Origin of the sequence: Paraburkholderia sp. GV068 (assembly GCF_003058125.1) — a bacterium.
Classification (GTDB): domain Bacteria; phylum Pseudomonadota; class Gammaproteobacteria; order Burkholderiales; family Burkholderiaceae; genus Paraburkholderia; species Paraburkholderia graminis.
Map to the genome: position 1 here is coordinate 1 of NZ_QBUB01000002.1, position 112,664 is coordinate 112,664.

106 protein-coding genes and 2 pseudogenes (1 of these 108 running past the window's edge) are annotated in these 112,664 nt (G+C 63.0%); 52 read left to right on the forward strand and 56 right to left on the reverse strand.

Annotated features, from left to right (window positions below; genetic code table 11):
- Positions 1–96: 96 nt before the first annotated feature.
- From C8K18_RS04855 to C8K18_RS04870, 4 genes and pseudogenes are all read left to right on the forward strand, one after another.
- Positions 97–669 (forward strand): annotated as a pseudogene (locus C8K18_RS04855) (type VI secretion system contractile sheath domain-containing protein); the annotation flags it as partial.
- Positions 670–676: 7 nt separating this feature from the next.
- Positions 677–1,354, forward strand: coding sequence for a DotU family type IV/VI secretion system protein (locus tag C8K18_RS04860; protein WP_107706833.1), 678 nt, complete (start codon positions 677–679; stop codon positions 1,352–1,354).
- A gap of 7 nt (positions 1,355–1,361) precedes the next feature.
- On the forward strand, positions 1,362–1,793 hold the full coding sequence (gene tssE / locus C8K18_RS04865) for a type VI secretion system baseplate subunit TssE (protein WP_053860061.1): 432 nt from the start codon (positions 1,362–1,364) through the stop codon (positions 1,791–1,793).
- Between the two features lie 37 nt (positions 1,794–1,830).
- Complete coding sequence (locus tag C8K18_RS04870) at positions 1,831–2,109, forward strand: PAAR domain-containing protein (protein ID WP_107706834.1); 279 nt, start codon at positions 1,831–1,833, stop codon at positions 2,107–2,109.
- A gap of 183 nt (positions 2,110–2,292) precedes the next feature.
- On the opposite strand, the gene C8K18_RS04875 is transcribed toward C8K18_RS04870, so the two are convergent.
- Both C8K18_RS04875 and C8K18_RS04880 read right to left on the reverse strand, forming a co-directional pair.
- Positions 2,293–2,616 carry a DUF4148 domain-containing protein gene (locus C8K18_RS04875; RefSeq protein WP_107706835.1) on the reverse strand — a complete coding sequence of 108 codons (324 nt, stop codon included), beginning with the start codon at positions 2,614–2,616 and terminating at the stop codon, positions 2,293–2,295.
- Between the two features lie 111 nt (positions 2,617–2,727).
- On the reverse strand, positions 2,728–3,756 hold the full coding sequence (locus C8K18_RS04880; RefSeq protein ID WP_107707127.1) for a GlxA family transcriptional regulator: 1,029 nt from the start codon (positions 3,754–3,756) through the stop codon (positions 2,728–2,730).
- A gap of 431 nt (positions 3,757–4,187) precedes the next feature.
- On the opposite strand from C8K18_RS04880, the gene C8K18_RS04885 reads away from it, so the two are divergent.
- From C8K18_RS04885 to C8K18_RS04905, 5 genes are all read left to right on the forward strand, one after another.
- The gene (locus C8K18_RS04885) at positions 4,188–5,162 is read left to right on the forward strand and encodes a choline ABC transporter substrate-binding protein (protein WP_107706836.1); all 975 of its coding nucleotides are present in this window, start codon (positions 4,188–4,190) and stop codon (positions 5,160–5,162) included.
- Positions 5,163–5,206: 44 nt separating this feature from the next.
- On the forward strand, positions 5,207–6,136 hold the full coding sequence (locus C8K18_RS04890; RefSeq protein WP_107707128.1) for a 3-keto-5-aminohexanoate cleavage protein: 930 nt from the start codon (positions 5,207–5,209) through the stop codon (positions 6,134–6,136).
- Positions 6,137–6,180: 44 nt separating this feature from the next.
- A complete protein-coding gene (locus tag C8K18_RS04895; protein WP_107706837.1) occupies positions 6,181–7,146 on the forward strand; it encodes an L-carnitine dehydrogenase in 966 nt (321 codons plus the stop codon).
- A 148-nt stretch (positions 7,147–7,294) separates the two neighbouring features.
- Complete coding sequence (locus C8K18_RS04900; protein WP_107706838.1) at positions 7,295–7,810, forward strand: thioesterase family protein; 516 nt, start codon at positions 7,295–7,297, stop codon at positions 7,808–7,810.
- Positions 7,803–8,810, forward strand: a complete 1,008-nt coding sequence (locus tag C8K18_RS04905) for an alpha/beta hydrolase (RefSeq protein WP_107706839.1) — start codon at positions 7,803–7,805, stop codon at positions 8,808–8,810. Before C8K18_RS04900 ends, C8K18_RS04905 begins: the two co-directional genes overlap by 8 nt.
- A 169-nt stretch (positions 8,811–8,979) precedes the next feature.
- Here the strand turns inward: C8K18_RS04905 and C8K18_RS04910 are convergent, their stop codons facing one another.
- From C8K18_RS04910 to C8K18_RS04940, 7 genes are all read right to left on the reverse strand, one after another.
- Positions 8,980–9,951: a response regulator gene (locus tag C8K18_RS04910; RefSeq protein WP_006049455.1), complete on the reverse strand. Its 972-nt coding sequence runs from the start codon at positions 9,949–9,951 to the stop codon at positions 8,980–8,982.
- Positions 9,952–10,262: 311 nt separating this feature from the next.
- The gene (locus C8K18_RS04915) at positions 10,263–10,937 is read right to left on the reverse strand and encodes an HAD family hydrolase (protein WP_029970088.1); all 675 of its coding nucleotides are present in this window, start codon (positions 10,935–10,937) and stop codon (positions 10,263–10,265) included.
- A 56-nt stretch (positions 10,938–10,993) separates the two neighbouring features.
- On the reverse strand, positions 10,994–11,641 hold the full coding sequence (locus C8K18_RS04920; RefSeq protein WP_107706840.1) for a DUF2894 domain-containing protein: 648 nt from the start codon (positions 11,639–11,641) through the stop codon (positions 10,994–10,996).
- A 16-nt stretch (positions 11,642–11,657) separates the two neighbouring features.
- The gene (locus C8K18_RS04925; protein WP_029970086.1) at positions 11,658–12,305 is read right to left on the reverse strand and encodes an OmpA family protein; all 648 of its coding nucleotides are present in this window, start codon (positions 12,303–12,305) and stop codon (positions 11,658–11,660) included.
- 5 nt (positions 12,306–12,310) lie between these two features.
- Positions 12,311–14,842, reverse strand: coding sequence for a DUF802 domain-containing protein (locus tag C8K18_RS04930; protein WP_107706841.1), 2,532 nt, complete (start codon positions 14,840–14,842; stop codon positions 12,311–12,313).
- Between the two features lie 10 nt (positions 14,843–14,852).
- A complete protein-coding gene (locus tag C8K18_RS04935) occupies positions 14,853–15,581 on the reverse strand; it encodes a DUF3348 domain-containing protein (RefSeq protein WP_107706842.1) in 729 nt (242 codons plus the stop codon).
- Positions 15,582–15,690: 109 nt separating this feature from the next.
- Positions 15,691–16,344 carry a helix-turn-helix domain-containing protein gene (locus C8K18_RS04940; RefSeq protein WP_029970081.1) on the reverse strand — a complete coding sequence of 218 codons (654 nt, stop codon included), beginning with the start codon at positions 16,342–16,344 and terminating at the stop codon, positions 15,691–15,693.
- A 125-nt stretch (positions 16,345–16,469) separates the two neighbouring features.
- On the opposite strand from C8K18_RS04940, the gene C8K18_RS04945 reads away from it, so the two are divergent.
- Genes C8K18_RS04945 through C8K18_RS04955 form a run of 3 tightly spaced genes read left to right on the forward strand, consistent with a single transcriptional unit; the run spans position 16,470 to position 20,565 of the window.
- Positions 16,470–17,756: an MFS transporter gene (locus C8K18_RS04945; protein WP_006049462.1), complete on the forward strand. Its 1,287-nt coding sequence runs from the start codon at positions 16,470–16,472 to the stop codon at positions 17,754–17,756.
- 38 nt (positions 17,757–17,794) lie between these two features.
- Positions 17,795–19,321 carry an amidase gene (locus C8K18_RS04950; RefSeq protein WP_107706843.1) on the forward strand — a complete coding sequence of 509 codons (1,527 nt, stop codon included), beginning with the start codon at positions 17,795–17,797 and terminating at the stop codon, positions 19,319–19,321.
- 11 nt (positions 19,322–19,332) lie between these two features.
- Positions 19,333–20,565, forward strand: coding sequence for an FAD-binding oxidoreductase (locus C8K18_RS04955; RefSeq protein ID WP_107706844.1), 1,233 nt, complete (start codon positions 19,333–19,335; stop codon positions 20,563–20,565).
- A gap of 58 nt (positions 20,566–20,623) precedes the next feature.
- Here the strand turns inward: C8K18_RS04955 and C8K18_RS04960 are convergent, their stop codons facing one another.
- Positions 20,624–20,950, reverse strand: a complete 327-nt coding sequence (locus C8K18_RS04960; protein ID WP_258196063.1) for a hypothetical protein — start codon at positions 20,948–20,950, stop codon at positions 20,624–20,626.
- Between the two features lie 66 nt (positions 20,951–21,016).
- The gene (locus tag C8K18_RS04965) at positions 21,017–22,441 is read right to left on the reverse strand and encodes a bifunctional diguanylate cyclase/phosphodiesterase (protein ID WP_107706845.1); all 1,425 of its coding nucleotides are present in this window, start codon (positions 22,439–22,441) and stop codon (positions 21,017–21,019) included.
- Positions 22,442–22,693: 252 nt separating this feature from the next.
- On the opposite strand from C8K18_RS04965, the gene C8K18_RS04970 reads away from it, so the two are divergent.
- A complete protein-coding gene (locus tag C8K18_RS04970; RefSeq protein ID WP_006049467.1) occupies positions 22,694–23,644 on the forward strand; it encodes a LysR substrate-binding domain-containing protein in 951 nt (316 codons plus the stop codon).
- A gap of 81 nt (positions 23,645–23,725) precedes the next feature.
- Here C8K18_RS04970 and mctP read toward each other — a convergent pair whose 3' ends face one another.
- Together mctP and C8K18_RS04980 are read right to left on the reverse strand one after the other, a co-directional pair.
- Complete coding sequence (gene mctP, locus C8K18_RS04975) at positions 23,726–25,207, reverse strand: monocarboxylate uptake permease MctP (protein ID WP_006049468.1); 1,482 nt, start codon at positions 25,205–25,207, stop codon at positions 23,726–23,728.
- Positions 25,204–25,401, reverse strand: a complete 198-nt coding sequence (locus C8K18_RS04980) for a DUF3311 domain-containing protein (protein ID WP_006049469.1) — start codon at positions 25,399–25,401, stop codon at positions 25,204–25,206. Before C8K18_RS04980 ends, mctP begins: the two co-directional genes overlap by 4 nt.
- 276 nt (positions 25,402–25,677) lie before the next feature.
- Between C8K18_RS04980 and C8K18_RS04985 the strand changes: the two genes are divergently transcribed.
- The 3 genes from C8K18_RS04985 to C8K18_RS04995 are packed head-to-tail and all read left to right on the forward strand — an operon-like array spanning position 25,678 to position 28,355.
- A complete protein-coding gene (locus C8K18_RS04985; protein ID WP_107706846.1) occupies positions 25,678–27,099 on the forward strand; it encodes a cache domain-containing protein in 1,422 nt (473 codons plus the stop codon).
- A complete protein-coding gene (locus C8K18_RS04990; RefSeq protein ID WP_107706847.1) occupies positions 27,096–27,743 on the forward strand; it encodes a response regulator transcription factor in 648 nt (215 codons plus the stop codon). Before C8K18_RS04985 ends, C8K18_RS04990 begins: the two co-directional genes overlap by 4 nt.
- A 42-nt stretch (positions 27,744–27,785) precedes the next feature.
- The gene (locus C8K18_RS04995; protein ID WP_107706848.1) at positions 27,786–28,355 is read left to right on the forward strand and encodes a hypothetical protein; all 570 of its coding nucleotides are present in this window, start codon (positions 27,786–27,788) and stop codon (positions 28,353–28,355) included.
- A 40-nt stretch (positions 28,356–28,395) separates the two neighbouring features.
- Here C8K18_RS04995 and C8K18_RS05000 read toward each other — a convergent pair whose 3' ends face one another.
- The 3 genes from C8K18_RS05000 to C8K18_RS05010 all read right to left on the reverse strand — a co-directional run bounded on the left by C8K18_RS05000 (position 28,396) and on the right by C8K18_RS05010 (position 30,302).
- Positions 28,396–28,881: a hypothetical protein gene (locus tag C8K18_RS05000; protein ID WP_053860047.1), complete on the reverse strand. Its 486-nt coding sequence runs from the start codon at positions 28,879–28,881 to the stop codon at positions 28,396–28,398.
- A 27-nt stretch (positions 28,882–28,908) separates the two neighbouring features.
- Positions 28,909–29,706 carry an H-NS family nucleoid-associated regulatory protein gene (locus tag C8K18_RS05005; RefSeq protein ID WP_107706849.1) on the reverse strand — a complete coding sequence of 266 codons (798 nt, stop codon included), beginning with the start codon at positions 29,704–29,706 and terminating at the stop codon, positions 28,909–28,911.
- 257 nt (positions 29,707–29,963) lie between these two features.
- Entirely contained in the window at positions 29,964–30,302 is a 339-nt protein-coding gene (locus C8K18_RS05010) for a hypothetical protein (RefSeq protein ID WP_029966658.1), read from the reverse strand.
- A 247-nt stretch (positions 30,303–30,549) separates the two neighbouring features.
- Between C8K18_RS05010 and C8K18_RS05015 the strand changes: the two genes are divergently transcribed.
- Positions 30,550–30,855 carry a hypothetical protein gene (locus C8K18_RS05015; protein WP_107706850.1) on the forward strand — a complete coding sequence of 102 codons (306 nt, stop codon included), beginning with the start codon at positions 30,550–30,552 and terminating at the stop codon, positions 30,853–30,855.
- A gap of 115 nt (positions 30,856–30,970) precedes the next feature.
- On the opposite strand, the gene C8K18_RS05020 is transcribed toward C8K18_RS05015, so the two are convergent.
- The 3 genes from C8K18_RS05020 to C8K18_RS05030 form a co-directional block, all read right to left on the reverse strand.
- Positions 30,971–32,044 carry a DUF6765 family protein gene (locus C8K18_RS05020; RefSeq protein WP_029966662.1) on the reverse strand — a complete coding sequence of 358 codons (1,074 nt, stop codon included), beginning with the start codon at positions 32,042–32,044 and terminating at the stop codon, positions 30,971–30,973.
- 219 nt (positions 32,045–32,263) lie between these two features.
- The gene (locus C8K18_RS05025; protein WP_029966664.1) at positions 32,264–32,662 is read right to left on the reverse strand and encodes an FKBP-type peptidyl-prolyl cis-trans isomerase; all 399 of its coding nucleotides are present in this window, start codon (positions 32,660–32,662) and stop codon (positions 32,264–32,266) included.
- Positions 32,663–32,719: 57 nt separating this feature from the next.
- On the reverse strand, positions 32,720–33,577 hold the full coding sequence (locus C8K18_RS05030; RefSeq protein ID WP_107706851.1) for a carbon-nitrogen hydrolase family protein: 858 nt from the start codon (positions 33,575–33,577) through the stop codon (positions 32,720–32,722).
- 225 nt (positions 33,578–33,802) lie between these two features.
- Between C8K18_RS05030 and C8K18_RS05035 the strand changes: the two genes are divergently transcribed.
- The 4 genes from C8K18_RS05035 (at position 33,803) to C8K18_RS05050 (ending at position 39,669) form a co-directional block, all read left to right on the forward strand.
- On the forward strand, positions 33,803–36,460 hold the full coding sequence (locus C8K18_RS05035) for a ligase-associated DNA damage response DEXH box helicase (RefSeq protein WP_029966666.1): 2,658 nt from the start codon (positions 33,803–33,805) through the stop codon (positions 36,458–36,460).
- On the forward strand, positions 36,457–37,119 hold the full coding sequence (gene pdeM / locus C8K18_RS05040; RefSeq protein ID WP_053860040.1) for a ligase-associated DNA damage response endonuclease PdeM: 663 nt from the start codon (positions 36,457–36,459) through the stop codon (positions 37,117–37,119). Before C8K18_RS05035 ends, pdeM begins: the two co-directional genes overlap by 4 nt.
- Before the next feature lie 340 nt (positions 37,120–37,459).
- Positions 37,460–38,848 carry an FAD-binding oxidoreductase gene (locus tag C8K18_RS05045; RefSeq protein ID WP_006049482.1) on the forward strand — a complete coding sequence of 463 codons (1,389 nt, stop codon included), beginning with the start codon at positions 37,460–37,462 and terminating at the stop codon, positions 38,846–38,848.
- Between the two features lie 230 nt (positions 38,849–39,078).
- A complete protein-coding gene (locus tag C8K18_RS05050; protein ID WP_006049483.1) occupies positions 39,079–39,669 on the forward strand; it encodes a YSC84-related protein in 591 nt (196 codons plus the stop codon).
- A 91-nt stretch (positions 39,670–39,760) separates the two neighbouring features.
- Here C8K18_RS05050 and C8K18_RS05055 read toward each other — a convergent pair whose 3' ends face one another.
- Complete coding sequence (locus C8K18_RS05055) at positions 39,761–40,300, reverse strand: YbaK/EbsC family protein (RefSeq protein WP_053860038.1); 540 nt, start codon at positions 40,298–40,300, stop codon at positions 39,761–39,763.
- Positions 40,301–40,523: 223 nt separating this feature from the next.
- Here C8K18_RS05055 and C8K18_RS05060 point away from each other — a divergent pair, with 223 nt between their 5' ends.
- Positions 40,524–41,822, forward strand: coding sequence for a YihY/virulence factor BrkB family protein (locus tag C8K18_RS05060; protein WP_107706852.1), 1,299 nt, complete (start codon positions 40,524–40,526; stop codon positions 41,820–41,822).
- 397 nt (positions 41,823–42,219) lie between these two features.
- A complete protein-coding gene (locus C8K18_RS05065) occupies positions 42,220–43,419 on the forward strand; it encodes a porin (RefSeq protein ID WP_006049486.1) in 1,200 nt (399 codons plus the stop codon).
- A 112-nt stretch (positions 43,420–43,531) separates the two neighbouring features.
- Here the strand turns inward: C8K18_RS05065 and C8K18_RS05070 are convergent, their stop codons facing one another.
- The 7 genes from C8K18_RS05070 to C8K18_RS05100 form a co-directional block, all read right to left on the reverse strand.
- The gene (locus tag C8K18_RS05070; RefSeq protein WP_107706853.1) at positions 43,532–44,401 is read right to left on the reverse strand and encodes a proteasome-type protease; all 870 of its coding nucleotides are present in this window, start codon (positions 44,399–44,401) and stop codon (positions 43,532–43,534) included.
- 149 nt (positions 44,402–44,550) lie between these two features.
- Entirely contained in the window at positions 44,551–45,345 is a 795-nt protein-coding gene (locus tag C8K18_RS05075) for a transglutaminase family protein (RefSeq protein ID WP_006049488.1), read from the reverse strand.
- Positions 45,346–45,355: 10 nt separating this feature from the next.
- Entirely contained in the window at positions 45,356–46,306 is a 951-nt protein-coding gene (locus tag C8K18_RS05080; RefSeq protein WP_006049489.1) for an alpha-E domain-containing protein, read from the reverse strand.
- A 149-nt stretch (positions 46,307–46,455) separates the two neighbouring features.
- Positions 46,456–47,865, reverse strand: coding sequence for a circularly permuted type 2 ATP-grasp protein (locus tag C8K18_RS05085; protein ID WP_029966679.1), 1,410 nt, complete (start codon positions 47,863–47,865; stop codon positions 46,456–46,458).
- Between the two features lie 350 nt (positions 47,866–48,215).
- Positions 48,216–48,668 carry an HU family DNA-binding protein gene (locus tag C8K18_RS05090; RefSeq protein ID WP_006049491.1) on the reverse strand — a complete coding sequence of 151 codons (453 nt, stop codon included), beginning with the start codon at positions 48,666–48,668 and terminating at the stop codon, positions 48,216–48,218.
- Positions 48,669–49,051: 383 nt separating this feature from the next.
- Positions 49,052–50,524 carry a PLP-dependent aminotransferase family protein gene (locus C8K18_RS05095; protein ID WP_029966681.1) on the reverse strand — a complete coding sequence of 491 codons (1,473 nt, stop codon included), beginning with the start codon at positions 50,522–50,524 and terminating at the stop codon, positions 49,052–49,054.
- 94 nt (positions 50,525–50,618) lie between these two features.
- Positions 50,619–52,160, reverse strand: coding sequence for a peptide MFS transporter (locus C8K18_RS05100; protein WP_107706854.1), 1,542 nt, complete (start codon positions 52,158–52,160; stop codon positions 50,619–50,621).
- A 390-nt stretch (positions 52,161–52,550) separates the two neighbouring features.
- Here C8K18_RS05100 and C8K18_RS05105 point away from each other — a divergent pair, with 390 nt between their 5' ends.
- The 7 genes from C8K18_RS05105 to C8K18_RS05135 all read left to right on the forward strand — a co-directional run bounded on the left by C8K18_RS05105 (position 52,551) and on the right by C8K18_RS05135 (position 60,553).
- Positions 52,551–53,123 (forward strand): helix-turn-helix domain-containing protein, encoded by a 573-nt coding sequence (locus C8K18_RS05105; RefSeq protein ID WP_006049494.1) that lies wholly within the window; start codon positions 52,551–52,553, stop codon positions 53,121–53,123.
- A gap of 172 nt (positions 53,124–53,295) precedes the next feature.
- Positions 53,296–54,924, forward strand: a complete 1,629-nt coding sequence (locus C8K18_RS05110) for a peptide ABC transporter substrate-binding protein (protein WP_006049495.1) — start codon at positions 53,296–53,298, stop codon at positions 54,922–54,924.
- Positions 54,925–54,939: 15 nt separating this feature from the next.
- A complete protein-coding gene (locus tag C8K18_RS05115; RefSeq protein ID WP_107706855.1) occupies positions 54,940–55,878 on the forward strand; it encodes an ABC transporter permease subunit in 939 nt (312 codons plus the stop codon).
- 2 nt (positions 55,879–55,880) lie between these two features.
- Positions 55,881–56,795 carry an ABC transporter permease gene (locus tag C8K18_RS05120; protein ID WP_107706856.1) on the forward strand — a complete coding sequence of 305 codons (915 nt, stop codon included), beginning with the start codon at positions 55,881–55,883 and terminating at the stop codon, positions 56,793–56,795.
- Position 56,796: 1 nt separating this feature from the next.
- Positions 56,797–57,819, forward strand: a complete 1,023-nt coding sequence (locus tag C8K18_RS05125; protein WP_107706857.1) for an ABC transporter ATP-binding protein — start codon at positions 56,797–56,799, stop codon at positions 57,817–57,819.
- The gene (locus C8K18_RS05130) at positions 57,816–58,835 is read left to right on the forward strand and encodes an ABC transporter ATP-binding protein (RefSeq protein WP_107706858.1); all 1,020 of its coding nucleotides are present in this window, start codon (positions 57,816–57,818) and stop codon (positions 58,833–58,835) included. Before C8K18_RS05125 ends, C8K18_RS05130 begins: the two co-directional genes overlap by 4 nt.
- Positions 58,836–58,990: 155 nt before the next feature.
- Positions 58,991–60,553 (forward strand): OprD family outer membrane porin, encoded by a 1,563-nt coding sequence (locus C8K18_RS05135; RefSeq protein ID WP_053860032.1) that lies wholly within the window; start codon positions 58,991–58,993, stop codon positions 60,551–60,553.
- 89 nt (positions 60,554–60,642) lie between these two features.
- On the opposite strand, the gene C8K18_RS05140 is transcribed toward C8K18_RS05135, so the two are convergent.
- Positions 60,643–61,533: an IclR family transcriptional regulator gene (locus C8K18_RS05140; RefSeq protein WP_006049501.1), complete on the reverse strand. Its 891-nt coding sequence runs from the start codon at positions 61,531–61,533 to the stop codon at positions 60,643–60,645.
- A 279-nt stretch (positions 61,534–61,812) separates the two neighbouring features.
- Between C8K18_RS05140 and C8K18_RS05145 the strand changes: the two genes are divergently transcribed.
- From C8K18_RS05145 to C8K18_RS05175, 7 genes are read left to right on the forward strand one after another with little or no spacing between them, the layout of a single operon-like run.
- Complete coding sequence (locus C8K18_RS05145; protein WP_107706859.1) at positions 61,813–62,904, forward strand: ABC transporter ATP-binding protein; 1,092 nt, start codon at positions 61,813–61,815, stop codon at positions 62,902–62,904.
- The gene (locus tag C8K18_RS05150; protein WP_107707129.1) at positions 62,897–63,811 is read left to right on the forward strand and encodes an ABC transporter permease; all 915 of its coding nucleotides are present in this window, start codon (positions 62,897–62,899) and stop codon (positions 63,809–63,811) included. The genes C8K18_RS05145 and C8K18_RS05150 overlap by 8 nt, the downstream gene beginning before the upstream one ends.
- Positions 63,812–63,841: 30 nt before the next feature.
- Complete coding sequence (locus tag C8K18_RS05155; RefSeq protein WP_029966695.1) at positions 63,842–64,636, forward strand: ABC transporter permease; 795 nt, start codon at positions 63,842–63,844, stop codon at positions 64,634–64,636.
- Positions 64,637–64,659: 23 nt separating this feature from the next.
- Positions 64,660–65,019 carry a (2Fe-2S)-binding protein gene (locus tag C8K18_RS05160; protein ID WP_044021109.1) on the forward strand — a complete coding sequence of 120 codons (360 nt, stop codon included), beginning with the start codon at positions 64,660–64,662 and terminating at the stop codon, positions 65,017–65,019.
- Positions 65,016–66,449, forward strand: a complete 1,434-nt coding sequence (locus C8K18_RS05165) for an FAD/NAD(P)-binding oxidoreductase (RefSeq protein ID WP_107706860.1) — start codon at positions 65,016–65,018, stop codon at positions 66,447–66,449. Before C8K18_RS05160 ends, C8K18_RS05165 begins: the two co-directional genes overlap by 4 nt.
- Positions 66,442–67,569 carry an FAD-binding oxidoreductase gene (locus tag C8K18_RS05170; RefSeq protein ID WP_107706861.1) on the forward strand — a complete coding sequence of 376 codons (1,128 nt, stop codon included), beginning with the start codon at positions 66,442–66,444 and terminating at the stop codon, positions 67,567–67,569. Before C8K18_RS05165 ends, C8K18_RS05170 begins: the two co-directional genes overlap by 8 nt.
- Before the next feature lie 43 nt (positions 67,570–67,612).
- Positions 67,613–68,659: an ABC transporter substrate-binding protein gene (locus C8K18_RS05175; protein ID WP_006049508.1), complete on the forward strand. Its 1,047-nt coding sequence runs from the start codon at positions 67,613–67,615 to the stop codon at positions 68,657–68,659.
- An 86-nt stretch (positions 68,660–68,745) separates the two neighbouring features.
- Here C8K18_RS05175 and C8K18_RS05180 read toward each other — a convergent pair whose 3' ends face one another.
- From C8K18_RS05180 to C8K18_RS05235, 11 genes are all read right to left on the reverse strand, one after another.
- Entirely contained in the window at positions 68,746–69,045 is a 300-nt protein-coding gene (locus C8K18_RS05180; RefSeq protein WP_006049509.1) for a hypothetical protein, read from the reverse strand.
- Between the two features lie 64 nt (positions 69,046–69,109).
- Positions 69,110–70,045: a 2-dehydropantoate 2-reductase gene (gene panE / locus C8K18_RS05185; RefSeq protein WP_053860028.1), complete on the reverse strand. Its 936-nt coding sequence runs from the start codon at positions 70,043–70,045 to the stop codon at positions 69,110–69,112.
- Positions 70,046–70,124: 79 nt separating this feature from the next.
- Entirely contained in the window at positions 70,125–71,090 is a 966-nt protein-coding gene (locus tag C8K18_RS05190; protein ID WP_107706862.1) for a nucleoside hydrolase, read from the reverse strand.
- Positions 71,087–71,476, reverse strand: coding sequence for a cytidine deaminase (locus C8K18_RS05195; RefSeq protein WP_006049513.1), 390 nt, complete (start codon positions 71,474–71,476; stop codon positions 71,087–71,089). The genes C8K18_RS05190 and C8K18_RS05195 overlap by 4 nt, the downstream gene beginning before the upstream one ends.
- 16 nt (positions 71,477–71,492) lie before the next feature.
- The gene (locus C8K18_RS05200; protein ID WP_107706863.1) at positions 71,493–72,770 is read right to left on the reverse strand and encodes a NupC/NupG family nucleoside CNT transporter; all 1,278 of its coding nucleotides are present in this window, start codon (positions 72,768–72,770) and stop codon (positions 71,493–71,495) included.
- Positions 72,771–72,846: 76 nt separating this feature from the next.
- Positions 72,847–73,056, reverse strand: coding sequence for a hypothetical protein (locus C8K18_RS05205; RefSeq protein WP_006049515.1), 210 nt, complete (start codon positions 73,054–73,056; stop codon positions 72,847–72,849).
- A gap of 414 nt (positions 73,057–73,470) precedes the next feature.
- Complete coding sequence (locus tag C8K18_RS05215; RefSeq protein WP_029966706.1) at positions 73,471–74,103, reverse strand: response regulator transcription factor; 633 nt, start codon at positions 74,101–74,103, stop codon at positions 73,471–73,473.
- Positions 74,100–75,731, reverse strand: a complete 1,632-nt coding sequence (locus tag C8K18_RS05220) for a response regulator (RefSeq protein ID WP_006049518.1) — start codon at positions 75,729–75,731, stop codon at positions 74,100–74,102. Before C8K18_RS05220 ends, C8K18_RS05215 begins: the two co-directional genes overlap by 4 nt.
- On the reverse strand, positions 75,728–77,890 hold the full coding sequence (locus C8K18_RS05225) for an ATP-binding protein (RefSeq protein ID WP_107706864.1): 2,163 nt from the start codon (positions 77,888–77,890) through the stop codon (positions 75,728–75,730). The genes C8K18_RS05220 and C8K18_RS05225 overlap by 4 nt, the downstream gene beginning before the upstream one ends.
- Before the next feature lie 151 nt (positions 77,891–78,041).
- Positions 78,042–78,362, reverse strand: coding sequence for a hypothetical protein (locus C8K18_RS05230; protein WP_006049520.1), 321 nt, complete (start codon positions 78,360–78,362; stop codon positions 78,042–78,044).
- Positions 78,363–78,508: 146 nt separating this feature from the next.
- Positions 78,509–79,402, reverse strand: coding sequence for a hypothetical protein (locus C8K18_RS05235; RefSeq protein WP_107706865.1), 894 nt, complete (start codon positions 79,400–79,402; stop codon positions 78,509–78,511).
- 231 nt (positions 79,403–79,633) lie between these two features.
- On the opposite strand from C8K18_RS05235, the gene C8K18_RS05240 reads away from it, so the two are divergent.
- The gene (locus C8K18_RS05240) at positions 79,634–80,980 is read left to right on the forward strand and encodes a class I SAM-dependent methyltransferase (RefSeq protein WP_107706866.1); all 1,347 of its coding nucleotides are present in this window, start codon (positions 79,634–79,636) and stop codon (positions 80,978–80,980) included.
- Between the two features lie 4 nt (positions 80,981–80,984).
- Here C8K18_RS05240 and C8K18_RS05245 read toward each other — a convergent pair whose 3' ends face one another.
- Complete coding sequence (locus C8K18_RS05245; RefSeq protein ID WP_107706867.1) at positions 80,985–81,503, reverse strand: universal stress protein; 519 nt, start codon at positions 81,501–81,503, stop codon at positions 80,985–80,987.
- A 202-nt stretch (positions 81,504–81,705) separates the two neighbouring features.
- Between C8K18_RS05245 and C8K18_RS05250 the strand changes: the two genes are divergently transcribed.
- Positions 81,706–81,891 (forward strand): hypothetical protein, encoded by a 186-nt coding sequence (locus C8K18_RS05250; RefSeq protein ID WP_006049524.1) that lies wholly within the window; start codon positions 81,706–81,708, stop codon positions 81,889–81,891.
- Positions 81,892–81,940: 49 nt separating this feature from the next.
- Here C8K18_RS05250 and C8K18_RS05255 read toward each other — a convergent pair whose 3' ends face one another.
- The gene (locus C8K18_RS05255) at positions 81,941–82,258 is read right to left on the reverse strand and encodes a DUF1840 domain-containing protein (protein ID WP_006049525.1); all 318 of its coding nucleotides are present in this window, start codon (positions 82,256–82,258) and stop codon (positions 81,941–81,943) included.
- A 300-nt stretch (positions 82,259–82,558) separates the two neighbouring features.
- Here C8K18_RS05255 and C8K18_RS05260 point away from each other — a divergent pair, with 300 nt between their 5' ends.
- The 3 genes from C8K18_RS05260 to C8K18_RS05270 all read left to right on the forward strand — a co-directional run bounded on the left by C8K18_RS05260 (position 82,559) and on the right by C8K18_RS05270 (position 86,037).
- Positions 82,559–83,725: an HPP family protein gene (locus C8K18_RS05260; protein WP_181324821.1), complete on the forward strand. Its 1,167-nt coding sequence runs from the start codon at positions 82,559–82,561 to the stop codon at positions 83,723–83,725.
- Between the two features lie 93 nt (positions 83,726–83,818).
- Positions 83,819–84,235 carry a MarR family winged helix-turn-helix transcriptional regulator gene (locus tag C8K18_RS05265; RefSeq protein WP_006049527.1) on the forward strand — a complete coding sequence of 139 codons (417 nt, stop codon included), beginning with the start codon at positions 83,819–83,821 and terminating at the stop codon, positions 84,233–84,235.
- A gap of 2 nt (positions 84,236–84,237) precedes the next feature.
- Entirely contained in the window at positions 84,238–86,037 is a 1,800-nt protein-coding gene (locus C8K18_RS05270) for a chloride channel protein (protein WP_006049528.1), read from the forward strand.
- Positions 86,038–86,067: 30 nt separating this feature from the next.
- Here the strand turns inward: C8K18_RS05270 and C8K18_RS05275 are convergent, their stop codons facing one another.
- Positions 86,068–86,613 carry a DUF488 family protein gene (locus C8K18_RS05275; RefSeq protein ID WP_006049529.1) on the reverse strand — a complete coding sequence of 182 codons (546 nt, stop codon included), beginning with the start codon at positions 86,611–86,613 and terminating at the stop codon, positions 86,068–86,070.
- Between the two features lie 195 nt (positions 86,614–86,808).
- Between C8K18_RS05275 and C8K18_RS05280 the strand changes: the two genes are divergently transcribed.
- Together C8K18_RS05280 and C8K18_RS05285 are read left to right on the forward strand one after the other, a co-directional pair.
- On the forward strand, positions 86,809–87,900 hold the full coding sequence (locus tag C8K18_RS05280) for a putative zinc-binding metallopeptidase (RefSeq protein WP_006049530.1): 1,092 nt from the start codon (positions 86,809–86,811) through the stop codon (positions 87,898–87,900).
- Positions 87,901–88,137: 237 nt separating this feature from the next.
- Positions 88,138–89,985 carry a hypothetical protein gene (locus tag C8K18_RS05285; protein WP_006049531.1) on the forward strand — a complete coding sequence of 616 codons (1,848 nt, stop codon included), beginning with the start codon at positions 88,138–88,140 and terminating at the stop codon, positions 89,983–89,985.
- 78 nt (positions 89,986–90,063) lie between these two features.
- Here the strand turns inward: C8K18_RS05285 and C8K18_RS05290 are convergent.
- A pseudogene (locus tag C8K18_RS05290) lies at positions 90,064–90,405 on the reverse strand (DUF3443 family protein); the annotation flags it as partial.
- A gap of 160 nt (positions 90,406–90,565) precedes the next feature.
- Positions 90,566–90,997, reverse strand: a complete 432-nt coding sequence (gene phaP, locus C8K18_RS05295; protein WP_107706869.1) for a phasin family protein — start codon at positions 90,995–90,997, stop codon at positions 90,566–90,568.
- A gap of 380 nt (positions 90,998–91,377) precedes the next feature.
- Between phaP and C8K18_RS05300 the strand changes: the two genes are divergently transcribed.
- Positions 91,378–91,833, forward strand: a complete 456-nt coding sequence (locus C8K18_RS05300) for a hypothetical protein (protein ID WP_006049534.1) — start codon at positions 91,378–91,380, stop codon at positions 91,831–91,833.
- A 255-nt stretch (positions 91,834–92,088) separates the two neighbouring features.
- Here C8K18_RS05300 and C8K18_RS05305 read toward each other — a convergent pair whose 3' ends face one another.
- Together C8K18_RS05305 and C8K18_RS05310 are read right to left on the reverse strand one after the other, a co-directional pair.
- Entirely contained in the window at positions 92,089–92,481 is a 393-nt protein-coding gene (locus C8K18_RS05305; RefSeq protein ID WP_006049535.1) for a response regulator, read from the reverse strand.
- Positions 92,482–92,613: 132 nt separating this feature from the next.
- Positions 92,614–93,606: a LacI family DNA-binding transcriptional regulator gene (locus C8K18_RS05310; RefSeq protein WP_107706870.1), complete on the reverse strand. Its 993-nt coding sequence runs from the start codon at positions 93,604–93,606 to the stop codon at positions 92,614–92,616.
- A 227-nt stretch (positions 93,607–93,833) separates the two neighbouring features.
- Between C8K18_RS05310 and ptsP the strand changes: the two genes are divergently transcribed.
- From ptsP to C8K18_RS05330, 4 genes are all read left to right on the forward strand, one after another.
- Positions 93,834–96,341 carry a phosphoenolpyruvate--protein phosphotransferase gene (gene ptsP / locus C8K18_RS05315; protein ID WP_107706871.1) on the forward strand — a complete coding sequence of 836 codons (2,508 nt, stop codon included), beginning with the start codon at positions 93,834–93,836 and terminating at the stop codon, positions 96,339–96,341.
- Positions 96,338–97,393, forward strand: a complete 1,056-nt coding sequence (locus C8K18_RS05320) for a 1-phosphofructokinase family hexose kinase (RefSeq protein WP_107706872.1) — start codon at positions 96,338–96,340, stop codon at positions 97,391–97,393. The genes ptsP and C8K18_RS05320 overlap by 4 nt, the downstream gene beginning before the upstream one ends.
- Before the next feature lie 13 nt (positions 97,394–97,406).
- Positions 97,407–99,224, forward strand: coding sequence for a PTS fructose-like transporter subunit IIB (locus C8K18_RS05325; RefSeq protein ID WP_107706873.1), 1,818 nt, complete (start codon positions 97,407–97,409; stop codon positions 99,222–99,224).
- Between the two features lie 77 nt (positions 99,225–99,301).
- The gene (locus C8K18_RS05330) at positions 99,302–99,592 is read left to right on the forward strand and encodes a DNA-binding protein (RefSeq protein ID WP_107706874.1); all 291 of its coding nucleotides are present in this window, start codon (positions 99,302–99,304) and stop codon (positions 99,590–99,592) included.
- 36 nt (positions 99,593–99,628) lie between these two features.
- Here the strand turns inward: C8K18_RS05330 and C8K18_RS05335 are convergent, their stop codons facing one another.
- Positions 99,629–101,530: a cytochrome c biogenesis protein DipZ gene (locus tag C8K18_RS05335; protein WP_107706875.1), complete on the reverse strand. Its 1,902-nt coding sequence runs from the start codon at positions 101,528–101,530 to the stop codon at positions 99,629–99,631.
- 359 nt (positions 101,531–101,889) lie between these two features.
- Between C8K18_RS05335 and C8K18_RS05340 the strand changes: the two genes are divergently transcribed.
- Both C8K18_RS05340 and C8K18_RS05345 read left to right on the forward strand, forming a co-directional pair.
- Positions 101,890–102,441: a thioredoxin family protein gene (locus C8K18_RS05340; protein ID WP_029966735.1), complete on the forward strand. Its 552-nt coding sequence runs from the start codon at positions 101,890–101,892 to the stop codon at positions 102,439–102,441.
- 85 nt (positions 102,442–102,526) lie between these two features.
- Complete coding sequence (locus C8K18_RS05345; protein WP_029966736.1) at positions 102,527–103,441, forward strand: LysR substrate-binding domain-containing protein; 915 nt, start codon at positions 102,527–102,529, stop codon at positions 103,439–103,441.
- Between the two features lie 22 nt (positions 103,442–103,463).
- Here the strand turns inward: C8K18_RS05345 and C8K18_RS05350 are convergent, their stop codons facing one another.
- Entirely contained in the window at positions 103,464–103,718 is a 255-nt protein-coding gene (locus tag C8K18_RS05350) for a 4-oxalocrotonate tautomerase family protein (RefSeq protein ID WP_107706876.1), read from the reverse strand.
- A 70-nt stretch (positions 103,719–103,788) separates the two neighbouring features.
- On the reverse strand, positions 103,789–104,499 hold the full coding sequence (locus C8K18_RS05355) for an SDR family NAD(P)-dependent oxidoreductase (RefSeq protein WP_006049545.1): 711 nt from the start codon (positions 104,497–104,499) through the stop codon (positions 103,789–103,791).
- A gap of 345 nt (positions 104,500–104,844) precedes the next feature.
- Between C8K18_RS05355 and C8K18_RS05360 the strand changes: the two genes are divergently transcribed.
- Positions 104,845–105,783: a YihY/virulence factor BrkB family protein gene (locus tag C8K18_RS05360; RefSeq protein ID WP_053860810.1), complete on the forward strand. Its 939-nt coding sequence runs from the start codon at positions 104,845–104,847 to the stop codon at positions 105,781–105,783.
- Between the two features lie 49 nt (positions 105,784–105,832).
- Here C8K18_RS05360 and C8K18_RS05365 read toward each other — a convergent pair whose 3' ends face one another.
- The 7 genes from C8K18_RS05365 to C8K18_RS05395 all read right to left on the reverse strand — a co-directional run.
- Positions 105,833–106,711: an ABC transporter permease gene (locus C8K18_RS05365; protein WP_006049547.1), complete on the reverse strand. Its 879-nt coding sequence runs from the start codon at positions 106,709–106,711 to the stop codon at positions 105,833–105,835.
- Entirely contained in the window at positions 106,708–107,547 is an 840-nt protein-coding gene (locus C8K18_RS05370; RefSeq protein WP_006049548.1) for an ABC transporter ATP-binding protein, read from the reverse strand. Before C8K18_RS05370 ends, C8K18_RS05365 begins: the two co-directional genes overlap by 4 nt.
- 84 nt (positions 107,548–107,631) lie before the next feature.
- Positions 107,632–108,693, reverse strand: a complete 1,062-nt coding sequence (locus C8K18_RS05375) for an ABC transporter substrate-binding protein (protein WP_107706877.1) — start codon at positions 108,691–108,693, stop codon at positions 107,632–107,634.
- Between the two features lie 77 nt (positions 108,694–108,770).
- On the reverse strand, positions 108,771–109,697 hold the full coding sequence (locus tag C8K18_RS05380) for a TauD/TfdA family dioxygenase (RefSeq protein ID WP_107706878.1): 927 nt from the start codon (positions 109,695–109,697) through the stop codon (positions 108,771–108,773).
- 155 nt (positions 109,698–109,852) lie between these two features.
- Positions 109,853–110,413, reverse strand: coding sequence for a c-type cytochrome (locus tag C8K18_RS05385; protein ID WP_107706879.1), 561 nt, complete (start codon positions 110,411–110,413; stop codon positions 109,853–109,855).
- Positions 110,406–111,701: a sulfite dehydrogenase gene (soxC, locus tag C8K18_RS05390; RefSeq protein WP_053860008.1), complete on the reverse strand. Its 1,296-nt coding sequence runs from the start codon at positions 111,699–111,701 to the stop codon at positions 110,406–110,408. Before soxC ends, C8K18_RS05385 begins: the two co-directional genes overlap by 8 nt.
- 125 nt (positions 111,702–111,826) lie before the next feature.
- Positions 111,827–112,664, reverse strand: partial view of an ATP-binding protein gene (locus tag C8K18_RS05395; protein WP_107706880.1) — the 3' portion only. It continues 506 nt past the right edge of the window; only the last 838 of its 1,344 coding nucleotides appear in the window; its start codon lies off the right edge, out of view; the stop codon is at positions 111,827–111,829.

Consider the following 112,664-nt stretch of genomic DNA (forward strand, 5'->3'; position numbering starts at 1 on the left):
GAGATCATCGCCGCTCAAAGCGGCCATTATCCCTTCGTCGAGGTGTATCAATTCCTCAGTGCCGACGGTGTATCAATTTACAGGTGCCGATGACATCCTCAGGCCGGTGGCCTGATACCTGATCTGCCGGTCCATCTTTACGATCTCGATACGGGCCATCTGGGCAAGATCGCCTCTGACGCGCTGATTCCCGAAACCCGCGAATTCGAGTTCGCCGACCAGGGTCTCATAGCGCTTTCGTACACCAGCAATCACGACTACGCGTGCTTCTATTCCGCGCATTCGACGCAGAAGCCTGCTGTCTTCGACACGCGCGACGCTGCGGCCAACAGCCGTATCAATGCGCGCCTGCCGTACGTCTTCCTGCTCTCGCGTATCGCGCACCATCTCAAGTTGATCCAGCGCGAGAATATTGGCACCACGAAGGACCGCCGTCTGCTGGAACTTGAACTGAACACCTGGATCCGCTCGCTCGTCACGGTCATGACAACACCGGGGGACGACCTGCAAAGCTCGCATCCGCTGCGTGAAGCCCGCGTCGTGGTGGAGGACATTGAAGACAATCCAGGTTTTTTTCGCGTTGCACTCTTCATTGTTCCGCACTTCCAGATCGAGGGCATGGACGTGAGTCTGTCGCTCACGTCGCAAATGCCGAAGGCAAAGCGCTGAACCACTCATGAAATTCGCCACAGCACAACCGACCCATGATCTGCTGCCTGTCGCCCTGCGCGACGCGGCACGCACTGTCGTTGCACTTCGCAGCGCAAACCCACCCTCGCAGGAAGTCCTGCGCGAAGATTCCGACGCCCAGGTTGCCAGCCTGCGTGAGGAACTGCAGAGGCGTGGCCATCCGCAGGATGTGATCGATGACGCGCTCTATGCGCATTGCGCGCTGATCGACGAAGCGGCCCTGAACGGGCTCCACGGAACCGCGCGCGATGCATGGGAACGCGAACCACTGCAGTTGCGGGCGTTCGGCCGCAATGATGCGGGCGAAGAACTACTCCGGCGGATGGGTCAGCGCCTGCGCGACGCGAAGCCCGTGCTGCCTCTTCTGGCGATCTTCGCCGTCGTGCTCGGACTCGGGTTCAAGGGTCGTTATGCGCTGAACGAGGCCGAGGCGCGCATGAAGCTCATCGGTTCAATCGACGAACGTCTTGCGCGCGCCACGAGTGGCGGCGCAGACAGAAATGCGCCCGATCGGTCAGGCCCGCTGGTGGTGAACCCCTCGCGCTCGCGCCAGCGCCCGCTGTCACCGCTGGCGTGGGTTTTCGTCGCCTGTATCGCTGCGGGACTTGTCTGGCTTGCCATCGACCGGTGGCTGCTGTCGTCGATCGCCGGCATGGCGAATTGAGGCGCGCATGCGTACAGGACCAGGACTTTTCGAGCGGATCACGGGGCATTTTGCCGACGGCTCGACGGTGACCGATTTTTCACCGGAGGAACAGACGTTCTTTTCGGTGCGGGACAACATCGAACGCATCCTTAACAGCCGGCGTCGGTCGCTCGCGCACCTGCCGGACTTCGGACTCGATGACCTGTCGGAAATCTACCGGCATCTGCCCTCGTCGACACACAGGCTCCGCAATGCCATCGAGTCGACGTTGCTCAAGTACGAGCCACGCCTGAAGGCAGTCGAGATCGAAGTGCACGCTTCGGAGCCCGGCGTAATGGTCAGCTTCACGATGGCTTGTCGCCTGCATCAGGAAGGGCTCGTACGGTTCGACACGGTATTCACGCCTGACGGAAAGACCCGTCTGAAGATGTTGCAGGCAGCGCGCGAGCGGTACTGATCCGGTAGAACAACTTCAACTCTAGACGGAGATTGGCATGGCAATGATGCTGGCAGTTAAGGGCAACAAGACGACGACCGGCGGCGTGGTACTCGAAGGTGACGAGAACTTCTCCGACGAAAATGGCGCGCTCGCGAAAGATGGAGGACTTGCGTCGTGCGCACGCTGCGGACACAACGGTCCCATGCTCGGCACAGCGACAGGCTGGGGGTTGACGGGTGCAACAGCCGCCGTGAAAGACAACGATATCGTCGCATGCCAGTGCCCGCGCGGGACAAACCGCGTGATCGCCCGGTCCGAGTACTACGACGAATAGACCATTCGTAGCGACGTCATTTGGGCAAAACCGCCTCACCACGGATTTGTTGGACCATCTGGTAAACGACAAAGCCTGGCACATGGCCAGGCTTTGAAGTGGCTTGTCAGCAGTCGAAAACGGCACGCCGAGGCGTGCCTTTTTTTACCCATCGCGCGACGAACCTCGCCGCGCCGCCGTCAATCAGTGGCCGACATAAACCGGCGCCGAATACGAGCTCGAAGTGACCTCAGCCCGGCTGCCTGCTTGCGACGATCCATTGGTCGCCGAGCCATAGCCGCTCGTCTGAGCGGTGCCGTTCTGCGCGGCGACGCGCGCTTCGGCGGCCTGGATGTTCGCCGGGTAATCGTAGTCGTTCGACGTGGCCGGGTTGTAACCGGCCTTCTCCAGTTGAACCAGTTCGGCGCGAACCTGAGCGCGCGTGACCGGCTGGTTCGACTGGGCAAAAGCAGCAAGCGGTGCGGAAATAAGAGCGGCGATAACAGCAGCTTCGATCAGCGATTTCATGATGACCTACCTCCAGAGATTGTTTTGTCAGGCGCTGAAGGCGTTGTGTCTTCAGCCGATGAACACAGTCTAGGAGGCCGGCGACCTAGGGTAAACCCCGAATCGGTGAATTCACTGTTGCTGCGCTTGTGATAATCCTTCAACACGTGCATTAATTAGCGCTTTGGGTGGCACCAAACCGCCGCTCGCCTGCCGGTCGCTCCTCGGGCTTGCACCGAATCGCGCACGATAAGTCCGCGAGAAGTGCGACGGCGACTCGAATCCGCAGGCGACGCAAATCGACGTGATCGACATGTCGGTCTGTTGCAAAAGCTCGCGCGCGCGGCCGAGCCGCAGTTGCAGATAGAAGTGCGTCGGCGTGTCCTTCAGCGACGCGCAAAAGAGCCGCTCCAACTGGCGGCGCGTCACGCCGATTTCCTGCGCGAGCCGGTCGGGCGTCAGCGGCTCTTCCATGTGCTGCTCCATCACGCCGATCACCTGGATCAGCTTGCGGTTGTGCACGCCGTAGCGCGCGGCAATCTCCATGCGCTGATGGTCGGAGCGCTGACGGATGCGGCTCACCACGAACTGCTCCGACACCGCCGACGCGAGCGCCGCGCCGTGCTTGCGTCCGATCAGGTCGAGCATCATGTCGATCGATGCAGTGCCGCCCGCGCACGTGATGCGCCGCGCGCCGATCTCGAACAGTTCCTGACTGGCATCCAGCGACGGATAACGCTCGCGAAATGCCGAAAGCGCCTCCCAATGCACGGTCACGTTGTCCGCGCCGCCCAGCAGCCCGGCTTCGGCGAGCACGAAGCTGCCCGTGTCGATGCCGCCGAGCGTCGCGCCCGCGCGCTCGAGCCGCTTCAACGATTCGGCGAGTTCGCGCGTGTAGCAGGCGAGCGGCTCGAAGCCCGCCACGACGAAGAGCGTCGCCGTGCTGTCCGTGCCACCCAGATCACGCACGTCGCCGATGGCCGCGTCCGCGTTGATCGAAATCCCGTTGCTCGCTGCAACCGGCGCGCCGTCCAGACTGAGAATGCGCCATCGGTACAACTCGCCGCGAAAGCGGTTCGCCACGCGCAAGGGCTCGACGGCGGACATGAAGCCGATCGCCGAATAGCCCGGCAGCAGCAAAAACGATATTTCTTCAGGCATGTCGCGGGAATCCGGTGAAAGGCGGCGTGAAAGTGACAAGCCGTCGAAAGCAGCGAAAAGCGCAAGTGAACGTGCGGTTTCCGGCGAGCGTAGCAAGCAGACTGCGAGCGGACAAGGCGCGCCAAAATTGGTCCATAGCCGATGCCGTGCCGCAATGCCGCCGGAAGCTCGCTGCAATGCCGACGCCCGCTCGCGCATGCTGGTTTTCCCTCGTTGTCGCGTGGAAGCAAGAACGGGTCGCTGATGGTCGCTTTGGCGGCAATATGGGGCATTAACGTTAGTGCCATTCCAACCGCATCGTCGATGGACTCACATAGCACCTCACGCATCACTTAGCACTTGCCGGTGGGCCGCGCTTCGCATTCGCGCATCAAAGCGGCCCTTTCGAAAACGCGCTGTCAGACGTGCATAAGCGTCAATAGGGGAAGGTCATGAAGTCACGCATCACCACGCTGCTTGCACAGCTTACCCGGCTTGCCTGCCTCGCGGCCGCGGGCAGCGCCGCCGTCGCCGCGCTGCCCGCGTTCGCGCAGGACCCGCCCGCGTGCCGCGCGGTGCGTTTCGCCGACATCGGCTGGACGGACATCACGTCGACCACCGCGCTCGCCTCCACGGTCTTCGAAGGGCTCGGTTATCAGCCGGTCACCACCGTTGCTTCGGTGCCGATTTCGTTTGCGGGTCTGAAGACGAAACAGCTCGACGTGTCGCTCGGCTACTGGTGGCCGGTGCAGGAGAAAGCGATTGCGCCGTTCGTCGACTCGAAGGCAATCGACGTGCTGCAGCCGCCCAACCTGACCGGCGCAAAAGCAACCTTCGCCGTGCCCGGCTATGCGTACGACGCGGGCCTCAAGACATTCGCCGACATCGCGAAACATCGCGATCAGCTCGACGGCAAGATCTACGGCATCGAGCCTGGCAGCAGCGCCAACGCGGCCATTCAGAAGATGATCGCCACCAACAAGTTCGGGCTCGGCGGCTTCAAGCTGATCGAATCGAGCGAAGCCGGCATGCTCGTTTCAGTGGAGCGCGCGATCCGCGACAAGAAATGGGTGGTGTTTCTCGGCTGGGAACCGCATCCGATGAACATTCAGATCGACATGAAGTACCTGTCCGGCAGCGACGGCGTGTTCGGCCCAAACGACGGCGAAGCGCGCGTTTATACGTTGACGTCGCCCGACTACCTGACGCGTTGCCCCAACGCGGGCAAGCTCGTAAGCAACCTGCGCTTTTCGACGCAGCTCGAAAACGTGGTGATGCAATCGGTGATGAACAAGCAAAAGCCCGCCGATGCCGCGAAAGCCTATCTGAAGAAAAACCCGCAAATACTCGACGCGTGGCTCGCCGGCGTGAAGACCTACGACGGCAAGGACGGTTTGCCTGCGGTGAAAGCCTATCTCGGGCTTTGATTCCCGAAGCGTCGCGCATTGAACATCTACAGGAACTTGCACGCATGAACCATGAAGTCATCGTGACCTGCGCGGTCACCGGCGCCGGCGACACCGTCGGCAAGCATCCCGCGATTCCGGTTACGCCGAAGCAGATCGCCGAGGCCGCCATCGAAGCCGCGAAAGCGGGCGCGACCGTCGCGCACTGCCACGTCCGCGATCCGAGGACCGGACGCGGCAGCCGCGATCCGCAGTTGTATCGCGAAGTGGTCGACCGAATCCGCTCGTCGGGCACGGACGTCATCATCAATCTGACGGCGGGCATGGGCGGCGATCTGGAAATCGGTCCCGGCGAAGATCCCATGCGCTTCGGCGCGAACACGGATCTGGTCGGCGGCCTGACGCGCCTCGCGCATGTCGAGGAGCTGTTGCCGGAAATCTGCACGCTCGATTGCGGCACGCTCAATTTCGGCGACGGCGACTACATCTATGTATCGACGCCCGCGCAATTGCGCGCCGGTGCAGCGCGCATTCAGGAACTGGGCGTAAAACCCGAACTGGAGATCTTCGACACGGGGCACTTGTGGTTCGCGAAGCAGTTGCTCAAGGAAGGGCTGCTCGACGCGCCGCCGCTCTTTCAGTTGTGCCTCGGCATTCCCTGGGGGGCGCCCGCCGATACGGCGACCATGAAAGCGATGGCCGACAACCTGCCGCCCGGCGCGCAATGGGCCGGCTTCGGCATCGGCCGCATGCAGATGCCGATGGTCGCGCAGGCGATGCTGCTCGGCGGCCACGTGCGCGTCGGCCTCGAAGACAACATCTGGCTCGATAAAGGTGTGCCCGCAACCAACGGCACGCTCGTGCAGCGCGCGGTGGAAATCATCGAGCGTCTTGGCGGACGCGCACTGACGCCCGCCGAAGGCCGGCGCAAGCTCGGCTTGCCCGCGCGCGGCGAACGGCAACTCGAACGGCGCGCAGCCGGCGAATACGCGTGATCGCGACAACCAGCAACGCATAGGCAAACAAGGAAACGTCAGCAATGGCAGTGATCGTCAACATCAAAACATTTGCCGCGATCGGCGCGGGCGTGATCGGCAGCGGCTGGGTGGCGCGCGCGCTCGCGCATGGGCTCGACGTGATCGCGTGGGATCCGGCGCCGGGCGCGGAAAAACAGTTGCGCGAGAACGTCGCGAATGCATGGCCCGCGCTCGAGCGCGTCGGCCTCGCGGAAGGCGCGTCGCCATCGCGATTGCGCTTTGTCGATACGATCGAGGCGTGTGTCGCCGACGCCGACTTCATTCAGGAAAGCGCGCCCGAGCGCGAGGAATTGAAGCTCGCGTTGCACGAACAGATCAGCCGCGCGGCGAAGCCCGACGCGATCATCGCGTCGTCGACGTCCGGGCTTTTGCCGAGCGATTTCTATGCGCGCGCTGTGAACCCGGAGCGCTGCATCGTCGGGCATCCGTTCAATCCGGTTTATCTGCTGCCGCTCGTGGAAGTGCTCGGCGGCGAGCGCACGGCTTCTGAGACCATCGACGCCGCGCTGCGCATTTATCGCTCGCTATCGATGCGCCCGCTGCGGGTTCGCAAGGAAGTGCCCGGCTTCATCGCCGACCGGCTGCTCGAAGCGCTGTGGCGCGAGGCGCTGCATCTGGTCAACGAGGGCGTCGCGACCACCGGCGAAATCGACGACGCAATCCGCTTCGGCGCGGGCATCCGCTGGTCTTTCATGGGGACCTTCCTCACCTACACGCTCGCGGGTGGCGACGCGGGCATGCGCCATTTCATGCAGCAATTCGGTCCCGCGCTGGAGCTTCCGTGGACTAAACTGATAGCGCCGAAGCTGACGGACGAACTGATCGACCGCGTTGTCGACGGCACCGCCGAACAGGTCGGCCCGCGCTCGATCAAGCAACTGGAGCGCTATCGCGACGACTGCATCACGAGCGTGCTCGCGGCGATTGGCGAGGCCAAGGCGCGGCATGGGTTGACGGCTGCGGATTGACAATTTGCGGATTGAAGATCGGCGGATCGGCGTCCGCCGATCGGTGCGAGCGCGACCGCAAGCCACGCCGCGCACGGGGCGCGCGACCCGATTCGCGCGTCGCACGCCGCACGCCGCACACAAACCCAAGACCACGGAGACCCGCAGCATGCCGCAAACCGCTTCTTCCCTGCCCTGCTATCGCGACACGGTCCGCGCGGAATGGGTCGACTACAACGGCCATTTGCGCGACGCGTTCTACATGCTGATCTTCAGCTTCGCGACCGACGAGCTGATCGACCGGATCGGTTTGCCCGACACCGTGCGCAAGGAACGCGGCCGCTCTATCTACACGCTCGAAGCGCACATCAACTATCTGCATGAGATCAAGCAAGGCACGCGCGTGCGTGTGGATATGCGCGTGCTCGCGCATGACACCAAGCGGCTGCATCTCTACCTCGAAATGTTCGCCGACGAAGGCGACACGCCGGTCGCCGCCGGCGAGCAAATGCTGCTGCATGTCGATACGAGCGGGCCGCGCTCGGTCGCATTCGACGCCGACGTCGCCGCGCGCGTAAAAGAACTGGCCGACGCGCAAGCCGCATTACCCGCCGCCGCCTACGCGGGCCGCATGATCGGCCTGCCCGCCGCCGCGCAACGCAGCCGGAGCCAACAGCATGCTTGAGCCGCAAATGGCGGCGTTCATCGCGCGAGCCGCCGCGCTGTATCCCGGAGGACATAACACGTCGGGCGCGTCCATCGCGCCGCCCGAGCAACGCGAAGCCTATGACCGTTACGCGGCCGCGCTCACTCCGCCGTTGCCGCCGGAAGTCGTCACCGAAGATGCGCAATTCCAGACTGCCGCGGGTCATCCGATTGCGTTGCGGCTCTATCGCAACCGTGCCAAAGCGGACGACATGCCGCGCGGCGTCGTGCTGTACTTCCACGGCGGCGGCTTCGTGCTTGGATCGCTGGACAGCCATCAACTGATCACGGCGCGCCTTGCCGCGGACACGGGCCTCGACTTGATCGCCGTCGATTACCGGCTCGCGCCCGAACACCGCGCGCCGGCCGCGCACGACGACTGCCTGGAGATCACGCGCGCCGCTCTGCAACGCGGGCTGCCCTTCAATCTTCCCGCCGACGCCGCGTTGCAACTGGCCGGCGACAGTGCCGGCGGCACGCTCGCGGCCAGCGTGGCGATGCGTTTGCGCGACGAGGGCATCGACGGCATACGCGGTGTTGCGCTGATCTACCCGATGCTCGGCACCGACCCGCAGCCGCCCGCACGCGATACCGAAGCGCACGCGCCGATGCTGACGCTCGCCGACGTCCACGCGTTTCGCGACATGTATTGGGGCGGAAGTTGTGGCGAAAGTCGGGGCGGAACTTGGGGCGGAACTTGGGGCGAAAGCGCGCCGTATCCCGAGTGGACGGTGCCGCTCGACGCCGCACGTTATGGCAGCCTTCCGCCTACGCTCGCGATCGGCGCGGAGCACGATCCGCTCAGAGACGACGCTCGCGTATTCGCCGAACGCATTCAGGCGGCGGGCGGACAAGCGCGGCTATGGATCGGCGCGGGACTCGTGCATGGCTGCTGGCGCGCCATCGAATCGAGCCCTGGCGTGCAAGCCATGCATGACGAAGTGTGCCGCTTTCTGTGCGCGAACGCCGGAGCGGCTTGAGCGGCTCATTCGCATGGGCCTTATGGGCGATCAATAAAACCGCGCCAATGCGCCGTCATCCAGGCACCATTGCGCGAGCCCTATCGGAATTGCATGGCTCTTGTCGCGCATGAATGGCCACATCGCGCATTTCCCCAACAGCATGGAATGTCTCGTCGTGCCGGCAGCCCTAGCGTGCCCGGTCGCTGCGCCATTGCGCGAACGTCAGCGGCCTGACGCCGCCTTGCGCCACTTCCGGCGACTCCACCTGGCTCCAGCAGTAGAACGCGTCGCCCCAACCGGGAATGGGCTGCGGCTTGAGCATTCTGAATTCGACATTCGACCGGAACGCAAGATGCGGCCAGAAGAGCGGCATGACCTCGCGCACGGCCATCTGCCTGAGCAACTCGGCCGGGCCGCTTTCGTCCGCGACGATTTCGCCTTGCGCAATCCAGTCGTGCTCGGCCCACGCGACGAACACGCTCGCCCTTCCCTCGCGATCGAACATCAGAATGGCGTTCTGCTCGGGACGCCAGTAATACTCGACGATGCCTTTGTCCTTCACGACCTGATCGATCACGCTGCGCGTGCGCGGATCGCAATACGTGATGCCGTTCTCGCCCAACGCGAGCCAACCGGCCTCGGAGCAATGGCGGCTCTTCGCGTCCTTCAGAAAATGCACGAGCCGGTTCGCCGAATCCGCGTCGGTCTTGCGCAGATATAAATCGACAATGCCCGCATTGAATGCCTTGACGGCGACGGTTTCGTCGGCGACGCCCGTCAGCAGGATTTTCGCGCAATGCAGGTTGGAGATGGACGACAGAAACTCGACGCCGCTTATACCCGGCATGTCGTAGTCCACCACGACCGCGGCCACCTCGGAGAAACGCGAATCGCGCGCCAGCACGTCGCGCTGCGGCGACGTTTCGACGAAGCGTTCAAAGCCCGTCTCGCTCAAACACGCGGAAGCCGGCGCGAACTCGAGCGAGTTTTCGCGCGCGTGCTGACGGATAAAAGCCAGCGCCGTTTGCGGACGCGAGAAAAACAGATTGGTGGAAACATCCGGGAAGAAACGGCGCAGCGCGTCGAGGTAGTTGTCGTTGTCGTCGACGAAAACAACCGTGGTCGGATAGGAGACGGGTGGTCGAATAAACTTGTTCATATTTTCACGTGGTTCGTCAGCTCCGCCGCAGGCGGGATCGCCGTGACAGGCTCGCCGGTCGCCGCATGCGCTCACGTGGAACATGCCGGGCGCGCCGCCACTGCGTACACGCCGGTCTTTCTATCGCTGTTGCCGGGCCGGTTCCCGTTGATCCATATAGTACAGGGAGTGCAGGGCTCCTGGCTGCAACAGTACAAAGTTCCGTGTGTTTGCAGCAGCGTATGCGGTCTGAATGAAACCAATGGCGATGCAAAAAACGCGGCGCGGCCAGCGCATTTCGTCGCGGCCGCGTCATGCCGCAATGCGCGCGTCTACGGTCGCGAGGCTACTTCGTCGAGATGATCGAGCAGAGCCGCGGGGTCGTCGTAGACGCGCAGTGCGCCGGCCCGTTCGAGTTCTTCCGTGCCGTAGCCGCCCGACAGCAGGCCCACGCCGAGCGCGCGGCAGCGGCGCGCCGCGAGCATGTCCCAGATGCTGTCGCCGACCACGACCGAATGTTCGATCTGCACGCCGAGACGTTCGGCGGCCGCGATGAAAAGATCGGGATCGGGCTTCGCGTATTTGACGTCGTCGCGCGTCACGACGACTGCTTTTGACGGATCGACGCCGAGCGCCTCGAGATTCACCGCCGCGGTTTCCATGCGGCCGCTGGTCGCCACGGCCCACGGCGTGCCCGCCTGCGTGAGCGCATCGAGCAGCTCGCGCGCGCCAGGCAGCGGACATACTTGCGCGCGCAACCTTTTATACGCCGCCGCATGCGCATGACGAAGACGCTCGCCGCGCTCGGCGCTGATGTCGCCGTGCGTCTCGCGCAGAAGCTGATTGGTGAAGAGACCGCCGCTCATGCCGATCTTTCGATGAATCCGCCACACCGACAGCGAAATGCCTTCGCTGTCGAGCGCTTCTTTCCAGGCCAGCACGTGTTGATAGACGCTATCGACGAGCGTGCCGTCGAGATCGAACAGAAATGAGGTCTGGATACGCATGGTGGGCTCCTTTCGATGGCTACCCGCCAATATGCCACGTCAAGCGCCGCGAGGCATCAGCGCGTCTTGCCGCGCCCGCCCCTGGCGCCCGTCGCCGCGCGCGGCGGCTCCTTGCTGGGCGGGGCGCCGCCGTTCAATTGCTCGATCCACGACAACGCGTCGACATACGAGAGAAACTGTTTCAGATAGCCCGGCGACAACTCGCGCATCAGCGACAGCGAGCGATGCACGAGGCTGCTCGAATTGAGCGGCCCGGCGTTGCCGGGCGCCGGTTGCAGCGACTGCCGCAACTGCTTGTCGGTGCGGACTTTGGCCCACGTCTGCCGGAAATAATCGAGTTCGGGGAGTTCGGGATAGGCGGCGTGATTGCGCTCGCGGTGTTGCGGCGCGCTTTGCAATTCGGCGATGAGCTGGACGAGCGGGCCTGCGCCTGTTGTCGATTCGGCTGTGCGGGCAGCGTTATCGGTTTTCATCGCGCCGCATGCGTCGGGCTCGGCCGCAGCTATTTGCCGCGCATACGCATCAAGCAACACGGCGAGCCTCTCGTCAAGCACGCGGCGAGTCTCGCCGCGCTGCGCGGCGGCACGCCGCTCCAACGCGTCGATGAAACGAAACCGCGGCGGATCGACACGATCGGCGCCGCGCTCGCGCCACGCGTCGAGCGTGGCGCGCGGCGTCTGTGTGTCGCCTGCGGCTTCAGTCATGGGATCGCTCGCGCTGTTACTCACGAGGCTTTCCCGCGGCCGCCGAGAGTCTCGGCACCGGCGCGATTTCCACGCGACGGTTGCGCGCGCGCCCTTGCTCGTCGGCGTTCGAACTGACGGGCTGGCCGGAGCCGAATGCCGCCGCGAACAGCGACGGCGCCGGCACGCCCGCCTCGATCAACGCGCGCGTCACCGTCAGCGCGCGCTGCGCCGACAACTCCCAGTTGTCCGCGAAACGGCGATTGCCTTCGCGCAGCCGCTGATCGTCGGTAAAGCCGCTCACCATCAGGATCTGGTCGCTCGCGCGCAGATAGGCGGACAGCGGGCCGGCCAGGCTCTTCAATAGATCGCGCCCTTGCGGCTGCAACTGGTCGGAGTTGAGCGCGAACAGCACATTGCCGCTGATGCCGATGCGCCCGTTCACGAGCGTCACGCGGCCGGCCGCGAGCGGGCCGGCGAGCGCCTCTTCGAGCGTCTTGCGGCGCTGCGTTTCAACCTGACGCTGCTTGACCTCCTGCTCGAGCTTGTTCGACAGTTCCAGTTGCACGCCGATGACGGCCACCAGAATCAGCATGAACGCGCCGAGCAGCACGGACATCATGTCGCCGAACGCCGCCCAGATCGGCGTGCCCGGCTCGACGCCGCCGTCGATGTCCTCGCTCATCCCGCTCATGCCGCCTCGACTCCGTCAGCCGAGCGCCGCGCCGCAAGCTGCTGCAGATCTTCGACAATCTGCTTTTGCGACATCACGCTCAGATCGATAACTTCGCGCGCCTGCGCCACGTAGTAGGCAAGCTGTTCGTCGCTGCGCGTGAGCGACTTGTCGAGCGCCGCTTCGATTCTCTCCAGATGCGCGACGAGCTTGTCGTTCGATTCGCCGAACAACTGCACCGCCGCGCCGAACGCGTCGCTGAGGCTCGCCACTTCGACGGCGCCGCCCGCGATCTGCGCGGCTATCGCGCCGATCTTGTCGGCCTCGGCCTCGACCTTGTCGGTGAAACGCGTGCCGACGCGTTCGAGCAATTCCGCCGACGTCGCGACGAGCGCATCGACCGCCGTGCGCTGTTCCGTGGATGCATGGTTGACCGCGTCCAGCAGCGTTTCCAGGGTTTCGAGCAGACGGCTGCGCTCCTGCAGCATCGCCGTGTCGCGCACCATGCTGTCCGACAGCTTCTGCCGCAACTCGGCGACCACTTCGGCAGCGGCCTTCGGCGCCTCGGACGCCGCCTGCACGAGCCGCGAAATTTCAGCGATGGTTTCGCTGGCATGCGCCTGCGTCTGAGCCGAAATATCGCGCGCGGTCTGCTCGAGCGTGTCGCAAATCTGCTGCTGACGGTTGGCCGTCAGTTCGCCGGCTTGCTGCCATTCCTGGCTGAGGGCGGTTGCCATCGAGTCGAGCTTCGATGTCCATGCGGTGAGGCGTGCTTCGTTGTGTTCGCCCGCTTGCTGCCATTCCTTGGTGAGGGCGTTCGCCATCGAGTCCAGCTTGGATGTCCATGCCGCGAGGCGCGCTTCGTTGTGTTCGCCGGCTTGCTGCCATTCCTTGCCGAGCATCGCCACCATCGAATCGAGCTTCGACGTCCACGCCGCGAGACGCGCTTCGTTGTGCTCTCCCGCCTGCTGCCATTCCTTGCCGAGGGCGCTCGCCATCGAGTCCAGCTTCGACGTCCATGCCGTGAGCCGCTCTTCGTTATGCTCCCCGGCTTGCTGCCATTTCTCGCTGAGCGTGTTCGCCATCGCATCGAGCTTCGCGGTCCACACCGCGAGCCGCGCTTCGTTCTGCTCGCCCGCCTGCTGCCATTCCTTGCCGATCATGCCCGCCATCGACTCGAGCTTCGCCGTCCACGCCGCGAGCCGCGCTTCGTCTCGCGAGGCCAGTTGCGTCTGCAAGTCCGCATGCGACTCGCCGACGTTGCGCACCAGCGACGCCGAATGCTCCGCGAACGTCGCCGCCGCCGCAACCAGCGCCTGCTCGTGACGCGCCGCCAGCGTCGCGCCCGACTGCTCGTGGCGCGACAGCGCGTCGTTCCACGTCTGCGAAAGCTTGCCCGCGGCGGTTTCGAGGCGCGCGGAAACGCCGTCGACAAGTCCCGCCGAGCGCTCGTCGAACGTCTGCGTGAAGCGCTCCAGCGAAGCCTGCAATTGCTGCGTCATTGCATCGTTCGAACGTTGCTGGCCGGCAAGCGCCTCGTTCCAGATGCCCGCGATCTTGCCGGTAGCCGACTCGAAACCGTTCGACAGCGCATCCAGTTGCCGCTGCACCGCCTGCGAGACGCTCTCGTGCAACGAGGCGCTTTCGCGCGCGAGGCCGGCCATCGTCGCCTGCATGACCGGTTCGAGCGCCGCGCCGGCAGCACGCGTGCTGTCCGCGACGCTCTGCTTCAACGACTGCTCGACCGATGCGGCGAGCCGCGTGTACGCGGCCTGCGCCTTGTTGTGAAACGTCTCCTGGCTTGCAAGCTGGCGCTCGTTGAAAGCGAGGCTGTGCTGCTCCATCGCGGCCATCATCGTTTGCAGACGGTCGACCAGCGTCGGCATCAGTTCCGCTTGCCGTTGCAGGAGCCGGAAGCTCTCGTCGCGCTGATGAGCCTGCGAATAGATGCGCAGGCTCGTGGCGATCCTAAGGTCGAGCTGTTGCGCCGCTTCGAGCCGCTCGCGACGGCACAACGCCGACAACAGGCCCAGCATCGCGGAACTCGCCACGCCCGCGATCGACGTACCGAACGCGAAGCCCAGGCCCTTCACCGGCGCGGCCAGCGAAGCGCGGATCGCGGCCAGATCGGTTGCGCTTTCGAGCGCCATGCCGGTGCCGCGCAAGGTCACGACCATGCCGAGCAGCGTGCCGAGCATGCCGAGCAGCACCAGCAAGCCGACGAGATAAGGCGTGAGCGCAGGCCCCGGCAACGCGACGCGCTCGCCTTCGATGCGAAGACGAACCGTATTGCGCAAGCCCGGATGCAATTCCTCGAGCCACGCGCCAAGCCGCGGCGGCGGCTCGGCGAGGCGCGCGACGGCGCGAGTGAGCGTCGCAGTCGCCGTGCTATAGCGCCGCAATTCGAGCGCGCCAGCAAGATAAATCGCGCCGATCAGCAGCGTGACGGCCAGCGCCAGCCAGTTGGACCCGACATAGCCGATGGCAATGCCGCACACCGCGGCGAGACCTGCCGCGAACACAACGAGATCAATACGATATCTGGACATGGCGTCCCGGTTAGCGAGTACGAAGGGCGGCAAGCAACCCTTCGACTGGTTGTAAACGAATATCCAGCTCGGCAAGCAGCACGCTTTGCATGTCCTTGCGGAACACGTCGAGCCAGGGGCCGGGCGCGCCGGGGGCGGCTTGTGCGCCATCGCCATCGTCCGGCAGCGGCTGTGCGCTGTCGCGCAGACGCTCGAAGTGTCCGGCGAGCAGCACCGGCAGATTGGCCAGCAGGCTTCGCTCGCGTTCGCCGAGCGCACGTTCCATCACGGCATCGAGCACCGCGAGACGGCCCATCGCAGGATTCCTGGCGGCAAGCAACGCGCGCAGCCGGCCGCGCAGATTGCCGACACCCGTTTCCATCGACTGCTGCATGGCCTGGTAGCGCTGACGAAAGAGCGCGTAGTCGACGGGCGCGGCCTGCGGCTCCACATACGCGGGACCGCGGCGCCTGGCGGTCGCGAACGCGCTGTCGCCGGTAATCGTGGCGACGAGCGCGGCCCGCGCGCGCGCGCATTCCGCCTCCTCCGCGCTGCCGAATGCTCGCGCGCCCGCGGCCGGCGTGGGCGGCGCGCCGCTGAGCGCCGACGACAGCGCGATCGCATCCGTCCAGCCGAGCCACTGGCTCAGCCGGTCGGATAGCGATTGCCGTGGTTCGGGAACGTCGACATTGGCGAAGCGCGCCAGCAGGCGAACGAGCGCCGGGCCGCTGAGAGCTGTGCGCTGGGGGGCTTGCAACATACCACCGGATGCAAAAAAGTCAGCAGTTTACACGCTGACGCGCACGACGGCTTCGCTCCCCATTACAACGTCCTCGCACGCAGACATCGTGGCGCTCGGGAATAGGCGTTCAAATCGCTCCGCGCGGCCGATGCTCGTCCGTATCGACGCAGCACACCAGCGCATCCGCATCTTCCTCGCCGACGCTCACATAGATGTGCCCGACCGAGCTGTCGAAGTACAGGCTGTCGCCCGGCATCAGCCTGAACGACTTGCCGTTCTCGAAGCGCAATTCGAGCTTGCCGGAGAGCAGAAAGACGAACTCCTCGCCCGAATGCCGGATGTACTCGGGAAAGTCCGATACGGCGCGCGCATGGATGTGCGCGCGCATCGGCATCATGCGTTTGCCCGTGAGGTTGTTCGCGAGCATCCCGTACTCGTAGTTCGGCGTGTCGTACACCTGCTGCTTGCCCGCCGCGGTGAACGACGGCTTCATCGCGCCGGCCGCCGGCTTGCGGCGCCGGCCGAAAATCGCGTCGAACTCGAGCTCGAGCGAATGCGCGAGTGCCGCGAACTTGTCGTAGGTCAGCGCGATGTCGCCGCGCTCGGCCTTCGAGATCGTCGATACCGCAATGCCCGAGCGCTCGGACAATTCGGCGAGCGTCAGCCCGCGCGCCTTGCGCGCCTGCCGCAAATGCCCGCCCACCAGCTTGTGATCGAGCGACGGCGGCGCTTCATGCGCGTGCGCCTTCGGTTGTTTCACTACGGCTACGGCTTTGACCATGTCACTGATTCCGCCTGGCTTCCTTGCTTCCCGCCTGTCCACAAAAATTTCTCGTATGCGAGAAACTATTTTTTTCTCGTATATGATAACTCACGTCGATTCCACCTTTATGTGGGGCCCGTATCGTGTCTACCCTTGCGCTTAGTCAGTCCCGTTTGACGAAGACCCGCGTCATCACTGCCACGACCATCGGCACGGCGCTCGAATTCTACGACTTCACGATCTACAGCTTCTTCGCGATCCAGATCGGGCAGTTGTTCTTTCCGGGCGCGTCGCCCGTCAATCAGTTTTTACTGTCGATCGGCGTATTCGGCGTGGGCTTCGTGGTGCGGCCGCTCGGCGGCGTCGTGATCGGCGCGTATGCGGATCGCGCGGGCCGCAAGAACGCGATGGTCCTCACGATCATGCTGATGGCGCTTAGCTGCGCGATGATCGCGTGCGCGCCCACTTACGCGGTCGCCGGCTTCGCCGCGCCGCTCATCGTGCTCGCCGCGCGGTTGATACAAGGCTTCGCGGCGGGCGGCGAGTTCGGACCGGGCACGACGCTGCTCGTCGAATATGCCACCGACAACACGCGCGCGTTCTTCGCGAGCTGGAATTTCGCGGCGACTGCCGCAGGCCTCGTGCTCGGCGCGCTGGTCGCGACGCTCGTCAATGTGCTGCTGCCGAAGCAGGCGGTGCTCGAATGGGGCTGGCGCATTCCGTTCGTGCTCGGCATCGTCGCGGCGCCGGCCGGCATGCTGATCCGCCGGCGCCTCGAAGAAACGCTGACCGCGCGCAAGCCCGGCGAAGCCGCGCCGAGCGGCGCGCTGAAGGCCGCGCTGACCACGCATCTCAAGCTGACGATTCTCGGCACTTTCGCCGAGTTGGGCGGCTCCGTGTCGGTCTACATCACCGCCTTTTTTCTGCCGAGTCATGCGGTGCGCGCGCTGCATCTTTCGTCGACGTCGGCGGTGATCTCCGGTATCGTCAGTTCGCTTGCGCTGTTCGTCGCCGCGCCGCTCGCCGGCATGCTCGCGGACCGCTACACCCGCAAGCGCGTGCTCGTGATTTCGCGCGTCGTGATGCTGTTGCTCGTGTATCCGGCGTTTGCATTCCTGAGCGCGCATCCGTCGATGACGGCGCTTTGCATCGTGTCCGCGCTGCTCGCCGTGTTCGTGTCCGGGCAGATCGTGCCCGTGCTCGTGATGATCCCGGAACTGTTCCCGAAGCATGTGCGTGCAACCGGAATTGCATTGACGTATGTTGTGAGCGCATCGTTTTTTGGCGGCTTCTCGCCGTTTATCGCAAGCTGGCTGGTCGCGCGCACCGGCAATCCGCTCGCGCCGGCCTGGTATGTGGCCGCCGCGTGCGCAATTTCGCTGGTGCCGGTAATCTGGCTGAAGGACCGCACCGGCGAAGCGCTCGGCTGACCAAGAAAGACACAATGAGCACAATGAGTGGAGACGATATGAGTCGAGACAACGATTTGCCCGGCCGTAGCGCGGTCGAGTTGCGCCGGATGATCGGCGCGAAAGAGATCTCGCCCGTCGAACTGCTGGAGGCGTGCATCGCGCGAATCGAGGCGGTGAATCCGGCGGTCAACGCGATCACCGCAACCGACTTTGTGGCCGCGCGCGCCGCCGCCAAACGCGCGGAAAAGCAGGTACTCGACGGCGAGCCGCTCGGCCTTCTGCACGGCTTGCCGCTCGGCGTGAAGGACCTCGAAAATACCGCCGGACTCCTGACGACTTATGGTTCGCCGATGTCGCGCGGCAACGTGCCCACGCAAGACGTGGTGCTCGTCGAGCGTCTGCGTGCCGCCGGCGCGATCGTCACCGCGAAGACCAACGTGCCGGAACTCGGCGCCGGCGCGAACACGCGCAATCCGGTGTGGGGCGCGACCGGCAATCCGTTCAACACAGCATTGAATGCAGGCGGCTCGTCGGGCGGTTCGGCGGCCGCGCTTGCGTGCGACATGCTGCCCGTGTGCACCGGCTCGGACACCGGCGGCTCGTTGCGCATTCCCGCTTCCAAATGCGGCGTGGTGGGCTTTCGTTCGACGCCGGGACTCGTGCCGAATTCGCGCAAGCTGGTGGGCTGGTCGCCGATCTCGGTGGTCGGGCCGATGGGCCGCAGCGTCGCCGAAGCGTGCTTGCAGCTCGCCGCTACCGTGGGCATCTCGGCGGGCGACCCGCTCAGCTTTGCCGCCGATCCGCTCAGCTTCGCCGCGCCCGCCGACATCGACCTCGCCACATTGCGCGTGGGCTGGACCGAAGACTTCGGCAGTTGCGACGTGGATGCGTCGATCCGCAACGTGTTTCGCGAACGCATCGCGCTAATCGCGCCGTCTTTCCGTTCATGCGAGGAAGTGAGCTTCGATCTCGGCGACGTGCACCGCTGCTTCGACGTGATTCGCGCGGAGAGCTTCGTCGCCGGTCTGCACGATGCCTATACGCGCGATCCGGCGCAACTCGGCCCGAACACACGCGCCAATTACGAGCTCGGCGCAAGCATGAGTCTCGCGGACAGCGCGTGGGCTCAAGCCGAACAGACGCGCATCTTCAAACGCTTTCAGGCCGCGTTCGAGCAGTACGACGTGATCCTCTCGCCGACCACGCCCGTATCGCCGTTTCCGTGGCAGCAGTTGTACGCCGCGCAAATCGACGGGCGCGAGCAGGACAACTATTACCGCTGGCTCGCGCTCACCTATGTCGTCACGCTGACGACGCATCCGGCGCTGTCGCTGCCGTGCGGTGTCGATCACGCGGGCATGCCGTTCGGCTTGCAAATCGTCGGGCCGTTTCATGGCGACCGCAAGACGCTCGCCGTCGCGCATGCGATGGAGCAGGTGTTCGCGCAGTCGCCTGCGTTGCGCCGTCCGCGACCCGATCTGTCGAAGCTCACGAAAGCGGACGCGTCGTTGAAATCGATCGTGACGTCGCCCCCTCTTTTTAACGACGCCGACGCGAACGGCTCGGGCCTCTCAGCAGTTTAACGATGACAACAATGAAGTTCGATACCGTCGTACTCGGCGCCGGCATTGTCGGCGTGTGCGTGGCCGTGCATTTGCAAAAGCGCGGCCGACAGGTCGCGCTGGTCGACCGCAAGGCGCCAGGCAACGAGACCTCGTTCGGCAATGCCGGATTGATTCAGCGAGAAGGCGTGTACCCGTACGCATTTCCGCGCGGACTGGGTGCATTGCTTCGCTATGCGCGCAACCAGTCGCTCGACGTTCGCTACCACGCCGATGCGCTATTTCACGCGGCGCCGTTTCTGCGGAGATACTGGCGCAACTCCGATCCGGCGAAACACGCCGCGATTGCAAAGTCATACTCGACGCTGATCGAACATTGCGTGAGCGAGCATCGCTCGCTGGCCGCGCAAGCGGACGCGAGTGCGCTGTTGCGCCCCACGGGCTGGATCAAGGTGTTTCGCAGCAACGCCGCTCAGGACGCGGAACTGCGAGTCGCCGATCGATGGAGCCGCGAATACGGCGTCGAATTCGAAGCGCTCGACGCCGCCCACCTGCAGCACATCGAGCCCGATCTCGACAAGGCATTGCTCGGCGGCCTGCGCTACACGCAAGCGGATTCGGTGAGCGATCCGAACGCGCTCGTCACGGCCTACGCGAAATACTTCGAGGCGCTCGGCGGACGGTTCTTCACCGGCGACGCCAATACGCTGCGCAACGGCTGGGAGGTCACGACAAACGCAGGGACGATCGCGGCTTCATCGGCGGTGGTCGCGTTGGGGCCGTGGTCCGGCGTGCTCAGTTCGCGGCTCGGGTATCGGCTGCCGCTCGGCGTCAAGCGCGGCTACCACATGCATTACGCGGCACGCGCGGGCGCGCGCCTCAATCATCCGGTACTCGACGCCGAAAGAGGCTATCTGCTCGCGCCGATGGCGCGCGGCATCCGCCTGACGACCGGCGCTGAAATCGCATTGCTCGATGCGCCGAAAACGCCCACGCAACTCGCCGCCGTCGAACCGATTGCACGCACGCTGTTCCCACTCGACAAACGCCTCGACGATCAACCGTGGATGGGCGCGCGGCCCTGCACGCCGGACATGATGCCCGTGATTGGCCGCGCCGAAAAACATCAGGGCTTGTGGTTCGCATTCGGTCACGCGCATCACGGACTCACGCTTGGGCCGGTGACCGGCCGCCTGATCGCCGAAATGATGACGGGTGAAGAAACGCTCGTGGACACGCATCCGTTCAGAGTGGACAGGTTCTAACGTCAAACGCGGGCAGCGCGCCTGCCGCTTCGTGCGGGAAGCGCGCCTGCCGCTTCATTTAGTGCAGCGGTTGCAGCGCGGTCCAGCGCGTCCAGCCGCTGTCGCCTGCTACCGGGCTGATCCGCAATGCGCGCGAACCGTCGGCGAAAATGATCGATTCGGCATGACATGCTTCGGGGTCCGGAATATCGCGCGGACCCACAAAGCCGACGACATGTTTGAACGAAAGATTGCCTTCGCGCAATATGTCGAGATAGGCGGGCTCCTCGTTGTCGAATGGCTGAGCGGTGCAACGGTTCAACAGCACAGCAGCGATTTCTGCATCACACATGTTCTCTCTCTCCTGACTGACTAACGCGACACCTCCCATGCCGGTGGCGTTCAAGCTCGTCATTTTTATGAAATCATTCTAGAAGTCATGGCCGAAAACGCCAGCCCTCTCGCGCATTCGTTATCTGGGCATACGCTTTCTCCTGAAGCGGTCCCCGTCCGATAGTCTGCCGGCGCAATCGGCCGCGGTTCCAGGGCGGCCGAACAGATAACCTTGCAGCGCGTCGCAGCCCATCTCGCGCAGCATCACTGCCTGCTGTTCGGTTTCCACGCCTTCAGCCGTGACCGACATTCCGCATGCATGAGCCATTTTCACGAGCGCCTCTGCAATCGCAGCGCAATCCGTGTCGTCCGGCAAACCGGCGACAAACGAGCGGTCGATCTTCAGGCCATGCAGCGCAAAACGCTTCAGATACGACAGCGACGCGTAGCCCGTGCCGAAGTCGTCGATTGCGAGCGTGACGCCTAGTTTGGCGAGTGCGGCCATCGTCGCGCGCACGGTGGCATCGTCCGGCAGCAGAATGCCCTCGGTGATTTCGAGTTGCAAAGCGGAGGGGTCGAGCCCGCTGTTCGCAAGGCACGCAGCGACATGTTGCACGAGCCGCGCGTTGAACTGCACCGGCGAAATATTCACGGACACACTGACATCCGGCGCGATGCTCCAGCGCCAGTTCGCGACCTGTGCGCATGCCTGCTCGAGTACCCAATCGCCGATGTCTTCCATCAAGCCCGCCTGTTCCGCAATCGGGATGAATTCGGCGGGGGCCACGTCGCCAAGTTCGCTGCTGGTCCAGCGCAGCAATGCCTCCACAGCTATGGTTTCGCGCGACGCCGCCGCCACGACTGGCTGATACGCAATTGTTAATTCGCCCGCCTTGAGCGCATCGCGCAGCCGGTTCTCGATCGCAAAGCGGCGCTGCGCAGCCTCTTTCATATCGCGCGTGAAAAAGCACACGTTGCCGGGTGCATGGACTTTCGCGCGACGCATCGCGGCGCCGGCATCGCGCATCAGCAGCGACGCATCGCGAGCGCCGTCGTTGGAGCGCGCAACGCCCACCGACGCACTCACGCGATACTCGCGCCCCGCGATCACGAACGGCTCGGCGAATAACGCGAGCATCTGTTGCGCGAACGCGGCTAGCATCGGCATGTGGCCGTGATGTTCGGTAACGATCAGGAACTCGTCGCCGCCGATCCGCGCAAGCAGATCGTTCGTGGCGAGCGCGCGCGCGAGCCGCTGGGCGACGCTGCGCAACAGGCGGTCGCCGAGATCGTAGTCAGCAATGTCGTTGATCCTGCTGAAGCCATCCACGTTGACCACCAGCATTGCCACACGCGCCGCCCGCGCAGACTTCAGAAGCTGTTGAGCGCGCCCTGTCGCGTACGCGCGGTTATAGACACCCGTGAGCGAATCGACAAACAAAGCATGCAGGAGCCGTCCATCCGCCACCCTTTGCACAGTAGGGCTTTTCAATGTTGCGTCGTCATGTGCGAAGTGCAATGGGACGCCGGAAGCGGTTGCCGGCACGGAAACTTGCTCGGCCATCATTACACTCCTATGCTAGGCATTACGCATTCAGCAGACAGCTTGCCGTTTTATGCATGCAGCTAAATTTTTATAGCCGTCAAGACTACGAGGTGTAGAGCTTTATCGCGCGAGAAAAAACACGCGCCGCCATGCGGTAGCCGTGCCTCCACGATATTCCCGCATAGGCCGCTTGAGAACGCGCCACGCCGGTGAACGCGTAAAGCAACGGCAAACGCTTTACCACACGCGGTATAAACCGCTGGGCCACAAATGAAAATTCATCAGCTACGCGCCCTCATCGCCATTGCCGATGCGGGAAGTGTCAGGGGTGCCGCGCGAACGCTCAATTCGTCGCCGGCGGCCGTAACGCAAAATATTCAGCAACTGGAAGAAGCGGCACACGTTCAACTCGTTGTGCGCACATCGTCCGGAGTGACGCTCACCGAATGCGGGCAAACCCTGCTTTTGCATGCACGGCTCGTCGCCGCGCAAATGGTGCGTGCGCATCAGGCGATGGACGCAATGCGCGGCGAGCCAAGCGGGCGTCTTTCGATTGCGGTGACCGCGTGGGTCGCATTGACATTTCTGCCCGAAACAGTCGCGCGCTTTCGCGCCAGAATGCCGGCAATACAACTGGAATTATTCGAAGGCTTACTCGCGATCGCGACACCGCGCTTGCGCGACGGCAGCCTGGACATTTATGTCGGGCGTCAATCGCCGAGTGTCTCTGCATGCGATTTCAACTATCAGCCGCTGTTCGCCACGAGCCGCGCGGTCGTCGCACGCCTGGGTCATCCGCGCGCGGAATCGCGTTCTCTCGCGGAATTGCTCGACGACGACTGGCTGGTTGCGCTCGATCCGGAAACCGAGGGGCATGCGCCCTATCAGATGTTCTCCCGCTACGGATTGCCGGTGCCGCGCAGCATCCACTTTCTCCATTCGCTCACCGTGGCGGTCGCACTGCTCAAGCGCACTGACATGGTGAGCATTTTTCCGTGGCCGCTCGTCGAACTCTGCGCGGCGCGCGACGGTTTGTGCGCGATCCCCTTGCGCGAAGAACTCGAAGACTCGACGGTCGGCATCATCACGCGCACTGGCGAGCCGTCCGATGCCGCGTCGCAATGCTTTATCGATTGCCTGCTCGAAACGATCCGCGATGAATCGTGGGGCCGCACGACGGAGATTCGCCGCGCCATGCAATCGGTGGAAGTGCTGGTTTAGCGCGCCTCGCTCGCTTTAAATAAAAAACGCCGCGAGCCCGAAGGCCCGCGGCGTCAATAACACTCGATCAGTAAAGAACGATCAGGCGGTCACGGCCACTCGCCGCGGCGACAGCGCCGACACGACGAACGCCACCACGATGTTCGCGACCAGTGCGATCAGGCCGATATAAACCGGATACACGGCGTCGCCGAGATGCAGTGCGAACACCGGCTTGAGCCCTTGCGAAATCGCGAGCGACGTGCCGAGCAAAATGCCGACGAGCCAACCGCTAAAGAGACCCGGCGTATTCAGGCGCCGCGTGTACAGCGAGAACACGATAGCCGGGAAGATCTGCAAGATCCACACGCCGCCGAGCAATTGCAGGTCGATCGCATATTGCGTCGGCAGGAATACGATGAACAGCAACGCGCCGAACTTCACCACGAGCGACACGATCTTCGCGTTCGCCGCTTCGGCTTCAGGCGTGATATTCGGCGACACCAGCGGGCGCCACAAATTGCGCGTGAACAGATTGGCCGCGCCGATCGACATGATCGCTGCCGGAACCAGTGCGCTAATCGCAATTGCAGCCGCCGCAAAGCCGACGAACCACGACGGGAACAGCGTATTGAAAAGCGCCGGCACGATATCCGAAGCCGACTTCACATGCACGCCGGCCGCAATCGCCATATAACCGAGCAACGCGATCAGGCCGAGCAGCAGCGTATAAGCCGGCAGAAAAATCGCATTCTTGCGCACCGTTTTTGCCGAAGAGGACGAGAGCACCGCCGTCATCGTGTGCGGATACATGAAGGCCGCGAGCGCCGAACCCAGTGCGAGCGATGCATACGCGGTGAATTGCGTCGGCTTGAGAATGATGCCGGTCGCGCCGCCCTTCGCCTTGAAATAGGTATCCGCTGCGTCGAACACATGCGCGTAGCCGCCGAGTTTCGCGGGAATCAGCCACACCGCCGCGATCACGACGATGTAAATCATGATGTCCTTCACGAACGCGATCATCGCCGGGGCGCGCAATCCGCTTGCATACGTGTACAGCGCGAGAATCACGAACGCGACGATCAGCGGCAATTCGCCGGTCACGCCGAGTCCCTTGATCACCACTTGCATGCCGACCAGTTGCAGCGCGATATACGGCATGGTCGCCACGATACCGGTCAACGCGACCGCGGCCGGAAACCACTTGCCGCCGTATTCGCCGTGCACGTAGTCCGCTGCCGTGATGTGGTTCTTCGCGTGTGCGATTTTCCACAACTTCGGCATCACCGCAAACACGAACGGGTAAACGATGATCGTGTACGGCAACGCAAAGAAACCATATGCGCCGACGGAATACACGAGTGCGGGTACGGCGATCACCGTGTAGGCGGTATAAAAGTCGCCGCCGACGAGGAACCAGGAAATGACCGTGCCGAACTGCCGGCCGCCCAGACCCCATTCGTGCAACTGCGTGAGGTCGCCGCGTTTCCAGCGGGCGGCAAAGAAACCGATTACCGTGACAAGCACGAAGAATGCGATGAAGACGGTCATCGCCACCGGATTGACGGGGTTCAGGTCGCTCATTTGACACCTCGGTACACGACGTAAATCAGCAGCGAGGTCAACGGCACCCACAGGAACTGATACCAGTAAAAGAACGGAAAACCGGCGAACGACGGACGCGTGTCGTTATAGAACGGCAGCCACAAGAGCGCGATATACGGAAGCAAAAGAATGAGCCATAGCCATGACCGGCCGGCGGATGGGGAGGTCTCCATGTACATCTCCTAGGTCTATTATTGACACCACGCATCCGGACTTGTGATCCGGCGCGCGGAAATCCGGTAACGGGTATTCGTGTGAAATACCCGCGCAGTCATCTGCCGAAACCGGAATCTGCTTTTGCGCACTGCCGACGCATGAGCGCGAAAACGTCCGCAAGACGCAATGCGCCGCGGGGATGTAGTATTCGCCTTCGTAAGCGTCCTCACAAGCGCGCAACTACGTAAGCCGGCTACGTATTACTACGTAGTCAACTGGCCGTCTTTTCAACGATGAAACTCAAAGCCAAGATCGTCTTGCTGGCTATCGTGCCCTTTCTCGCGGCTATCGCCAGCATCGAAATCGGCGTGCGCCGCGAAGCGACCGCGCTCGCGCAAACACAGCACGCGACGACTCAGGCCGCGTACATGGCGAGCAAGGAAATCGAGCTCAAGCATTACGTCGAGTTGGCGACGTCCGCCATCGCGCCGCTTTACGAAGCCGGCGAAGATAACGCACGCGACGACGCGCTGCGCCGCACGCGCGCGCTCGACGTGCTCGAGAAGATGGACTTCGGCAAGGACGGCTATTTCTTCGTCTACGACATGCATGGCCGTTCGCTCATGCATCCGCGCGAGCCGCATCTCGTGGGGCGCGATTTGTCGGAACTGCGCGATCCGCAAGGCGTGCTCACCATCCAGAAGCTGCTCGCCGCGGCATCGCAAGGCGGCGGCTATGTGCGCTATCTGTGGCATCGTCCGTCGACGGGCAAGCTCGCTTCGAAACTCGGCTACGTGGTGCCTCTCGAACGCTGGGGCTGGATGATCGGCACCGGCATCTATCTCGACGACGTCGACACGACCCTCGCGCATATCGACGAGCGCGCGGCGATCAATATCGATCGCACGATGATGTGGATCGACGCGATCGCACTCGCGGGGCTCGCCGCTATCGCGCTGTGCGCGCTCGTGCTCAACGTCACCGAATATCGCAGCGCCGACGCGAAACTGAAGCGGCTCGCGCAGCAGGTGGTCGAATCGCAGGAGAACGAACGCGCGCGGCTTTCGCGGGAATTGCACGACGGCATCAGCCAGATGATGGTGTCCGTGAAGCTGCTGCTCGAATCGGCGCTCGCGCGTTTCGAGCGCAGCGAAACGCGCGTGCCCGCCGCGGAAGCCGCGTTGTCGACCAGTCTCACGCGTCTCGGCGACACGTTGCGCGAAGTGCGGCGTATTTCTCATGCGCTGCGCCCGTCGATGCTGGACGACCTGGGCGTCGCGGCAGCCATCGAGCAACTCACGCGCGAACTGAGCGAACAGTCGGGCATTGAAATCGGCTTCACGCAGATCACGCATACTCACGCCGCGGTTTTAACGGATGCGGTGAACACCGTCCTGTTCCGCATTGCTCAGGAAGCGCTGACCAACATCGTGCGCCATGCGCGTGCGTCGAACGCGGCGCTCTCGCTGGAAGTGTCGAACGATGCCGTCGCGCTCACAATCGCCGACAACGGCTGCGGTTTCGATGTCGCGCACGCGTTTGTCGGCCGCCGCTCGGGCGTTGGGCTGCGCAATATGCGCGAGCGCGTGGAAGCGTTAGGCGGCACGCTTGCGCTCAACTCGCAGCCTGGCCATACGCTCGTCACCGCGCGTGTTCCGCTCGTCGCCGGTACAACGGAGCCTCATAAGCAGAGCCTGCAGGAAGTGTCTTCATGAACGATATCTCACATCCCATTGCCCGTCTGATTCTGGTCGACGATCATCCGCTCGTTCGCGACGGCTTGCGTGCGCGGCTCGAAGCAGTGCGCAACCTGGAGGTAGTCGGCGAAGCAGGCAATGCACAGGAAGCGCTCGCGCTCGCCGCGAGCCTGGAGCCTCACCTCGTGCTGATGGATGTCGGCATGAACGGAATGAACGGCATTGCGCTTGCCGGCATGTTTCATGAGCGATTCCCCGCGATTCGCGTATTGATGCTGTCGATGCACGACAACCTCGAATACGTCACGCAGGCAGTGCGCGCGGGCGCGAGCGGTTATGTGCTGAAGGACTCGCCGTCGACTGAGATCATTCAGGCGATTAGCGTCGTGCTCGACGGAAAGACTTATTTCAGCGCGGGACTCGGCGCCCGATTGATTCAGGCTTCGGCGATGCAATCGCCGGTTGAACGGCTCACGCCGCGTGAACGCGATATTCTCGATGCACTCGCCGAGGGTTTGTCGAGCAAGCAGATTGCTCAACGCAACGATCTGTCGGTGCGTACTGTCGAGACACATCGCCTGAATCTGAAGCGCAAGCTCGATATTGAAGGCCAGGCCGAATTGATCAAGTTTGCGGTCGAGAACCGGCGCACGAGCCGCTAATAAGAAGAACGTCTCGCTGCGCAACGAGTGGAGACAATCAGCATGATACTGAGACGATTCACGCAGCGGCCGGCGAGTGCATTGCAATGCGCGGCTTTATGTCTATCGTTGTTTTTGGTTCTGTCTTTGGCTCGCGGCGAAGAACAGCGAATCAATCGCGGACATGACCCGTTCTTTCAGATTTCCAAAGCCATTGACGGATGCCCAGCACCGCTCGGCCCACTCGAAACCGAACAGGAATGGCTCGCCGACAGTCATTACCGCATTGAACGCGGCAACAGTTGCTGGATAGAAGGGCGTTGCCGCTTACCCAACGCTTATCTGTACGACAAGGAAATTGCGGAGGCCGTGCAGCGGCGTCTCGCCAATATCAATGCCGCGACTCATTGGCGCGAACATTCGACGCTTTGGCTCACGCTGCAACGTCGCTTTGTCTATGTGGAAGGCTGCGTATCGTCTGGCTTCGACAAGCAGGCGTTCCTCAGCGAACTCGCGAAAACTGCGGACGTCGAACGCGTAATCGACAATACGACGACCAACCCGCGCGCCCCGCAATTGCCTTATAGAACACTTGCAGAACCGGAGCGCCCGGTACTCGATCCGGGCAACTAACCTGGCGCGCGGCGAACAGGCAGCGCCGCTCTGGATAGATCTACCGTACCAGTGCAAATGCCTCGCGGCTTGCGATTTCAGCCGCGCCGTATACACCGACCAGCGTGTAATCGGACGCTATGCACTCGAACGTGGACTCCAGAAACGTAATGACGAAATGACGCTTCGCCAGTTCCGGCAATGACACTGCGGCGAGTTCATCGACAAGAGAAGAGTTGATCACTTCCTGTGCGGCAAAAGCGGCCAGACCTTGCGACGCGAGCGGATGAATCTCGAGATCGCCATCGCCCGGTGGCCCTAGCCGATGAAACACCGTGTCGGGGAATAACACTGCGCAGAACGGATCGTCGTCGGGATCGAACGGACCGAACCGCTCGAAGTCGGATTCCGCAATCGGATAAGCGAGAATCACGCGGCGATCGCTCGCGACAATGAACGGCTCCGCTGCGTCGGCTGCGGGATGAGGAACTGAGTCCAGCAGGAGAACCTGATCCTCCTGCTGGGGCGATTCATGTACGCTTGTCATGTACTTCGCTGTGCCAGTGCAGTGCGCTTATGCGCTCGCCGCGGTGGACGCGACCGGTGCCGCAGCGGTCACTGCGGGTTGCGAACTTGCGGCTTTCTTGCGGCCCGGAAGTTTGCTCGCAGTTTTGCTTGCAGCCTTCGTTGCTGCCTTTTTCGCGGTGACTTTTCGCGCGGCGGTTTTCTTTGCAGCGGGTTTTACCGCAGCTTTTTTAGTGGCAACAGATTGACTACCCGCCCGCGCCTTTTTCGCCACAACCTTTTTCGCAGCCGCGGATTTCACTTTACCGGCCTTACCCGCCACCGACGCTGCGCCGCCGTCGATCAGAAACCTGCTGCGATCCTTCACCGATGCAAGCCATGCAGGCGCCGGGCCGCGTCCGCTCCAGGTCGCGCCGGTTGACGGATTGCGATACTTCGGCGGTTGCGCGCCTTTCGGCTGACCTTTGGCTTTCGCGTTGTTAGCGGCAACGCTGCCCCACTTCGATTCGCTTGCGCCGTCGATGAGAAACACGCTGCGGTCTTTCGCGGTTGCAATCCAACCGGGCGCGCGGCCGTGTCCGGTCCAGGTCGCACCGGTTTTGTGATCGCGATACTTCGGAATCTTCTGTCCGGCTGCCGCGGCCTTTGCGTTGCCGGCATGGCCGTTAAGGCCCTTGGCCGCGCGCCGCGCTTTTGCTTGCGCTTCGATGTCGGCGGTAGTCAGGCCGTGCTTAAGCATCAATTCGCGAATCTGGTCGATTGCGACTTGCGCTTTCCTTGCAATAAGGGCGTCAGCTTGCGCCTGGAGCTTCTTAAGCTTTGCCTGGATTTGCTCTAACGTGGGCATTGAATTGCTCCTTATGTGGTAATCGAACGAACTATGCCATGAATAACGTGGGAACGGCATAGCCGGATGGCCATAAAAAACCGAATTCTGACTTGCTCTACGCGTGCGGAATACAAAAAGTTCTCTTCGATGCAATCGATAGACGCCTTTAGCGTGCATTCGTTCTTTGCCTGTGCCACTTTTTATGGACTCTTTATTACGCGTTGCTTCTTTCTTTATTCCGGCGCTCTCTTTCTTTCCAATTGTTGCCGGACAGATCAGGTCGGGGTAAAAACGACAACCTGACGGTCCGCAATGTATCTGACGCTGCGCAAAAAGCGATACTGCTGGCCATCGGCGGTGATCCGGTTAAGTCCTATGCGGGTCAGCGCGAGAATCTCGTCAGCCTGCTCGGCCTGTACCACGCCCTCATCGCGCAAATCTTCCAGAGAAGCGGACGGATCGCCGATATAAACACTGCGCACGTGCGCTCCAATTCTCATGAGAACGACGCTTTCGCCCTCGTCGAGCGCCAGTTCAAGATAGGCCGCCAGAATTCGCAGCGACTCGGGCGTGCAAGTCTGGGCCTGATAGATCGCGGCATTCGATGGCGTCATGTCGGTTCCCCGTCACCTGTATCGAGAAAAGGCGGCACTGTGCATTGCGGCAAGAGCCGCTTCTACTATAGGCAAGCATTCGGAGATTCAAAGGCTTCGAGTTCATTTTTTAACGCCGCAGTGGCCGTAACCGTGCGTTACCAATCTCGCAGCGCTGTTTCACCTGTGTCGTGGGCACGCTTCTACACTTCAACCGTCCATCGAGACAAAGCTCTGGCAGCGCACTTCAAGTGCAAGGAGAAGGGAAATGAACAAGAAGATCGTTGGCGCAGCACTCGGTCTGGCAGTTCTCGCCGCATCGTCGGTTGCTTCTGCTCATGTGAATCTCGCCGTCGGCGTCGGCATTCCGGTCGGCGTCTATGCGCCGCAGCCCGTTTATGTGGCGCCTCCGGTTGCGTACGGCCCTGCCCCGGTCGCGGTAGCCTATGGCGGTTATCGCGCTTATGACGGCCGCGACGCGTGGCGCGAACGCCGCGAATGGCGGGAGCACGAATGGCGCCGCGAGCACTGGCGCGAGCATGAATGGCGCGAGCGGCAACGCTGGGGTTATTGAGGCGGCGCCATCGCTTTAAGCGTTGTGGCGTTCAGTACTTTCATCTGAAACCGGGCCATAAAGACATAAAGAGGCCGCCCGCGTGGCGGTCTCCACTCATTCGCGCATGAACGCATCATGCGATTCGCAGGCCGTGAGCCGGCAGCACTTCCTGAGTCGTCACGAAACGGTGCTGTTTTACCGCGTCATGAAAGAGCCGGTAGTCGCTCTTTTCGAATGCCTCGCTCCATACGGGCTTTTCGCCGGAGTCGTCTTCCGCGCGAAGACCGGTGGCTTTGTACTTCCATGAGCCGACTCCCTTCGGCACATAGTCCGGAATGGCCTCTTTCAGGCCGGGAATGCCGCCCTCCTTCACGAACTCGCAGATCGCCCGCAACCGCTCGTTGTCGTCCATGATCCGGTTGGTATCGAGCAATTCGGTGAGCGTCGCTTTCACGTTTTGCGGCATGCCCTCTTCGTTTTCGAAGTCTTCGCGCCCGGCCACATACGCGCGAACCGCACGGCACGCCATGTCGGCGGCCTCGACAAACTCCGGCAGGTTGTGTCGCTGTATGAACATATTCCTGCCGTCGATGTAATGCCATTTCGCCCACGGCTGATCCGGATAATGCAACGCGGCGCCGTGGCCCACAGGTAGCGCAAGCGTCAGAACATCGGCTTCGACGTGCTGCACCAGGTGCTGCATGGCGAGTGTGAGATTCTCGAGCCAGCCCGTGCGCGTGCAATCTTGCGCCTCGAGAGAATGAACCCGGTTGCCCGGACTTTCGATGCCCGCGAACCCCTGATGCGCCCACGTATCCACATACGTATGCAGCGTCACGCCAAGACGATGCAAGCCCATCTCCGTGCTGCGCTGCCGGATGGCGCGCCGCACCACCTCGCGCGCGACCGCGCTGTCCGCGCGGCACACGGCTTTTTCGTCGAGCGTTGCACCCTCTCCTGCCGGCAGAAAATGAAACGGCGCCCACACGAGCCGGTTCTGGTCGTTCTCGGTATTGGCGTAGTCGAAGGTCTTGTGCGCGGTGGCGAAGCGTTCGAACGTCTCGCCGCCCTGAAAGCGCAGGATGCCCGGCGTGGTTGCATCGTCGACATACTGGCACGCATGGGCGACGGTCAGCGCCTGGCTCGGCGTCATTCCGCCAACTCGCGCGACGATATAGACCACGCCGTAATGAAAGTCGATATTCATGGCAGATTCTCCTCATGCACGATGAATGACTACAACAGCACTGGTAAACGAGCGAGTAGGCGGCGAGTTGAAAAGACGTCGTTCTTTATGCCGTACGCGGTGTTGTCGTGTTTTATTCCATCCTCTATCCGACTGCGGGCCACGGCGGGCCACTGCAGCCCATAAAAAAACCCCGCTACGTTATCCGTCGCGGGGTTGCGTTTCAGCGCACGTCGCGCCTTATTTGACGATGTCGACCAGCTCGACTTCGAACGTCAAGTCGCTGTTCGGCGGAATCGTGCCCACGGCGCGGCTGCCGTAGGCGGTGGCGGCCGGGCACGTCAGTTTTGCCTTGCCGCCCACTTTCATGGTTTGCACGCCCTGCGTCCAGCACGGAATCACGCGGTTCAGCGGGAACGTTGCCGGACCGCCGTGTTTCGCGGACGCGTCGAATTCAGTGCCGTTCGCAAGCGTGCCGCGATAGTTGACCTTCACGACATCGGTGGCGGCCGGCTGCGCGCCGGTGCCTTGCACGAGGTGTTCGACAACCACGCCCGAAGGCAGCTTCTCAGTAGAAGCGGCAGCCATCGCCGTCGACGAAAGTACAGTAGCGGCAAGCAGAGCAACGATAGATTTCAAAACGAATCTCCAGATGGGTAGTACGGTTCATTCTAGCGCACGGAATAGAGCGCGCTGCTAATCCAGCGGCAGCACCGCAACGTTATCGGCCGCCATATCGCCATGCGCGACGAAATCCGCCAGCGCCGTTTCCCGTTCGCGAACGTCGGCAAGCACGGCCGGATCGAGCCGCGCGACGATGACTTCTTCCCGTTCGCGGCTGGCTTCTTCAATCACATCGCCATAGGGACTCCAGACTGCGCTCGCACCGCATGTGTCCCAGCCGCCGGTCATGCCGACGTGATTCGACAGCAACACATACATCGTATTGTCGAACGCGCGTGCGGGGAACCAGATGCGCGACTGGTGATAGCCGGACTTCACGCTAAAGAGCCCGCTCACGAGATAGGCGTGCGCGCCGTTTACGGCCGCCATGCGCGCGTGCTCGGGAAAGCCCGAGTCGTAGCACACGCCGAGTGCGAGCCGCCATCCGTCGAGTTCGAGCATGCAGCCTTGCGTGCCCGGCCGGTAGATTTCCGTTTCGCTTCTATATAGATACTGCTTGTGATACGGCTTTGCGTCCTCGCCGCGGCAATCGAATATGAGCGACGAAATATGCAGGCCGTCCGCGCCGCGCGTGGCCGCGCCGACAATTGCCGCAATGCCGCGTCGGCGGCAAATCTCGCGGATCGGATCGAGACGTGCATCGGCGAGTTCGAATGCGTATTGCGCTGGGTCGCCGGCGATCAGGCCGGGTTCATAGCCGCTCAGGAACTTCTCGGGAAAAACCACCAGTCGGGCACCGCGATCGGCGGCAAGACCGGTCAATTCGACCGTCTTCATGATGTTTGCCGTCACGTCTCCGCAAACCGGTTGCGCTTGCGCGGCTGCAATTTGCAGGGGTGATCGGGGCAACGCTGCGAACTTGTTATTCACCGTCAACTCCGTTATTGAATCGAGCGCAGGTTCAGCGCGTACCCGCTTGCCGATGGCCAATGGCGGGAGCCCGCGCGTCTGAAGCGAGGCATTTAAACATGGACTGCGGCGGCGTGTCAGCGCAATTCTCTTGAACCAGCGCTTTGCGCGCGCGGTCCACGTAGAAGAGGTACGGCGAAGTATCGTCGTGCGCAACCCGATGCCAACGAGCGCTTTCAACTTTCAATGAACGAGCCGGTCGATCCCGACAAGCAGGACAGTGCGCCGCCTTCGGCCGTGCCGGAGCGACCCCGCGCGCCACGACCGCGACGCATTCCGCGCAGCCGCGAGCAACAGGCGCGGCTCGACGCTCGCGAGCCGGCATTCGAGCCGCTGCCGTTTTCCATCGACGAAGAGGCGGCGCGGCGCCCTTTCGCCGGGAAGCTGCATGCGTGGTTCGAAGCGCGGCGTTGGCAGCCGTTCGATTTTCAGCGCGAGGTGTGGCGCGAGATGGAGCGAGGCGCGAGCGGCTTGCTGCATGCAACCACGGGCGCGGGCAAGACGTGGGCCATCTGGTTCGGCGCGCTTGCCGCGTTCGCGCGAGCCGTACCTTCCCATTCAGCGGCGACGCGTCGGCGCGCCACAAGCATGCAGCCCGAGCCGCTCACCGTCCTCTGGATCACGCCGATGCGCGCCCTTGCCGCCGATACGGCACGCGCACTGCAAAGCTCAGCGATCGAACTGGCCGTGCCGTGGACGGTGGGCTTGCGAACCGGCGACACGTCCTCCGCGGAACGCGCACGGCAGAACCGGCGCATGCCGTCAGCGCTGATCACGACGCCCGAGAGCCTGTCGCTGATCCTGACGAGACCCGATGCGCGCGAAGTACTCTCGCACGTAAAACTGGTGGTCGTCGACGAATGGCATGAACTGCTCGGCAACAAGCGCGGCACGCAGACACAACTGGCGCTGGCGCGGCTCGCGCATTGGCGGCCCGATTTGCAGATATGGGGCTTGTCGGCGACGCTCGGCAACCTTCCCTTCGCCGCCGATGTACTGCTCTCCCCGGTCCGAACCCCGCGTGTCAGCGTGCACGGCAAGTTGCCGAAGGCATTGATCGTGGACACGGTTATTCCCGAGACCATCGAGCGATTTCCTTGGGGCGGTCATATGGGCATGCGCCAGGTCGAGGCCGTGGCCGATGCAATCGGCGAGGCGCAGACATCGCTCGTATTTACCAACACGCGCTCGCAATGCGAAGTCTGGTACCAGGCGCTGCTCGAAGCGCGTCCGCAATGGGCCGGCGCAATTGCGTTGCATCATGGTTCGCTCGATCAGGAAGTGCGCGAGTGGGTCGAGCGCGGCTTGAAGAACGGCTTGCTAAAGGTCGTTGTATGCACATCGAGCCTGGATCTCGGCGTCGACTTTCTGCCTGTGGAGCGCGTGTTTCAGATCGGCTCGCCGAAAGGCGTCGCGCGTTTGATGCAGCGCGCGGGCCGCTCGGGTCACGCGCCGGGACGGCCGTCGCGCGTGACCATCGTGCCCACGCACGCGCTCGAACTCGTCGAAGCGGCCGCCGCGCGCGAAGCAGTCGCGAAGCGGCAAATAGAAAGCCGCGAAACGCCGGACAAACCGTTTGATGTTCTCGTTCAGCATCTGGTGACAGTGGCAATTGGCGGCGGCTTCGACGCGCGCGATCTCTACGACGAAGTTCGCACGACGTACGCGTACCGGCAACTAACGCAAGATGAATTCGATTGGGCATTAGGTTTCGTCGAAGGCGGCGGCACCGCGTTGCGCGCGTACCCGGACTACCACCGCGTGGTGCGCGAAAGCGACGGCCTGTACCGCGTGCCGCGCGAAGATCTGGTGCGGCGGCATCGCAACAACGTCGGCACGATCGTCGCGAACGGCACGCTGAATGTCGCGTATCTGGCGGGCGGCCGCATAGGCGCAATCGAAGAGTCGTTTATTTCGCGGCTGAAACCCGGCGATATTTTTACCTTCGGCGGACGTGCGCTCGAATTGATTCGCGTGCAGGACATGACTGCGTGGGTCAAACGCGCGACCTCGGCACGCGGCGCGATGCCGCAATGGGCAGGCAGCCGCATGCCGCTCTCCTCGGAACTCGCCGAGGCGACGTTGACGATGCTCGCGCGCGCCGCCGGCGGCATCTATGACGAACCCGAGATGCGCGCCGTTCGGCCGCTGCTCGAATTGCAGCAGAAATGGTCGGCTCTGCCGCAGCCCGGTTTGCTGGTGGCCGAAGTACTCAAGTCGCGCGAAGGGCATCACTTCTTCTGTTATCCATTTGCGGGGCGCACCGCGCATATCGGTCTTGGCGCATTGCTCGCCTGGAGAATCGCGCGAGAGAAGCCCGGTACTTTTTCTATTTCAATGAACGACTATGGTTTCGAGCTGTTGTCCGCGCAACCATTCGACTGGGCCGCGGCATTGGAGAGTGAATTGCTCTCGGCGGAACAACTCGATCACGACATTCTGGCGAGCCTCAATTCGTCGGAGTTGTCTCGACGACGATTCCGCGAAATTGCGCGCGTGTCGGGGCTCGTGTTTCAGGGACATCCAGGGCAGCAGAAAAGCGCCCGGCAATTGCAGGCCTCCAGCGGCCTTTTCTATGAGATCTTCCGCAATCATGACAGCGGCAATCTGTTACTCGATCAGGCTGATACCGAAGTGCTATTGCAGGAACTCGACGCGAAACGCATTCGTAGCGCGCTAGAACGAATGAACGCGAGCCGCCTCGTTCTCATGCATCCGAAAAAACCGACTCCCTTTGCGTTTCCGCTTATCGTCGGACGCCTGCGCGAGAAAGTCAGTACAGAGAAGCTCGCGGATCGCGTACAGCGCATGCTTGCGGAACTCGAGAAGGCGGCCCGCGTATGAAGCCTGCGTCGTTGCCCGTTGAAATTGCCGGCCATCCGCTCGTGCTGTCGAGCTTGCGCGCGGCCTTCGATCCCGCGCTGCGCTGTCTTTTCGTCGCCGATGCGCATTTCGGCAAGGACGCCGTGTTTCGTGCGCGCGGCGTGCCGGTGCCCATCGGTTCCACTGCCGACAACCTGATGCGTCTGGACATACTGATCGCCGAATTCGAACCGTCCACGCTCGTCTTTCTCGGCGATCTGCTGCATGCACGCGAGGCGCACGCCGAAGAGATTCTCGATGCATTGCATGTCTGGCGCGCGCGGCATCCGAGATTGCGAATCGTGCTCGTAGAAGGCAATCACGATCGGCATGCGGGCGCGTTGCCTGGTACGCTCAATGTGGAACTTGTGCTGGAGCCGTGGCGCGTTGGACCGTGGGCGCTGTGTCATCACCCGCAGACCGTCGACGGCGCGTACGCGCTCGCCGGCCATCTGCATCCTGTCTATCGAATCGCGACGCGCAACGACTCGGTTCGCGTGCCGTGTTTTCGTTTCGGCGTGCAAGGCGGCGTGCTGCCCGCATTCGGCAGCTTTACCGGCGGTGCGCGCGACGACGGCCGCGTGAGTGGAGAAAGGGTTTTCGTCGTGGCTCACGACAAGGTCATTGAAGTGCCGCGCTGAGCCTTTCACGCAACGCGCGACTCACGCGAGTTTCGTCATACCTGTCACGCCAAAACTCCGCTATTAGCAGAGTTCGCCAACACTTTCACACGCGATCTTTTCCGCAAGCACATGCACCATTCGCGGCGCCGGCATTCCGTTGTTGGCGATACACGCTCGCAAAGGCACGCTGCGCGTGCTTCGCAGCAAACAGCGAAGCGCACGCGGGTTTACGTGCGTTTGAGTAGCGCGAAGCTCGCCGTTTACTGGACGCTGAACCAGGCTGTCAACATTCTTTCGGTCTGCTTGGGTCAGCCGACAGCGCTTGAAAAAGCGCCCTTACAACACCAGGAGACAAGCCATGGCTCAAGTGTCGAGCAGCGCCATCGAAGAACTGAAAACCGCCATACGTGGGCAGCTAGTACTGCCCGACGATCCCGGTTTCAACGAAGCCCGCAGCATCTGGAATGCAATGATCGACTGCCGCCCGGCGATGATTCTGCGCTGCGCCGGCGTCGCCGACGTGCGTCGCGGCATCGCGTTCGCGCGCGCGAATGATCTGCCGCTTGCGCTTCGCGGCGGCGGTCATAACATTGCCGGCAGCGCGCTATGCGAAGACGGTCTCGTGATGGACTTCTCGCAGATGAAGTCCGTGCGAATCGATCCGATTGCAAGACGCGCGTATGTGGGACCGGGCGCAACGCTCGCGGACTTCGATCACGAAGCGCAAGCCTTTGGACTCGCGACACCGCTCGGCATCAATTCGACCACGGGCGTCGCGGGCTTGACGCTCGGCGGCGGCTTCGGCTGGCTCAGCCGCAAATACGGCATGACGATCGACAATCTGATTTCAGCCGACGTGGTCACCGCCGAAGGCGAACTGCTTCGCGCCAGCGCCGAATCGAATGAAGATCTGTTCTGGGCGATTCGTGGCGGCGGCGGCAATTTCGGCGTGGTCACGTCGTTCGAATTCGCACTGCATTCCGTCGGACCGATGGTGTACGGCGGGCTCGTCGTGCTGCCGTTCGCCGAGGCGAGAGACGCGCTCGTCAAATATCGCGCGGCCGCCGCGCAGATGCCCGACGACCTGAGCGTGTGGGCGGTTCTACGGCTCGCGCCGCCGCTGCCGTTCCTGCCGGCCGAAGTGCACGGCAAGCCGGTGATCATCTTCCCGATGTGCTACACCGGGCCAATCGCGAACGGTCCTTCGGCGGTCGCGCAAGTGAAGACGTTCGGCACGCCCGTCGGCGAACATCTCGGCGAAATGCCGTATGCGATGTGGCAACAGGCATTCGATCCGCTGCTCGCGCCGGGATCGCGCAACTACTGGAAGTCGCACAATCTCGCCAATATCGACGATGGTCTGATCGATGCACTGCTTCAGTCGATTGAGAATCTGCCTTCTCCACAGTGCGAGATTTTCTTCGGGCAGATCGGCGCGCAAACGCAACGCGTGCCGGTGAATGCGACCGCCTACTCGAGCCGCGACACGCAATACGCGATGAACGTGCATGGCCGCTGGGAAGATCCTGCCGACGACGAACGTTGCATCGCGTGGGCTCGTGCATTCTTCGAGCAGGCAGCGCCGTTCTCGCTCGGCAGCGTCTACGTGAACTTCATGACGCAGGAAGAAGCGAGCCGCGTCGCCGATGCATACGGCCCGAACTTCGAACGGCTCGTCGCGGTTAAGAGCCGCTACGATCCGCACAACCTCTTCCGTCATAACCAGAACATTCGTCCAGCCATGTAATGCGTGGCAGCGAATAAAGGAACCCGCGGAGGAACCCGCTGAGGAACCCGCGCGAGTCTCAGCGCGGATTCCTCGCACCCGACGCATGAATGTCCCTTTGCGCGGGCGGCATGGATCAGGCACGGCAAATGCTGCTTTATCATTGATGCTGGCCCTATTGGCCAACGTCACAGCATTACCTTTTGATCCATAAACAAAAACCGCCTCGATAACGTAAAAGGACAACTATCATGCGCAGACGACAATTCATCACGACGGCCGGCGCGGCTTTCGCTACCGCGGGCCTCGGCCTTGCCGGTTGCACCACCACGTCAGGGTCGTCGGGCACGTCGGCGTCCGCGAACGCCAACAAGCGCGACACGATCAACGCGGGTATCGACTCCACGCTTTCGCGTCTGTATGCGAACGTCGGCGGTTCGCGCGAGCTCGTGGCGAAAGCGCGCGGCGTGCTGGTGTTTCCGTCGGTGATCTCGGCGGGCTTCTGGGTCGGCGGCCAATACGGCGAAGGCGGGCTGCGCGTGGGCGGTCGCACGACCGGCTACTACAGCACGGTGGCGGGATCGTTTGGCTTGCAGATCGGCGCGCAGTCGAAAGCGCTTATCTTCCTGTTCATGACGCAGGAAGCACTCGACAAATTCCTCAATAGCCAGGGCTGGGCAGCGGGCGCCGACGCAACCGTCGCGGTGCTCAAGGTCGGCGCGAACGGCGCGATCGATACGTCGACCGCCACAAGCCCGGTCGAAGCATTCGTGCTGACCAACGGCGGCTTGATGGCGGGCGTATCGCTGGAAGGTACGAAGGTGTCGCGCCTCATCATCTGATCGTCGACAAGCCACGCGGCCGCTGTGCGGACCGCGTGGCGCTTCTGCATTACTCAGTCAGTCACTCAGTCACTCACTTAACCGGCGATAGTTACTCCGCCGCGAGCGTCATCTGCGCCACTTCGCAGCGCGGCCATTGACGCAACACGTCCGGCGCGAGCAGCAGTTTGGCCGCGCGAATGCCCGCGCCCATGACGATCTGCGCGCGCTCCATGACGGCGGCATCGACGAGAATGCGCCAGTCCTGCGGCAAGCCGAAAACCGTAATGCCGCCGAACTCCATGCCGCTCAGTTCGACCGCAAGCTCACGCTTCGCGAACGACAGCCGCTGCGCGCCGAGCGCCGCCTTCACCGCGCCGTTGATGTCGAGCCGCAGCGACCCGAGCGAAACGAGCGCCGCATAGTGCTCGCCGCCGTCCTTCTTGTAGCGCACGACGATCGTATTCGCGCAGTCCTCGAGACCGAAGCCATAGCGCGCGCTGAAGGCGGCGGTGTCCGACGCGTCGTCGGTGACGGAGAAAACCGTGACGCCCTGTTGCGGCAACTGCGCCAGCACTTGCGGCGGCAAACGCGTGGCGAGTTCATCGGCGGGGATCACGTCCAACTGCTTTACGGCTTCGTGCGAATGCATGGCGATGGAGAGAAGTAGAGAGGAAGGCCATCGCATTCTAGCGGCATGCGCGCGGTACGGCATGCAATGCGGCGCGCGGCGGGGTGTGCAATGCGGCGTGCGGCCAGTGCGCTTGCTATAGTCACAGGCACAACGCTTGCGAACGACGGCCATACGGAGGCTGCGCCCGGCCGGCCCGAGCGGCTCGCGCGTGCGCACCGCCCGAACCAGTGAGACTTCGACCATGGACATCGACACGCTTTCCGCCGGCAACCTCCAGCACATGGCTCGCACGCAGGCGAACTGGGCGATCGGAGCACTCAAGCAGTTTTCCGAAGACCGCTGCACTGCGCTGGCAGCGAGCATCGCGTTCTACGCTGCGTTTTCTTTGGCGCCGACGCTCGTCATGGTGATCGCCGTGGCCGGCTGGTTCTTCGGCGCCGAGGCCGCGCGCGGCGAACTGTTCGACCACATCCACGGACTGCTCGGCGACCAGGCCGCGGCAGGCGTGCAGACGATCGTCGAAAACGCGCATCACAGCGGCAGCGCGGGCGGCGTGGCCGCGATCATCTCGTTCACGATGCTGGCCATCGGCGCGTCGGCCACTTTCTCTTCGCTGAACAGCGCGCTCAACGTCGTATGGCCGTACACCGGTCCGCGCACGTCGAGCGTGCTTGCGCTGGTGCGCGTGCGGCTGATCTCGTTCGGGCTCGTGCTGGGCGTCGCGTTTCTGCTGATCGTCTCGCTCGTGCTCGATACGGTGATCACGTATGTCGGCAAGTGGCTGTGGGGCGACTCGCCTTATGTGGTGATCGGCAATCTGCTGCAACTCGGTGTTGGCTTGCTCGTGCTGGCGTTCGCGTTCGCCGGCTTGCTGAAGTTTCTGCCCGACGCGAGCGTGCGTTGGCGCGATGCGCTGGTCGGCGGCGTGGTCGCGGCGGTGCTGTTTTCGGCGGGCAAGAAGCTGTTCGCGCTGTACCTCGCGCACGCCGGCATGGCGAGCTCGTTCGGCGCGGCCGGATCGCTCGCGGTGCTGCTGATGTGGCTGTACTTTTCCGCGGCGGTGCTGCTGCTCGGCGCGGAATTTTCGGCGGCGCGCGGCCGGCTGAACGATCCGCGCGGCGGTTGGGGCATGCAGTCCGACGCGCCGCCGGGCAGCCGCGCGAAGCTGGCGTCGGTGCTGGCGGCGTCGACGGTTCCGGGCGGCGCGGCGTTGCACGCCGGTTCGTCCGATTCGAGCGACGCGCGGGCTTCGAGGATTGGCGCTGTGTCCGCCGAAGCTGAACCGCCGCGGTTCGAGACACACGCAAAAGCATCGGTAGGCGCGAAGGCGCTCGGCGTCGGACGCTCGGTGCTTTCCGCCGAAGCGGGCGCGACGCATCTGGCGGCCGTTACGCTGCTTGGCGCGAGCCGCAAAGCCGTTGCGGCGAATCGCTACGTGCGCGAGCATCCGTGGAAGTCGGTCGCGCTGGCCGCGGCCGCCGGCCTCGCGGCGGCCCGCATGGCGCGGCACACGCGCGCGGACGACGACGGTCCCAAATAGCCCGGCGGTTACACAATCAGCGCCGCACCTTGTTGGTGCGTGTGGATCACAATCGCACCCGTCTGTCTACTCCCCTTTTCGGCCAAAATGCATGGCGCCGCTTGGGCGCGCTCCCGCCGCCGTCGCTTCGCTAGACGACTTCATTACATATCTATTACAAATAAATGCGGGGAGTAGGCACACTCAAACGTTCATCGTCAACGAAACAACAATAATGCGAATGCAACGAATCAATATTGCCGAAAAGGCAACAATCCCGGATGAGCTTTAAATACAAGGGTTTGCGCGGGTTGTCGGTTTTTGGCGACACTCTTTTTTTTCCAGTTCTTGCCGATTGACGCAGTGAGCTATTCTCCTTTCCGCAACAAGTAAACTAATCATCTGCGTGGAGAAATGGATGAAACGAATCGCACTGTCTACCCTCTCGCTGGCGCTCCTGGGCGCAACGGGCGTCGCTCACGCTCAGAGCAGCGTGACCCTGTATGGCTTGATCGATGAATCGGTCCAGTACGTTCACAACGCCAACCCGGCTAACAACAATCTGTGGCAGCTCGCAGCGGGTAACCTGCAGGGCAGCCGCTGGGGCCTGAAGGGCTCGGAAGACCTGGGCGGTGGCTTGAAGGCGATTTTCCAGTTGGAAAGCGGCTTCAACCCGAACAACGGCAAGATGGGTTCGTACGGCACGGGCACCAAGCTGTTCGGTCGCCAGGCATACGTCGGCTTGACGCAAGATGCATACGGTACGCTCACGCTGGGTCGCCAGTACGATCCGCTGGTCGACCTGGTTCAGCCGCTGACGGGTGACAACTTCTTCGGCAGCACGTTCACGACGCCGGGCGACGTTGACAACAACGACAACAGCTCGCGTACGAACAACGCAATCAAGTACGTTTCGCCGGTGTGGGGCGGCTTCCAGTTCGAAGGCATGTACGCACTGGGCGGCGTTGCGGGCGCAACCGGCGCAGGCCAATCCTGGGCAGGTGCAGCAACGTGGTCGGGCGGTCCGTTCAGCGTTGCAGCTGGCTACTTCCGCATGCAAAACGCGAACACGCTGACCAGCCGCGGCGTCGCTCCGGGCAACCAGGGTGGCACGTGGAACGCAGGCGTGACGTCTGACGGTACGTTCGACGGCTCGAACATCAACGGCGCGTACGCATCGGCCAAGCAGATCGACATCACGTCGGCGGCTGCACAGTACGTGACCGGTCCGTTCACGTTCAACGTTCGCTATAGCTTCGCGCAATACAAGCCGGACGCGTTCTCGGGCTTCACAGAGCAAGAGAAGTATCACGTTGCAGGCGCGTACGCTGGCTACCAGCTCACGCCGGCAATGCTGCTTGGTCTGGGCTACACCTACACGCACGGCGCAGGCGACACGTCGGCGAACTACCACCAGGTTTCGCTGGGCGGCGACTACTTCCTGTCGAAGCGCACCGACCTGTACCTCGTTGGCGCATACCAGCACGCAAGCGGTCATCAGCGCGATGCAGCGACCGGTGGCATTGTCAACGCCGGTGCATCGGTTGGCTCGTATGGCTACCAGGCCGGTTCGAGCAGCCAGGAAATCATCAGCCTGGGCATTCGCCACAAGTTCTAAATGGGCTTGACGGACTGCTGAAGCTTACGCAGTTCGAAACCAGCCACGGGCGCAAGCCGGTGGCTGGTTTTTTTTCGTCCGTAGGTTTTGTTGTGGCGGGCAGCGGTTGAGCCTACCGCTGCGCCTTGCCCTTTTCCGCCTGCGCCAGAGTCTGCGCCGGCTTGGCGTCGAATTCATGCTCGATGCCGTCCGCGCCCACCGGCGCGCGATGCAGCACCAGCGCCCGCTCGCGCTGCAACGTCGGCACCTGCTGCGACTCCTGCCAGTCAGGATCGGGAATCTCGCCGAACACCTGACGCAGCCGCTCGCCCCACGTGCGGTGAATCATCTGGAAGTAAGCGTTGTCGTGATCGATCGACACGAAGCGCGTGACGCGCAGCGTGTCCTTCTCGTAGACGAGCAGATCGAGCGGCAGCCCGACCGACAGGTTCGAGCGCACAGTCGAGTCCATTGAAATAAGCGCGCATTTCGCGGCTTCGTCGAGCGGCGTGGACGGCGTCAGCACGCGGTCGATGATCGGCTTGCCGTACTTCGCCTCGCCGATCTGAAAGTACGGATTCACCGCCGACGCCTCGATGAAGTTGCCCGCCGCGTAAATCATGAAAAGACGCGGCCGGTTGCCCGCAATCTGGCCGCCGAGGATAAAGCTGCAATTGAAGTCGACGCCGAATTCCTGCAGCGCCTCCGCCTCGCGCTGATGCACGGTGCGCACCGCCTGGCCGATCACGCGCGCGGCGTCGCCCAGGGTAGGCACGTTCCACAGCGTGGGCTGCGACGCATCGGCCGGTTCCGACAGTTCGTGCAGCACCGCTTGCGTAAGCGACAGATTGCCCGCGCCCAGCAGGACCAGCATGCGCTCGCCCGGCTGCTCGAACACCGCCATCTTGCGCGCGGTGCTGATGTGATCGACGCCCGCATTGGTCCGTGTATCGGAAAGGAACACGAGACCTTCCTCGACGGTCATCGCTACGCAGTAAGTCATAGTGAAACGTACCCGCAAAAAAAGACTTGAACGACGCTATTGTAATGCGGCGCCGATGCGCCCTTTCTCGTATTACGGCGTCTGCGGTTATGTTCTTGATAGCGATGCCGCGTTGGGTGGGCGAAGCGCCGCCGCTGCCTCGTCGCCGGCTACTGCGGCGTGCTTGCGCTGACCGTCACCGACACGTTCAGTTGCTCCTCCCTACCGCCGATGCGCCGTCCGCGCACCGGCGCCGCGGCTTCGTAATCGCGCGCCACGGCCAGGCGGCAATAGATCTCGCTGGCAAAAGCCGCATGCGTGACGTCGACGGAAACCCAGCCGTCGAGCCACACGTCCACCCACGCGTGGCTCGCCGCGTGCGGCACGTCGCCCGGTTCGATATAGCCGCTCACGTAGCGCGCCGGAACGCCGCGCGCCCGGCAGCATGCGAGCATCAGATGCGCGTGGTCCTGACACACGCCGTTGCCGAGTTCGAGCGCCTGCGCCGCCGTGCTGGTCACTTCCGTCACGCCGGGGTGATAGCCGACGCGCTCCACGATCCGCTCGGACAGCGCAATCAGGCTCGACGTGCTCGTGAGGTCAGGAACCGATCCGGCCAGTTCGCGGACCGCCGCATCGGCCTCCGTCAAACGCGTCGCGCAGGTGAAATGCTCGAGCGGAATCGGGCCGGCATCGTCGCGAAGACGGCCGTCGATGAGCGGGATCGTGTCGACTTCGCCGGATACGTGAAGGCGGATTTCGTTATGCGGCTTGTTGATGACGAGCGTGTGCAGCGCGTTGCCATAGGCGTCGACGGCCGCGTCGAGCTTGCCCGGCGCGTCGATGTTCCAGCGCCGCACGACCTGCGACGCGCCGCTTGCCGGCGTCAGCCGAAGTTGCTGGATCGAGTAATGGACAGTCGCTTCATAACGATAGGACGTCTCGTGGCGGATCGTCAGGTACATAAGCACTCCGTCAGGCGACTGGCAGCATCAGATAAGTACGCGCGACGAGATTGCCCAGCTCGAACACGCGAGCCAGGAACTGCGTCAGATACGCGTGCAGGCCGGCTTCGAAAATTTGCCGGATGTCGGAGTAAAGCAGTTCGGCGCGCAGCTTGCCGGCAAACCGTTCGCACTGGTTCGAGCCCGGCGTGCGCAGCATCGCCAGATTCGCGCAGACGCCTTCGAGCGAAGCCAGCAGCGAACGCGGCATCTGCTGATTGAGGATCATCAATTCGACGACGCGCGCCGGCGTCACGACGTCGCGATAAACCTTGCGATAGATCTCGAGCGCCGACACCGAACTCAGGATCGACGTCCAGTAATAGAAGTCCTCCAACTGACGCGCGGCGTCGCGTGAATTCGGCTCGACGTCGGCAAAGCGCACGTCGAGAATGCGCGCGGTGTTGTCGGCGCGCTCCAGAAAGGTGCCGAGCTGCGTGAAGAAAAATGCGTCGTCCTGCAACGCGGTGCCGATCGTTACGCCCCGCGAAAGGTGCGAGCGAAACTTCACCCATTCGAACAACGCGCCGGGGTTGCCGGACGCCTGACCAGACGAAATGCGCTCGTTGAATTCAAGCCACGTATCGTTGATGGTCTCCCACCATTCGGTCGTCAACGTGCCGCGCACCGCACGCGCGTTTTCGCGCGCCGCATGCAGACACGAGTGGATGCTCGACGGATTGGTCGCGTCCGCCACCATGAAGTCGAGCACGTGTTCGCGCGTCGGCTCGTCATGACGCTCGGCGAAAGCGGCCTCGAGTTCGGAGATGCGCAGCACCGAACGTTGCGCGCGCGCCTCCTGTTCGGGCGTCTGCGGCAACAAAAGCGCCTTGAGGTTGATGTCGAGCATGCGGGCGGTGTTCTCCGCGCGCTCCATGTAGCGGGCCATCCAGAAGAGGTGATCGGCGGTGCGGCTTAGCATGACGGCGTTCCGTGTCTGATGACGCGAGATGTTGAGTTAAAGGCTCGCGCTGGTTATCCCGCTGGTTTCCTATGCGCCCGCGGCACCTGACAAATGCCCCGGCGCGCTGAGTTGCACGCGCGGCTATCGGGAGCCGTGCGGCAACCGCTTCAGTCGACCATCCACGTATCTTTGGTCCCGCCTCCCTGCGACGAATTGACGACGAGCGAACCTTCCTGCAACGCGACGCGCGTCAGTCCGCCAGCGACCATCGTGACCGTCTTGCCCGACAGCACGAACGGACGCAAATCGATATGGCGCGGCGCGATGCCGGCTTCGACGAAGGTCGGGCATGCGGACAGCGCGAGCGTCGGTTGAGCGATATAGCCCGCCGGCCGCGCGATCAGACGCTCGCGGAACGCTTCAATCTCGGCCTTCGTCGATGCGGGTCCGACGAGCATGCCGTAGCCGCCCGCGCCATGCACTTCCTTGACGACGAGTTCCGCCAGATGCGCGAGCGTGTATGCAAGATCGTCCGGCTTGCGGCACTGGAACGTGGGCACGTTATTGAGGATCGGTTTCTCGCCCAGGTAGAAGTCGATCATGTCGGGCACGTACGGATAGATCGATTTGTCGTCGGCGATGCCGGTGCCCATCGCGTTCGCGAGCGCGACGCGTCCCGCGCGATACGCGGTCAGCAAGCCAGGCACGCCCAACGCCGAATCGTTGCGGAACGCGAGCGGGTCGAGAAAGTCGTCGTCCACGCGGCGATAGATCACGTCGACACGCTTCGGTCCCTGCGTCGTGCGCATGAACACGTAGTTGTCGTCGACGAACAGGTCTTTGCCTTCCACGAGTTCGACGCCCATCTGCTGCGCGAGGAACGTGTGCTCGAAATACGCGGAGTTGTACATGCCAGGCGTGAGCACGACGACGACTGGATCGTCGACGCCTTCCGGCGACACCGAGCGCAACGTGTCGAGCAATAGATCGGGATAATGCGCGACCGGCGCGATGCGGTTGCGCACGAACAGCTCGGGGAAAAGCCGCATCATCATCTTGCGGTTTTCGAGCATGTACGAGACGCCCGACGGCACCCGCAGGTTGTCTTCGAGCACGTAGAACTCGCCGTCGTCGCCCGCACGCACCACGTCGACGCCGGCAATGTGCGCGTAAACACCGAGCGGCACATTCACGCCCTGCATTTCCGGCCGGTATTGCGCGTTGGTATAGACCTGCTCGGCGGGCACGATGCCGGCGCGCACGATCTTGCGATCGTGATAGACGTCGTGAATGAAGAGGTTCAGCGCCTGCACGCGCTGACGCAAACCGGCTTCCAGCGTCTGCCACTCGTGGCGCGGAATGATGCGTGGAATCAGATCGAAGGGAATCAGCCGCTCAGTGCCGGAGAGGTCGCCATTCACGGCGAACGTGATGCCGACCCGGCGGAACAGCAGGTCCGCTTCCGCACGCTTGCGCGCGATTGCTTCGTTGCCCTGCTTCTCTAGCCACCGCTCAAAGCGCGCGTAATGTGGCCGCACGGCATCGTCATGATGACGCATCTCGTCATAGCATCGCATGTCACGCCCCGCTCTTGTTGTCGGATAGAAGGCGAATGCGCTGCGCATTCGGTGTTCGACTTCTTTCAAGCAAGCGCTATGCCATTGGGCTTTTAGCGCGGAATCCGACAGACATGCACATGAAGCGCGCATCGCAAAGCCTGGCGCCTCGCTGCCATCGTACTGCTGCGGCCCACGATGCGCTAGTAGAGTGCATGGATCGATCGACGATGCACCACGCCGTTGTTCGCCATGAAAAAATCCCCGTGGATTTGCATCCACGGGGATTCAGACTACTTGCAGTGCGAGGCTCGAAATACGCTACGTCAACTGTAGCCGTGAGCGACGCATCAAGTGACGCAGAAGCGCGATTAGCCTGCTGCAGCGTCCTTCAGCTTCTTCAGCGGGCGTGCCTTGATGCGCACGCTAGCCGGCTTGGCCGGGAACCAGCGCTCTTCGCCCGAGAACGGGTCTTTGCCGAAGCGCTTCTTCTTGGCCGGCACAGCTTGCACGACGATCTTCAGAAGACCCGACAGCGTGAATTCGCCCGCGCCCTTCTTGTGGACAGCGCCGAGGATCGTGTCTTCGAGCGCGGCCAGGACGGCCTTGGCAGCCTTCGGTTCGACGCCAGCGCGTTCAGCAACGTGAGTAGCCAGCGAGGCCTTCGTGAAGGTGTCCTTGATCGGCGACGGTGCGCTGGACGCCTTCACGGCGACCTTCTTAGCTGCGGAAGCTTTCTTCGCAGGGACTTTCTTTGCAGCAACCTTCTTGGTCGGTACCGGGGCAGCAGCCTTCTTGGCCACCTTTTTTGCGGAAGTCGGCATGTTTCTCCTACCTGTTGTGGTCAGTGAATTGCACGAAGCGCACACGGTATGCGCACGCTTCAACGCCGGATTCTACAAGCGCTCAAGCGATTTGCGCGACTCTTTTATGTATAACAGCGCAGGTTTGTTGCGCGGCGCAGACTGCGCAACACATTTTGAGCCTTGTTTCAGGGGCTAAACTGCTTCGGCGGAGCTGGCGGCGTCGATTCGTAAAGTGCGTTACAAGCCGTTTCAACCCATGTATAGCGGCATATTCTGCGTGACCGGCTTGTGCGGGACACACGATTGCCGCAACCTTTTTAACGCTTCGGGTAACTCCGCATTGGCCGCGCGATGTTGGCCGTTGCAACGCCATGACGTCGCGCCGCGGTCCAGGCGCGCTATCAGGCGATGCCTGGCAGGATGTCCGCGAGCTTCGTCAACGCTGCGTCGATATGCTGCCCGGCGATGCTGCCGTAGCCGAAAATCAGACCGGGCCGCGGTTTTGCGCGCTGGTAAAACGGCGCGAGTCCATACAGACCAATCGACGCCTCGCTCGCCGCCGCCACCAGAACCTGCTCGGTCAACGGCGCCTTCAGGTGCGCGGCCAGGTGAATGCCGGCCGTCGGCACGATCGGCTCGAACCACGGCGCGAGATCGCCTTGCAGATGCGCGAGCAACGTCGCGCGCCGCGCCGCGTAGGTCTTGTGCATGCGCCGCAGGTGCTTGGCGAAATCGCCGTTGAGCATGAACGATGCAAGCGCAGTTTGTGTGAGCGTGCAGCCGTGCCAGTCCGCGATTTGCCGCGCCTTGAAAAGCGGCTTGTATAGCGACGCGGGCGGCACCACATAGCCGACCCGCAACTCCGGGAAGATGGTTTTCGAAAAGGTGCCCACGTAGGCGACGAGTCCCGCACGGTCGAGGCTTTTCAACGGCTCCATCGGCCGGCCTTCGAAACGGTACTCGCAGTCATAGTCGTCTTCGATAATCACGGCGCCGCGTTTTTGCGCCCATTCCAGCAGTTCGACGCGACGCTCGAGACTCATCGGCATGCCGAGCGGAAACTGATGCGACGGCGTCACATAGACGAGCCGCGCATTGTCCGGCAGCTTGCCGACGATCAAACCTTCGCGATCCACCGGCACGTGCGCCACCTGTGCGCCGGTCGCGGCGAAGCACGCATGCGCAGGCGGATAGCCAGGGTCTTCGATGGCCGCGACTTCGCCCGGACCGAGCGTGACGCGTGCGAGCAGATCGAGCGCGTGCTGCGCGCCTTGCGTGACGATCACCTCTTCCCAGTTGCTCGACACCGCCCGATTAAATGCGAGGTAGCGTGAAATCGCGAGCCGCAGTTCCTGTTCGCCGGCAGCGTCGCGGTATGTTCCGGGGCCGCGCGATTGCGCGCGCAGCGCGTGATTCACGCAGCGGCGCCAGACGTCGAACGGAAAGAGCGTCTTGTCGATCGCGCCGCCGACGAAATCGTAGGGCGACGCAACCGAAGGCCGCGGCAACGGCAAGCTGTCGGGCATCTGGTCCCACAGCGGTTGGGCGCGCACGGCGTCCTTCGTCGCCTGCTCGCGGTCGCGCGACGAGTCGGCCGCGCGCGCATGCGGCGAGCGCTCGGTCGGCAAGCGCTCGAGTCCGTCGGCGACGAAAGTGCCCGAACCGGCCCGCGCGGTGAGATAACCCTCGGAGAGAAGCCGCTCGAAGACGTCGAGCGTCGTCTTGCGCGACACGCCCAGTTGCGTCGCGAGATCGCGCGTGGACGGCAGGCGCGTGCCGCCGGCGAGACGCCCTTCGAGTATGCCGGCCCGCAGTTGCCGATAGATCTGTCCGGAGAGATCGTGATGGCCTTCGACGGCGATGTGAATTTCCATTCTGGCTGCTACCTGCTGGCTACCTGTTATGTCATCGCCATGATACTTCCGCGAGACGTATGGCAAGCGCCAGTTGAACGCGCCGGCGGGCTTGTTACTGCGCCACCGCGCCGCTTCGTGCGGCGCGCTCTTTGGCGTCGTCACGCGCGGCGTCGCTGCATCGTTGATGCTCGCGCGAGAGCTTGCGCATCAGCGGCAACAGCAGCACGGCGACCAGCGCACCCGCGGCCGCGAGCCATCCCAGGCCGGTAAACAGCTTCGTATAGAGCGGCAGCGATTCGAGCGGATGCATGTCGCCGGCCGGCATCTGCGCGAAATTCGCGACTACGCTGCCCAGATACTGCGACACGCCGGTTGCCACGAAGTACGCGCCCATCATGAAGCCGCTCATGCGCGCGGGCACGTAGCGCGCGATCATCGCAAGGCCGAGGCCGCTCACCAGCAGTTCGCCGAGCGAGTACAAGCCATAGCCGCCGACCATGAACCACGACGACACGCGCCCTTCCACCGCATAGCGGCCGCTAGCCGCGTAGACGAAGAAGCCGGCCGCCACCACCGCAAAGCCGACCGCGTATTTCGCCGCGACGGGAACGTCCTTGCCGCGCTTCGCGAGCCGCGTATACAGCAGCGCAAGCAGCGGACTCAGCAGCATGATCCAGATCGGATTGAGCGCCTGGAACTGCGCCGCGCTCCAGGTGAACAGCGTCGCGCCGAACAGCGAGAAGCGCGGATCGACATTGCGCAGCGCGAACAGCGTGAGCGACGTCGACATCTGCACATAGAACACGAAAAACAGGATCACCTGTGCCGTGAGGATCAATGCGGCCACCAGACCCGCGCGTTCGGAGCGCTCGCACTTGAGCAGCATGTAGCCGAAAATCGCCAGAATCGCGAGGCCCGCCGCATACACGCACGCCACCGCGATGGCCTTGTGCTGCAGCACGAACATCGCGATCGCGCCAAGCGCAATGCCGCCGAGCGCAATCGCGCCGACGCGCTTCCAGCGCACGGGCTCGGCATCGGGCGCGGAGCCGATATGCGCGAGCGTGCGGAACATCACGAAGTAATTCGCCACCGACAGCAGCATCCCCGCACAGCAGACGGCGAAGGCCGCGTGCCAGCCCCAATGGTCCTTGATCCACGGCGTGGCGAGCATCGACACCGTCGAGCCGATATTGACCGCCATGTAGTAGATCGTGAACGCGCTGTCGATGCGCGCGTCGTCGCCTTCATAGATGCGCCGCACGAGATTGGCCGCGTTCGCCTTGAAAAGCCCGTTGCCCACGACGATCACGCCCAGCGATGCATACATGAACGCGAGCTGGTCGTTCGGCAGCGCGAGCATCAGATAGCCGGCCGCGAGCACGATGGCGCCGAAGATCATCGTGCGTCGCGTGCCGAGAATCTTGTCGCCGATCCAGCCGCCGATCGACGGCGACGCGTACACGAGCGCCGTGAACGCGCCCCACGTGAGCGTCGCGTGGCTGTCCGCGAAATGCAGCTTGTCGATCATGAACAGCACGAGCAACGCGGCCATGCCGTAATAGCCGAAGCGCTCCCACATTTCGATCAGAAAGACCGTGGAAAACGAGCGCGTCTGCGAGACCTGCGCTTCAGGGCGTTGTGGTGAATCCATCGAGTACCTCTTGTTTCAAATAGTGGGGCTGTCGGCAAACTGCCGCGCGCCGTGAATCATCGGATTGCAAAAACGGCCGGACGGCGATGCGTTGTTCGGCAGCATGCGCAAGCTTGCGTTTCTTGTCATGCGCGGGCCGCGCTCATATCCAGAATGCATGGATGCGGACACTGCCTAAAGTCGCCGCATGCCTGTCTGAATCGAAGCGCGGCTTTTCGCGTCGCCCGTCGGATCGGCGGACCGGCTGTTAGCTTCTGGCAACATAGCGTGTTGTCTCGAAAAAGGCGTTGCGTTTGAAGCCGGGATCTCAGGCCCGCAGTCCCGGCAAGGCGCCATCAAACCATATTTGCTTATATCAAACAAATTTTGACGGGCTAATTTCCTCCTGCTATGGTCACGACAATTCATAAGAGCAATTCGGCACTCGAAGTAGGCAGCAAGATTCGCGCGTTGCGGCAACGGTTGAAGCGCACGCTGGACGACACGGCAACGGCGGCGGGTATCTCCAAGCCGTTTTTGTCGCAGGTAGAGCGGGGCCTCGCGTCGCCCTCCATCACGTCGCTGGCGGGCATCGCTCACGCGCTCGGGGTGACGGTGCAGTATTTCGTCGATACGCCCAGCGAAGAGCGTTCGGTCAGCCGCGGCGATCAGCTGAAGTTTTTTGGCTTCGCGGACTCGGCGAATCTGTTCGCCCGCTTGACGAACGTGACGGGCGGCCGTCAGCTCGAGGCGATCCTCGTGAAGATGCCGGTCGGACAAAAGCGTTCGGAAGTCACGACGCATGCCGGCGAAGAGTTTATGTATGTGATCGACGGCGAAGTGTCGTTGACGCTGGAAGGCAAGACCTTCGTGTTGCGCGCAGGAGACAGCGCGCATTACGAATCGACTGTGCCGCATAGCTGGGCGAATACCGCACGCGTGGAGTCGGTGGTCGTCTGGGTCGGCACACCGAGACTGTTTTAAAGAAGCAGGCTAGTTTTCCGGTTCATCCGGCAGGACAGCCTGCATTACTAAATGTAAGGATTCCTGCATGTCTGACAAACAACAAGGGCCGCCCAGGCCCGAACAAAGCAGATAGCAAGGCGCTTTAGCGCCGGCGCGTTCTTCTCCCGACCTTTCCTGCGATTCCGAACCGATGAAAACCCCGTTTGCTTACGCGACGGCGCTGAGTGCGCTCGTCCTTACCTTGACGTCTTCGCTTTCTTCTTCGGCGTTTGCCGTCACCGTGCCGGCCGGCGTCACGCTCGCCGCCAGCCAGGAAATGACCCGCCAGGTGCCGGGCGAAACCGAGTCGCTCGATCCGGCGCACATCGAATCGTGGACCGGCAACACCATCGGGCTCGACATGTTCGAAGGCCTCACGCGCATCGACGCGGCCGGCGCGATCGTGCCCGGCGTCGCGCAATCGTGGACGCGCACGGGGCCCGACACGTGGGTCTTCAAGCTGCGCCACGACGCGCGCTGGAGCAACGGCCAGCCCGTCACCGCAAACGATTTCGTCTATGCGTGGCAGCGCGTGCTCGATCCGAAGACCGGCTCGAAATACACGGTGCTGGTCGAGTTCGTGAAGAACGGCAAGGCGATTCTCGCGGGCAAGGCGCCGCTCTCGAGCCTCGGCGTTCGAGCAGCCGACCCGTACACGCTCGAAGTCACCACCGAGGTGCCCGCCGCTTTCTTCCCGCAACTGGCCGCGATGACGACAATGGCGCCGGTCAACCGCGACGTCGTGACGAAGTTCGGCGGCGACTGGACGCGGCCGGGCAATTTCGTCGGCAATGGTCCGTACATGCTGGCCGACTGGCAGCCGGGTAACCGGCTCGTCGGCGCAAAGAGCAAGACGTACTGGAACGCAAGCAAGGTCGTGATCACCAAAGTGACCTATCTGCCGATCGAAAACGACGAAACGGCAATGCGCATGTATCAGGCCGGCCAGTTCGACTACACGTATTCGATTCCGTCGGGCATCTATGCGCAGGTGAGCAAGCAGTTCGGCGGTGAGCTGAAGACCGGCCTGCAGATCGCGACGTACTACTACAGCCTGAACAACGAAGATCCGCTGTTCAAGGACAAGCGCGTGCGTCAGGCACTGTCGATGGTCCTCGACCGCGATCTGCTCACGCAGCGCCTGACCGCCGACGGCGAGCTGCCCATGTACGGCCTCATCTCGAAGGGCACGCAAGGCGCGGACATTTTCAAGCCCGAATGGGCAAGCTGGCCGATGGCAAAGCGCGTCGACTATGCACGCAATCTGCTGAAAAGCGCGGGCTATTCCGATGCCAAGCCGCTCACCTTCACGCTCACGTACAACACGAACGATCTGCACAAGAAGGTCGCGCTCTTCGCGACATCCGAATGGCGCAGCAAGCTCGGCGTTACCGCGAAGCTTGAAAACGTCGAATACAAGGTGCTGCTCAAACAGCGCCACGACGGCAAGGTGCAGGCTTCGCGCGACGGCTGGTTCGTCGACTACAACGACGCGATGTCGTATTTCGATCTGATCCGCTGCCACAGCGTGCAGAACGATCAGCGCTACTGCAATCCGCAAGTGGACAAGACCGTCGACGAAGCCAACCAGCAGCTCGACGACGCAAAGCGCACGGCCCTGCTCACCAAGGCGCACGACATGGCGATGAACGACTATCCGATGGTGCCGCTCTTTCAGTACTCGGCGGTGCGGCTCGTGAAGCCGTATGTAGGCGGCTACACATCGACCAACTACGTCGATCAGCGCGCCACGCAGGACATGTATCTGATCAAGCATTAAACGCGGAGCATCGACATGCTGGCCTATACGCTGCGCCGCACGCTGTGGGCGATCCCGACGATTCTCGCCGTGATCACCGCGTGCTATCTGCTGCTGCATCTCACGCCGGGCGGGCCGTTCGACACCGACAAGCAACTGTCGGCGGCCGTGCTCGCGAACCTGAACGCAAAGTATCGGCTCGACGAACCGCTGTGGCTGCAGTATCTGCACTACCTCGGTTCGCTGCTGCACGGCGATCTCGGGCCGTCGTTCCGCTATGCCGACTGGTCGGTCAACGACCTCGTGTGGAAAGCGTTGCCCGTTAGCCTCGGCGTGGGCGGTGTGTCGGTGCCGATCGCATTGCTCATCGGCGTGACGCTCGGCACGCTCGCCGCCGTGCGGCGCGACCGTTTCGTCGATCACATGGTGATGGTGCTCGGCAATATCGGCAACGTGGTGCCGCCGTTCGTGCTCGGGCCCGTGCTCGTGTGGATCTTCGCGGTCCTGCTGAAGACGTCCGACGGCCACGGCTGGCTGCCTGCCGGCGGCTGGGGCGAAGGCGAATGGCGTTACCGCGTGCTGCCGATCGTGCTGCTCACGTTCATCAACGTGGCCGCCATTGCGCGTGTGATGCGCGGCAGCATGATCGAAGTGCTGACCGGCAACTTCATTCGCACAGCACGCGCGAAGGGCTTGCCCGGCCGCACGATCGTTCTGCGCCACGCGCTGAAGCCCGCGCTCATGCCTGTCGTGTCGCTGCTCGGCTCGGTGTGCATTTCGTCGATCACCGCGGCCGTCGTCACCGAATCGGTGTTCGCGCTGCCGGGCCTCGGGCAACTGGTCGTCAACGGCGCGATCAATCGCGACTACACGCTCGTGCTCGGCCTCGTGGTGCTGACCACGGCCGTCGCAGTGCTCTTCAATCTGCTGGTCGACCTCGCGTATGCGTGGCTCGATCCGCGTATCCGGTATTGATCATGGCCCGCTCTCTTCAACCGGCTGCCGCGGCGCTCGATCCGCTCGCGGCCATTGCAAACGCTCCGCGTTCGCGCGGCCCGCTCGCCACCGCCGCCGCGCGTTTCGTGCGCAATCGCGCCGCATTCGCCGGCTCGGTCGTGCTGCTGCTGATCGTGATTGCGTGTGTCGCGGGTCCGTGGCTGCTGCCCAACGGTCCCATCGACAGCGACTGGTCCGCGATCAGCCTGCCGCCCACGCTGCAAAACATGCACTGGTTCGGCACCGACGAACTCGGCCGCGATCTGCTCGCGCGCACACTGCAAGGCGGGCGCGTGTCGCTCGAAGTCGGCCTGCTCGGCACGCTCGTGTCGGGACTGATCGGCGTCGCGTACGGCGCGACCGCGGGCTATCTCGGCGGACGCGTCGACGCGGTCATGATGCGCATCGTCGACATGATGTACGCGATCCCCTACATGCTGATCGCCATTCTGATGATGACGATGTTCGGCCGCGCGTTCTATCTCGTCGTGCTCACCATCAGCGCGTTTTCGTGGCTCGACATGGCGCGCGTCGTCCGCGGGCAGACGCTGTCGCTGCGCTCGCGCGAATTCATCGACGCCGCTAAAGCGATCGGCGTGAGTTCGCGCTCGATCATCGCGCGCCACATCGTGCCGAACCTGTTCGGCGTCGTGGTCGTGTACGCGAGCGTCACCGTGCCGAACATCGTGCTCACCGAGTCGGTGCTGTCGTTCCTCGGCCTGGGCGTGCAGGAACCCATGACGAGCTGGGGCGTGCTGATTCAGGACGGCGCGCAGAAGCTCGAATCCATGCCGTGGCTGCTGCTCTGCCCGGCTGTGATGCTGTGCGTGACGCTCTACTGCGTGAATTTCGTCGGCGACGGTCTGCGCGACGCATTCGATCCGAAGGACCGCTGACATGCCGCTACTCGAAGTCAAAGATCTCAGCGTGCGCTTTACGCGCCGCGAAGGCGCGCCGGTCGACGCCGTGCAGCGCGTGTCGTTTTCACTCGAAGCAGGCCGCACGCTCGGCATTGTCGGCGAATCGGGATCGGGCAAAAGCCAGACGGTGATGGCCATGCTCGGACTGCTCGCAGGCAACGGCAAGGTGTCCGGCGAAGCGCGCTATCGCGGCGACAATCTGCTCGCGATGAAGGAAAGCGAGCTCAACAGGATTCGCGGCAACCGCATCGGCATGATCTTTCAGGACCCGATGACGTCGCTCAATCCGTTCCTCACCATCGAGCGGCAGATGACCGAGACGCTGCAACTGCATCGCAAGATGACGCGCCGTGAAGCGCGCCGCCGCGCGGTCGAAGCGCTCGAATCGGTGCGAATTCCCGATGCGCCGCGACGCATCGGCATGTATCCGCACGAGTTTTCCGGCGGCATGCGGCAACGCGTGATGATCGCGATGGCGCTGCTGTCCGAGCCCGAAATTCTGATCGCCGACGAACCCACCACCGCGCTCGACGTGACCGTGCAGGCGCAGATCATCGAGCTGCTGCGCGAACTGAATCGCGAGCGCGGCACCGCGATCATCCTGATCACGCACGACATGGGCGTCGTGGCCGGCCTGTGCGATGACGTGATGGTGATGTACGCCGGCCAGACCGTCGAACAGGCGAGCGCCGCAGCGCTCTTCGCGGCGCCGACGCATCCATACACGCGCGGCCTTCTCAACGCATTGCCGCGTTTGACGAGCGATGACATCAGCGACAGCGGCGACAGCGACGACGGTCGCCCGTTGCAAACCATTCCCGGCAATCCGCCGCTGCCTGGCGAAATCGTCGCGGGCTGCGCATTCGCGCCGCGCTGCACGTATTGCACGGACGTGTGCCGCGAGTCGCGTCCGTCACTCGTTGCAGCGGACGGTTATCCAGAAGCGCGTCGCGCCTGTCATCGTCCCGTGAGCGAAATTCTGGAGGCACAACACGTATGAACGCGACTTCCATTACAAGCGGCGAAGCCGCGACGCTGCTCTCGGTCGAGCAACTTAAGGTGCAATTCGGCGTGCCGCGCGGCGCGTACCCGTGGTCGGGCAAGACCATGCTGCGCGCCGTGGACGGCGTGTCGTTCAACGTGCGGCGCGGCGAGACCGTGGGCCTCGTCGGCGAATCGGGTTGCGGCAAGTCGACGCTCGCGCGCGCGATCATCGGACTCGCGCCGGTGGCAAGCGGCAGCGTGCGCTGGCTCGGCAACGAAACGGTGCTGCCCGGCTCGCGTCGCGACACCACGCTGTTGCGCCGCAACGTGCAGATGATTTTCCAGGACCCGCTCGCGTCGCTCGATCCGCGCATGACGATCGAACAGATCGTCGCCGAACCGCTCATCGCACATGGCAGGAATCTCGCGCGCGCCGACGTGCAGCGCCGCGTTCTGACGATGCTCGAACGCGTCGGTCTCAACGCGCAGCATTTGCGCCGCTATCCGCACGAGTTTTCCGGCGGCCAGTGTCAGCGTGTCGGCATTGCGCGCGCGCTGATCTCGGAGCCGCAACTCGTGATCTGCGACGAACCCGTTTCCGCGCTCGACGTGTCGATCCAGGCGCAGATCGTCAACCTGCTGCGCGATCTGCAACGCGAGTTGTCGCTGTCGCTGCTGTTCGTCGCGCACGATCTCGCGGTCGTGAAGGCAATCAGCCACCGCGTGCTCGTGATGTACCTCGGACGCGTGATGGAGTTCGGCGATAAGCGCGACGTTTATCGCACGCCGCTTCATCCGTACACGCGCGCTTTGCTCTCCGCCGTGCCGGTGCCAGACCCGACGGTGGAGCGCGCGCGTCGCCATCTGCTGTTGCGCGGCGAGATTGCTTCGCCGTTGAATCCGCCGTCGGGCTGCGCATTTCGAACACGGTGCCCGGACGCGATCGACGCCTGCGCGGCGCAAATTCCCCAGCCCGTCACGCACGGCGCGAGCGCGACACGGGTGGCCTGCATTCGTGTCGGCGACGGCTAAAGCCAGCGGCCTTTAAGACAACGACCTCATTCACCGGCGCGGCGCTTACGTCACGCCGTGGGATTCGCTCGTCATGTCATCAGCATGACGAGCGATCAGCATGGACTGGCTAAGCGCCAGCCAGAGTTTCAATAACAACTGTCGAGACATTCCCAATGAAACATAACCCAACAAAAAACCGGTCAAAAAAGTCCGGACTCACTGCCGCGATCTGCTGTGCCTTCACCCTTCCCGCGCTCGCCATCGCGGCCAACGCGTACGCCGACGACAGCGTGACGCAGCCCGCGCCCGACGCAAGCAATGCTGCGCCTGCCGCGCAAACGTTGTCGTCGCCCGCGCAAGTGACGCAGGCCCAGCCCGCGAACAAGCGCCGCGCGGATCAGGGCGGCCAGCTTCGCAACGACCAGCCGGATACGACGAACGCCATCGTCAACGCCGAGGCTTCGCAAACCGTTCTTCCGCCGACACCGCCGTCGAGCCAGGCGGCGAGCAAGGGCTTCATCGCCGATAGTCATCTGAATCTGCAGTTCCGCAACTACGCGGACTACTTCCAGGCGCCACCTAACACCTATCGTCATGCGTGGGTGCAAGGCGCGCAGGTCAACTATGAATCGGGCTTCACGCAAGGGCTCGTCGGCTTCGGCGTGGATGCGTCGCTGTTCGGCGCGCTCAAGCTCGACGGCGGCAACGGCGCGGGCAACATGGTGCATGTGGGCAAGAGCGGCGGCGGCTCGCAGCAGCTCGCGTGGGCCTATCCTGGCATGTACGACATCAAGGGACGCATCTCCGAAACGGTCGTCAAATATGGCTTGCAGGACGTAACGAATCCGTTTCTCGAACCGCACGACAACCGCGCGCTGCCGCCGACTTTTCTCGGCGTCTCGCTCGTCAGCAACGATCTTGCTCACACGACGCTCGAGGCCGGCAGCTTCACCAAGGTCGATGCACGCGGCCACACGAATCTGAGCAATCTGACCACTTCGTATGGCGGCACGCGCATCGACCGGGTGACGTATCTCGGCGGCACCTGGCACTATGCGAAGAACGGCGAGATGGCGCTCTACGTCGATCAGGCCGACGATGTCTGGCGCCAGTACTACGGTTCGGTCGCGCAGTCGTTCGGCGACCCGACCACGATCAAGTGGAGCGGGCTCGCCAACATCTACTCGACGCACGACACCGGCGCGTCGCGTCAGGGGCACATCAACAGCAATGCGTATAGCCTTTCCGTGTCCGCGCAGCATGGGCCGCATGCGCTGTTGCTCGGCTATCAGCAGGTGCTCGGCGACCAGTTCTTCGACTACGTGAACGAGACCAACGGCATCTACCTGACCAATTCGATGGATGTTGACTACAACGCACCGCACGAGCAATCGCTGCAATTGCGCTATACGTTCGACGGAAAATACGCGGGCGTGTCCGGACTCAAGGCGATGTTGTGGGGTGCATATGGCTGGGGCGCGGACGCATCGGCGGGAGCTGCGGAGAACGCGTCGCCGAGCGCCGCGCTGCATGATCTGTACTGGAAGAACGGACAGCCGGTGCACGGCCATCATCACGAGTTCGGCTTCATTCCGAGCTATACGCTGCAGAGCGGCCGCTTCAAGGACACCAAGGTCACATTCATCGCGATGTGGCACAACGGCAGCAATTACTACTCGGACGGTAACAACATGGAGTACCGCCTCGTGGTGAATGTGCCGGTGAAAGTGTTCTGAGCGCCGCGCGTTTGCGCTGCGAGAGAAGGCGTCACGTTGCGCATGTCGGCACGTGACGCCGACCATGCAGGCGCGGCGCGTCGTACTTTTTATTCCTGCTCCGAGCCCGCAATACGCACGCTCGTCATCGCGCGCGAGAGGCCGTGCATGGGCCGGCGCAACGCGACGTCGAACGGATTGGTTTGCGGGCCGATCGCCTCGGCCTGACGGCGCAGCAACTCCACCACCATCGGCAGGCGGTCGTCGCTCAAACGCGCCGCCAGCGTGCCGACGCTCAACGCTGCGACGGCCACGCCGGTACGGTCGAGAATCGGCACGGCCACGCCCGCCATGCCGTCGAGCACGCCGCTATTGCGGCCCGCATAACCCAACTGCCGCACGCGTTCGATCTCGGTGCGCAAATACACTTCGTCCAGCACGCCATAGCCACGAATGCGCGGCACGTTAAAGCGGATGATTTCCTCGCGCTCCGCTTCGGGCAGAAACGCGAGAATCGCGAGACTCCCTTGCCCCACGCCGAGCGCCACGCGTCCGCCAATATCGCCGGTGAACGAGCGGATTGGAAACGGCCCTTCGCAGATGTCGAGACACACTGCGTCGAAACTGCTTTTGACGAGCAGAAAAATCGTATCGCCGAGGCTCGCGCACAATCTCAGCAATGCGGGACGGCATAGCGTACGCATGCCGCTCGGATTGCCCGCCTGGGCCGCGAGCGCGAAGAAGTTCACGCTCAGCCGATAAAGCTTCGAGCCCTCGTCCTGTTCGACGATGCCCTCCGCGATCAACGCCTGCAGGATGCGATGCACCGTGCCTTGCGTGAGCCCGACCGCTTTCGCGAGACGCGTGACGCGGGCGCCGTCGGGCTGCGCTTCGGATAACGCGCGAATCACGGCAAAGGCGCGCTCCAGCATTCCGGTGCCGGGCGCCGCGCCGGTTTCATCGACGTTCTGGCTGAGATCTCGTTTGACGGCAGCATTCATCGTTCTGGCTCTCGTTTATTCCATTGACCGGAACACTATAAGGCGCGTCGTCCGGCAGCGAAATGATGCCCGAGTTTCGTTCCGTGTTGTACGTTAACGTGGAAACGTAGGGATTCTCCCAAGCTCACGCAGCGGAACGATTCGGCGCGGTGCCGCCGCGAGTATTCCGCTTACCGGAATTTTTACAAAACTTATATCGTCAATCGGAATTCGCAATTGACGCCCGGTAATTTGGCTGGCTAGAGTCGGCTCCATCGAGGCATTCAAAGGCCACACCCCATGTCTTTCCTCACACTCACAGACGTCGGCAAATCGTTCGGCGAGCTTCAGGCGGTCGCGGACGTCAACCTGTCGGTGGAAAAGGGCGAGTTCGTTTCGCTGCTCGGGCCGTCCGGTTGCGGAAAGACGACCACGTTGCAGATGATCGCCGGCTTCCTCGAAACGACACGCGGACGCATCACGCTCGACGGCCGCGACATCACGCATATGAAGCCGAACAAACGCGGCCTCGGCGTGGTGTTTCAAAGCTACGCGCTGTTCCCGCATATGAGCGTGGCGGACAACGTCGGCTTCGGGCTCGAAATGCGCAACGTCGACAGGGCGGAGCGCAAGGAGCGCGTGCGCGAAGCGCTGTCGCTCGTGCGGCTCGATCAGCTAGCGCATCGTTTTCCGCGCGAATTGTCCGGCGGTCAGCGGCAACGCGTGGCGATTGCGCGCGCCATCGTCATCGCGCCGCCGGTACTGCTGCTCGATGAACCGATGTCGAATCTCGACGCCAAGCTGCGCGAGGACATGCAGTTCGAACTGCGCGGCATTCAACGCAAAATCGGCACGACGACGATCATGGTCACGCACGATCAGTCCGAAGCGCTGTCGATCAGCGACCGCGTGGTCGTGATGGAAGCGGGCCGCATCACGCAGATCGATACGCCGTATGAAGCCTACGAGCGGCCCGAGAATCGCTTCGTCTCGCAGTTCATCGGCAAGGCGAACATGCTGCCCGGCACGGTGATCGCGCGCGACGGCGACGCGATCCGCATCGACCTCGGACACGATCTGTGCGAAACCGGACGCACCGCGCAACTGCCGGCGCGCGAGCGTGTAATCGCCCCAGGCGACGCCGTGACGCTGTGCATTCGCCCGGAAAAACTGCGCCTGTGCGCGCCGGATGCGGGACGTGTAAGCGCCACCGTGACGAGCCGCTTCTTCCTCGGCAGCCAGTGGCTTTACCGGCTCGACAGCCGGCTCGGCGAAGTGCTGGTGTGTTGCCAGAACGAAGGCAATGAGCCGCTGCCCGAAGGCGCGGCGGTCGGCGTCGACTGGAACAGCGAGGCGATCCGCTTTATTCAACGGGATGCGCAGCATGGATAGCACGCTGCCCGCAACGGAAGACGGCAAGACGGCATCCGCAAGCGCAAGGCGCGCGCCGTGGCGCGCATTCGTGCCGCTCTGGCTGATGTGCCTGCCCGCGTTCCTGCTGTTCGTCGCGCTCGTGCTGGTGCCGCTTCTGATGACACTGGTGCTGAGCTTCTATCGCTTCGATCCGGCAAGCGGCCCGATCGCCGCATTCCAGTTCGGCAATTACGCGGAAGTACTCGGCTCGTCGTATTTTCACGCGATCTTTCTGCGCACGTTCGGCATTGCGTTTCTCGTCACGCTGCTGTGCGTCGTGATCGGCACGCCCGAGGCTTACGTGCTGTCGCGCATGCGCGATCCGTATCGCTCGATGTTTCTGCTGGTGATTCTCGCGCCGCTGCTCGTCTCTGTTGTAGTGCGCGCGTTCGGCTGGAGCATGTTGCTCAACAGCAGTGGTCTCGTGAACCAGGCGTTCGCTCTGATCGGCCTTGGACCGTACAAGCTCGAATACACGACGTTCGCGATTGTCATCGCACTTGTGCACGTGATGCTGCCGTTCATGGTGATTCCCGTGTGGACCGCCTTGCAAAAGCTCGATCCGCAAACGGAAAACGCCGCGCTCTCGTTGATGGCGTCGCCCGCGACCACACTGCGCCGCATCGTGTTGCCGCAACTCACGCCCGGCATTCTGTCGGGCAGCCTGATGGTGTTCGGTTTGTCGGCGAGCGCATTTGCGATTCCGGGCTTGCTCGGCGGACGTCGTCTGAAGGTGGCCGCGACCGCCGTCTACGACGAATTCCTCGGCTCGCTGAACTGGCCGCTCGGCGCGACCATCGCGCTGCTGTTGCTGGTCGCGAACCTGATCGTGATGCTCACTTACTACCGGGTTCTGGAACGCAGGTACACCAGAAGCCTCGGTTGATACAACGTACAACGGCTGCGCGAGAACATCATGAGAAAGAACGGTCCTGTTGCGCTGATTTTCCACACGCTCGTCATTGCGTTCGTGCTCGCGCCGCTCGTGATCGTGGTGCTGGTTGCGTTCACGCCCGACGAAACGCTCACGTTGCCGACGCACGGCGTGTCGCTGCGCTGGTTTCGCGCGATCCTCAATTACCCGGATTTCATCGCGGCATTCGTCAATAGCCTGAAGCTCGCGTTTGCATCGGCGACGCTCTCGCTGATCGTCGCGCTGCCCGCCGCGCTCGCGATCGGCCGCGCGCGCTTTCCGGGCCGCGCTTTTCTGAATGGCTTGCTGCTCTCGCCGCTCGTGATTCCCGGCCTCGTGCTCGGCATCGCGTTGCTGCGCTTCTTCGCGATGATCGGTGCGACCGGCTCGTTCACGTGGCTGATCGTCGCGCACATGATCATCATCACGCCGTTCGTGATGCGGCTCGTGCTCGCCTCGGTCAGCGGTCTGGATCGCAGCGTCGAGCACGCCGCGCATTCGCTCGGCGCAGACCCGTGGACCACGTTCCGCCGCATTACGCTGCCGATGATTCTGCCTGGCATCACCGGCGGCTGGCTGCTTGCGTTCATCAACAGCTTCGACGAACTGACGATGTCGATCTTCGTCACCTCGCCGCAAACGGTCACGCTGCCGGTGCGCATGTACATGTACGCGACCGAGTCCATCGACCCGATGATGGCCTCCGTGTCCGCGCTCGTGATCTTCATTACCGCGGGCGCGATGCTGCTGCTCGATCGCGTGTATGGGCTCAATCGCATTCTGATCGGCCAGCACTGATGTCTTCTTCCGCTCACGCTCTCATGCCGTCCAACTTGCCGTCATCTCACCCTTCAACGTCCGCGCGCGAGCCCCAATTCGTGCGCGTGGCCGAAACGCGGCGCGAACCGCTGCGCTTTTATATCGACGGCGATGAAGTCTCCGCGCTGCAAGGCGATACGTTGCTGACCGCCGTGCTGATGCAACAGCGCCGCGTGCGCGACAGCGAATTCAGCGGCGCGCCGCGCGCGGGCTTCTGTCTGATCGGCGCATGCCAGGACTGCTGGATGCGCACCGAGGAAGGCAAGCGCGTGCGAGCCTGTTCGACGCTCGTCACCGACGGCATGCGCGTGCTCACACGCAACCGTTCGGCGGATGCCGCAATCAGCGGAGACGCGCCATGAACGACGCTCGCCGCGTGGTGATTGTCGGCGCCGGACCGGCCGGCGTGCGCGCCGCCGAAACGCTGGTCGCGGCAGGCGTGCGCCCTATCGTGATCGACGAAAACGCGCGTTGGGGCGGACAGATTTATCGCCAGCCGCCCGCGAACGGCGGCTTCGAGCGCTCGAAAAAAACACTGTACGGTTTCGAGGCGCACAAGGCCGACGCGTTGCATACGACGATGGCTGCACTGCTGCCGCACATCGACTATCGCCCGGACACACTGGCATGGGCTTGCGAAGCGGGCCGCCTCGATACGCTCGCCGCGGGGCGCGAAGTCAGCGTGCCGTTCTCGCATTTGATCATTGCAAGCGGCGCGACCGACCGCGTTCTGCCGCTTCCTGGCTGGACGTTGCCCGGCGTCTACACGCTCGGCGCGGCGCAGGTCGCGTTGAAGGCGCAAGGCTGTGTAATCGGCCGACGTGTGGTGCTGGCGGGCACGGGACCGTTGCTGTATCTCGTCGCTTATCAGTATGCAAAGGCCGGCGCGCAGGTGGCCGCCGTGCTCGACACAAGCCCTTTTTCGCGGCAGATCGCAGCCGCGCCGAAACTCATCCGCGTTCCGTCGACGTTCGCAAAGGGTCTGTATTACGTGGGTTGGTTGAAGGCACACGGGATACGCATCGAGCGCGGCGTGCAGTTGGTCGGCATTCGCGGGGCACTGAATGTCGAATCGATTGAATGGCGTAACTCGGGCAGTAGTTCGCCATCCGAAGTAATTGATTGCGATGCGGTCGGCGTCAGTTTCGGCCTCAAGCCCGAAACGCAGCTTGCGGATCTCGCGGGCTGCCGCTTCCGCTTCGACGCGCTCAATCGCTGCTGGCTGCCCGAACTCGATCCCGCCGGACGCAGCTCCGTGCGCGGCCTCTATCTGGCCGGCGACGGCGCGGGCATCGCCGGCGCCGATGCCGCCGAACTCGCCGGACGCCGCGCCGCGTTAGCCTTGCTCGACGACCTCGGCATCGCGCATCCGCGCGGACCCGGCATGGCCGATGCCGCATCGCTCGAACGCGGCCTGCAACGTATCGCCGTCTTTCGCGCGGGCATCGAAACAGCTTTCGCGCCGCCCGCGAACTGCGCGGCGCAGTGGCCCGACGATATGACGGTGTGCCGCTGCGAAGAAATCGACGCGGGCACGTTGAGGCACTGTATCCGCGGCGGCGAGGCGAGCGAGATCAATCGGCTGAAGGCGCTCACTCGCGTCGGCATGGGACGTTGCCAGGGCCGCATGTGCGGCGAGGCGGCGCTTCAACTGCTCGCCGAGGAAACCGGCCAGCCGCTCGAAGCGGTTGGCCGTCTGCGCAGCCAGCCGCCGGTCAAGCCGATTCCGCTGTCGCCTGCGCTCTATGCGGACGACGTCGCCGAGATTCCCGAGGAGGCGCGCGATGAGTGACGCCGTGCACTACGACGTCGCGATTGCAGGCGGCGGACTTGTCGGTTCGTCGGCGGCATTGGCGCTTGCGAAACGCGGCTTGCGCGTGGCTCTAATCGAGCGGCGTTTTTGCGGCGCGCAGGCGAGCGGCGTGAACTACGGCGGCGTGCGTTGCCAGGGCCGTCCCGTCGAACAGATGCCGCTCGCGATGCGCGCGCGGCGCGTGTGGGACCGCTTGCCGGAATTGATCGGCATCGACGGCGAATTCACCGTGTCAGGACATTTGCGGCTTGCGCGCAGCGAAAGCGATCTCGCCGCGCTCGAGCAATGGGCCGGCATGGCGCGCGAATACGGACTGCATGCGCAGTTGCTAAGCGGCGAGTCGTTTCGACGGCGCTATCCGTGGCTTGGCGAAGCGGCGATTGGCGGCTCGCTGTGTGCGAGCGACGGTCACGCGAATCCGCGTCTCGTCTCACCCGCGTTCGCACGCGCCGCGGGTGCCGCGGGCGCGGACGTGCGCGAGCAAACCGAACTGGGCGACATTCGTCACGACGGCCGACGCTTTCAGATGCGTGCCGGCAATGACGACATCAGCGCGGACTGGCTGATCAATTGCGCGGGCGCGTGGGCGAATACCGTTGCAGGCTACTTTGGCGAAAGAGCGCCGATGAAGCCGATCTATCCGAACATGTGGGTCACCGAGCCATTGCCGCTTTTCATCACGCACAACCTCGGCGTATATGGCGGCGGCATCTATGCGCGGCAAGTGGCGCGCGGCAATTGCGTGATCGGCGGCGGACGCGGCAGTGGCGACGGTGAATACGGCCGGCCGTCGACGGAAACCACGCGAGCCGTGATGCGCGATGCGTGCGCGCTGCTGCCCGCGTTGCGCGAGGCGCTCCTGATCCGCACATGGAGCGGCGTGGAGGGCGAGACGCCCGACAATAATCCGATCATCGGAGCGAGCCGCGCGGTGCCGCGTCTTCTGCATGCATTCGGTTTTTCGGGCGGCGGCTTTCTGCTCGCGCCCGGTGTCGGCGAAGTGCTCGCCGATCTCGTCATCGACGGCGCCACGGCCACGCCTCTCGACGCGTTTTCGATTGGCCGCTTTGCGCAGCTTGCTACGTCATCCGTCGCATAGAACCACGCTTGAACACCACATTCACGAAACCTGGAGATCATCAATGAAACTGTTCCGAACGATCGCGGCACTCGCCGCCTTGTGTGCATTCGGCGCGGCAGCGCCTGCGTGGTCGCAGACCAAAACCATTTACATCGGCATGAATGGCGGGCCGATGGAAAAGGCTTATACGAGCCAGGTGCTGCCCGACTTCGAGAAAGCGAACAATGTGAAAGTGGTGGTCGTGCCGGGCACGTCGTCGGACATTCTTGCCAAGCTGCTCGCGAACAAGGCGAGTCCGCAAATTCATGTGGTGTTTCTCGATGACGGCGTGATGGCGCGTGCCGTGAGCATGGGCGTATGCAAGAAGCTCGACGATTCGCCGGTGCTCAAGGAACTCTATCCGTTTGCGCGCATGAAGGACGACATGGGCGCGGGCGTGCAACTCGGCATGACGGGCATTGCGTACAACAAGAAGCTGTTTGCCGAGAAAGGCTGGGCGCCGCCCACTTCATGGATGGATTTCGCCGATCCCAAGTACAAGGGCAAGGTGGTGTTCCAATCGGCGTCGAGCAGCACGTTCGGCCTGCACGGCTTTCTCGCGATCAACCGTCTGATGGGCGGCAGCGAGCAGAACGTCGAACCCGGCTTCACGAAATGGGCAAGCACGGTGGGCCCGAATGTCGTCGAATACGTGCCGAACTCGGCGAAGATTTCGGAAATGGTGCAGACCGGCGAAGCAGGTCTCTTTCCGTTGACGCCGACTGCCGTCGGCGATCTCTCCGACAAGGGCATTCCGGTCGCTTATGTGAATCCGAAAGAAGGCCCGGTGCTGTTGCTCGTCGATCTATGCGTGGTCAACAACAACCCCGATCCGCAGCTTGCGCAAAAGCTCGCGCAATTCCTGCTGTCCGCGCCGGCGCAGACCAAAGCCGCCGAAGCGGGCAAGCAGATTCCGACCAACCGCCTCGCGAAGATGACGCCGGCAATGCAGCAAAGCCTCGGCAATCTGGAAGACCTCGTGCGCAAGGTGACGGTGGTAGATTGGGACACGATCAACGCGCATCGCGCGCAGTGGGACACGCGCTGGAACCGGCAGATCGAACGCTGAGCGCAGCGGTTCGTGCTTCGACATAAATGAAAAATCGCGCGCCTCGTTGCATAGAGGCGCGCGATTTTCTTGTGCGCGAATGCGTTTTAGAAGATGACCGACACCGCCACCGCAAGCCAGATCGCCGCTACGCCGCCGAGAAACAGATGTCGCGCAATGCGTATTTTCGCGTCGCTCGTTTCGGGTTCGACAGGCGTCGTGGCCATCCACGGTACGAGCCCGAGGCAGCCGAAGCCGAGTAGCGCGAGGATGAACACGATCACGTCCGCTACCCGCCAGCCGGTCGGCTCATACATTCCCCAATAGCCGAGAAACGCGATACCGATCGAGAAGATGGTCGCCGACGCAGCGCTAAGCGCGGGCACCGATCCGATTGGAGCCGGCATGTTGACCTCCTCCGGTCATGGGGCTACGACTCACGACTCACCACTCACGCTCACTTTCACTACGTCACGAGGTACGCGTTTGCCTTGCCTCATACGTCTTCAGATGGCTATACGCGATGCGCAGCAACGACAAACTCTGCTCGCTCTTTTGCGCTTCGCCGCCGCGCGCGATCAGATCGCCGAGAATATGATCGGCCTCGGTGTGCGAGTGGTTCTCTACATCGCGCAACATGGAAGCGGTAAGCGGCGACGGCGTGAAAAGCATTTGCGTGGCACGCGCATCGAAATCCGGCGCCATCGTAAAGCCGTGATGTTGCGCAACGGCGCGGGCCTCGGCGAGCAGATTCTCGATCACGCGCTTGCCGTCCGGTGCGGAAAGAATCTCGCCGATCGAACCGCGCATCAAACATGTACTCGCCGCGAGCGTCGCAAGGAACACCCACTTTTCCCACATGCGCAGCAAGATGTTCTCGCTGACCACGACGTCGAAGTTCGCGTCGGCCATCGCGTCGGCAATCGCCTGCACGCGTTCGGAGACGCCGCCCGCCAGTTCGCCGAACGTGACCGCATGCGTGTCGTTCAGATGCACGATCTGCTGATCGGCGTTGAGCGTGGCCGCAATCACGCATTGGCCGCCGAGCACGCGCGCTTCGCCGAATCGTTGCGTGAGCACGTCGATATGACGCATGCCGTTCAGCATCGGCAGAATCACAGTCGATTCGCCGACGAGCGGTGCAAACGAATCGATTGCATCGTCGAGACTGTATGCCTTGCAACTCAGCAGCACGACATCGAACGGTTCGGCGTTCACGCCGGCCAGAATCGTCTTCACGTCACGCTGCGTAAGATCGCCGCGCGCGCTTTTGATCACCAGTCCGTCGCGCCGAAGCCTGTCCGCCCGGCCCGCGCGCACGAGAAAAGTGACGTCCTGTCCCGCCGCTGCGAGCCGTCCGCCGAAGTAGCCGCCCACGGCGCCCGCGCCTACAACCAGAATTCGCATCTTTGGCCTCTCGAATGAATGTCGTCGCTCGAAGCAATGTAGCAAAGATTGGCGCAATGCACCGGACAAGCGCACATGCTCACGGCTTCGCGCAGAGCGTGTTCTCGTATAACGCGAGCATGCCGGCCGCGTCGACGCCGACGCATGCCTTGCACGCGGGCCGCGAGTCCCACGCAGGCGCGGGCACCGGCATCGTGGACGGTTTCTGGATCGTCTGGCCGACGGCGATGCCTTCCGTCAACACGCGCACCGGACCGCTGCGCGTGGTGTACAGATGCGGCGCAAGCACATACGCGACCGCCGACGAGTCGTGCACATAAATGCCCTTTAACTGCGCGCTTTGCTGATGAAACGCCTCGTAGTGCCGCGATACGTCCCAGATGAACTGGCCCGCGGCGCCACCGCGATCGCGGATCGACGCAAGATACTCCTGGCTCATGATGGTGCGCTGCGTGACGTCGAGCCCGACGATGGCCACAGGCCACGGCGCGCCGAACACGATGTCGGCGGCGTCGGGGTCGCCGAGAATGTTGGCCTCGGCTGCGGGCGTCACGTTGCCGAGCACGCCCTCGGTGCCGAACGCGCCGCCCATCACGACTACCTGCTTCACGAGCGGCGCGATCTGCGGATCGTCGGCGAGCGCGAGCGCGAGATTGGTCAGCGGGCCGACGGCCAGCAACGTGACTTCGCCGGGATGCGCACGCACGCTGTCGATAATAAACCGGTGCGCGGGCCGCGGGTCGAGCGGTGCAGCCGGCGAGTCTCCCAGCACGATGTTGCCGAGGCCGTTGTCGCCATGAATCCACGCGAGCGGCTGCGGCGCGGCGCGTTTGAGCGGAGCCGCGGCGCCGCGCGCGACCGGCACGCCGGGCGCGAAGCGGCCCGCGAGAAAGCGCGCGTTATGCGTGGTCGTCTCGATCGTCGCGTTGCCGAATACGCTCGTCAATCCGAGCAGTTCGATATCCGGATGCAGCGCCTGGAAGACGAGCGCCATCGCATCGTCGACACCGGGGTCGGTGTCGTAAATCACCTTGTGCCTGCTCATAGATAGAACGCGTCCGGCAGTTGTTCGCGCGCGGTCGTGTCACGCGTCGCGCCATGCAGGTTGCCGAGTCGAATGCGCAACTCGGGGCCGCCGAGTTCAATGATCACCTGGCGGCACGCACCACAGGGCGCAATCGGCCCATCGGTGTCGCCGATCACGGCTAGCGCGGCAAACTGGTCGCGCTGGTAGCCCGCTGCAATCGCGCTGAAAAACGCGGTACGTTCAGCGCAATTGCACAAACCATACGACGCGTTCTCGACATTGCAGCCGTCGAATACGCGGCCGTCTTTCGTCAGCAACGCAGCGCCGACCTTGAACTTCGAATACGGCGCATAGGCCTTTTCTCGCGCGGCACCCGCGCGCTCCAACAGTTGTTCCATGTTCATGCGAGACGTCCTCGAATCAATTGAGCGTAATGAACATGCCCGCGATGGTCGCGCTCATCAGATTCGAGAGCGTTGCCGCGAGCACCACACGCAAGCCGTAGCGCGCGACTTCGGCGCGTCGTTCCGGCGCGACGGCGCTAAAGCCGCCCGTCAGCACCGCGATCGACGCAAAGTTCGCAAAGCCGCATAACGCAAACGACAGAATAGCAAGCGTACGCGGATCGAGCGCCTGCAGGCCCGCTGCGCTCACGCTCGCGGCATCCTTCAGATAGGGCGACAACGATGCGTATGCAACGAACTCGTTGAGAATGATCTTCTGCCCGAGAAAATTGCCGGCAATCGCGGCCTCGCTCCACGGCACGCCGATCAGCCACGCGAGCGGTGCGAACACCATGCCGAGGATAGATTGCATCGACAGATCCGGGTGGCCGAACCAGCCGCCTATGCCGCCCACCAGGCCGTTGAGCAATGCGATGAGTCCGACGAATGCGATCAGCATCGCGCCCACCATCACGGCGATTTTGAGTCCGACGGTCGCGCCCGAGCTCGCCGCTTCGATCACATTGGCGGGACGCTTTTCGTCGAAGTTGAGGTTGTCGAGATGAACGCGGCTCGGTTCCGTCGACGGATGAATGATCTTGGCGAACAGCAGTCCGCCGGGCACGGCCATGAACGACGCCGCGAGCAGATATTCAATTCGCACGCCGAGTCCCGCATAACCTGCGAGCACCGAGCCCGCGACCGCGGCCATGCCGCTCGACATCACCGCGAATAGTTCGGCGCCCGTCATGTCGCGCGTGAACGGTTTGACGACCGCGGGCATTTCGCTTTGCCCGAGAAAGATCGTGGTGACGGCGGAAAACGATTCGAGCTTCGACACGCCAAGCAGTTTCTGGAAGACAGTGCCGAGTACGATCACGATCCAGCGCATCACGCCGAGGTAGTACAGCACGGAAATGAGCGCCGTCACGAAGATGATGGCCGGCAGCACGCGCACCGCAAACACAAAGCCGCCGTCGCCGAATACCTGAAACATCTTCGCCTGCACGAGTCCGCCGAACAGGAATTCAATGCCGGCATTGCCGTAGCCGAGCACGTTATTCACGCCGGCCGCGGCGGCCGCGAGAATCGTCTTGCCGAGCGGCACGAACAGAATGAATGCGCCAATGCAGAATTGCGCGAGCAACGCGCTACTTACAGTCCGTAAGCGAATGGCGCGACGGTTGGTCGAAAAGATAAAGGCGATGAGCAGCAGTACGGCAATGCCGAGTACGTCGCGAGCGATAAGTGCCATGTCTCTTGTTCTTCATATGAAAGTGGCACTGATGCTAAACGAAACTGCTGCGGGAGAGAAATGTTTAAAGCGCGAATCAGTGAGATTTGGAAAAGAACACGACAGCGCCTTCTTGCGGCGTCAGGCCGAGGCTGAAATAACCTTCGAGCCGCTCAGCATCGGCGTCGTTCAGTTCGAAGGGCGCGCGAATGAAACCAGACACCACTGCATGGTCGTACCACACACTCATCCACATGCGCAGCGCCAGTACTTCCGGCGACACCAAACCCCATTCCTGTCGGGTCATGATCCTGCCTCCGTTGCGCAAACTGCCGTTTAGGCGGCCATCATGGCGATCCTCATGGCCGGCCGCTCGTCAGGCGGAAAGACGTGCCAAAGGCCGTCGCCGTGTCGAAAGAAAAACAGCGTGAGTGCGCCGGCCTCGCGTTGCGCCTCGACGCAGACGCAGCGCTTCATCCCACGACGCGGGGACGGTTGCAACTGCACGCGTGCCGATGCGGCACCTGTTGCGTCGAGCCACTTCTCGATAAGGTCACGCAATGATCGCTCTGACGCTGCCATTAGGTCCTCCGCCGGTTCCCATCATGCATCGTAAGTCGGCGGTGGCAACGCCTCCATCGGCGGCGGCGGAATGTCGGTTCAGGAATGCCTGTTTTTGGGCTCAGGTTTTCCTGACGCGTCAAAATTGCGCGTTCGTGACCTATTCGGCGACGAGTCCGTGTCTGATCGCATAGCGAATGAGATCGGCGTTATTGGCGAGGCCGAGCTTCTGCATGAGCCGCATCTTGTGCGTGCTGATCGTCTTCGCGCTGAGCGCGAACGCGTCGGCGATGTCATTCAGGCTCTTGCCGAGCGCGAGCATCTGCAGAACCTGAAACTCGCGATCGGAAAGAATTTCGTGCGGTGGCGCATCGCCCGAATAGGTTTCGAACACGATCCCCTCAACCAGCTTCGGATCGATAAAGCGCCCGCCTTCGGCGAGCTTGCGAATCCCCGCGAGCAACACGTCGGGGTTGCTGTCTTTCGTCACATAACCGGTTGCGCCCGCGCGCAGCGCGCGAGAGACGACTTGTGCCTCGTTATGGATGCTCAACACGAGTATCGGCAGCGATGGACGCTCGGCACGCACGCGCCGGATCAGATCGACACCGCTAATGCCGGGCATCGTCATGTCGAGCAGCAGCAGATCGACCTGACAGGTGCGCAGTTTTTCGATTACTTCGGAGCCTTGAGCCGCTTCGCCGGCCACCACGATGTCGGGCGTCGTTTCGATTATCTGCTTGAGACCTCCGCGCACCAAAGGGTGATCGTCGGCAATCAAAAGGTTGATCATGTCTGAAGCCCGTCCTGAAGCGGTATATGAATCGAAACCGAAGTGCCGGTGCCCGGCGCGCTGTCGATCAGCAACGATCCGCCAATCAGACGCGCCCGCTCGCTCATGCCGAGCAGTCCGTATGAATAATCGCGGCGCACCGCCTCCTGATCGAAACCGCAGCCGTCGTCGCTGACATGCAGGTCCAACGCGGCCTGCGTACTCGTGAGCGTGACGTCCGCGCGCGTCGCGCTGGCATGCCGCGCGACGTTGGTCAGCGAAGCCTGCACGATACGGAACATGGCGGTTGCGTGCGCATCGGACAGTATGGGCTCGTTGCCGTTCAGGCGGAACTGGCAGGCGAGCCCGCTGCGCCGCCCGAAATCGTCGACGAGCCATTCGAGCGCCGACACGATACCGTAATTGAGCGCGGCCGGCCGCAAATGACTCGCGACGTTGCGCACCATCCAGATGGTTCTCTCGACGAGTTCACGCATATCGTCGGCTCTTCTCGCCACTTCCTGATCGCCGGGAAGACGCATCTTGAGCAGCGACACATCCATTTTTAGCGCAGTGAGAAGCTGGCCCAATTCGTCGTGAATTTCCATCGCGATGCGCTTTCTCTCTTCCTCGCGAATCGCTTCCATGTAGGCGGAAAGTTCTCGCAATTGCTCGCGCGACTCGACCAGTTCCTGTTCGATGCGTTTGCGTTCCGTGATGTCGTTAAGGCCGACGAAGATCGCCGGCGCATCGTCATAAGTCGCGACGCGCGCGGTGGCGATCGCCCAGAACATCGTGCCGTCCGGCCGCCTGAACTTGACCTCGGTATTGCGAAAGTTTCCTTCATGACGCAGTTGGTCGACCAGCCGGTCGCGGTCGTCAGTGTCCGCATAAAGCTCGCCGATATTCGTGATGTGCGTGGTCACGTAGTCGACGCCGAATAGTTCGCGCAACGGTTTGTTGGTATAGAGAATGCGCCCTTCCGGCATCGACGTAATGCAAAGCGGCACCGGACTCGTCTCGACAATCGTGCGAAAACGGAACTCGCTCGCAACGAGCCGCGCTTCGGCGCGTCTGCGCTCCTCGATCTGCGCTTGCAGCGTGGCATTGGCCCGCGCAAGTTCGTCGGTGCGCTGAGCGACGCTTTCTTCGAGACCGTCGCGCACGCGCGACAATGCACTTTCCGCCCGCTGGCGCACGAATACTTCTTCCTGCAATTGACGGTTCTGCGCAATCAGCTTCTGGTGCATGCCTCTTAACGCGAGATGGGTGCTGATGCGCGCCATCATCTCATCGACGTGAACGGGTTTTGTGAGGTAATCGACGCCGCCCGCGGAGAAGCCTTCGACCATGTCATCGCTGCCCGTTAGCGACGTCATGAAGATCACGGCGATATTGCGCGTGCGCTCGTCGGATTTCAGGCGCCGGCAAGTTTCGAAACCGTCGATGCCCGGCATTCTCACGTCGAGCAGAATCAGATCGGGCTGCGAGAATTGCGCCCGCTGAATCGCCTCCGGACCGTCGAGCGCGACCAGTACCTTGAAGCCGCGCGCGACCAGGCTTTCGACGACGACCGCGAGATTCGCGGGGTTGTCGTCGGCGATCAGAACAGTGGGCGAAGCGTCGCCAGGAAGAGTCATCTCGCTCATCTTACCGCCTGACGTTCGAGTTGCTCTTCGACAAGATGCAGCAGCGTCTTCGACTGATAGCCCTTCGCGAGAGAAAGAATCCGCGCGGTGAACGCGTGGTAATGCGGGGCATGTCTGCCGACGCGCTCCGCCCACAGCGCGATTTCCTGCATATCGCCGCGGCGCGCGAGCAGATGCAATTGCTGAAGTTCTTTTTCGGGCACGGGGACGAGCGGTGCAGCGGGTGCATCGAGCACGACCGCAGGATCGTTGGCTTGCGTGTAAGTCCATTCGAGGTCGAGCAAACGCGCGAGTTGCGCGAGCAGTTTGTCGAAGTCGATCGGCTTCGAAAGAAACGCATTCGCGCCGGCCGCGAGGCTGCGTTGTTCGCCCACGCCGGAAGGACTCGCCGATGTCGCGATGACCGGCACATTCGCAAAGCCCTGAATTTGCCGCAATCGGCGGGTCGCTTCGAGTCCGTCCATATCCGCCATCACGACGTCGGTGACGATCAGCGCGGGACGTTCGCTCAAGATCCTCGCAAGTCCTTGCCGGCCGCCTGTCGCCTCGACGATCTGGAAGCCGAGCCGGCCAAGATACTCGACCATGACCGCGCGGTTCATCGCGACGTCGTCGATCACGACGACCTTGCGGCGCGGCCCTTTGTAACCCGTCGCCATGCGCGCGTCCGTGCGGGCAGGCGCCGCGAGCGGCGCGACGACTGCCGCCGCGTCGAGTTCGAACCAGAACAAACTGCCGCGGCCAGGCTGGCTTTGCACATGAATCTCGCTGCCCATTGCGCGAAGCAACTGCTGACTGATCGTGAGGCCGAGCCCCGTGCCGCTCGCGCCGCGCTCCGTATGCATGATCTGTTCGAAAGGCTCAAAGATAGTCTGGAGCTGATCGGCATCCATGCCGATGCCCGTATCGCGCACTTCAAAGCAGACCTTGCCCGCCGCGCTCATTTCGATCAACAGGCTCACGCTGCCCTGATCCGTGTAATTGAATGCGTTGACCAGCAGATTCAGCAGCACCTGACGCAAGCGCCGTTCGTCAGCGCGTACTGCATCGGGCACATCGGGCGCAACGCGCCAGATAAACTCGACATGCTTCTGCGCAATCTTCACTTCAATGATCTCGCGAATTGCGTCGAGTGTGCCGGCGAGCGGCACGTCATTCATCTCAATGCGCAAGCGGCCCGCTTCGACCCGCGCGAAATCGAGCGCGTCGCCAATCAGTGCGAGCAGATGTTCGCCGCTGCGTTGAATCACGCCGACGCCTTCGCGATGGTGCTCGCTCAGGCTTGCGTCGCGCCGCAAGATCTGCGCGTAGCCGAGAATGGCGTTTAACGGCGTGCGCAATTCGTGACTCATGTTGGCGAGGAACTCCCCTTTCGCGCGATTCGCCGCCTCGGCCGAGCGACGCGCTTCGCGCTCGGCGGCGGCCTCGCGCTCGTCGAGATAGGCGTGGTGCAGGCGCGCGCCCATCGAATTGAAGGCCGTCACCACGCGTTCCAGTTCGTCGGGCTCGCGGGGCGCGCGCCGATTCAGTTTCAACGGCTGCGCGGGCTCCCGAAAATCGTAGTCCTCGACAGTATGCGCGAGTACCGCGAGATGACGCGTCACGAGCCGCGTGAGTACGTAGAAGATGAAAAGAGAAACGAGGAAGGTATTGGCGGCCTGAGTAACGAGAATGAGCAGCGCCGTGTGCGTGAGATCGTCGTAGAGATCGTTCAACGTCGCCTGCACATATAGCGTGCCAATGCGTTGCTCCTTGCCGAGCACGCGATAGACGAGCGGGTACTCGCGCGTGATTGCGGGTCCGCTTGCGGGCTTACCGGCGGACACGAGCAGCGGCGCCGTGCCGCTTCCGGACTGACGCACCTGAGCCGTGCTGACGTCCGCGAGACGCACAATGCCGCCCAGTTCGAGCCGCAATTGCGCATCGTCTAACCGCCACAGCGCCTCGCCGAGACTATCGCGGTAGCTTTTATCGATATCCGCGAGACGGTTCTCGATCAGCGCAACACCGGCGCTGTAATCGCGCTCGATCTGCAGCGCGGTCAACAACAAGGTGAGCACGCAACTAAACAGAATCACGACTGCGAGAAGCCGGAGCACGACACTGTGCCGCAACCGCCTGAGCGGATACCGCCACTGTCCCATGAGGTCGACAGCCATATTGCCCCCGCAAGCATGGTGATGTCAGTTCGTGTTGCGCGCTCGTGCAGCGACTGCGGTTTTACGGCACCCGCCTTAAACAAGCGGTTATTACGTTATGACGCCATGCGAGAGCGTTGCCGGATTACGTGTCCAGCGTGCTGTATTCGACTCACGACGACAGCCGGATTCCGGTTGCCCCTGCCGGCTCGTGCACTGCGCGAAGCAGGAGATCGTCCACGCAATCGGCCAGTTCGCGAAGCATTGCCGCGACGTCGCCATCCAGTTCCGTATGATGAGACTTGCGCAATTCCCGCAGTGTTTCGCCTACTCGCCTGATCGCCTTCGGTCCGCTGTCGACCAGCGGCCAGCAATGCAGCAGATACCCCAGCGGCGTGATGCAGCGTCGTTCGCACCAGATATCGAATAGCCGGAAGCAGATCGAATTGATATGCTCCACCTCGTTTTCGCGCTGCGACAGATACGGAATCATTTCTGCTCATCCGGTTAGGCCATTTTGACCCGCTCATCATAGAACGAAGCGCATCGCACGGCAGTCAGTCAGCGCGGAGAATGCGCCAGGGGTATCCCGATTCGCAGGTAAGGAAATCCTGACCCCGCTCGCACATTGCCATTGTCCTAGCGGTTGCGCGCCACAATTGGCCACTGCATCCAGTACTCTTCCGGAATCTTTCGGTCTGCTGCGGAAAGATAGCGATTCTCCAGTTCAATCACTGTCCGCTCGCGCAAATCGGCCTGCGCCAACGCACCCTGAATGTACGGATGCGCATTGAACAGCCGCATATACGAGCCGTTTTTATAAGCCGCCATGAAGCCGCGCTCGATTGTCGATGCCAAAGCCGGATTCCGGCGAGCGACATAAAAGAGAAAGTCGGACCGGTACTTCAATAGCAAACGTTTTTCCACCGTCAACTCAGGGTCGATCCGATTGTGCGCTTCAATTTCGGGGAACGCCTCGATGAGTCCCCTGGGGTAATAATCTATTCGCCCGGCGCGCGTCATCGCGAAGAGCGTGTCGGTGCTCGATGTTTCGACCTTCAAACCGGCGTCGAGCAGAATGTCGGTGTCGACCCAGCCGAGCCCTTGGCCGGCCGTCAACTGCCGCAGATCGGCGAGGTTTCGGACGCGGTCGAATTGGGCTTGCCGGTCTTTTCTTATGACGAAGAGGCGATAGCCGATCAAGCCGCGATTCACCGGAATAGGGACGACGTTCAGACCGCTTTCGGCGCGCCTGTCCATACTCGTCCAAAGAAGATTGATCGAATTGCCGTCGGCCAATTCGGTTAACGCGCGGCGGCGCTCCATCGCGACATCGGCCTGACGAATCGAGTACGTGACGTTGGCCGTCTTCATGGCCAGATCCAATACTGCGAGTGCGAATGCCGCGTGCACCTCGCCGCCAGTGCGGATTCGCGGATACACGATCTCGAAGTCGGCTGTCGACATGGTGGGCGGGCGGCCGAGCATGCCGGCCGTGCCTAACGCTGCGAGTACAAAGTCCCTGCGCTGCATGATGTGTCGACGTCTGATGAAATGCGCGGGGCGTCCGCATCGACGCCCTGCATGTAAGCATCCTGTCACTGCAATGAAAGCTTTGCAATGAGGGGAAAGGCGGGCTAATAGCGAATGCGCTGGTTGCTATGTCAACGTTTTCGATTGCTTATACAGCGTTGCTTAGCTCGTTTGTCGCGGCACGAATGATGCTTCCCAGAAACACGAAAGTTCTCACGAGGAGTCGACGCCATGACGCTCTGGAGCCTTTTGCGTTCGCCCGCAGAACAGCAGATAGCCGGCATGCCGGTGCCCTGCGCCGTCGCGCTGCCCGACGGCCATCGTATCGGCGCGCGAGAACCGCGTCTGTCGTTTGAGATTCGCGACATGCGGGCGCTGCTGCACCTGCGGCAGGGCGCGATCGGGCGGCTCGCGGAAGACTATGTGGAAGGCCGGCTGGAAATCGAAGGCGACATGCACGACCTGATGGCAGCCGCGCCGGCTTTGCTGCGCGGCGACCCTACGCACGAATCGCATGGATGGCTGGTCGATCGCGTGAGCCGCACGCGACGCGCCGTGTGGGAGCGCACGCATCATAGCCGTGCAAAAGACGCCGCGCAGATTCAGCACCATTACGACATCTCCGATGACTTTTACGCGCTGTGGCTCGATCCGCTGCGCGTGTATTCGTGCGCCTACTTTTCTTCACCGGATATGTCGCTTGCCGACGCACAGAAGGCAAAGCTCGATCACATCTGCAAGAAACTGATGCTGCGCTCCGGCGAACGTTTTCTCGACGTGGGCGCGGGCTGGGGCGCGCTGTTGCTGTGGGCCGCGGAACACTACGGTGTTGCCGCTACCGGCATTACGCTGTCGAAGAACCAGCATGCGTACGTCAGCCGGCTCATCGAAGAAAAAGGACTGCAAGGGCGCGTCACGATGCTGCTGCAGGACTATCGCGACGTCGACGAATCCGCGCCCTTTGACAAGATCGCTTCGGTCGGCATGTGCGAACACGTCGGCCGCCCTAACCTGCCTTTGTACTTTGCCAAGATGCGGCGACTGCTTCGACCCGGCGGTCTGATGATGAATCACAGCATTACCGCCGGCGGCGTGGAAAACGGAGAAGTCGGCGGAGGCATGGGCGATTTCATCGACCGATATATTTTCCCCGGCGGCCAGCTCGTACACGTGAGCGTCATCATGGATGCGATGACGCGCGGCAACCTCGAAGCGGTCGACGCGGAATGCCTGCGCCCGCATTACGCGCGCACGCTCTGGCATTGGGCCGATGCGCTCGACGCGCATATCGACGAAGCGCGCCGCATTCTCGGCGAGGACGCGGAAAAGATTATTCGCGCGTACCGGCTGTATCTCGCCGGGTCGGCAATGGGATTCGAACGCGGCTGGACGTCGCTGTTTCAGATCGTTGCATCGCGTCCCGCAGAGCCGGCGACGATACACGACGAATCGGCCGGCCGCCTGCCGTGGACCCGCAGCGACTATCCATTCAATCGCGCGTACATCTATGCCCGCAACGCCGCGATCGATCAGGTGAATGAACTGGAACACGCGAACGGCGGCGGGCAGATCGATTGAGGCGTCACGAATGCTCGACTGGAGACGTCGTTTCGCCGGGACTCGCGGCACCGCGTGATTCCGAGGCTGATTCCGCGGCCGATTCGGTTTGCGGCCCCATCGTGACGAGCACGCTGCAACTCACCCTGTCGAGCAACAGGCCATCGGTTCTGCCGCCCCACCATCGTGCGAGCCGGCCTGCCCGATGATGTCCCACGACAATCAGATCGACGTTCAGCTCTTTGGCGAAGTAAGGAATCTGATCGAGCGGATCGCCGATCGCAAAGTGCCCGGTCGCGTGAATGCCCTTGGCAGCCAGCTTTTTCAAGCCCTCGTCTAGCACGCTTTTGACCGAATCGTTAATCATATCCACCGGTATCGCCGACGTAATATCCGCGCCTTGCACCCACGCGGAATTGTCGATGACAGAGAGCACATGCACTTGCGCTGCGAGTTCTTGCGCAAGACGGGCACCGTCCGCAAGCGCGTGCTGCCCTTCGCGGGTTCCGTCATAACAGAGAAGAATGCGGTTGAAGGCCGACATGTCGTTCCTCCTCCAAGAAAAACGAACCTGCGCAATTCAGTATATGCCGCTTTGCGGCATAAGCGAGGTAGACCGCAACGCTGCTGTGCACGGCCTCCAAGTATTCATCGCCTGATACATCATAATATGACATATAATGAAGGCGAGCGTGATCTGCGCAACATGTTGTCGATGCCGGTCGCGCTTCCCGTGGGAGGATCAAATGATCATTGGCAACGATTTCGAAATCGGCTTTCTGCTGGTCGCCTTTGCGCTGCTCGGCATCATTCTGATCGGCGCGCTGCTCGACACGCTGCACCTGCAGAGACTGCATCCCCGGCTCATAGGCGCGACAGTCGGAGCGCTAGTCGGCTTCGCGCTGATCGAAGCCGTGCCGCTATTCACCTAGCCGATAAACGCGGCCGCAACATCTGAAGAACGCGTCGGCACGGCGGGGGTTACAGCCCCCAGATAATGTCCGCGCCGCGTTTGCGCGCCTCGCGCAACATATCCAGAAATGGCCATGCACGTTGCGAAAGCCCATTGCTCGGCTCACGCCGATTGCCAGGCGAGCGATGCAACGCCTCGAGCGCGACTTCGGCGCTGGCGTCTTCGGTAATGGCCGATTCCAGGCGGTTAATCGCGGCGGGCAATTCGTCGTGCATGATCACGCCCCGCTCGTTCAGACGCTTACCGATCAGCCCCAATAGATATTGGGCGAGGTCGCGAAGCATCACCACATCAGGTGACGCACTGGATTGAAAAGTGATCAGCATGATGGCTCCTTTTGCATACGCACGCAGCGCGGTTGAGTGCCGTTAGGCACCCATCCCGTTTATATCACAACGTGATTTAAATGACAGGTGAAATCGCGCCGCTAGCGCGGCCGGCGAATGGAGCCCAACGCCGTACTGATACGCTGCCCCGCTGAATCGGAACCCCTCGTCGTCTGCCCACGCGCGGGCCGTTTATATCATATTGAAATATAATCATGACCAGACGGTATTCGCGTTGCCCGGGGTTTCCCTGGTACCGTCGCACTCCAGCACAATCCACTCACTCGCCTTTTTCGCACCTTGTCCCGCTCTCTCGTCCTGCGCTGGCTGTCCAGCTTCGTCCCCGTACCAGTCACAGTGCAATGGCAGGAGCGCGCGCGTTCCTGTCTGGGCGCGCTGATCGGCATCGCGTTCACCGGCGGCTCGATGTACCTGCTGTTCGGACCCGGCGCGAACATTCCGCTGCTGGTTGCGCCGATGGGCGCTTCGGCCGTGCTGCTATTCGCGGTGCCGGCAAGTCCGCTGGCGCAGCCGTGGTCGATCATCGGCGGAAATCTGGTTTCGGCGACGATCGGCGTGACCTGCGCTAACGTGATTGCCGACCCGACACTCGCGGCCGCGCTGGCAGTCGCGCTGGCGATATGCGGGATGTTCGCGCTTCGCTGCGTGCATCCGCCCTCGGGCGCGGTCGCTTTGACCGCCGTGCTCGGCGGGCCGGCAATTCATGCGCTCGGCTACCGCTTCGTGCTCGAGCCGATCGCCGTGCAATCCGCCGCGTTGCTGGCCGCCGCCATCGCCTATCACGCGGCGACGGGCCACCGCTATCCGCATTCGGTGCGCGCGGCACGCGGCGCGCCGGGCAGTGCGGCCGACGCGTCGTCGCGCGCCGGCTTCACGCGCGCCCACCTCGAAGCGGTGCTCAGGCGGCGCAGCGAAATGCTCGACATCGATCCGGACGACCTCGAATCGCTGCTGCGCGAAACCCAGCTTCAGGCCTTCTCGCGCAGCTTCAACGAGTTGACCTGCGAGAACATCATGTCGCGCCACGTCGTGTCGGTATCGGCGGCGACGCGCGCGGTCGCCGCCTGGGCGCTGCTCAAGCGCAACAAGGTCAAAGCCCTGCCCGTGATCGACGCGGACCACACGCTGGTCGGCATCGTGACGCGTGCCGACCTCGTCGATAAAAGAATCTTTGGCCAGTTCGTGCCGTTCGTCGCCTATTTCGACGGTTGGCTGCGCGGCGATGCACTGCGTGCGCCGACCGTGGGCAGCGTGATGACGACCGACGTGTGCACCGTCAAAGTGAATGCGCCGATAACGGACCTCGTGCCGATGTTCGCGGACTACGGGCACCACCATATTCCTGTACTCGATGCCGCCGGACATGTAGTCGGCATGATTACGCAAGTCGATCTGATTTCCGGTCTTTATCGTCAGACCGTGGTGAAGGCGCAGCAGGCCGCCTAAGGATTGCGGCAAGCTATCGGCAGACGAATAGCACCGGTCGATTACATCATTTTGTGATATAATTTTTGTCTTCTTCAAGCAGGCAGACGAACAATGAAAGAACGGGCTCGCGGGCTGCGCAAAGCCGACTTTGAGCAACTGTCGGAGTTCCGCTATCAGATGCGGCGCTTCGAGCGGTTCTCGGAACAGGCCGCGCAGAGCGAAGGCATTACGCCGCTGCAGTATCTGTTGCTGCTGCACATCAAGGGCTATCCGGAGCGCGACTGGGCAACGGTCGGCGAACTGGCCGAGCGGCTTCAGGCTCAACATCACGGCGTCGTCGCGCTGGTGTCGCGTTGCGAGGCGCTCGAGCTCGTGCGCCGCCGGACTAGCGAGACCGACCGCCGCCAGGTTGAAGTGCACATTGAAAAAGCCGGTGAGCGGGTGCTTGCGAGACTCGCGGAACTGCACCGCGCCGAGCTGAAATCGCTGAAAGGCGCGTTCCAGGTTCCCCAGATCGACCTCGACTAACTATGACCATGGACTCCCACAAGCGCGACTTCTCCGCGAACGCACGGCTGCCAGGCATCTTCGCGCTCGCTGCGTGCATCGGCGCGGTCAGTACGCTGGCAGCATTCGTGCTGCTCAATCTGATTCATCTGTTCACGAACCTGTTCTTCTTCGGCACGCTGTCATTCGCCGAACATTCGCCGGCGCATAACAGCCTGGGCGGTTGGGTCATTGGCGTGCCGGTAGTCGGTGGACTGATTGTCGGATTGATGGCGCGCTTCGGCTCGGAGAAAATCCGCGGTCATGGCATTCCCGAGGCAATCGAAGCCATTCTCTTCGGCAAGAGCCGGATGTCGCCGAAAGTGGCGGTGCTCAAGCCGCTGTCGTCGGGCATAGTGATCGGCAGCGGCGGTCCGTTCGGCGCCGAGGGGCCGATCATCATGACGGGCGGCGCGCTCGGTTCGCTGATCGCGCAATGCTTCAAGGTCACGGCGGCGGAACGCAAGACGCTGCTCGTCGCAGGCGCCGCCGCGGGCATGACCGCCGTGTTCGGCACGCCGCTGGCGGCCGTGCTGCTGGCGGTCGAATTGCTGCTGTTCGAATGGCGGCCGCGCAGTTTCCTGCCGGTCGCTGTGGCCTGCGCGGTGGCCGGTTTTGCTCGCGCGGCATTCTTCGGCACGGGTCCGCTCTTCCCGCTCGAAACAGCCGCGCCCGATGGCTGGTCGCTATTTTCCTGCCTGATTGCAGGGCTTTTGTCCGGTGCGCTGGCGTCGGCACTGTCCGCCTCGCTCTACAAGACCGAAGATCTTTTCGGCAAACTGCCGATTCACTGGATGTGGTGGCCCGCGCTCGGCGGCATCGTCGTCGGTATCGGCGGATGGCTCGAACCGCGCGCGCTGGGCGTGGGCTATGACGTGATCGGCGATCTGCTGCATCAGCACATCGCGTTGCAGATCGCAATCGTGCTGCTCGCGGTGAAGGCCGTCATGTGGGTCGTCGCGCTCGGTTCCGGCACGTCCGGCGGCGTGCTCGCCCCGCTGCTGATGCTCGGCGCGGGGCTCGGCACCGTCCTCTCGCACTGGCTGCCGGGCAATGAGCCTGCGTTGTGGCCGCTCGTGTGCATGGCCGCGACGCTCGGCGCCACGCTCGGCGCGCCGCTCACCGCAATCGTGTTCGCTTTCGGGCTCACCCACGACAGCAACGCGCTGCTGCCGCTGCTCACTGCAACGCTCGTCGCGCATGGCTTCGCCACCGTGACCATGCGCCGCTCGATCATGACGGAAAAAATCGCGCGGCGCGGCTATCACATCTACCGTGAGTACGGCGTCGATCCGCTCGAGCGCCATCACGTGGATGAAGTGATGACCGCCTCGGTCGACTCGATCGATGCCGGCATGACGGTCGGCGCGGCGCTCGACACTTTCTTCGGCGCGAAGCAGACTCGCCGCGCGTATCCCGTCGTGCGTGAAGGCGCGGTAATCGGCGTGGCCGATCGCGCATTGCTCGAACAGTTCCGCGATGAGAACCCCGATTTGCGCACTGCCATGAACGTAGACAGTGTCTTCGAACGGCGCTCGCCGGTGTTCGCGTTGCCGACCGAAACATGCCGACTGGTTGCGACGAGACTTGCTGTGCACAGCCTCGAACGGCTGCCCGTCGTGGCGGATTCGAAGTCCATGCGTCTTGTTGGCATCGTCTCGCGCAGCGATCTCGTCAAGCCGTCGCTCACTTACTTCGAAGAAGAGCACAAGAAAGAGCGGTTCCGTCGTTTGACGCCGACGCGCGCGAAACGCCGCTTCGCTCCTATCGGCAAGGCCGGCTAAGCGCAACCGGCTAGCCGCAACGATTCCGCTTCAATGCGAAGCGGAATCCGCACGATAGATCAGCAGGCCGTCAGGCTGCGCCTGTGCAGCCGGCGTGATGGTTGCGGTGTCAACGTGCTGCGCGCTCAAGATGTGGCACACCGGTTCGCCGTGCATCAGCAGGTAATCGGTAATGATGCGCCGGTGGCAACGCCACCAGACTGCTTCGGAGCACATGATCGCGCAACGTCGGCGATGCCCCAGTTCCCGCAGTTCCGCCAGTCCCTTCTGAAAAGCGTCCGTCATTGCGTAATCGGCGTAGTTACGAAACGCGGGATGCGTCCAGTAGTCGTTCACAGACGGACCTTCGTCCTTGCGGCGCCCGCGCCGCCCACCCAGTTCCTCCAGATGCACGTAGTCGATATGAGCCGGCGCCAGCGACTCCGGCAACGTATCGCGGTTAAACTGCGGGTTCGTTCGCGAACGTGGAATGCTGCGCACGTCGACTAATACTTCGACGTCCGAATTTTCCAGCAGACCGATGAACTCGGAAAGCGCGCGCGTGGAATGCCCGATCGTGAAAAACGGCCGCGTCATGATCACCTCGTGACTTCGCAGTATGCAAAGGATTATATTGCCAGCAAGGCGTTGGCCGATTACCTGACTCGCTGCACATTCAGCACGCATCAGCCATGCCCGAAACCGGCGACGCCAGCGAAACGCGGCACGGACATTGCGCAAAGCCCAGGCTTCTTACTGGCACTTCAGGCCACTCACCGCTCGAGCTTCGTCATGAAAACGTTCCACTGCAACCGCTGCTCGCAACGAGTGTTCTTCGAAAACGTCCGCTGTGAACGCTGCGCGGCACTGCTCGGCTATCTGCCGCAACTGCGTGCAATCAGCGCGTTTGAAGATGCGGGCGAAGCGCGCTGGCGCAGCCTGCATCCCCAAGCAGACGGTGCGCTTTACAAGCAATGCCACAACTACGCGGTGGAAAACGTCTGCAACTGGATGATTCCGGCCGATTCGCCCGACACGCTATGCCGCGCCTGCCAACTGACGCGCACCATTCCGAATCTCAGCACGCCGGATAACCGGCTCTACTGGTATCGTCTGGAAGTGGCGAAACGGCGGCTGCTTTACACGCTCGCCGAACTCGGTCTCGACGTCAAATCGCGCCGGCAAGATCCGCAGCAAGGTCTCGCGTTCGAATTTCTCGAAGACAGTGGCGACGGTTCGCGTGTGATGACCGGCCACGACAACGGGCTTATCACGCTCAACATCGCCGAGGCCGACGACGCGCATCGCGAGAAAGTCCGCACTGCAATGGGCGAACCGTATCGCACGCTGCTCGGCCACTTCCGCCACGAAACCGGGCACTACTATTTCAGCCGGCTGATAGCGAACAATCCGCGCTGGCTCCCAGCGTTCCGCGAGCTTTTCGGCGACGAGCGCGCGAATTACGGCGACGCACTCGACACCTACTATCGTGTCGGCGCGCCGGCCGACTGGCAGGCGTCGTACATCAGTGCGTATGCAACGATGCATCCCTGGGAAGATTGGGCGGAGACATGGGCGCATTATCTGATGATCGTCGACGTGCTCGACACCTCGACCGCGTATGGCATCGCGCTGCTTTCCGACGATCCGCGCGAGCCCACGCTGACTGACCGCACGCCCGTTGAAAACGCGAGCTTCGATACGCTCATGAAGCGCTGGTTTCCGCTCACCTACGCCTTGAACGGCCTGAATCGCAGCCTCGGCATGCCGGACGGCTATCCATTCGCGTTGGCCGCGCCCGTCGTGGACAAACTGCGCTTCGTGCATCGCGTGATCGCGGAAGCGGGGGACAAATCGCCGGCTTCGCCGCCAGCACAGCACTAGCAGCGCCGGAGTCCGCGCTCACAGCCGCGCCGGCCTGCAGGAGTCGTCCAGGAGTTCCGTCTCAAAAATAAGACTGCTCCTAGATACCTGCCCGCTCAAATCTCTGAAAATCGTATTTAGCCGACGAGACATGCGTCGCAGTCTGATCCAGGCTGCCCGCATTTCCGCCGCTCGCGTTTTCCATTGATTACGACGGCCGCGCAGAACACCGCAAGCCGCTCACTACTGACCACGGCCATGAGCACACAATTTTCCCTCGATCGTTTCGAATCCCAGGTCCACGCCGGCGACTACGACGCCGCGCATGAAGAGTTCGCCGCACTGCTGGACACCCTGCGGCAAAATCGCGGCGGGCTCGGTATCGAGCGCTTTGCGAAAAACCGCCCGAATCCCGCCGACGACGAAGCCGCGCGGCAAACGCTGCAGCGCATCGCGGACGCCTTCACTGCGCTGCTCTCGGCACCGGAATACGCGCTTGACGCCGACAGGATCAACGTCATGTTCTGCGGCCGTTCCTGGATCGATATGATTTTCGCGGTGAGTTCGTACGGTTCGACGGACCACATCGTCGAGAAACTGCTCGAGACGTCGCGTGACAGCGACGACGCCGCGGCTCGCGACGTATTGACCCGCAAGCAACTCGTGCTCTACACGTCCGGCTCGAAGTACGACATCGATTTCGAGGAACTTCACAAGTGCGACCCCGTGCTTGCGACGAGTCTCGCCATTTCAATCGTCAGTGCCGCGGTACATATCTCTCCCGCTGCGCACGACAAGCGCGAACGTCTGCTCGAATGGCTTCCGGCAAAGGTCGACTTGGTGGAAGACCTGGACGATCTGCCGGCCAACGCGGTTTTCGGCTCGTATATGCACTGCAGCTATTCCACTTCGCCGAAGCGGCATGAGCTCAAGCGCAGCATCAGTCGTCTGGTACGCAAAAAGCTGGAGACCCTCGAGTTGTTGGGACCTGAATCCAGCGTTGCCCATAGGCCAGTTAAAGGCCGCAAGCCAATCATGCTTGTCGTGCTCGAATGGTTTTCCGGCGGCCATTCTATTTACCGGACGCATTCGCGCACCATGCTCGCGGCACGCGAACATTTCGAAGTCGTCGCGTTCGGCGAAGATCAGCACGTGGACGAAACCGGGCGCGCGGTTTTCGACCGCTTCATCGAGTTCGAGCATCCGGAGTTTATCGGCGACTGCATTCGGCAGATTCAGGAATTCGCCGAGCGGGAACGACCCGACGTGCTGTATATGCCGAGCGTCGGCATGTTCGCGCACACCATCTTTCTATCGAACCTGCGCGTTGCGCCGTTGCAGATTGCCGGACTCGGCCATCCCGCGACCATGCATTCCGCGCACATCGACTATGTGAGTGTCGAGGACGATTTTGTGGGCGACCCGGCGTGCTTCAGCGAGAAGTTGCTTCGTCTTCCGAAGGATGGACAGCCGTATGTGCCTTCAAAACTGCTGACGCCCATCACGGCATCCGTTCCCGAACGTCGCGACGTCGTGCATATCGGCGTGACGGCAAGCGCCATGAAAATCAACCCGGACTTTCTCGAGACATGTAAAGCGATCGTGCAGACAGCGCGTGTGCCGGTGCACTTCCACTTCATGACCGCCTGGAGCGAAAGCATCGATCTGGCCTACGTCAGGAAATCGATTCATGCAACGCTGCCCGAATCCGACGTGGACGTGTACGGCTCGCTCTCCTATCCGAACTATCTGAAAGTACTGAACGGCCTGGACATGTTCGTGAGCCCCTTCCCGTTCGGCAACACCAACGGTATCGTCGATTCATTCACGATGGGTCTGCCGGGCGTCAATCTTTGCGGGCCGGAAGTCTTCGAACATATCGACCGCGGACTTTTCGAGCGCGCGGGTCTGCCAGACTGGCTCACGACCTACTCCAAGGACGAATACGTGAAAGCCGCAGCACGTCTCGCAGAACAGCACGACGAACGCGAAGCGCTGCGCCGGCGGCTGATCGAAGATAAAGCCGTCGAGCGGATCTTTAAGGGCCGCCCGCAGGCATTCGGCAAATCCGTACTCAAGCTGCTACAAGAGTTGGACAAGCAATAAAGAACAGCAGGTCAAACGAGAGCCACACCGGCCTATAAGCCGGTGTGGCTTTTTTTATTGGCCGACTCTCGCAACGGTTCAATACGCGACGTAAGGCCCGACGCCGCTCGGTGTGGCCTGCTGCTCGATGGCGGCGTACACGTTGCGTCCATAGAAGAACGGCAAGCCCCAATCGAAAATCGACGATGTCACGAAAACGGGCCCTGCCAGCAGCGGCAATGCGGAGTCGCCGGCATAGGTCTGCGCAACCGTATTCGCATTGGCCACGCTGAAATTCACCGCGCTCGTCGCGCCGTTCGCGCCTTCGATCATCGCGCTCAACTGCTGTGTCGAAGACGGGCAGTAATACGCGTTGTTCGGACTCGCGCAAACCGGCAACACGCTGCTTCCGAAAAGGAGCCCCGTGGCACGCAGCGAAGCGAACGATGTAAGCGCGCGCTGAAATTTCCGCCGCTTTAAACGAGCAACGACGAGCGCGGCACATGAAAAAGCCGCGAAACGTTCGCCGGATTTCGACGACCTTCCGCGGCCTGGCTTGCGAACGGCATCAGCCGTCCGCGAGCGGCAGACTACTGGGCAATCACGTCTTCTGCTGTTGCTGCTGCAAAAGCGAGCGCAATTCCTGCAAGTTTTTTTCGACGCGTTTTGCGATCACCGCATACGACTCCGCTTGCGTCTGATACGCCGCCTGCGCGAGCTGCTGCATGTCCGCGAGCGACTTGTGCAGGCTTTGCTGGATCAGCTCCGCGGTTTTTGGCGAAGGCGTGCTGCCGCTTGCCGATAGTTGCGTCGTCAGCGATTGCAACTCGGCCAGCGTCGTGCGCAACATCTCCGCCTGTTTCTGCGCGAGCGACTGCATGCCTTGAAACGCAGTCTGATTCGCCTGAACCAGTGCTTCGACATCCTTGCGCCGTGCTTCCATGATGGCGGGCACGTCGAAGCCGGGCAGCTTGAACTGCTCGAGCATTTTGGTGAAATCGCCAAACGGATTGGCGGTATCAGGTCGGTCCATGCGAAATCCTCCTTTACGGTTGAACGATCGCCGGCGGCGCTGCGCCGCATGATTCACGCGACGCAAACACAGACACACACGCAAACGCAGGCGCTCCCGGTGCGCCGCGCCCCTGCGGCCGCGCTGCGCGGTTGCGGGGTCGGACGGCACATTGCGTCCATCATGCGCCATCCGACGTCATTGCGCCAGCGCATGCGCCGTTCCACGCGCCGTGCGAAGTTCTTCGCGGCGCGTCTCCATCCGCATGCACACGCGCATCGGCAGCAAGAGTTCGTAAGTGTGCGGACACGCGTTCGTAACCCGCGGCGACGGTGTCTCGTCTATCTTTTCGATGAACCGGCGCACTGTCGCGCCGGCATTTGTCGAATGGGAGCGACGTGATGAAAAAACAGATATTGGGCGCGGCGCTGGCCGCCGCGATAAACCTCGCCGCAATCGCGGCAACAACCGCATCGGCAGAAGAAAACGCGCCGCAGCCCGCGCACGCGCAAGGCGATGCGCCGCATGGACCTCATGCCGCGATGGAGCCCGCCGGTCCAATCGGCCCGATGGGTCCCGGCTTCGCAGTCGTCAACGATCTCGAACAGTTGCGCCGTCTCTACGCGCTGAGCGGACGACCGGGCGACATCGTCGCGGTCTATCACGACGTGCTGAACAAAACGCAGGATCCGATGCTGCGCCACTACGTGTACGACTCGCTCGCGCGCGAGCAGTTGAAGCCCGCCAATCCCGAGCAGGCAATCGCCACGTTGCGCACGAGCCTGTCGGAAGACCTCGCGGCAATCGACAAGCTGCCGCGGCCGCCGTTCGATCGCGCGCCGCAAAGCAAGCCCTAGCAAACACGCATCGGCAACTGGAAGCGCTACCGCAAACACGCTCGCGCCGACGTTCTTCGCGCAGCGTTGGTTCTCCCACATTGCTGTTCACTGGCCGCTTTTTCGTCTTCCCTCTGTTGATTAGGATAAGGACTGTTTAAACGTCAGTGCGGGTGAAGCATGCGCTATCCAGTCGATGTGGCCGTCGCCGCCGGGTTGCTGGTGTTCGTGCTGTGCTGCATCGTCACGCTCGCCTTGCACTGATCGATCGCATGCTCAGTTTCTCTCGCGCCACAGCGTGCGCATCAAGGCGAGCAGCACGTTAGGCGCGGTGCCCTTCTGACAATAGCCGTCGAAATTGTGTCGGCCGCGGCCGGTCTCCCGCACGTGTTCCTCATCGAGCGAAGTGAACGCAACAATGCCGAGGCTCGGCGTGGGCAGATAGCTGCGCAGCGCGCTTGCTGTTTCGTAGCCGTCGCGCCCCGGCATCATGATGTCGAGCACGACCACGTCGGGCACCCAGTCTTTTACGCACGCGAGCGCCTCGTCACAGCCGTTCGCCGAGCGCGCTTCCACACCTTCATACGATAGATACGTCGCGAGCGCTTCGGCCGCATCCTCGTTGTCGTCGACCACGAGGACACGCGGCACCTCGTGTAATACCCGCACCTGGCGGGCGCTCCACCTTTGACAGGTACTCGTTGTTGCTGACATGTATGGCGACCTGCGAGAGAAAAACCATCGCGATCCAGCAAGTGGCATACCAAATGGCCGTGAACGTGGCCGGTGAAGCGCGAAGCGCTAGCACGCCGCCGTGGACCCGCGAACCACGAGATCGCCAGGCAGCACGAGCGAACGTGTGGACATGGAAGGATCGGCGAGACGCTGGGTAAGCAATTGCATGGCGATCTTGCCGATCTCATACACCGGCTGCGCGACGACGGTGATGCCCGGCGTGACGAGGTCGGTCCACGCGTCGTTGTCGAAACCGGCGAGCGCGATGTCGGTTCCAGGCGTTACGCCGCGCGCGCGCATCTCGCGATACGCGCCGAGCAGCAACAGCCCGTTGCTCGCGACAATCGCATCGGGCCGCGTATCCGCGTCGCGCGCGAGCCACGCGCCGACATGCTCGAGCGCGCTCGCCGGGTTCGGTTCGACGAATTCCGCCAGCACCGGCAAACCGTGTCGGCCAAGCGCGTGCGCAAAACCATCGTGACGCTCGCGGCCCGTGGTGCTCGCGTTGCCGAATAGCCCGGCGATGCGCCGGTAGCCGCGCCCCACCAGATGCTCGACGAGGCGCGCCGCCGCGTCGCGGTTATCGAGCACGACGGCATCCGCGCTGCCCGCCGGCCCGGCGCGGTCGATCATCACCACGGGAAAGTCATAGGCCTGCGCCTTGAAACGCTGCGCCGCGTCGTGCGTCGGCGAATAGATGCAACCCGTGACGCGCTCCTCTTCCATCAGCCGCAGATACATGGCCTCTTTCTCGGCGTTTTCGTCCGTGTTGCAGAGGATCACGCGCAAGCCCTGCTGATAGGCGGCGTCTTCGACGGCGCGGCTGACTTCGGTGAAAAACGGATTGCGCACGTCCGATACGATCAGGCCGATGGTCGCCGTATCGCCGGAACGCAGACGCCGCGCCGCCGCGTTCGGCCGATAACCCAATTGCTCGATCGCGCCCAGCACGCGCTGACGCACCGCATCGCGCACCGGCCCATTGTTCGACAGCACGCGCGAAACCGTCGTGACCGACACGCCGGCGGCTTGCGCAACATCCTTGATTCGTAGATTCATGAAAGTGGTATCGATTCCTCGAATCGCTCGGTATTTTCCCTGGATTGCCCGACGACCTCGGCATTTGCCCGCTGTCGCCGGACACAGGCTGCTCGGCTCTTTCGAGCCATTCTACCTGCGTTCATGCCATTTCAAGTGAACTATGCCGCTTGCGGGCAACGCTTGACGGACAAAGTGGTATCGATTCCAATAACACCCACTTCAACGATTCGATTTCAGGAGACGCGATGCCGTCGCTGCTTACCGCGGAGCTGGTTCGATTGAACGCACGGGCCAGTTCGAAACACGACGCGATCGTACAGGCGGGCGAACTGCTGGCCGCGGCCGGCTATATCGAGCCCGGCTACGTCGACAGTCTTCACGCTCGCGAAACAGTCTCGAATACGTATCTGGGCAGCGGCGTCGCCATTCCGCACGGCATGCAGGAAGACCGCCATCTGATCCGGCGCACCGGCGTCGCGGTGCTGCAATTGCCCGAGGGCGTCGAGTGGCACGACGGCGAGCGCGCCAACCTGGTCGTCGCGATTGCCGCTCAGTCGGACGAACACATCGCGCTGCTGCAACGCCTCACGCGTCTGATCGGCGACGCGGACAAGCTGCGCGCGCTCATCGACGCACGCGATCCGGGTCTGATCGTCGATGCGCTCAACGGCGCCTCAGTCGATCCGGTGACGAGCGTCGTCGACAGTACGCCCGCCGATTTCGCGCAGCGCGTGGAACTGGTGCTCGACTATCCGCACGGGCTGCACGCGCGGCCGGCAAGCGCATGGGTGGCCACGGCGAAGCGCTATCAGGCCGCCTTGCGCGTGCGCAACGGCAAGCTCGCCGCCGATCCGAAAAATCTCGTCAGCCTGTTGCAGCTCGGCGCGACCGCGAACGCGCAACTGGTGCTGTCGGCGCAAGGCGTGGACGCCGCCGACGCGCTCACGGCCCTCAAGCGCACCATCGAGGCGCTGTCCGCCGAAGAGCACGAGCGCGCCGCCGCGGCGCGCGCACGTCGGCAGAAAGCGCAGCCGGTGTCGTGGGAACCGGCCGATCCGGCGACGGTGTTCGAAGGCGTCAGCGCCGGGCCCGGCTTTTCCATCGGTCCGATCCGCGTGATGCGCACCGCGCAGCTCGACATTCAGGACCAACCGCAAGAAACCGTCGAAGCGACGCATCGGCTCGACACAGCATTGCGCCATACCGCCGGCGAACTCGACGCGCTCACACGCGACACGACCGCACGCCTCGGCGCGGAAGAAGGCGCGATCTTCGCGGCGCACCGCGAACTGCTCAACGACACCGACTTGCTCGCCGAAGCCGCACGCCTGCTGCTCGACGGACACGGCGTTGCGTGGTCGTGGCATCAGGCCGCCGAACGTCAGGCCGCGCGCCTCGCCGCATTGCCCGATCCGCTGCTTGCGTCGCGCGCGACCGATCTGCGCGACGTCGCGCGGCGCGTGCTCAAGCACCTCGGCGAAAACGTCGCGGCAGACACGCGCTTCGACACGCCCGCCATCCTGATCGCCGAAGATCTCACGCCATCGGACACGGCGATGCTCGACCCCGCCGTCACGCTCGGCTTCTGCACGGTGTCGGGCGGCCCGACCTCGCACACCGCGATCCTCGCGCGTACGCTCGGCGTGCCGGCGGCGGTCGCGTGCGGCGTCGCATTGATGAATATCGACGACGGCAGCGCCGCCGTGCTCGACGGCACGAGCGGCCGTCTGTATGCCGGCGTGTCGGCGCGCGACCTCGAGCGAGCGCGTCAAACGCAAGCCGAACTCGCGGAGCAGGCTCGACGCGCCGCGGCAAATCGCGCGCTGCCCGCCGCGACGCTCGACGGCCACGTGCTCGAAATCGGCGCGAACATCACGCGTCCGGATCAGGTGCGCGACGCGATTGCGAACGGCGCGGACGGCGTCGGCCTGATGCGCACGGAGTTCCTGTTTCTCGAACGTCACGATGCGCCGAGCGAGGACGAACAGTACGACTGCTATCGGCGCATGGTCGAAGCGAGCGGCGGACGTCATCTGATCATTCGCACGCTCGACATCGGCGGCGACAAGCAGGTGCCGTATCTGAATCTGCCGCACGAATCGAATCCGTTTCTCGGCGTGCGCGGACTGCGTCTGTGCCTGCGCCGCCCCGACCTGTTCGTGCCGCAGTTGCGCGCGCTCTATCGCGCGGCCAAAACAGGTCCGCTGTGGATCATGTTCCCGATGGTCTCCACGCTGGACGAAGCGCGCCAGGCGCTCGCGCTCGCGGAAACCGTGCGCGCCGAACTCGACGCGCCGAAGGTGCCGCTCGGCATCATGGTCGAGACGCCGTCGGCGGCCGCGTTTGCCGATCACTTCGCCGCGCTCGTCGACTTCTTTTCGATCGGCACGAACGACCTGACGCAATACGTACTCGCCGTCGACCGCGAACATCCCGAACTCGCGCGCATGGCCGAAAGCCTGCATCCCGCCGTGCTGCGCATGATCAAACAGACCGTCGACGGCGCGCGGCGTCATCGCAAGTGGGTCGGTGTATGCGGCGGCCTCGCGGGCGATCCGCTCGGCGCGTCGATTCTTGCGGGCCTCGGCGTCGATGAACTGTCGATGAGCTCGCGCGACATTCCCGCCGTGAAGTCGCGGCTGCGCGCATCGCGCCTCGACGCATTGCAGGCGCTCGCGCGCCGCGCGCTGGATTGCGAGGACGTCGACGCGGTTCGCGCGCTCGAAGCCACCGAGATCAAGGCGGCCGCATGAACACGGTCGTCACCGTCACGCCGAACCCGGCGCTCGATCAGACCGTGCGCGTCGCGAATCTCGCGCTCGGCGAGGTCAATCTCGCGGCATCGCTCGAATTCAACGCGGGCGGCAAGGGCGTGAATGTCGCGGGCTGTCTCGCCGACTACGGCATTGCGACGATCGTCACGGGCCTGCTCGGTCGCGACGACGCAACCGCGTTCGACGCGATGTTCGCCGACAAGCAGATCGTCGACCGCTTCGTGCGAATCGCGGGGCGTCCGCGCATCAACGTGAAGCTGGTCGATACCGCGCGCGATCAAACCACTGACATCAATCTCGCGACCTCGCTGCCGAACGCGGCCGACGTCGACGCACTGGAACGGCGCGTGATCGAACTCGCCGCGCCGGGCCGCTGGTTCGTGCTGGCGGGCAGCTTGCCGCCGGGCGTGGACGTGTCGTTCTATCGGCGGCTCACGCGCGCATTGCATGCGGCGGGCGCGCAGGTCGCGCTCGACACGAGCGGCGCGCCGCTCGCCGACGCGCTCGCGGCGAACGAGCCCGGCGCGCTGCCGGATCTCGTCAAGCCGAATCGCGCGGAACTGGAAGCCGCGCTCGACCGTTCGCTCGCCGACGACGACGCGTTGATCGAGGCCGCTTGCGAGCTGGCCGAACGCGGCGTCAAGTACGTGGTCGTTTCGCTCGGCGAGCGTGGTGCGCTCGGCGTGACGCGCTTGCATTCCGAAGCGCATTCTTCGCAAGCGCACTCCCAAGCAGCGGCAAGTGCCGGAGCCTATGAAGGCTGGCGCGCGGCGCCGTTGCGCGTGCCGGTGGCAAGCACCGTCGGTGCCGGAGACGCGCTCGTCGCGGGGCTCGTCGCAAGTCTCGCGGAAAAGCGTCCGTGGCAGGAGGTCGGCCGGCGCGCCACCGCCTTCGCCGCGGGCAAGCTCGCGCGCGTCGGTCCGCATCTGCCGGATCGCGCGACGCTCGACGCGCTCGCCGCGCAAGTCGAATTGCGCACCTTCAGCGTCGCCGCGAACCCGCTGCGCGTGACCCAACATCAAGCCGTGTAAGCCAGGAAGAGCAATGGACAAGCTGATTGGACTGGTATCGTCCCCGCAACAAAGCGCGTCGCCGATGGTCGCGGCGCAGGCCTTGAACCGCGCGGCGCAAAAACGCGGCGCTTCGCTCGCCGTCGAAACGCGCAGCGCGCTCGGCGTCCAGCATCCGTTGAATGCGGCGCAGATCGACGCGGCGCACGCGGTGCTGATCGCAGCGGACGCCGATGAGCGCATCGACGAAACGCCGTTTGCGGGCAAGACGATTCACCGCGTGTCGCTCGACGACGCGATCCGCGAAGCCGATGCGGTGCTCGCACGCGTCGCCGCGAATGTGGCTTCGAATACGGCGCAAGGCGGAGGCAATGCACACGCCGCGCAAGGCCCGCAAGCCTCGCCACGCGCGCTGAAAATCGTTGCGATCACATCGTGCCCGACCGGCATCGCGCACACCTTCATGGCCGCCGAAGGATTGGCGCAAGGCGCGAAGTCGCTCGGTCACGCGATTCACGTCGAAACGCAGGGCTCGGTCGGCGCGCAAAACACGCTGAGCGACGAACAGATCGCCGCAGCCGACCTCGTCGTGATCGCCGCCGATACGCAAGTCGACAAAAGCCGCTTTCGCGGCAAGCCCATCTACGAAACCGGCACGAAGGGCGCGATCGGCAAAGGCGCGGCGTTGATCGAACGTGCGATTGCCGAAGCGTCCGTCGACGGCAACGCGCCCGCTTCGCAAGCAAACGCAAGCGCAAACGGTCAATCGGCGGCGGGCGGCGCGCTCGCCGATCAGGTCGCCGCAGCGAAGAAGCAGCGCTCGGCGAAAGCGTCGGGACCGTACCGGCATCTGATGACCGGCGTGTCGTTCATGTTGCCGTTCGTGGTGGCGGGCGGCCTGCTGATCGCGATTTCGTTCGCGCTCGGCGGCATCTACGCATTCGACGACGCGCACAAAGGCACGCTGGCGTGGGCGCTGTTCCAGATCGGCGCAAAGTCCGCGTTTGCGCTGATGGTGCCGGTGCTGTCGGGCTACATCGCGTATTCGATTGCGGACCGTCCGGGCATCACGCCCGGCATGGTCGGCGGCATGCTCGCCGCGAGCCTCGGCGCGGGTTTTCTCGGCGGCATTATTTCGGGCTTTCTCGCGGGCTACACGGCTTTGCTGATCAGCCGCAAGCTCAAGCTGCATCGCAACCTGGAGGGTCTCAAGCCGGTGCTCATCATCCCGCTAGTCTCGACGCTCGTCGTCGGTCTGCTGATGATCTACGTGGTCGGCACGCCCGTCGCGACCGCGCTGCACGGCCTCGAAAACTGGCTTCGCTCGATGCAAACCGGCAGCGCCGTCACGCTCGGCCTGCTGCTCGGCGCGATGATGGCCTTCGACATGGGCGGCCCGGTCAACAAGGCCGCGTATGCGTTCAGCACCGGTTTGATCGCAAGCCAGGTCTACACGCCGATGGCGGCGGCGATGGCCGCGGGCATGACGCCGCCGCTCGGCATCGCGCTCGCGACGTGGATTTTCCGAAACCGTTTCGTCGCCGACGAGCGGGAAGCGGGCAACGCGGCCGCGGTGCTCGGCATCGCGTTCATCACCGAAGGCGCAATTCCGTTCGCCGCGCGCGATCCGATGCGGATCATTCCGGCATGCGTGATCGGCTCGGCGATCACGGGCGCGATTTCGATGGCGTCAGCGGTCGATCTGAAAGTGCCGCACGGCGGCATCTTCGTGCTGCCGATTCCGAATGCGGTCACGCATCTCGGCATGTATGTGCTGGCGATCGCGGTGGGCACCGTCGTCACGGCGCTCGCGGTCGGTGTGCTTAAGCGGCCGGTTCAGGTGGCGGCGTGAGCGGCGCGAGCGCCGTGAACGTCGCGAGGGTCCATTCGCCTCGACGGCAAAGCGTGCGTGACACGGGACGGCACGACATGACGCAACGCCTCAGCGAAACTTATCGCGGCTTCGACCTGCTGATCGAAGCCCTTCCCGCCGACGACATGCAACGCATTCGCGTACAACGCACGATTACGCGAAAGCTCGGCGAGCGCATGCTTACCGTCGATACGCGTTGCGACACGACTGCGTATTCGACTGACACCTCGCATGAATTGCTGACCAACGCCCTGCGCGATGCGCGCGAAGCGGTCGACCGTCTGCTCGGCGGCTGGCATCCGGCCTATGCGCACGCGCACTCCCTGCATAAGCCGTCGGCGCATTAGCCCGTATGCGAGTAGCGCACGGCTCGTCGCGTTTGGCTAACCAAACGTGAACGCATACGCGCTCGCGCCGGCATCCAGAAACTCGATTTCAAACGTTCGATCCTGAACCGCGCCGCTTTGGCGCACGAGCTGGTAAAGCCGCTCTTTATCGACGACGCCCACGCCGTTTGCATCCGTGTCGGCGCCGTGCGAAGCGCCCGGCGGCTTGCCGTCGAGCGTCACTCTGAAACGCACCGGCTTGCCGTCCGTCATCGGCCCCAGCACGAGATGCAGATCGCGCGCGTGAAAGCGATAGGCGATCTTCGCGCCGCTCGCGCCGGATTGCGCGCGCTCGCCGGCAACGTTCCATTCGCCGTCGAGACTCCAGCTTCCTGTACGCAGCCGCGCGGGACTGCTGTACGCGCGGAGCATGTCGGGCGCCAATGTTTCCGGCGACGCAAAACCTTCTGCCTGGCGATAACCGACGTACGTCTCGCCCGAGCGCAAATCCTGCGGATCGGCGGCGGCCTCGATGCCCGACGCTTTCGCGGCGCCAGCGGATGCGGGCAGTTTCGAATGCCCGGCGTCCGCGAGCAATTGACGGATGACTGCTTCCGACTCGTCGTATCCGCCTTCGCCAAAATGGTGATAGCGAATCTCGCCGCGCGCATCGACGATATAAAAGGCCGGCCAATACTGATTGTCGAATGCCTGCCACACAGCGAGGTTGTTATCGATGGCAATTGGATAGTCGATATGCAGATCGGCCGCCGCGCGCTTCACATTGGCGATGTTGTGCTCGAACGCGAACTCGGGCGCGTGCACGCCGATCACGACGAGCCCCTGATCGCGATACCTGTTCGACCACGCCTTCAGATACGGCAGAGTGCGCAGACAGTTGATGCACGAGTACGTCCAGAAATTGACGATCACCACTTTGCCGCGCAGATCGCTGGTTTTCAGCGGCGGCGAATTGAGCCAGTCGACGGCGCCGGACAGCGACGGCATCGCGCCTTCGGCCGGTAACGAAAGTTTTGCGGCTGCGGGCGTCGGGTTTGTCGCGGCCGCGGGTTCTGCGGTCATGCTCACTTTCAGAAGCGCGCCAGCGTTTGGCTGCTCTGCATTCATGGCTTGCGAATCCGCGGCCTGTGAATCAGCAGCCTGTGAATCGCCGGCCGTTGAATCGACCTGCTGCGCATTCGCCTTCTCCGCTTGAACGTTCCGCGAACCAGCACGCGGCGACCAGCGCTGCACCAGTTTCTCTTCGATACCGGTCGTATTCAGCGACGGCAACAGCGCCAGCACGCGCGTATCGAAGCCGAGTGCAATGGCCGCAGCGGACAGCACCACGGCCGCGCCGAGCACCTGACGCACGCGCTCGCTCACCGCATACGAGCGCCTGAGCGACGCGACGACCCGTCCGCCGATTGCGAGCACGATCGCAAGCGATGCCGCCGCGCCCGCTGCGAACGCGAGCAACGGCAACACGCCCGCGCCGCCTGGCCGATGCAGGATCACGCCCGTCATCACAAGACCGAGGATCGGTCCCGCGCACGGCGCCCACAGCAAGCCGGTCGCAACGCCGAGTACCACCGACGACATCACGCGAGGCTCGCCGCCGTCGCGGCGCACCGCGCCATCCAGACGATTGCCGAGGTTCACGAGCGGATGCGTGAGCCGCTCTGCCATCGACGGAAACAGCAGCGACGCGCCGAACACGGCGAAGAACGCGAGCGCGATCCAGCGGCCGTATTCGTTGACGTGCGCGACCCACGCGCCGCCGGCCACCGCGAGGCTCGCGACGGCGGCGAATGTCAGCGCCATGCCGGCGAGAAGCGGCACGCCGTGACGCACGAACGACTGATCGACGCGCGCGAACACGAGCGGCACGACCGGAAGAATGCACGGACTCAGGATGGTAAGCATGCCGCCGGCGAAGGCGAGAAGTATGAGCAGCATAACGGTGTCCTTTTTGTTCAATGAGCGTGTTACGGCATTCATGCATTGAACTACCGGGACGTATCGCGCTTGTGTCGGCGAACGCGGCGTTGTGCAAGCTCGTGTATCGGCCTGCTGCGTAGATACAGTGCGATACAAAACGCGTCCGACGAGGCATGTGAGCGGCACACACACGCACGCGCGCACGGGTTTGTATCCCAACGTATCGCACAGCGGCGCGGACACAGAACGTTGCACAGGCAGCCCGAAAACGACACACACCAGATACGTCCACGGCGTCCAATGACTATCCAAAGACATCGCGCTTGCCGATCAACCCTCGCGCGCACCGCGCCTCTCATGCAAAGGACGATTCCATCATGCACGCCCGACTCAAAACCCTCGCCACTATCGGCTCCTTCATCGCGCTCGCGTTGCTCGCCAGCCTGCTTGCGACGCGCGGCAGCGCGCTCACTGCCGCCGAACGGAATACGCCGGTTGCGCCGCAAATAACCGGCATCGACACATGGATCAACGGCTCGCCGCTGACGCTTTCGCAACTGCGCGGCAAGGTCGTGCTGGTCGATTTCTGGACCTACTCGTGCATCAACTGCGTGAACACGCTGCCGTATGTGAAGAACTGGTACAAGCAGTACGGCAATCAGGGCCTGCAAGTGATCGGCGTGCATACGCCGGAGTACCCGTTCGAACGCGATGCCGGGCATGTGCGCGCTGCCGTGAAGAAGTTCGATATTCAGTATCCGGTCGCGCTCGACAATCAGTACGCGACCTGGAACGCGTTCAATAACCAGTACTGGCCCGCGGTGTATCTGTTCGACAAGACAGGACATGTCGTGTATAGCCACTTCGGCGAGGGCGACTATGCGCAGACCGAAGCGAAGATTCGCGAGCTGTTAGCGCAACCGGGCTGACGCGGTGCCGCATTGAAGTGTTGACGCCGCCATGCCCGCCTGCGAGCATGCGGCAATCGAAATCAATCAGCCTGTCGAGCGGCCCATGCGAGCACCCAATCATCTCAATGCACTGCGTGCTTTCGAGGCCGTCGGCCGGCATCTGAGTTATGTCGCCGCTGCGGAAGAACTGCATGTGACGCCCGCGGCAATCGGCCAGATGATTCGCGGACTCGAGGAGACGCTGGAAATCGAGCTGTTTCATCGCTCAACGTCGGGTGCGTCGCGCCTCGTGCTCACCGACGCGGCGCGCGCCGCCATGCCGGAATTGCAGGGCGGCTTTGAACTGCTCGCGCAGGCGGTCGAAAGGCTGAAGGCCAGCAAGGCGCGCATAACGGTCACCGTGACAGTGCCGCCAGCGCTTGCCGACAAGTGGTTTTTGCATCGCGTGGAGCGGTTTCAGCGCAAGTATCCGCGCTACGATTTGCGCATCGACCTGTCGCTGAAACTCGTCGACTTTGTCGCGGATAGAGTGGACGCCGGCATCCGCTACGGCACCGGTCAGTGGCCGGATCTCGCCGCGACCTTCCTGATGCGCGACGAGTTCTTCCCTGTGTGCAGCCCCGCGCTGCTCGAAGGCGAGCATCCGCTCAGAACACCGGCGGATCTCAACTACCATCCGTTGATTCACGACATATCGATGCGCGCGGCGCCCACGTTTCCCACCTGGCGATCATGGGTGCAAAAGACGGGCAACGCAGGGCGTGTCGATTGCGATCGCGGTCTGCAGATCAACGACTCCGCCGCCGCGATTCATACGGCTATCTCGGGCAACGGCGTCGCGCTCGGCAGAACGTGCCTCGTCGAGCGCGACATCGCAGAAGGCCGGCTGGTGCGGCCGTTCCCCGACGCGCAGACGTGCGAGCTCGCCTATTACGTGGTGCATAGAAAGGACAACGGCAACGAGCCGGCTGTGGTCGCGTTCAAGGAGTGGCTGCTTGCCGAGGCGAACGCGCGATAGCCGCGCGCCGCGTTAGTACTCTCTAATCTGTCTTCGCGCCGCCCGACGCCTTCAGCGCCAGTTGCTTGCGGTATTGCTCCACAGGCAAGCCGCCCCAGCCCCAGTTATTCATATCGACTTCTTCGATCACGACGAACGTCGCTTCAAGCGGCTTGTTCAGGACATCGAGCAGTACATGGCTGACACCGCTGATCAAGCGCGCTTTTTCTTCCGCCGTGACGGCAGTTGCGCCAGGCTTCGTTCCCTCGCGCGTGACCTGAATCGTGACGATAGGCATGTCGTTCTCCGTGGCAAAGGCGGGCGCCGCGAATCGGCGCCCGTTGTTCCGCTGTTGTTAAAAGCCGCGCTTAGTGGCCGGCGCTCTGGCCGCCGTCGACGTGCAGGATCTCGCCCGTCACGAACGGCGCCGAATCCAGGTACAGCACCGCTTGCACGATGTCGTCCATTTCGCCCATATGACCCATCGGATGCAATGCGCCGAGCCCCGCATGCGTTTCCGGCGCGTGCATCGGCGATTTGATGATGCCAGGCGAGACCGCGTTCGCGCGAATCCCGGCTTTAGCGTACTCGATCGCGATGGACTTCGTCGCCGCATTCAACCCGCCCTTGGTCAACGACGCGAGCACCGAAGGCACGCCGCTAATCGCATGATCGGTGAGACTCGTCGTGATGGTGACGATGTGGCCGCTTTCGTGCTTTTCCATCTCGGCAATCGCGAGCTGCGTGATATTGAAGAAGCCATCGAGGTTGACGCCCTTCACCAATGCGTAGTCTTCAGACGTATAGCTCGTGAACGGCTTGGCGACAAACACGCCCGCGTTGTTGACGAGCGTATCGACGCGCCCGAAACGCGTCACCGCCTCTGCAATCACGCGGCGTGCGGTGGCGGGATCGGCGATGTCGCCCGCCACCGTCGCGATGTTCGGATCGTCGAACGGTGTAATGCCGCGAGCCGTCGCAACCACGCGATAGCCGCGCTGACGAAACGCCTTCACCAGTTCCGCGCCGATGCCTTGCGATGCGCCAGTAACGATCGCCACTTTTTCCGACGTATTCATGTTGTGCTCCAGAGTTGTTGTCATGCAATTCAGAAATGAGAGCGGTTGCCTGGCCGGCTGCCGCTGTGTGCCGCGAGTCTTGCAGTGCGCCCTCGGTGACTGAACTATCGGCTTTGCGCAGGCATTAAACAAACGAGAAGATTTGCGTCGGCGGGAAAGAAAAACTACGGCGGTTCTGGATGCCGATGGCTAAACGGTCGTGCCGAACGCACCGGCCACCGTGACACGCCCGCCTGGCGGGCACGCGACATGCGGCGTGCAATCCAGCGCTGCGGCTTCGGCGGCCCGGTTATCGGCTACTCGAATGGAATGCGGCGCGCAATCACGCTCAATGGCGAGGCGTTTATGAACAAGGTCTCTTCACCCGCTGCGGCGCCGAAAAAGCACGGAAAGCTACGCGGCGCTTTCACCACCGTGGTCAACGCAGGCAAGCGCTTCATGTCGGACCGCTGCCCGATGATGGCCGCGAGCGTCGGCTTTTACTCGGCGTTCTCGCTTGCGCCGACGCTACTGATGGTGCTCGCGGTCGCCGGCTGGTTCTTCGGCGAGGACGCCGCGCGCGGACGTCTGTTCGAGCAGGTGCGCGGCATTATGGGCAAGGACGCCGCGGAAGCGATGCAGACCATCGTCGAACACGCGCATCGCGCGAGCGGCAGCGGCATTGCCGCCGTGGTGTCGGTCGTGTTGTTGATCATCGGTGCGTCGGCGACTTTTACTTCGCTGAACACCGCGCTCGACGTGGTGCTCGAGGCGGAGAAAAACGTCAAAAGCAAGGGCAGCATTACGTGGCTCGTGCGCACGCGGCTGGTGTCGGTCGGCATGGTGCTCGGCCTCGGCTTCTTGCTCGTGGTGTCGCTCGTGCTAGACACGGCGATCACGTTCGCCGGACACGCGATATTCGGCGATTCGCCGTTGGTCGTCGTCACCGCGATCGTGCAAACGGTACTCGGCCTGATCGTGCTGGGCGCCGCGTTCACCGCCCTGCTTCGGTGGATGTCAGACGCGCCGGTGAGTCTCGCGCATGCGGCGGTCGGCGGGATGACGGCGGCGATACTGTTTTCGGTCGGACGGCATCTGTTCGGGCTTTATCTCACGCATGCGGGCACCGCGAGTTCTTTCGGTGCCGCAGGCTCGCTCGCCGTGCTGATGATGTGGCTGTATTTTTCGGCGGCGGTGTTTCTGTTCGGCGCGGAGACGACAGCCGAACTTGCGGGACGCAATGAAGTAAAAGACGAGGAGAAAGACCGGCCATTGTCCGTAGGCGCGGCGCGCTCGCGCGGTTAAAACGCGCATTGCAAATGAAAAAAGCGGCCTCGCGGCCGCTTTCGCATGACTAGTGCTGCACGCCCCAGCGCCGCACCGTCACCCGTTCCAACGTATCGAACACGAGATGTTCGATCAAGAGCCCGATCACGATTACCGCTGCAAGTCCCGCGAAAACGCGGTCCGTGTAAAGCTCGTTGCGATTCTGGAAAATGTACCAGCCGAGTCCGCCGTTGCCGGAACTCGCGCCGAATACCAGCTCGGCCGCGATCAGCGTGCGCCACGCAAACGCCCAGCCCACCCGCAAGCCGGCGAGAATCGACGGCAACGCGGCCGGCATCAGAATCAGCAGTACGTGGCGCATTCCCGTCAGGCCGTAGTTGCGTCCGGTCATGCGCAGCGTCGCCGGGACCGACTGGAAACCTGAGTACGTGTTGAGCGCGAGCGGCCACAGTACCGAATGCACGAGCACGAATAACAGACTGCCGGTGCCGAGACCGAACCAGAGCAACGCGATCGGCAACAGCGCGATGGAAGGCAGCGGGTTGAACATCGCAGTGAGCATCGACAGCAAATCGCGGCCCACACGCGTCGACACAGCCAGCGACGTCAGCACGAACGCAAGCGCCGCACCCAGCAGATAACCGCGCAGCAGCACGGACATCGACACCGCCGTTTTTTGCAGCAATTCGCCGGACAACACGCCCTGCACGAACGCGATGAAAGTCGCGCCGAAGGTGGGCAGCAGCAGATCGTTGTTGACCACGCGCGCGGCGATTTCCCACACGGCGATCAGCACCAGCGCGATCAGCACCTTGCGCACCCAGCTTTGCGCGAAGACGCGTTTGCCGAGCGGCAATGGCGCTTCGAGCACGATGTCGCCAGGCGGTTCGAGCGGGCGTTCGTATTCGTCGCGAATCGGCGGCAATAAAGTGGCGGGCGAACTCATTGCGCGGCCTCCGTCTCTTCGAACAACAGGCGATGAATACGCGCGACGCTGCGTTGAAAATCGTTGCGCCCGAAACTGTCGTGCGAGTACTGGTGACTGTTCAACTCGGCACGCACGCGGCCCGGATGCGGCGACAACAGCAGAATGCGGTTTCCCACGATCAGCGCTTCCTCAATCGAATGAGTCACGAACAGCAGCGTGAAATTCACTTCTTCCCATAAACGCAGCAGTTCTTCCTGCATCTTGCGGCGCGTCAATGCGTCGAGCGCGGCGAACGGTTCATCCATCAGCAAGACGCGCGGCTGCATCGCGAGCGCGCGCGCAATTGCCACGCGCTGCTTCATGCCGCCCGACAAGGTGTGCGGATACGCATTCGCAAACGCAGCGAGGCCGACCTTGTCGAGATAATGCAAAGCGCGCTCATTTGCTTCGGCACGCGCAAGCTTCTTCGCGACGCGCAGCGGAAAGGCCACGTTTTGCAGCACCGTTTTCCACGGCGGCAACTGATCGAACTCCTGGAATACGACGATGCGATCGGCGCCAGGACCGCGCACGATCTGACCGTCGAGCGAGATGGTGCCCGAGCTCGGCTCGATGAAACCGCCCACGGCCTTCAGCAACGTCGACTTGCCGCAGCCCGACGGCCCGAGCAGCACGAAGCGATCGCCGCCGTAGACGTCGAAGCTGACCTCGTGCGTCGCGCGGACAATGCGCTCGCGCGTGCGGTATTCGAGGCTGACGTTCTCCACTGCGAGCAGTTTTTCGCTGACGGCGGGACCGCTGCGCACGGCGCGGTCAGCGCGTTCGGGAAAGAGTAGCGTGGGATTAGCCACCATCGGATCGCTCCCAGGTTGCGGATTGCGCGAGCGGCTCACCACCGCCCCGCACTCCGCTGAAGTTAGAAACACGAAGCGCCATGCTTAACTGCCTGCCGCGGTTGCCGGGTCGTCGAAGAAATAGTCTTTCCACGACTTCGGCTCGTTTTTGATCGCCCCCACGCGATACATGAACTGCGCGAGACCGAGCGTGTTTTGCGGCGCGATCTTGAACTCCACTTGCGGATCCTTGATGATCTTCAGGAGCAGCGCGCGATCGATTTTCGACTTGTTTACGCGCAGATAAATATCGGCGGCGGCGTCCGGATTCGCGGCAATAAAACGCGATGCGTCGGCGAGTGCATCGACGAACGCGCGGTACGTTTTCGGATTGCCGTCGCGGAATTTTTCCGTCGCATAGAGAACCGTTGCGGAACTCGGGCCACCGAGCACATCGTAGGAATTCAGCACGATATGCGCCTTCGGATTGCCCGCGAGTTCCTGATCCTGAAACGGCGGATTGCCGAAGTGACCGGTAATTTCCGTGCCGCCCGCGATGATCGCCGCCGCCGCATCAGGATGCGGCAGCGCCTGCGTGTACTTGTCGAGGCGGTTGTATTCCTTGTCGCCCCAGCGCTTCGCGGCCGCGTATTGCAACACGCGCGACTGCACCGACACATTTACCGCCGGCACAGCGATGCGGTCTTTCGCGCCGAAATCGGCAATCGTCTTCACGTCCGGATTGTTGCTCACGAGGTAGTACGGCAGATTGCCGAGCGAAGCGACGCCCTTCACATTCTGCTTGCCGTGCGTGCGGTCCCAGATGGTCAGCAACGGGCCCACGCCCGCGCCGGCGACATCCACGGCGCCCGACAGCAAGGCGTCGTTGACGGCGGCCCCGCCCGAGAGCTGCACCCAATCCACCTTGATGTCGAGGCCCTGCTTGCGCCCTTGCTTTTCGATGAACTGCTGATCGCGCGCGACGTTCAGCAGCAGATAGACAATGCCGAACTGTTCGGCAATGCGGATCTGTCCTTCGGCATGCGCGGGTATAGCGGCGCTCATGCCGGCCGCGCCGATAGAAACGGCGAGCAACGTCGCGGTGAAACGACGCTTGAAATGATTGACTGTATGACTGAAAGCGGTCGAATGAAACCTGGCGAACATCGAAACTCCGATCGGCGAGTGGCGTTTAAGTATTTGAGTTGTGTGAATGGCACGGCGCGCTGGTTGCGCGCAAAAGATCAGAAAGGCACGTCGCCTTCGATCGTCGTGCGATACAGCTTGCGCCGCTGGTCATCCGGCGTGCCGGCCGCGAGGTGCATCAACGAACGGTTGTCCCAGAACACCATGTCGTGTTCCGCCCAGCGATGCCGGTACACATGTTCGGCGCGCACGCTGTGCGCGAAGAGTTCTTCGAGCAATTGCCGGCTTTCGTCTTCGGGCAAGCCGATTACACGCGTCGTGAAATGCTCGCTCACGAACAGCGCCTTGCGCCCCGTCTCCGGATGCGTCCGCACGATCGGATGCACGACCGGCTTCACTTGCGCGATCTGCTCAGGCGACAGATTCGGCCGCCACGGGCTGCGCTTTTGCAGTTCGGCGTACTTCGCGAGATACGTGTGTTCGGCCGTGCGTCCTTCGACCGCGCTGCGCAGATGCGCGGGCAAGGTGTCCCACGCGAGATGCATGTTGGCAAACAGCGTGTCGCCGCCTTCGGCCGGCAATTCCTGCGCATGCAGCAAGGAACCGAGGCTCGGTTTTTCCTTGTAGGACAGATCGGAATGCCAGTAATGACCGGCATCGCCGAGACCGATTGGCTTGCCGTTTTCGACGATATTCGACACCACCAGCACTTCCGGATAGTCCGGCAACTGGAACTGATGCAGCACATGGATCTGCAACGGACCGAAGCGGCGGCTGAAAGCAATCTGCTCGTCCGGCGTAATGCGCTGATCGCGAAACACCAGCACGTGATAGTCGAGATGCGCGCGATGAATGCGCGCGAAATCCGCCTGGGCAAGCGGCTTGCTCAGATCGAGGCCGAGCACTTCGGCGCCGAGCGGGCCGTCGAAAGCGCGAATCTCGATGGGCTGATCGGCAATGGCGCCGCCGGCGGCGTGGGAATCGTGAGAATGCTGGGCGGCGGTGGAAGCAAAGGCTGTCGTCACGGGAAACTCTTCGTCGTATCGGGTCGCAGTCAGATGAATGTACCGGCGCGCGCACCCGACGACAACGAAGCAAATCCGATACGTTTATCTGCTGGAGTGATAAACCCGATGTTTTAACGCGCGACGACGCGCACGAGCGATATTACGGCTCCATGTCAGAGCTGGCCCGGACGCGGATCGGGCACGAAGCCATCGCGATTCGGCATCGCGACGCGCGGCAGCGATGCCGCGTCGAGCCGCGTGTCCGCGGGCACAATGCCGTTCTGGTTCAGCAGAAACGCGCTGACCGCATAGACCTCGTCGGCGGAAAGGGATTCGGGCGCGTTGTACGGCATCGCGCGGCGAATATAGTCGAAGAGCGTCGTGGCGTACGGCCAGTAGCTGCCCACGGTGCGCTTCGGCTTCGCGCCCGACAACGTGCCTAGGCCGCCCACGAGCGGGTCGCCGAGACCGCCCTCGCCGCGCGCGCCGTGACACGCCGCGCATTTCGTGGCGAACACGCGCGCGCCGGTGGCCACGTCGCCGCTCCCGGCGGGCAGGCCGCGCCCGTCGGGTGCGATGTCGATGTTCCAGGCAGCGATGGTCGTTTCGTTAAGCGGCGTGCCGATGCCGTAGGTCGCGCTTGCATCGCGGGAATCGGGCTTGATGGACGAGCAAGCGGCGAGCGTCGTCATGAAAACAAGCGCGGCGATGCGCGTCGAAGGGCGTTCACGCATTGCGCACCTCGCCGCTCGCATCCACGCGCCATTGCTGGATCGCGTTGTAGTGGTACTGCGAATTCAGGCCGCGCGCGGCGACGAGTTGCGCGCGCGTGGGCTGCACGTAGCCGGTGGAATCGGTGGCGCGCGAAAGTATCTCGGCCGGCGCGCCGTCCCAGCGCCAATCCGCTTCGAAACGAGTCAGCGCACGGTCGCGTGCCGCGCCATCAAGACGCGCGAGCCGCCATGACGCGCCGCCATCGGTGGAAACTTCGACTTTGCGGATCGTGCCGCGCCCCGACCACGCAATGCCGCTAATCGCGTAATAACCGTGCGTGGTGAGACGATGCCCCGGCGACGGCCGCGTGATGACCGACTTCGCATCCATCTCGAACACGAACTGACGCGCGGTGCCGTTCGCGAGCAGGCTGGTATATTTCGACGTCTCCTCGCGCGTTTGCAGCGGCGCGTCGACCACTTTGAGTCTGCGCAGCCACTTCACATTGGTATTGCCCTCGAAGCCGGGCACGATGAGCCGCAACGGATAACCGTTCTCGGGCCGCAAGCGTTCGCCGTTCTGCGCATAGACCACGAGCGCGCGCTCGAGTATGCGATCGAGCGGCAGGCTGCGCGTCATCGCGGCGGCGTCCGCGCCTTCCGCGAGCAGCCACGCGCCGCCGTTAGCGTTGCTTTGCACGGACACGCCGCCGACCTCTTCCAGCAACGTGGAAAGACGCACGCCTGTCCACTCGCAACACGACAGCAGACCGTGCGTCAGTTGCACCGGCAAGCCGCTCGGACCGTTCCATTCGCTGCCGGTATTGCCGGAACATTCGAGGAAGTGGATGCGCGACTCCGCCGGCAGCCGCAGCAGGTCGTCCATCGTGAAGAGCTTCGGCGTGCGCACGAGGCCGTGAATCGCGAGCCGATGCTGATCGGCGTCGATGTCGGGCACGCCGCCGTGATGACGTTCGTAGACGAGGCCGTTCGGCGTGATCGTGCCATGCAGATCCGCAAGCGGCGTCATCGACGAAGCCGCGCCGGGCAGCGGCCATTGGCGGGCACTTCGGCGCACGACGCCGGCTTCGCGCGGCGACGGCACGCCATACGGATGCTCGAGCACCGGCGCGCCCGGCACACGGCTCGACGGCGCGACTTCGAGCGGCCTGAGCAGTTCGCCCGCTGCTGCCGCCGCGCCTTGCGACGCGACCAGACCGCCCGCCGCAAGACGGCCGAGCAGACGGCGGCGGCTACGCGACGAAGGTGGATCGGGCGGCAGATTTAACGGCGTGTTGCTTTGGCTCATTGCGGCAGCGGCGCTTCATGGAGAAGTCGACGATGCTAGCAATGCGATGCGCCGCGGCAAAACGATCAATCGTGATATGCATTGCAGCGAATGCGGGCTTTCGCTTTATTCGCTACTGGCCACGCTCACTCGACCGTAGCCGGCGACGCCTTCACGAGATTGCGCAGCGTGAGCCTCGCCTCCAGCCCGCCGCCGGCGCGATTATGAAGTTCGAGCGTGGCATCCATCGCAAGCGCGAGTTGGCGCGCGATCGCAAGGCCAAGCCCTGTGCCGCCCGTTTGCCGATTGCGCGATCCTTCGATTCTGTAGAACGGCTGGAACACATCTTCCAGCGAATCGGCGGGAATGCCCGGGCCGCGATCGAGCACGGAGATGGTGGCGTGCTTGTCCGGCGACATCGCGATCTCGATCTGCGCCGCGCCGCCGAACTTCAGCGCGTTATCCACCAGATTACCGACGATGCGCCGCAGCGCCTGCGGCCGCGTCATCAGCGGCATGTCGAAGCGGCCATGCAGTGACACGGCCTGGTCGGCATCCACGTAATCGCAAACGAGGCTGTCGAACAGCGCATCGGGATCGATGCGGCACGGCGTTTCGGTCGCGCCGTGCAGCGTGCGCGCATACGTGACGCCTTCTTTCACGAGCGCTTCCATCTCCTGCAAATCCTGGCGCAGCTTCGCGCCTTCGGCTTCGGCGTCCATCATGTCGACGCGCAAACGCATGCGCGTGATCGGCGTTTGCAGATCGTGCGAAATGGCCGCGAGAATCTGCATGCGTTCGGTGACGTACATCGCAATGCGTTCCTGCATGGCGTTGAAAGCGCGGGCCGCGCGCGCGATTTCGGAAGGCCCGGTTTCGCTGAGACGCCCGGCCTTGAGATCGGGGCCGAGCGCATCGGCGGCGACCGCCAACTCGTTGAGCGGACGCGTGGCCGTGCGCACCGCGAACCAGCAGCAGCCGAGC

What these genes read in the sequence shown, in the direction of transcription:
- C8K18_RS04860 (WP_107706833.1), top strand. Translation starts at nt 677, where the DNA reads ATGAAATTCGCCACAGCACAACCGACCCATGATCTGCTGCCTGTCGCC.
- tssE (WP_053860061.1), top strand. Translation starts at nt 1,362, where the DNA reads ATGCGTACAGGACCAGGACTTTTCGAGCGGATCACGGGGCATTTTGCC.
- C8K18_RS04870 (WP_107706834.1), top strand. Translation starts at nt 1,831, where the DNA reads ATGGCAATGATGCTGGCAGTTAAGGGCAACAAGACGACGACCGGCGGC.
- C8K18_RS04875 (WP_107706835.1), bottom strand. Translation starts at nt 2,616, where the DNA reads ATGAAATCGCTGATCGAAGCTGCTGTTATCGCCGCTCTTATTTCCGCA.
- C8K18_RS04880 (WP_107707127.1), bottom strand. Translation starts at nt 3,756, where the DNA reads ATGCCTGAAGAAATATCGTTTTTGCTGCTGCCGGGCTATTCGGCGATC.
- C8K18_RS04885 (WP_107706836.1), top strand. Translation starts at nt 4,188, where the DNA reads ATGAAGTCACGCATCACCACGCTGCTTGCACAGCTTACCCGGCTTGCC.
- C8K18_RS04890 (WP_107707128.1), top strand. Translation starts at nt 5,207, where the DNA reads ATGAACCATGAAGTCATCGTGACCTGCGCGGTCACCGGCGCCGGCGAC.
- C8K18_RS04895 (WP_107706837.1), top strand. Translation starts at nt 6,181, where the DNA reads ATGGCAGTGATCGTCAACATCAAAACATTTGCCGCGATCGGCGCGGGC.
- C8K18_RS04900 (WP_107706838.1), top strand. Translation starts at nt 7,295, where the DNA reads ATGCCGCAAACCGCTTCTTCCCTGCCCTGCTATCGCGACACGGTCCGC.
- C8K18_RS04905 (WP_107706839.1), top strand. Translation starts at nt 7,803, where the DNA reads ATGCTTGAGCCGCAAATGGCGGCGTTCATCGCGCGAGCCGCCGCGCTG.
- C8K18_RS04910 (WP_006049455.1), bottom strand. Translation starts at nt 9,951, where the DNA reads ATGAACAAGTTTATTCGACCACCCGTCTCCTATCCGACCACGGTTGTT.
- C8K18_RS04915 (WP_029970088.1), bottom strand. Translation starts at nt 10,937, where the DNA reads ATGCGTATCCAGACCTCATTTCTGTTCGATCTCGACGGCACGCTCGTC.
- C8K18_RS04920 (WP_107706840.1), bottom strand. Translation starts at nt 11,641, where the DNA reads ATGACTGAAGCCGCAGGCGACACACAGACGCCGCGCGCCACGCTCGAC.
- C8K18_RS04925 (WP_029970086.1), bottom strand. Translation starts at nt 12,305, where the DNA reads ATGAGCGAGGACATCGACGGCGGCGTCGAGCCGGGCACGCCGATCTGG.
- C8K18_RS04930 (WP_107706841.1), bottom strand. Translation starts at nt 14,842, where the DNA reads ATGTCCAGATATCGTATTGATCTCGTTGTGTTCGCGGCAGGTCTCGCC.
- C8K18_RS04935 (WP_107706842.1), bottom strand. Translation starts at nt 15,581, where the DNA reads ATGTTGCAAGCCCCCCAGCGCACAGCTCTCAGCGGCCCGGCGCTCGTT.
- C8K18_RS04940 (WP_029970081.1), bottom strand. Translation starts at nt 16,344, where the DNA reads ATGGTCAAAGCCGTAGCCGTAGTGAAACAACCGAAGGCGCACGCGCAT.
- C8K18_RS04950 (WP_107706843.1), top strand. Translation starts at nt 17,795, where the DNA reads ATGAGTCGAGACAACGATTTGCCCGGCCGTAGCGCGGTCGAGTTGCGC.
- C8K18_RS04955 (WP_107706844.1), top strand. Translation starts at nt 19,333, where the DNA reads ATGAAGTTCGATACCGTCGTACTCGGCGCCGGCATTGTCGGCGTGTGC.
- C8K18_RS04965 (WP_107706845.1), bottom strand. Translation starts at nt 22,441, where the DNA reads ATGGCCGAGCAAGTTTCCGTGCCGGCAACCGCTTCCGGCGTCCCATTG.
- C8K18_RS04970 (WP_006049467.1), top strand. Translation starts at nt 22,694, where the DNA reads ATGAAAATTCATCAGCTACGCGCCCTCATCGCCATTGCCGATGCGGGA.
- mctP (WP_006049468.1), bottom strand. Translation starts at nt 25,207, where the DNA reads ATGAGCGACCTGAACCCCGTCAATCCGGTGGCGATGACCGTCTTCATC.
- C8K18_RS04980 (WP_006049469.1), bottom strand. Translation starts at nt 25,401, where the DNA reads ATGGAGACCTCCCCATCCGCCGGCCGGTCATGGCTATGGCTCATTCTT.
- C8K18_RS04985 (WP_107706846.1), top strand. Translation starts at nt 25,678, where the DNA reads ATGAAACTCAAAGCCAAGATCGTCTTGCTGGCTATCGTGCCCTTTCTC.
- C8K18_RS04990 (WP_107706847.1), top strand. Translation starts at nt 27,096, where the DNA reads ATGAACGATATCTCACATCCCATTGCCCGTCTGATTCTGGTCGACGAT.
- C8K18_RS04995 (WP_107706848.1), top strand. Translation starts at nt 27,786, where the DNA reads ATGATACTGAGACGATTCACGCAGCGGCCGGCGAGTGCATTGCAATGC.
- C8K18_RS05000 (WP_053860047.1), bottom strand. Translation starts at nt 28,881, where the DNA reads ATGACAAGCGTACATGAATCGCCCCAGCAGGAGGATCAGGTTCTCCTG.
- C8K18_RS05005 (WP_107706849.1), bottom strand. Translation starts at nt 29,706, where the DNA reads ATGCCCACGTTAGAGCAAATCCAGGCAAAGCTTAAGAAGCTCCAGGCG.
- C8K18_RS05010 (WP_029966658.1), bottom strand. Translation starts at nt 30,302, where the DNA reads ATGACGCCATCGAATGCCGCGATCTATCAGGCCCAGACTTGCACGCCC.
- C8K18_RS05015 (WP_107706850.1), top strand. Translation starts at nt 30,550, where the DNA reads ATGAACAAGAAGATCGTTGGCGCAGCACTCGGTCTGGCAGTTCTCGCC.
- C8K18_RS05020 (WP_029966662.1), bottom strand. Translation starts at nt 32,044, where the DNA reads ATGAATATCGACTTTCATTACGGCGTGGTCTATATCGTCGCGCGAGTT.
- C8K18_RS05035 (WP_029966666.1), top strand. Translation starts at nt 33,803, where the DNA reads ATGAACGAGCCGGTCGATCCCGACAAGCAGGACAGTGCGCCGCCTTCG.
- pdeM (WP_053860040.1), top strand. Translation starts at nt 36,457, where the DNA reads ATGAAGCCTGCGTCGTTGCCCGTTGAAATTGCCGGCCATCCGCTCGTG.
- C8K18_RS05045 (WP_006049482.1), top strand. Translation starts at nt 37,460, where the DNA reads ATGGCTCAAGTGTCGAGCAGCGCCATCGAAGAACTGAAAACCGCCATA.
- C8K18_RS05050 (WP_006049483.1), top strand. Translation starts at nt 39,079, where the DNA reads ATGCGCAGACGACAATTCATCACGACGGCCGGCGCGGCTTTCGCTACC.
- C8K18_RS05055 (WP_053860038.1), bottom strand. Translation starts at nt 40,300, where the DNA reads ATGCATTCGCACGAAGCCGTAAAGCAGTTGGACGTGATCCCCGCCGAT.
- C8K18_RS05060 (WP_107706852.1), top strand. Translation starts at nt 40,524, where the DNA reads ATGGACATCGACACGCTTTCCGCCGGCAACCTCCAGCACATGGCTCGC.
- C8K18_RS05065 (WP_006049486.1), top strand. Translation starts at nt 42,220, where the DNA reads ATGAAACGAATCGCACTGTCTACCCTCTCGCTGGCGCTCCTGGGCGCA.
- C8K18_RS05070 (WP_107706853.1), bottom strand. Translation starts at nt 44,401, where the DNA reads ATGACTTACTGCGTAGCGATGACCGTCGAGGAAGGTCTCGTGTTCCTT.
- C8K18_RS05075 (WP_006049488.1), bottom strand. Translation starts at nt 45,345, where the DNA reads ATGTACCTGACGATCCGCCACGAGACGTCCTATCGTTATGAAGCGACT.
- C8K18_RS05080 (WP_006049489.1), bottom strand. Translation starts at nt 46,306, where the DNA reads ATGCTAAGCCGCACCGCCGATCACCTCTTCTGGATGGCCCGCTACATG.
- C8K18_RS05085 (WP_029966679.1), bottom strand. Translation starts at nt 47,865, where the DNA reads ATGCGATGCTATGACGAGATGCGTCATCATGACGATGCCGTGCGGCCA.
- C8K18_RS05090 (WP_006049491.1), bottom strand. Translation starts at nt 48,668, where the DNA reads ATGCCGACTTCCGCAAAAAAGGTGGCCAAGAAGGCTGCTGCCCCGGTA.
- C8K18_RS05095 (WP_029966681.1), bottom strand. Translation starts at nt 50,524, where the DNA reads ATGGAAATTCACATCGCCGTCGAAGGCCATCACGATCTCTCCGGACAG.
- C8K18_RS05100 (WP_107706854.1), bottom strand. Translation starts at nt 52,160, where the DNA reads ATGGATTCACCACAACGCCCTGAAGCGCAGGTCTCGCAGACGCGCTCG.
- C8K18_RS05105 (WP_006049494.1), top strand. Translation starts at nt 52,551, where the DNA reads ATGGTCACGACAATTCATAAGAGCAATTCGGCACTCGAAGTAGGCAGC.
- C8K18_RS05110 (WP_006049495.1), top strand. Translation starts at nt 53,296, where the DNA reads ATGAAAACCCCGTTTGCTTACGCGACGGCGCTGAGTGCGCTCGTCCTT.
- C8K18_RS05115 (WP_107706855.1), top strand. Translation starts at nt 54,940, where the DNA reads ATGCTGGCCTATACGCTGCGCCGCACGCTGTGGGCGATCCCGACGATT.
- C8K18_RS05120 (WP_107706856.1), top strand. Translation starts at nt 55,881, where the DNA reads ATGGCCCGCTCTCTTCAACCGGCTGCCGCGGCGCTCGATCCGCTCGCG.
- C8K18_RS05125 (WP_107706857.1), top strand. Translation starts at nt 56,797, where the DNA reads ATGCCGCTACTCGAAGTCAAAGATCTCAGCGTGCGCTTTACGCGCCGC.
- C8K18_RS05130 (WP_107706858.1), top strand. Translation starts at nt 57,816, where the DNA reads ATGAACGCGACTTCCATTACAAGCGGCGAAGCCGCGACGCTGCTCTCG.
- C8K18_RS05135 (WP_053860032.1), top strand. Translation starts at nt 58,991, where the DNA reads ATGAAACATAACCCAACAAAAAACCGGTCAAAAAAGTCCGGACTCACT.
- C8K18_RS05140 (WP_006049501.1), bottom strand. Translation starts at nt 61,533, where the DNA reads ATGAATGCTGCCGTCAAACGAGATCTCAGCCAGAACGTCGATGAAACC.
- C8K18_RS05145 (WP_107706859.1), top strand. Translation starts at nt 61,813, where the DNA reads ATGTCTTTCCTCACACTCACAGACGTCGGCAAATCGTTCGGCGAGCTT.
- C8K18_RS05150 (WP_107707129.1), top strand. Translation starts at nt 62,897, where the DNA reads ATGGATAGCACGCTGCCCGCAACGGAAGACGGCAAGACGGCATCCGCA.
- C8K18_RS05155 (WP_029966695.1), top strand. Translation starts at nt 63,842, where the DNA reads ATGAGAAAGAACGGTCCTGTTGCGCTGATTTTCCACACGCTCGTCATT.
- C8K18_RS05160 (WP_044021109.1), top strand. Translation starts at nt 64,660, where the DNA reads ATGCCGTCCAACTTGCCGTCATCTCACCCTTCAACGTCCGCGCGCGAG.
- C8K18_RS05165 (WP_107706860.1), top strand. Translation starts at nt 65,016, where the DNA reads ATGAACGACGCTCGCCGCGTGGTGATTGTCGGCGCCGGACCGGCCGGC.
- C8K18_RS05170 (WP_107706861.1), top strand. Translation starts at nt 66,442, where the DNA reads ATGAGTGACGCCGTGCACTACGACGTCGCGATTGCAGGCGGCGGACTT.
- C8K18_RS05175 (WP_006049508.1), top strand. Translation starts at nt 67,613, where the DNA reads ATGAAACTGTTCCGAACGATCGCGGCACTCGCCGCCTTGTGTGCATTC.
- C8K18_RS05180 (WP_006049509.1), bottom strand. Translation starts at nt 69,045, where the DNA reads ATGCCGGCTCCAATCGGATCGGTGCCCGCGCTTAGCGCTGCGTCGGCG.
- panE (WP_053860028.1), bottom strand. Translation starts at nt 70,045, where the DNA reads ATGCGAATTCTGGTTGTAGGCGCGGGCGCCGTGGGCGGCTACTTCGGC.
- C8K18_RS05190 (WP_107706862.1), bottom strand. Translation starts at nt 71,090, where the DNA reads ATGAGCAGGCACAAGGTGATTTACGACACCGACCCCGGTGTCGACGAT.
- C8K18_RS05195 (WP_006049513.1), bottom strand. Translation starts at nt 71,476, where the DNA reads ATGAACATGGAACAACTGTTGGAGCGCGCGGGTGCCGCGCGAGAAAAG.
- C8K18_RS05200 (WP_107706863.1), bottom strand. Translation starts at nt 72,770, where the DNA reads ATGGCACTTATCGCTCGCGACGTACTCGGCATTGCCGTACTGCTGCTC.
- C8K18_RS05205 (WP_006049515.1), bottom strand. Translation starts at nt 73,056, where the DNA reads ATGACCCGACAGGAATGGGGTTTGGTGTCGCCGGAAGTACTGGCGCTG.
- C8K18_RS05215 (WP_029966706.1), bottom strand. Translation starts at nt 74,103, where the DNA reads ATGATCAACCTTTTGATTGCCGACGATCACCCTTTGGTGCGCGGAGGT.
- C8K18_RS05220 (WP_006049518.1), bottom strand. Translation starts at nt 75,731, where the DNA reads ATGAGCGAGATGACTCTTCCTGGCGACGCTTCGCCCACTGTTCTGATC.
- C8K18_RS05225 (WP_107706864.1), bottom strand. Translation starts at nt 77,890, where the DNA reads ATGGCTGTCGACCTCATGGGACAGTGGCGGTATCCGCTCAGGCGGTTG.
- C8K18_RS05230 (WP_006049520.1), bottom strand. Translation starts at nt 78,362, where the DNA reads ATGATTCCGTATCTGTCGCAGCGCGAAAACGAGGTGGAGCATATCAAT.
- C8K18_RS05235 (WP_107706865.1), bottom strand. Translation starts at nt 79,402, where the DNA reads ATGCAGCGCAGGGACTTTGTACTCGCAGCGTTAGGCACGGCCGGCATG.
- C8K18_RS05240 (WP_107706866.1), top strand. Translation starts at nt 79,634, where the DNA reads ATGACGCTCTGGAGCCTTTTGCGTTCGCCCGCAGAACAGCAGATAGCC.
- C8K18_RS05245 (WP_107706867.1), bottom strand. Translation starts at nt 81,503, where the DNA reads ATGTCGGCCTTCAACCGCATTCTTCTCTGTTATGACGGAACCCGCGAA.
- C8K18_RS05250 (WP_006049524.1), top strand. Translation starts at nt 81,706, where the DNA reads ATGATCATTGGCAACGATTTCGAAATCGGCTTTCTGCTGGTCGCCTTT.
- C8K18_RS05255 (WP_006049525.1), bottom strand. Translation starts at nt 82,258, where the DNA reads ATGCTGATCACTTTTCAATCCAGTGCGTCACCTGATGTGGTGATGCTT.
- C8K18_RS05265 (WP_006049527.1), top strand. Translation starts at nt 83,819, where the DNA reads ATGAAAGAACGGGCTCGCGGGCTGCGCAAAGCCGACTTTGAGCAACTG.
- C8K18_RS05270 (WP_006049528.1), top strand. Translation starts at nt 84,238, where the DNA reads ATGACCATGGACTCCCACAAGCGCGACTTCTCCGCGAACGCACGGCTG.
- C8K18_RS05275 (WP_006049529.1), bottom strand. Translation starts at nt 86,613, where the DNA reads ATGACGCGGCCGTTTTTCACGATCGGGCATTCCACGCGCGCGCTTTCC.
- C8K18_RS05280 (WP_006049530.1), top strand. Translation starts at nt 86,809, where the DNA reads ATGAAAACGTTCCACTGCAACCGCTGCTCGCAACGAGTGTTCTTCGAA.
- C8K18_RS05285 (WP_006049531.1), top strand. Translation starts at nt 88,138, where the DNA reads ATGAGCACACAATTTTCCCTCGATCGTTTCGAATCCCAGGTCCACGCC.
- phaP (WP_107706869.1), bottom strand. Translation starts at nt 90,997, where the DNA reads ATGGACCGACCTGATACCGCCAATCCGTTTGGCGATTTCACCAAAATG.
- C8K18_RS05300 (WP_006049534.1), top strand. Translation starts at nt 91,378, where the DNA reads ATGAAAAAACAGATATTGGGCGCGGCGCTGGCCGCCGCGATAAACCTC.
- C8K18_RS05310 (WP_107706870.1), bottom strand. Translation starts at nt 93,606, where the DNA reads ATGAATCTACGAATCAAGGATGTTGCGCAAGCCGCCGGCGTGTCGGTC.
- ptsP (WP_107706871.1), top strand. Translation starts at nt 93,834, where the DNA reads ATGCCGTCGCTGCTTACCGCGGAGCTGGTTCGATTGAACGCACGGGCC.
- C8K18_RS05320 (WP_107706872.1), top strand. Translation starts at nt 96,338, where the DNA reads ATGAACACGGTCGTCACCGTCACGCCGAACCCGGCGCTCGATCAGACC.
- C8K18_RS05325 (WP_107706873.1), top strand. Translation starts at nt 97,407, where the DNA reads ATGGACAAGCTGATTGGACTGGTATCGTCCCCGCAACAAAGCGCGTCG.
- C8K18_RS05330 (WP_107706874.1), top strand. Translation starts at nt 99,302, where the DNA reads ATGACGCAACGCCTCAGCGAAACTTATCGCGGCTTCGACCTGCTGATC.
- C8K18_RS05335 (WP_107706875.1), bottom strand. Translation starts at nt 101,530, where the DNA reads ATGCTGCTCATACTTCTCGCCTTCGCCGGCGGCATGCTTACCATCCTG.
- C8K18_RS05340 (WP_029966735.1), top strand. Translation starts at nt 101,890, where the DNA reads ATGCACGCCCGACTCAAAACCCTCGCCACTATCGGCTCCTTCATCGCG.
- C8K18_RS05345 (WP_029966736.1), top strand. Translation starts at nt 102,527, where the DNA reads ATGCGAGCACCCAATCATCTCAATGCACTGCGTGCTTTCGAGGCCGTC.
- C8K18_RS05350 (WP_107706876.1), bottom strand. Translation starts at nt 103,718, where the DNA reads ATGCCTATCGTCACGATTCAGGTCACGCGCGAGGGAACGAAGCCTGGC.
- C8K18_RS05355 (WP_006049545.1), bottom strand. Translation starts at nt 104,499, where the DNA reads ATGAATACGTCGGAAAAAGTGGCGATCGTTACTGGCGCATCGCAAGGC.
- C8K18_RS05360 (WP_053860810.1), top strand. Translation starts at nt 104,845, where the DNA reads ATGAACAAGGTCTCTTCACCCGCTGCGGCGCCGAAAAAGCACGGAAAG.
- C8K18_RS05365 (WP_006049547.1), bottom strand. Translation starts at nt 106,711, where the DNA reads ATGAGTTCGCCCGCCACTTTATTGCCGCCGATTCGCGACGAATACGAA.
- C8K18_RS05370 (WP_006049548.1), bottom strand. Translation starts at nt 107,547, where the DNA reads ATGGTGGCTAATCCCACGCTACTCTTTCCCGAACGCGCTGACCGCGCC.
- C8K18_RS05375 (WP_107706877.1), bottom strand. Translation starts at nt 108,693, where the DNA reads ATGTTCGCCAGGTTTCATTCGACCGCTTTCAGTCATACAGTCAATCAT.
- C8K18_RS05385 (WP_107706879.1), bottom strand. Translation starts at nt 110,413, where the DNA reads ATGCGTGAACGCCCTTCGACGCGCATCGCCGCGCTTGTTTTCATGACG.
- soxC (WP_053860008.1), bottom strand. Translation starts at nt 111,701, where the DNA reads ATGAGCCAAAGCAACACGCCGTTAAATCTGCCGCCCGATCCACCTTCG.